84 protein-coding genes and 3 tRNA genes (1 of these 87 running past the window's edge) are annotated in these 85695 nt (G+C 70.1%); 65 read left to right on the forward strand and 22 right to left on the reverse strand.

The features are described 5' to 3' along the window. Positions 1-50, reverse strand: partial view of a hypothetical protein gene (locus ACZ6WN_RS02975; protein ID WP_465862600.1) — the 5' portion only. Its footprint begins 442 nt before the window's first position; the window shows 50 of its 492 coding nt (coding positions 1-50); the start codon lies at positions 48-50; its stop codon lies off the left edge, out of view. 9 nt (positions 51-59) lie between these two features. Next, positions 60-1310 carry an isochorismate synthase gene (locus tag ACZ6WN_RS02980; protein WP_465862601.1) on the reverse strand — a complete coding sequence of 417 codons (1251 nt, stop codon included), beginning with the start codon at positions 1308-1310 and terminating at the stop codon, positions 60-62. Positions 1311-1416: 106 nt separating this feature from the next. Here ACZ6WN_RS02980 and ACZ6WN_RS02985 point away from each other — a divergent pair, with 106 nt between their 5' ends. The 27 genes from ACZ6WN_RS02985 (at position 1417) to ACZ6WN_RS03115 (ending at position 28764) form a co-directional block, all read left to right on the forward strand. After that, on the forward strand, positions 1417-1998 hold the full coding sequence (locus ACZ6WN_RS02985; protein WP_465862602.1) for a hypothetical protein: 582 nt from the start codon (positions 1417-1419) through the stop codon (positions 1996-1998). Between the two features lie 38 nt (positions 1999-2036). Then, positions 2037-2726: a demethylmenaquinone methyltransferase gene (locus ACZ6WN_RS02990; RefSeq protein ID WP_465862603.1), complete on the forward strand. Its 690-nt coding sequence runs from the start codon at positions 2037-2039 to the stop codon at positions 2724-2726. Between the two features lie 19 nt (positions 2727-2745). Further along, the gene (locus ACZ6WN_RS02995) at positions 2746-3417 is read left to right on the forward strand and encodes a hypothetical protein (protein ID WP_465862604.1); all 672 of its coding nucleotides are present in this window, start codon (positions 2746-2748) and stop codon (positions 3415-3417) included. Between the two features lie 189 nt (positions 3418-3606). After that, complete coding sequence (locus ACZ6WN_RS03000) at positions 3607-4608, forward strand: hypothetical protein (protein WP_465862605.1); 1002 nt, start codon at positions 3607-3609, stop codon at positions 4606-4608. 54 nt (positions 4609-4662) lie between these two features. Continuing rightward, positions 4663-5313: an HD domain-containing protein gene (locus ACZ6WN_RS03005; RefSeq protein WP_465862607.1), complete on the forward strand. Its 651-nt coding sequence runs from the start codon at positions 4663-4665 to the stop codon at positions 5311-5313. Positions 5314-5520: 207 nt separating this feature from the next. Next, a complete protein-coding gene (locus ACZ6WN_RS03010) occupies positions 5521-6585 on the forward strand; it encodes a hypothetical protein (protein WP_465862608.1) in 1065 nt (354 codons plus the stop codon). A 171-nt stretch (positions 6586-6756) separates the two neighbouring features. After that, entirely contained in the window at positions 6757-7821 is a 1065-nt protein-coding gene (locus ACZ6WN_RS03015) for a hypothetical protein (protein ID WP_465862609.1), read from the forward strand. 207 nt (positions 7822-8028) lie between these two features. Continuing rightward, positions 8029-8385, forward strand: a complete 357-nt coding sequence (locus ACZ6WN_RS03020; protein ID WP_091043014.1) for an NADH-quinone oxidoreductase subunit A — start codon at positions 8029-8031, stop codon at positions 8383-8385. A gap of 1 nt (position 8386) precedes the next feature. After that, the gene (locus ACZ6WN_RS03025; RefSeq protein WP_160025681.1) at positions 8387-8941 is read left to right on the forward strand and encodes a NuoB/complex I 20 kDa subunit family protein; all 555 of its coding nucleotides are present in this window, start codon (positions 8387-8389) and stop codon (positions 8939-8941) included. Next, entirely contained in the window at positions 8938-9570 is a 633-nt protein-coding gene (locus ACZ6WN_RS03030) for an NADH-quinone oxidoreductase subunit C (protein WP_465862611.1), read from the forward strand. Before ACZ6WN_RS03025 ends, ACZ6WN_RS03030 begins: the two co-directional genes overlap by 4 nt. Further along, a complete protein-coding gene (locus tag ACZ6WN_RS03035; RefSeq protein WP_465862612.1) occupies positions 9567-10880 on the forward strand; it encodes an NADH-quinone oxidoreductase subunit D in 1314 nt (437 codons plus the stop codon). Before ACZ6WN_RS03030 ends, ACZ6WN_RS03035 begins: the two co-directional genes overlap by 4 nt. Further along, complete coding sequence (gene nuoE / locus ACZ6WN_RS03040; protein WP_465862613.1) at positions 10877-11623, forward strand: NADH-quinone oxidoreductase subunit NuoE; 747 nt, start codon at positions 10877-10879, stop codon at positions 11621-11623. The genes ACZ6WN_RS03035 and nuoE overlap by 4 nt, the downstream gene beginning before the upstream one ends. Beyond that, entirely contained in the window at positions 11616-12929 is a 1314-nt protein-coding gene (nuoF, locus tag ACZ6WN_RS03045; protein ID WP_465862615.1) for an NADH-quinone oxidoreductase subunit NuoF, read from the forward strand. The genes nuoE and nuoF overlap by 8 nt, the downstream gene beginning before the upstream one ends. Further along, positions 12908-15112 (forward strand): NADH-quinone oxidoreductase subunit G, encoded by a 2205-nt coding sequence (locus ACZ6WN_RS03050; RefSeq protein WP_465862617.1) that lies wholly within the window; start codon positions 12908-12910, stop codon positions 15110-15112. The genes nuoF and ACZ6WN_RS03050 overlap by 22 nt, the downstream gene beginning before the upstream one ends. Next, positions 15058-16395: an NADH-quinone oxidoreductase subunit NuoH gene (gene nuoH / locus ACZ6WN_RS03055; protein ID WP_465862619.1), complete on the forward strand. Its 1338-nt coding sequence runs from the start codon at positions 15058-15060 to the stop codon at positions 16393-16395. The genes ACZ6WN_RS03050 and nuoH overlap by 55 nt, the downstream gene beginning before the upstream one ends. Next, positions 16392-16931 carry an NADH-quinone oxidoreductase subunit NuoI gene (gene nuoI, locus ACZ6WN_RS03060; protein ID WP_350713447.1) on the forward strand — a complete coding sequence of 180 codons (540 nt, stop codon included), beginning with the start codon at positions 16392-16394 and terminating at the stop codon, positions 16929-16931. The genes nuoH and nuoI overlap by 4 nt, the downstream gene beginning before the upstream one ends. After that, positions 16928-17632: an NADH-quinone oxidoreductase subunit J gene (locus tag ACZ6WN_RS03065; protein ID WP_465862620.1), complete on the forward strand. Its 705-nt coding sequence runs from the start codon at positions 16928-16930 to the stop codon at positions 17630-17632. The genes nuoI and ACZ6WN_RS03065 overlap by 4 nt, the downstream gene beginning before the upstream one ends. After that, positions 17629-17934, forward strand: a complete 306-nt coding sequence (nuoK, locus tag ACZ6WN_RS03070; protein WP_008356449.1) for an NADH-quinone oxidoreductase subunit NuoK — start codon at positions 17629-17631, stop codon at positions 17932-17934. Before ACZ6WN_RS03065 ends, nuoK begins: the two co-directional genes overlap by 4 nt. After that, on the forward strand, positions 17928-19793 hold the full coding sequence (gene nuoL / locus ACZ6WN_RS03075) for an NADH-quinone oxidoreductase subunit L (RefSeq protein WP_465862621.1): 1866 nt from the start codon (positions 17928-17930) through the stop codon (positions 19791-19793). Before nuoK ends, nuoL begins: the two co-directional genes overlap by 7 nt. Before the next feature lies 1 nt (position 19794). Further along, a complete protein-coding gene (locus tag ACZ6WN_RS03080) occupies positions 19795-21216 on the forward strand; it encodes a complex I subunit 4 family protein (protein WP_465862622.1) in 1422 nt (473 codons plus the stop codon). Between the two features lie 4 nt (positions 21217-21220). After that, the gene (gene nuoN, locus ACZ6WN_RS03085; RefSeq protein WP_465863510.1) at positions 21221-22765 is read left to right on the forward strand and encodes an NADH-quinone oxidoreductase subunit NuoN; all 1545 of its coding nucleotides are present in this window, start codon (positions 21221-21223) and stop codon (positions 22763-22765) included. Continuing rightward, entirely contained in the window at positions 22762-23775 is a 1014-nt protein-coding gene (locus ACZ6WN_RS03090; protein ID WP_465862624.1) for a polyprenyl synthetase family protein, read from the forward strand. Before nuoN ends, ACZ6WN_RS03090 begins: the two co-directional genes overlap by 4 nt. A gap of 161 nt (positions 23776-23936) precedes the next feature. Further along, complete coding sequence (gene rarD, locus ACZ6WN_RS03095; protein ID WP_465862625.1) at positions 23937-24854, forward strand: EamA family transporter RarD; 918 nt, start codon at positions 23937-23939, stop codon at positions 24852-24854. 159 nt (positions 24855-25013) lie between these two features. Next, the gene (locus ACZ6WN_RS03100) at positions 25014-26090 is read left to right on the forward strand and encodes a sulfate ABC transporter substrate-binding protein (RefSeq protein WP_465862627.1); all 1077 of its coding nucleotides are present in this window, start codon (positions 25014-25016) and stop codon (positions 26088-26090) included. 7 nt (positions 26091-26097) lie between these two features. After that, positions 26098-26937 carry a sulfate ABC transporter permease subunit CysT gene (cysT, locus tag ACZ6WN_RS03105; protein WP_465862628.1) on the forward strand — a complete coding sequence of 280 codons (840 nt, stop codon included), beginning with the start codon at positions 26098-26100 and terminating at the stop codon, positions 26935-26937. Further along, positions 26930-27772: a sulfate ABC transporter permease gene (locus tag ACZ6WN_RS03110; RefSeq protein ID WP_465862629.1), complete on the forward strand. Its 843-nt coding sequence runs from the start codon at positions 26930-26932 to the stop codon at positions 27770-27772. Before cysT ends, ACZ6WN_RS03110 begins: the two co-directional genes overlap by 8 nt. A 14-nt stretch (positions 27773-27786) precedes the next feature. After that, positions 27787-28764 carry a sulfate/molybdate ABC transporter ATP-binding protein gene (locus ACZ6WN_RS03115; protein WP_465862631.1) on the forward strand — a complete coding sequence of 326 codons (978 nt, stop codon included), beginning with the start codon at positions 27787-27789 and terminating at the stop codon, positions 28762-28764. 106 nt (positions 28765-28870) lie between these two features. On the opposite strand, the gene ACZ6WN_RS03120 is transcribed toward ACZ6WN_RS03115, so the two are convergent. From ACZ6WN_RS03120 to ACZ6WN_RS03130, 3 genes are read right to left on the reverse strand one after another with little or no spacing between them, the layout of a single operon-like run. Next, the gene (locus ACZ6WN_RS03120) at positions 28871-29329 is read right to left on the reverse strand and encodes an RrF2 family transcriptional regulator (RefSeq protein ID WP_045549074.1); all 459 of its coding nucleotides are present in this window, start codon (positions 29327-29329) and stop codon (positions 28871-28873) included. Positions 29330-29368: 39 nt separating this feature from the next. Next, positions 29369-29863, reverse strand: a complete 495-nt coding sequence (locus ACZ6WN_RS03125) for an SRPBCC domain-containing protein (protein WP_465862633.1) — start codon at positions 29861-29863, stop codon at positions 29369-29371. Between the two features lie 4 nt (positions 29864-29867). After that, positions 29868-30359 (reverse strand): YajQ family cyclic di-GMP-binding protein, encoded by a 492-nt coding sequence (locus ACZ6WN_RS03130; protein ID WP_141791486.1) that lies wholly within the window; start codon positions 30357-30359, stop codon positions 29868-29870. Between the two features lie 150 nt (positions 30360-30509). On the opposite strand from ACZ6WN_RS03130, the gene ACZ6WN_RS03135 reads away from it, so the two are divergent. The 6 genes from ACZ6WN_RS03135 to ACZ6WN_RS03160 all read left to right on the forward strand — a co-directional run bounded on the left by ACZ6WN_RS03135 (position 30510) and on the right by ACZ6WN_RS03160 (position 33427). Beyond that, a tRNA-Tyr gene (locus ACZ6WN_RS03135) sits at positions 30510-30591 on the forward strand. 435 nt (positions 30592-31026) lie between these two features. Then, positions 31027-31575, forward strand: coding sequence for a helix-turn-helix transcriptional regulator (locus ACZ6WN_RS03140; protein ID WP_465862634.1), 549 nt, complete (start codon positions 31027-31029; stop codon positions 31573-31575). A gap of 132 nt (positions 31576-31707) precedes the next feature. After that, positions 31708-32037 (forward strand): nucleoside triphosphate pyrophosphohydrolase family protein, encoded by a 330-nt coding sequence (locus ACZ6WN_RS03145; protein ID WP_196875753.1) that lies wholly within the window; start codon positions 31708-31710, stop codon positions 32035-32037. A gap of 45 nt (positions 32038-32082) precedes the next feature. Beyond that, the gene (locus tag ACZ6WN_RS03150; protein ID WP_465862636.1) at positions 32083-32496 is read left to right on the forward strand and encodes a PPOX class F420-dependent oxidoreductase; all 414 of its coding nucleotides are present in this window, start codon (positions 32083-32085) and stop codon (positions 32494-32496) included. Positions 32497-32590: 94 nt separating this feature from the next. Next, positions 32591-32941: a DUF1330 domain-containing protein gene (locus tag ACZ6WN_RS03155; RefSeq protein WP_465862638.1), complete on the forward strand. Its 351-nt coding sequence runs from the start codon at positions 32591-32593 to the stop codon at positions 32939-32941. A 108-nt stretch (positions 32942-33049) separates the two neighbouring features. Further along, the gene (locus tag ACZ6WN_RS03160) at positions 33050-33427 is read left to right on the forward strand and encodes a VOC family protein (protein ID WP_465862639.1); all 378 of its coding nucleotides are present in this window, start codon (positions 33050-33052) and stop codon (positions 33425-33427) included. A 14-nt stretch (positions 33428-33441) separates the two neighbouring features. On the opposite strand, the gene ACZ6WN_RS03165 is transcribed toward ACZ6WN_RS03160, so the two are convergent. Continuing rightward, entirely contained in the window at positions 33442-34209 is a 768-nt protein-coding gene (locus ACZ6WN_RS03165; protein ID WP_357340514.1) for an IclR family transcriptional regulator, read from the reverse strand. A gap of 164 nt (positions 34210-34373) precedes the next feature. On the opposite strand from ACZ6WN_RS03165, the gene aceB reads away from it, so the two are divergent. From aceB to ACZ6WN_RS03200, 7 genes are all read left to right on the forward strand, one after another. Continuing rightward, positions 34374-35963 (forward strand): malate synthase A, encoded by a 1590-nt coding sequence (gene aceB / locus ACZ6WN_RS03170; RefSeq protein WP_465862641.1) that lies wholly within the window; start codon positions 34374-34376, stop codon positions 35961-35963. Continuing rightward, positions 35960-37213: a DUF6986 family protein gene (locus tag ACZ6WN_RS03175; RefSeq protein WP_465862642.1), complete on the forward strand. Its 1254-nt coding sequence runs from the start codon at positions 35960-35962 to the stop codon at positions 37211-37213. The genes aceB and ACZ6WN_RS03175 overlap by 4 nt, the downstream gene beginning before the upstream one ends. Before the next feature lie 64 nt (positions 37214-37277). Continuing rightward, positions 37278-37745: a helix-turn-helix domain-containing protein gene (locus ACZ6WN_RS03180; RefSeq protein ID WP_465862643.1), complete on the forward strand. Its 468-nt coding sequence runs from the start codon at positions 37278-37280 to the stop codon at positions 37743-37745. A gap of 99 nt (positions 37746-37844) precedes the next feature. Beyond that, a complete protein-coding gene (gene uraD / locus ACZ6WN_RS03185; RefSeq protein WP_465862644.1) occupies positions 37845-38354 on the forward strand; it encodes a 2-oxo-4-hydroxy-4-carboxy-5-ureidoimidazoline decarboxylase in 510 nt (169 codons plus the stop codon). Beyond that, positions 38351-38710 carry a hydroxyisourate hydrolase gene (gene uraH, locus ACZ6WN_RS03190; RefSeq protein WP_465862645.1) on the forward strand — a complete coding sequence of 120 codons (360 nt, stop codon included), beginning with the start codon at positions 38351-38353 and terminating at the stop codon, positions 38708-38710. Before uraD (ACZ6WN_RS03185) ends, uraH begins: the two co-directional genes overlap by 4 nt. 1 nt (position 38711) lies before the next feature. Beyond that, the gene (gene pucL / locus ACZ6WN_RS03195; protein WP_465862647.1) at positions 38712-39617 is read left to right on the forward strand and encodes a factor-independent urate hydroxylase; all 906 of its coding nucleotides are present in this window, start codon (positions 38712-38714) and stop codon (positions 39615-39617) included. 9 nt (positions 39618-39626) lie between these two features. Continuing rightward, positions 39627-41039 carry a nucleobase:cation symporter-2 family protein gene (locus ACZ6WN_RS03200; RefSeq protein ID WP_465862649.1) on the forward strand — a complete coding sequence of 471 codons (1413 nt, stop codon included), beginning with the start codon at positions 39627-39629 and terminating at the stop codon, positions 41037-41039. A gap of 870 nt (positions 41040-41909) precedes the next feature. On the opposite strand, the gene ACZ6WN_RS03205 is transcribed toward ACZ6WN_RS03200, so the two are convergent. The 6 genes from ACZ6WN_RS03205 to ACZ6WN_RS03230 form a co-directional block, all read right to left on the reverse strand. Further along, entirely contained in the window at positions 41910-43211 is a 1302-nt protein-coding gene (locus ACZ6WN_RS03205; protein WP_465862650.1) for a guanine deaminase, read from the reverse strand. 8 nt (positions 43212-43219) lie between these two features. After that, positions 43220-44047 carry a xanthine dehydrogenase accessory protein XdhC gene (gene xdhC, locus ACZ6WN_RS03210; protein ID WP_465862651.1) on the reverse strand — a complete coding sequence of 276 codons (828 nt, stop codon included), beginning with the start codon at positions 44045-44047 and terminating at the stop codon, positions 43220-43222. 4 nt (positions 44048-44051) lie between these two features. Next, complete coding sequence (gene xdhB, locus ACZ6WN_RS03215) at positions 44052-46436, reverse strand: xanthine dehydrogenase molybdopterin binding subunit (protein WP_465862652.1); 2385 nt, start codon at positions 46434-46436, stop codon at positions 44052-44054. Then, positions 46433-47902, reverse strand: coding sequence for a xanthine dehydrogenase small subunit (locus ACZ6WN_RS03220; RefSeq protein ID WP_465862653.1), 1470 nt, complete (start codon positions 47900-47902; stop codon positions 46433-46435). The genes xdhB and ACZ6WN_RS03220 overlap by 4 nt, the downstream gene beginning before the upstream one ends. Further along, positions 47899-49854 carry a 2-oxo-4-hydroxy-4-carboxy-5-ureidoimidazoline decarboxylase gene (gene uraD / locus ACZ6WN_RS03225; RefSeq protein ID WP_465862654.1) on the reverse strand — a complete coding sequence of 652 codons (1956 nt, stop codon included), beginning with the start codon at positions 49852-49854 and terminating at the stop codon, positions 47899-47901. The genes ACZ6WN_RS03220 and uraD (ACZ6WN_RS03225) overlap by 4 nt, the downstream gene beginning before the upstream one ends. A 287-nt stretch (positions 49855-50141) precedes the next feature. Beyond that, the gene (locus ACZ6WN_RS03230) at positions 50142-51674 is read right to left on the reverse strand and encodes a PucR family transcriptional regulator (protein WP_465862655.1); all 1533 of its coding nucleotides are present in this window, start codon (positions 51672-51674) and stop codon (positions 50142-50144) included. Between the two features lie 188 nt (positions 51675-51862). On the opposite strand from ACZ6WN_RS03230, the gene ACZ6WN_RS03235 reads away from it, so the two are divergent. The 10 genes from ACZ6WN_RS03235 (at position 51863) to ACZ6WN_RS03280 (ending at position 63778) form a co-directional block, all read left to right on the forward strand. After that, positions 51863-52684: a hydroxypyruvate isomerase family protein gene (locus tag ACZ6WN_RS03235; protein ID WP_465862656.1), complete on the forward strand. Its 822-nt coding sequence runs from the start codon at positions 51863-51865 to the stop codon at positions 52682-52684. A 23-nt stretch (positions 52685-52707) separates the two neighbouring features. Continuing rightward, positions 52708-53601, forward strand: a complete 894-nt coding sequence (locus ACZ6WN_RS03240) for a 2-hydroxy-3-oxopropionate reductase (protein ID WP_465862658.1) — start codon at positions 52708-52710, stop codon at positions 53599-53601. 1 nt (position 53602) lies between these two features. Beyond that, positions 53603-55378, forward strand: coding sequence for a glyoxylate carboligase (gene gcl / locus ACZ6WN_RS03245; protein WP_465862659.1), 1776 nt, complete (start codon positions 53603-53605; stop codon positions 55376-55378). A 3-nt stretch (positions 55379-55381) separates the two neighbouring features. Then, the gene (locus ACZ6WN_RS03250) at positions 55382-56512 is read left to right on the forward strand and encodes a glycerate kinase (RefSeq protein WP_465862661.1); all 1131 of its coding nucleotides are present in this window, start codon (positions 55382-55384) and stop codon (positions 56510-56512) included. Positions 56513-56627: 115 nt separating this feature from the next. Then, positions 56628-57500: a fumarylacetoacetate hydrolase family protein gene (locus ACZ6WN_RS03255; protein ID WP_465862662.1), complete on the forward strand. Its 873-nt coding sequence runs from the start codon at positions 56628-56630 to the stop codon at positions 57498-57500. Beyond that, complete coding sequence (gene allB, locus ACZ6WN_RS03260) at positions 57497-58849, forward strand: allantoinase AllB (protein WP_465862663.1); 1353 nt, start codon at positions 57497-57499, stop codon at positions 58847-58849. Before ACZ6WN_RS03255 ends, allB begins: the two co-directional genes overlap by 4 nt. Beyond that, positions 58846-59679, forward strand: a complete 834-nt coding sequence (locus tag ACZ6WN_RS03265; RefSeq protein WP_465862664.1) for a bifunctional allantoicase/(S)-ureidoglycine aminohydrolase — start codon at positions 58846-58848, stop codon at positions 59677-59679. Before allB ends, ACZ6WN_RS03265 begins: the two co-directional genes overlap by 4 nt. Further along, positions 59679-60413, forward strand: coding sequence for an SDR family oxidoreductase (locus ACZ6WN_RS03270; RefSeq protein ID WP_465862665.1), 735 nt, complete (start codon positions 59679-59681; stop codon positions 60411-60413). Before ACZ6WN_RS03265 ends, ACZ6WN_RS03270 begins: the two co-directional genes overlap by 1 nt. Positions 60414-60530: 117 nt before the next feature. Further along, positions 60531-62534, forward strand: coding sequence for an FAD-dependent oxidoreductase (locus ACZ6WN_RS03275; RefSeq protein ID WP_465862666.1), 2004 nt, complete (start codon positions 60531-60533; stop codon positions 62532-62534). Further along, positions 62531-63778, forward strand: coding sequence for a class I SAM-dependent methyltransferase (locus ACZ6WN_RS03280; protein ID WP_465862667.1), 1248 nt, complete (start codon positions 62531-62533; stop codon positions 63776-63778). Before ACZ6WN_RS03275 ends, ACZ6WN_RS03280 begins: the two co-directional genes overlap by 4 nt. Positions 63779-63804: 26 nt before the next feature. Here ACZ6WN_RS03280 and ACZ6WN_RS03285 read toward each other — a convergent pair whose 3' ends face one another. Together ACZ6WN_RS03285 and ACZ6WN_RS03290 are read right to left on the reverse strand one after the other, a co-directional pair. Then, positions 63805-64593 carry an SDR family oxidoreductase gene (locus tag ACZ6WN_RS03285; protein ID WP_465862668.1) on the reverse strand — a complete coding sequence of 263 codons (789 nt, stop codon included), beginning with the start codon at positions 64591-64593 and terminating at the stop codon, positions 63805-63807. A 33-nt stretch (positions 64594-64626) separates the two neighbouring features. Then, entirely contained in the window at positions 64627-64989 is a 363-nt protein-coding gene (locus ACZ6WN_RS03290; protein WP_465862669.1) for a nuclear transport factor 2 family protein, read from the reverse strand. A 78-nt stretch (positions 64990-65067) separates the two neighbouring features. Here ACZ6WN_RS03290 and ACZ6WN_RS03295 point away from each other — a divergent pair, with 78 nt between their 5' ends. Beyond that, positions 65068-65862, forward strand: a complete 795-nt coding sequence (locus ACZ6WN_RS03295) for a MerR family transcriptional regulator (protein WP_465862670.1) — start codon at positions 65068-65070, stop codon at positions 65860-65862. 5 nt (positions 65863-65867) lie between these two features. Here ACZ6WN_RS03295 and ACZ6WN_RS03300 read toward each other — a convergent pair whose 3' ends face one another. Continuing rightward, complete coding sequence (locus ACZ6WN_RS03300) at positions 65868-66386, reverse strand: hypothetical protein (RefSeq protein WP_465862671.1); 519 nt, start codon at positions 66384-66386, stop codon at positions 65868-65870. A 100-nt stretch (positions 66387-66486) separates the two neighbouring features. After that, positions 66487-67575, reverse strand: a complete 1089-nt coding sequence (locus ACZ6WN_RS03305) for an ankyrin repeat domain-containing protein (RefSeq protein WP_465862673.1) — start codon at positions 67573-67575, stop codon at positions 66487-66489. Positions 67576-67600: 25 nt separating this feature from the next. Between ACZ6WN_RS03305 and ACZ6WN_RS03310 the strand changes: the two genes are divergently transcribed. Continuing rightward, the gene (locus tag ACZ6WN_RS03310) at positions 67601-67774 is read left to right on the forward strand and encodes a hypothetical protein (protein ID WP_465862674.1); all 174 of its coding nucleotides are present in this window, start codon (positions 67601-67603) and stop codon (positions 67772-67774) included. Here ACZ6WN_RS03310 and ACZ6WN_RS03315 read toward each other — a convergent pair. After that, positions 67752-68747, reverse strand: coding sequence for an SMP-30/gluconolactonase/LRE family protein (locus ACZ6WN_RS03315; RefSeq protein ID WP_465862675.1), 996 nt, complete (start codon positions 68745-68747; stop codon positions 67752-67754). The two genes, ACZ6WN_RS03310 and ACZ6WN_RS03315, sit on opposite strands and share 23 nt — an antisense overlap. 176 nt (positions 68748-68923) lie before the next feature. Here ACZ6WN_RS03315 and ACZ6WN_RS03320 point away from each other — a divergent pair, with 176 nt between their 5' ends. Beyond that, positions 68924-70153: a sensor histidine kinase gene (locus tag ACZ6WN_RS03320; RefSeq protein ID WP_465862676.1), complete on the forward strand. Its 1230-nt coding sequence runs from the start codon at positions 68924-68926 to the stop codon at positions 70151-70153. Beyond that, positions 70146-70781, forward strand: a complete 636-nt coding sequence (locus ACZ6WN_RS03325) for a response regulator (RefSeq protein ID WP_465862677.1) — start codon at positions 70146-70148, stop codon at positions 70779-70781. The genes ACZ6WN_RS03320 and ACZ6WN_RS03325 overlap by 8 nt, the downstream gene beginning before the upstream one ends. Positions 70782-70817: 36 nt before the next feature. On the opposite strand, the gene ACZ6WN_RS03330 is transcribed toward ACZ6WN_RS03325, so the two are convergent. Both ACZ6WN_RS03330 and ACZ6WN_RS03335 read right to left on the reverse strand, forming a co-directional pair. Further along, a complete protein-coding gene (locus tag ACZ6WN_RS03330; RefSeq protein ID WP_465862678.1) occupies positions 70818-72065 on the reverse strand; it encodes a serine hydrolase domain-containing protein in 1248 nt (415 codons plus the stop codon). A gap of 95 nt (positions 72066-72160) precedes the next feature. Beyond that, positions 72161-73111: a metallophosphoesterase gene (locus ACZ6WN_RS03335; protein WP_465862679.1), complete on the reverse strand. Its 951-nt coding sequence runs from the start codon at positions 73109-73111 to the stop codon at positions 72161-72163. A gap of 111 nt (positions 73112-73222) precedes the next feature. Here ACZ6WN_RS03335 and ACZ6WN_RS03340 point away from each other — a divergent pair, with 111 nt between their 5' ends. After that, complete coding sequence (locus tag ACZ6WN_RS03340; RefSeq protein ID WP_465862681.1) at positions 73223-74389, forward strand: Fic family protein; 1167 nt, start codon at positions 73223-73225, stop codon at positions 74387-74389. Between the two features lie 126 nt (positions 74390-74515). Here the strand turns inward: ACZ6WN_RS03340 and ACZ6WN_RS03345 are convergent, their stop codons facing one another. Continuing rightward, on the reverse strand, positions 74516-75082 hold the full coding sequence (locus tag ACZ6WN_RS03345; protein ID WP_465862683.1) for a type III effector: 567 nt from the start codon (positions 75080-75082) through the stop codon (positions 74516-74518). Between the two features lie 334 nt (positions 75083-75416). Beyond that, positions 75417-75965: a type III effector gene (locus ACZ6WN_RS03350; protein ID WP_465862684.1), complete on the reverse strand. Its 549-nt coding sequence runs from the start codon at positions 75963-75965 to the stop codon at positions 75417-75419. Positions 75966-76235: 270 nt separating this feature from the next. Between ACZ6WN_RS03350 and ACZ6WN_RS03355 the strand changes: the two genes are divergently transcribed. Both ACZ6WN_RS03355 and ACZ6WN_RS03360 read left to right on the forward strand, forming a co-directional pair. Continuing rightward, positions 76236-77987, forward strand: coding sequence for a hypothetical protein (locus tag ACZ6WN_RS03355; protein WP_465862685.1), 1752 nt, complete (start codon positions 76236-76238; stop codon positions 77985-77987). An 80-nt stretch (positions 77988-78067) separates the two neighbouring features. Continuing rightward, the gene (locus tag ACZ6WN_RS03360; protein ID WP_465862687.1) at positions 78068-78955 is read left to right on the forward strand and encodes a DMT family transporter; all 888 of its coding nucleotides are present in this window, start codon (positions 78068-78070) and stop codon (positions 78953-78955) included. Positions 78956-79229: 274 nt separating this feature from the next. Here ACZ6WN_RS03360 and ACZ6WN_RS03365 read toward each other — a convergent pair whose 3' ends face one another. Continuing rightward, complete coding sequence (locus ACZ6WN_RS03365) at positions 79230-80414, reverse strand: glycosyltransferase (RefSeq protein ID WP_465862688.1); 1185 nt, start codon at positions 80412-80414, stop codon at positions 79230-79232. A 71-nt stretch (positions 80415-80485) separates the two neighbouring features. On the opposite strand from ACZ6WN_RS03365, the gene ACZ6WN_RS03370 reads away from it, so the two are divergent. The 8 genes from ACZ6WN_RS03370 (at position 80486) to rpmG (ending at position 85490) form a co-directional block, all read left to right on the forward strand. Continuing rightward, positions 80486-81517 carry a pirin family protein gene (locus tag ACZ6WN_RS03370; protein ID WP_465862690.1) on the forward strand — a complete coding sequence of 344 codons (1032 nt, stop codon included), beginning with the start codon at positions 80486-80488 and terminating at the stop codon, positions 81515-81517. Positions 81518-81549: 32 nt separating this feature from the next. Continuing rightward, positions 81550-82485 carry an ROK family protein gene (locus tag ACZ6WN_RS03375; RefSeq protein ID WP_465862691.1) on the forward strand — a complete coding sequence of 312 codons (936 nt, stop codon included), beginning with the start codon at positions 81550-81552 and terminating at the stop codon, positions 82483-82485. Beyond that, positions 82482-82871 carry a CidA/LrgA family protein gene (locus ACZ6WN_RS03380; protein WP_465862693.1) on the forward strand — a complete coding sequence of 130 codons (390 nt, stop codon included), beginning with the start codon at positions 82482-82484 and terminating at the stop codon, positions 82869-82871. The genes ACZ6WN_RS03375 and ACZ6WN_RS03380 overlap by 4 nt, the downstream gene beginning before the upstream one ends. Continuing rightward, positions 82868-83545 carry an LrgB family protein gene (locus tag ACZ6WN_RS03385; protein WP_465862694.1) on the forward strand — a complete coding sequence of 226 codons (678 nt, stop codon included), beginning with the start codon at positions 82868-82870 and terminating at the stop codon, positions 83543-83545. The genes ACZ6WN_RS03380 and ACZ6WN_RS03385 overlap by 4 nt, the downstream gene beginning before the upstream one ends. Before the next feature lie 27 nt (positions 83546-83572). Next, on the forward strand, positions 83573-85003 hold the full coding sequence (locus ACZ6WN_RS03390; RefSeq protein WP_465862695.1) for an amidase: 1431 nt from the start codon (positions 83573-83575) through the stop codon (positions 85001-85003). A gap of 73 nt (positions 85004-85076) precedes the next feature. Further along, positions 85077-85149: transfer RNA gene (locus ACZ6WN_RS03395), tRNA-Thr, on the forward strand. A gap of 50 nt (positions 85150-85199) precedes the next feature. Further along, positions 85200-85273: transfer RNA gene (locus tag ACZ6WN_RS03400), tRNA-Met, on the forward strand. Between the two features lie 46 nt (positions 85274-85319). Next, complete coding sequence (rpmG, locus tag ACZ6WN_RS03405) at positions 85320-85490, forward strand: 50S ribosomal protein L33 (RefSeq protein WP_045551858.1); 171 nt, start codon at positions 85320-85322, stop codon at positions 85488-85490. Positions 85491-85695 lie beyond the last annotated feature (205 nt).

The following is an 85695-nucleotide window of genomic DNA, read 5'->3' on the forward strand; positions in this document are numbered from 1 at the left end:
TCCTCTCCCTCGCGCAGGGCGGTGCGGATGAGACCGTCCGAGTTCTCCATGCCCGAAGGTTAAGACAGCGCGTCGCGGATCGGGACGAACTTGGCCTGGGTCTCGGCCAGCTCGGTCTCCGGGTCGGAGCTCGCGACGATGCCGCAGCCGGCGAAGAGGCGGGCGGTGCGGTCGTCGATCATCTCGGCCGAGCGCAGCGCGATGCCCCACTCGCCGTCGCCGGAGGCGTCCATCCAGCCGACCGGGCCGGCGTAGCGGGCGCGCTCCATCGACTCGATCTCGGCGATGAGCGCGACGGCGTCCTCGCGCGGGGTGCCGCCGACGGCGGCGGAGGGGTGCAGGGCCGCGGCCAGGTCGAGCGAGCTCACCCCGTCGCTGGCCACACCGGTGATGTCGGTGGCCAGGTGCATCACGTTGGGGAGCTTGAGCACGAAGGGGGCCTCGGGCACGTTCATCGAGGAGCAATGCGGCTCCAGGGCGTCGGCGACCGACCTGGCGGCGTACTCGTGCTCCTCGAGGTTCTTCGAGGACTCGGCCAGGGAGGCGGCGAGGGCCGAGTCGAGGTTCTCCTCGCCGGTCGGCCAGATCGTGCCCGCGAGCACGCGGGAGGTGACCAGGCCGCGCTCGCGGCGGACGAGCAGCTCGGGGGTCGCGCCGAAGAGGTCGTCGACGTGGAACGTCCAGCAGGTCGGGTACGCAGCGGCCAACCGCCGCAGCACGGCGCGGATGTCGATCGGGGCGCCGGCCGCGGCGAGCAGGTCGCGGGCGAGGACGACCTTGTCGAGGTCGCCGTGCTGGAGCCGGCCGACCGCGTCGGCGACGATCCGCATCCAGTGCTCTCCGTCGACGTATGCATCGGCGAAGACGACGTCGCGCGGCGCCTCCGGCTCCGGCGCCGGCGCCAGCGGAGGAGGCGGTGAGGCGGCGGGGCCGACGGTGGTCACCCAGGCGACGTCGCCACGCTTCCCGACGACCACCGCGGGCACCTTGAGCACGGAGAAGCCCGGCAGGTCCGAGAAGGCGAAGGAGCCGAAGCCGACCAGCCCGGTGCCGGGCACGCCGACCGGGTCGGAGACCGTCGAGACCGCGGCCAGCTCCTCGAACCACTTGGCCGCGTGCGCGAACCGCTCCGGTCCGGACGTACGGATCTCGGCGGCGGTGCCCCAGCCGACCAGGCCCTCGCCGTGGCGGACCCAGGACAGCACGCGCCGGCGGGCGGGCAGCAGCGCGAGCAGGTCGTCGAGCGTCTCCGACCCGGCATCGAGGGCCACGGTGGTGGCTACCAGGGACCGCTGCTCAGACTCACTCACACCCCCAGGGTATCGGCGTGGTGTCGGCGAGGACGAGTCGAAGTGATGTATGTGGCATCCGCCCCAGTTGCCATCTATCACCATGTGGGTTGTAGCGTGCGCTGGCGTGAGTACCAACAAAGAGCAGTCGTTCATCGCAGAGAACGGCATCACCCTCGGCATCATCGCCTTGGCCCTCTTCGTCGTGCTGGGCGTAGGCCTGCCACGGTGGGTTGGCGACTCCGACTCCCACTCGGGGGTGAAGATCACGCTCCCGGAGACGCTGCCGGGCGGCTACAAGCCGGCGGACAAGAAGTCCTCCTACGACCTCGACGTGATCAAGAAGCAGGGTGCGTCCGAGGAGCAGCTGGACCTGTTCATCAAGCAGAACGCGGCCAGCTCGAAGACCGAGGACCGCAACGTGTCCGACGCCCTCGGCTTCTCGATGGCCTCGCGCACCTACATCACCAAGGACATGAAGAAGTCCGTGATGATCCGTGCCTTCGCCGGTGACGGCAGCGCCTACTACGGCGGTGGCGAGGTCTCCAAGGTGCGCGACAACGTCTGCTACTCCAGCTCCGACCAGTCGACCGGTCAGACCCAGGCGACCTGCTCGCACGCGTCCGACGACCTGACCGTCCAGGCGACCGCCGCCTCGAAGGAAGACGCGGCGAAGTACGCCGACGAGATCTTCGAGAAGCTCGCCTGAGTTCGGTTCCGGACACAGACCCGAGACAGAATCAGCCCGTGACCCGAGCAGATCTGGACAAGCAGCCCGGCGAGGTCCGTCGGATGTTCGACGCCGTGGCCAAGCGCTACGACGTCACCAACGACGTTCTCTCGCTCGGCCAGGACCGCCGCTGGCGACGCGAGGTCATCAAGGCCGTCGCCCCGAAGCCCGGCGAGCTCGTGCTCGACCTCGCCGCCGGCACCGGCACCTCGTCCCAGCCGTTCCTGGACGCAGGCGCCGAGGTGGTCCCGACGGACTTCTCCATCGGGATGCTCCAGGTCGGCAAGAAGGCCAAGCCCCACCTGCCGTTCACGGCCGGCGACGGCACCCGGCTGCCCTATCGCGACGCCACCTTCGACGCGGTCACGATCTCGTTCGGGCTGCGCAACATCGTCGACCCGGCGGCCGGCCTGCGTGAGCTGCGCCGGGTCACCCGCCCCGGTGGCCGGATCGTGGTCTGCGAGTTCTCGCACCCGACCTGGAAGCCGTTCCGGACGGTCTACGTGGAATACCTGATGAAGGCGCTGCCGCCGGTCGCCCGGGCGGTATCGTCCTCGCCGGACGCCTACGTCTACCTCGCCGAGTCCATCCGGGCATGGCCCGACCAGGCGGGCCTTGCCGACATGCTCTCCGCGGCGGGTTGGCAGGCTCCGAGCTGGACGAATCTCTCGGGTGGAATCGTCGCACTTCATCACGCAACCGCCTGATCTCTGCGAAAGTTCAACTATGACCTCCACGTTGCCATGGGACGGCATCTTGATGCCTCGCGAGGCCTACGGGCCCGCAGCGGTCAAGGCCAGGGACTCACTCACCGACGCGGCCGCGCAGGGCGACTGGCGCCGGGCGCTCTCGCAGGTGCGCAACGACTACACCGTCGGCGTCAACACCTGGAAGATCGGCGGTGAGTCGATGTTCACGCCGCTCCACCACGCCGCCTACCTCGGTGCGCCGCGCGAGACCGTGCAGGAGCTGCTCTCGCTGGGTGGGGTCAGGTCCCTGCCCACGGCCCACGGTGAGACGCCCTACCAGCTCGCCAGGCGACGCGGTCACGAGCACCTGCTCGACATGCTCGACCCCTACTTCCGCCCCGGCACCCCGCTCGGTGACAACCTCGAGGCCGTCAACCACCACGTGAACACGACGCTCGCCGAGCTGACCGCCGAGTTCCGTGGCGACCACCAGCTGCGTACGTTCGACGTCCGGCTCATCTCCGAGGAGGGCGGCCCCGACGAGGCCTGGTTCACCGCCCCGGGGATGTACGGCGGCATCCGCATCGGGATGTTCTGGGGCCGCGCCCACCTGGAGTACAACTCCCGCCTGGGCGACTCCTACGCCGTCGTCGGCCCGGAGGGATCGGCCTACGTGAGCCGCTCCAAGCGCGCCCTGCCGGCTCGCTGACCGAGTTGCTCGACAAACCCCTCGGGGTTTCCGGATTCCGCTGTACGCCGGCCCGCGCTCGGTCACACTCCGTCTGTGGTGCACTCATGGAACGTGACTTGGAAGGGTCAGCGGCAACTCATCCGGTCGGCTAGACGGCTCTCGCTCTGGACACGAGCAACGCTCATACGTCACGTTCTGATCGCTGTCGTGGCTTGGCTGGTCCTCGTCATCCTGTGGGTCCTGGACGGCGACGCAGGAAGCATCGGCATGCTGGACCGGATCTGGCTGCTTGTGCTCGGGATGCTTGGCCTTCTTGCTTCTGTGATGTGGCTGATCGCCCACAGATCGGCCATCGCCAAACAGATCGTCGCTGCCTACCCGGTTGGCCAGGCTGTCTTCTCGGCGGTTGACGACCGCGGTTTTCGAATCGCGAATGCTCTCGGGGAGACATCGTGGCGCTGGGACCAGATCGGGGGTGCGCGGAGCAACGCCGGTGTGCTCGGCATTCCCGATCGGCTGGCCGTACGCCCTGACCAGTCCCTCCCTGGGCTGATGCCCGAGCTGAGTGTGTGGGTGCCCCGAGCGCTTGTGGCAGACGACGTGCTCCTACGCATCGGGCTTCCGGTCGTCGGCAAGGCGCCGTCACCGACCCCGGTTGGGTTCCCGCGCGGCACCGCGCTCAGGCAGCCACGCACCTGGGTCGTGACGGCTGACTCCCAACGGAGACTGGCACACGACGCCTGGTTGGCGCTGATCCTCGAACCGAAGATGCTGGCAACGCAGGTTCTCCTCGCCGTCGCTGCGCTGGGACAGATGGGGTTCGTGATCGTGATGATCCTGGACGGGTACGACGTGAGGGCGACGGGCCTTCTGCTCCCGGTCCTCGTTGCCTTGAATGTCTGGACGCCCTGGTGGCTGACGCGTCGCCAGGTTCGGGCGCTCTTTCCTGTCGGATTCAGCGCATCGCTGCAGATCGAGGACGTGGGCATGAGGGTGCTGACTGCGTGGGACGAGCAGGTGATCTCTTGGAGGATGCTTCAGGGGTCTCGGGTTCGGGGAAGCGCCTTCACCTACCCGCACCCGGTCCAGTCGATGACTCGCGAGACCCTTCCGGCGGCATTGGTTCCCGATGACGTCCTGGGGCGGCTCGGATGCCGCCCGCTCGGCACACAGTTCGTGGAGGCGGAAGGTGGTTCCGCAGGTCAGTGACACTGCTGTGGGTGACGTGTGTGCTCGGTTCCGGGTGGATGAGAGGGTCAGGGCATGGCTGACACTCACGAGGATCTGATCATCGACCTGAACCCGCTGCCGGAGGCGATCTCGGGACGACTGCGGTCCCAGCTGGAGTTCATCGCCGAGGCCGACAGGCTCAAGACGATCCTGCGTGCCTCCCCGCTGGCCGCGGCCGACCGTCGCGAGAACGACGCCGAGCACTCCTGGCACCTGGCCCTGATGGTGCTGCTGCTGGCCGAGTACGCCGACGAGCCGATCGACGTCGGGCACGCGATCAAGCTCGTGATCATCCACGACATGGTGGAGATCTACGCCGGTGACAGCCCGGTCTTCGACCCGGCCGCCGTCGTCGACCAGGTCGAGCGTGAGCTCGCCGCCGCCGACCGGCTCTTCACGATGCTGCCGCCGGACCAGGCGGGGGAGATCCGCGCCCTGTGGGACGAGTTCGAGGCCGCCCAGACGCCCGAGGCGCGCTTCTGCAAGGCCATGGACCGCCTCGAGCCGATGCTCCTCAACTGGCTCAACCGAGGCGGCACCTGGAGCATGCCCGGCGCCACCGAGTCCCGCGTCCGCGCCCGTGAGGCCGGCGTCGTCGCCGCCTCGACCACCCTCGGTGAGGCCACCGACGCCATCGTCCGCGCGGGGCTCGCCAAGGGCTGGATCCGCCCGGACCCGGGCTGACCCCAGCCCCGCCGAGTCGGCTCGTCATAACGAGCCGACTCGGCGAGATTTCGGGTGAGGACGGGCCGACTCGGCAGGTTTCTGCGCGTTTCTGTGCGTCGGCGCCCGGCGGCCCCATCGAGTCGTCGACAAACGGGGATATTCCCTCCCGGGTATCGGTTACGCTGCGCCCGACTCTGGAGTCCGTGGTGCTGAGGGGAGCCGCTCGTGGACGTGGATGTGGTGCCAGGATCGGTGACGAACTGGATCGTCACGATCGACGACCAGCGTCGGCTCAAGCGGGCGATGGTAGGGATGCGGCTGCGGAGCTGGGCCTACTGGGTCCTCGCGTTGGGTCTGCCCTTGTTGCTGACTGGCGCCCTCTGGTTCGGCATGCATGATCCGGGTCTTGGTCCGGGACTGGTTGGCGAGGCCGTCGAACACGGGATGATGGCCGCTGTCGGAGTCGTCTTCCTAGCGCTTTCGCTGATGACGCCGCTGTGGAAAGTCTCTCGCCGCGTGGAGCGCGAGTTCCCTGTTGGCGCCACTCTCGTCGCATGGGCGACGGAGAGCGGGTTGGGCATGCGTACGCTCAGGCGACTCGCCTTCTATCCCTGGTCGCGGCTGACGCAGATCGAGGTGGGGCCGGTGTTCGTGCGGTGTCGGCAGGATGGCCCGAAGGCGCTGGCACTACCGGCGTATCTTCCGGCCGGGCCTGATGAGGTGGCGCGGTCGGTCGACTTCCCGGCCCAGCTCATCGGGCCGGCGATCAGACGCGAGTTGGCGGCGCGGGCAGGCCGGGGATCGGTGGAGACTCCGATGCTCGGGGAGCCGATCGTCGTCGACCGTGCGCTGCGGCGGCGGCTCGTGCGGGCGTGGCTGCGAGCGCAGTTCGGCATCATGGCGTGGTTGCTTTCGGCTGTGTTTGCGCTCAACATCCTGCTACTACTGGCCGGTGGCTCCTACCGGATGGCGATCGTCTGGCTGGTGATGGTGTTGCTCAACCCCCTCCTCTGGCTGCTGTCCGGGGAGGGCCGGATGTCCGGGATGTACCCCGTCGGTGCCAGCGTCGTCGGCTCGATGGGCCAGTGGCTCGAAATCCAGGGACCGTGGGGAAGCGTTGCCTGGCCTCCAGGATGGTTGAAGCTGCGCCGGATGAACAAGCACATCGTGACGTACGAGATGGTGCAGGTCGGCCCCGATGGAAGGTTGACCGACCTCGACAAGCGGATCGTTGTGATCCCCCGAGCCTTCCTCGACACGCCGGCGGAGACCGTCAGCGCCGAAGCCTGAGCCACCACAACCCCGCAACATCCGCGCACATGTGGAGTTCTGGCACGACCTGGGCGCGGGGCGTACGTAGCTTTCGCTCATATGTGGGGTTCTGTCCCGGGTCTCCGGATCACGCCCCGGGTTTCCCCTACGCTGCGGTGGCCGAGCTGCGGCGATGTCGAGGAGGCCGTGGTGGACATGGATGTGGTGCCGGGTTCGGTGACCGGATGGACCGTCACGGCTGAGGATCAGCGCCAGGTGGGGCGGGCCCTCGTAGGGCTGCGGTTGCGAGATCCGGGCTACTTGTTCGCGGCGCTGGTGCTGCCGCCGATGGTGGCGGGTGCGGTCTGGTTCGCGGGGTCTCTCCCCGACCCGGGCGCCATCGGCGACACCTTCCGGGTTGTGACGGCAGCGATCCTCGGAGGCACGATCCTCGTGCTCCAGCTGGCGGTGCCGCTGTGGACCGTGCGACGCGCGGTGCGGCGTGACTACCCGGTCGGGGCAGTGCTCACGGCGTGGGCGACGGGGAGCGGTCTGGGGATACGCACGACCAGTCGGATGGTCTTCTACCCCTGGTGGCGACTGACCCGGGCCGACGTCGGTCCGGTGCTGGTGAGATGTCGGCAGCCGCATCGGGGGCACCTGGTGCCGTCCTATCTCCCCGCGGGACCGGACGAGATCGCAGGGTCGATCGACCTCCCGGCCGCTCTCATCGGCCCGGTGATCCGACGAGAGCTGGAGACGGCGAGCGGCAGAGGATCCATCGAGCCGCCGTTGTCGGGAGTGCGCATCGAGGTGGACCGGGCCATGCGGCGGCGGCTCGTCTACGCCTGGATGCGGGAACGGATCGGGTTCTCGCCACTCCTGACGTCGGCGATCGGGATTCTCGTCGTCCTGGTTTTCGTCACCTCGGGCTTCTACCGAGGCGCGATCTACTTCGCGGTGCTCGGCGCCTTGGGGCCGTTGTCCCGGCTGGTCGGCGCCGAGCAATGGATGCCGGGGATGTACCCGCTCGGCGCCACCATCCGCGGCTCGGTGGGCGAGTCGCTCGAGATCCAGGGACCGTGGGGAAGCGTCGCCTGGCACCAGGGGTGGCTCAAGCAGCGGCGGATGACCGCGCACACCGTGACGTACGAAGTGATGCAGACGAACGCCGACGGAAGTCCCGCGCAACTGCTCGATGCCGAGAAGCGGATCGTCGTGATTCCTCGAGTCTTCATCGACACGCCGGCGCCGGCCGCCAGCGCCCAAGTCTGAGCCGTCACAACCCCGCCGTGGCGTGGTTGTGCAAGCGTTTGCCGCCGGATGCAGGTGCACATTTCGACCTCGGCGAGAAAGTGCGCGCGCCATTTCGGCAACCCACTTGCAATCCGTCACAGGAGTGGCAGGATGTGAGTTGGCCCACATTGTGATTCTATTCACAAAGTCTCAAGAAGGGGTGGGCCGCTCAGGGTAGGAGGCGAGATGGAGCTCTACGTGCCGGTGCTCGCGTTGGCGGGACTGGCGACGCTCTTCGCGGTCGGTTCGGTGGTGATGAGCTCGGTCGTCGGACCGAGTCGCGCCAACCAGGCCAAGGCGGATCCCTACGAGTGCGGGATCGAGGCCACGCCACAAGCGCTGGGCGGTCGCTTCCCGGTGAAGTACTACATCACCGCGATGCTCTTCATCATCTTCGACATCGAGATCATCTTCCTCTACCCGTGGGCCGTCAGGTTCGACGCGATGGGATGGTTCGGCCTCGCGGAGATGGGCCTGTTCCTGCTGACGGTGTTCGTGGCGTACGCCTATGTGTGGCGCCGCGGCGGATTGGACTGGGACTGACATGGGTCTCGAAGAAAAGCTCCCGAGCGGGGTTCTGCTCACGACCGTCGAGGGCCTGGCGGGCTACTTCCGCAAGGCCAGCCTGTGGCCGGCGACGTTCGGGCTGGCCTGCTGCGCCATCGAGATGATGACGAGCGGCGGGCCGAAGTACGACCTCGCCCGGTATGGCATGGAGGTCTTCCGCGCGAGTCCGCGGCAGGCCGACCTGATGATCGTGGCGGGCCGGGTGAGCCAGAAGATGGCGCCGGTGCTGCGCCAGATCTACGACCAGATGCCCGAGCCGAAGTGGGTGCTCGCGATGGGCGTCTGCGCCAGCAGCGGCGGGATGTTCAACAACTACGCGATCGTCCAGGGCGTCGACCACATCGTGCCCGTCGACATGTATCTCCCCGGCTGCCCGCCGCGTCCCGAGATGCTGATCGACGCGATCCTCAAGCTCCACGACAAGATCCAGGGCGGCTCGCTGGGCGTCAACGCCGAGCGCGAGGAGGTCGCCAACGAGACCGCGGCCCTGCGCCAGCTGCCGCTGATCGACCAGACGGGACTCCTGCGGTGAACGATCGTCACGACCCCAGTGGCATGTTCGGGGTGGCGGACACCGGCGACACCAGCGGCTACGGCGGTCTCACCCGCCAGCACGCGATGCCGAGCCGCACCAGCGACGTCGGGGTCCAGCCGTACGGCGGCTGGTTCAAGGAGATCGCCGACGCCCTCGCCTTCACCGAGGCGGAGGCGGTCATCCACCGCGGCGAGCTGACCTTCCACGTACGCCGCGAGCGGCTGCTCGAGGCCCTGCAGGTGCTCCGCGACGAGCTGCGCTTCGAGCTGTGCTCGGGCGTCTCGGGCGTGAACTACCCCGACGACCAGGGCAAAGAGCTGCACGCGGTCTACCACCTGCTCTCGATGACCTACAACCGCCGGGTGCGGGTCGAGACGAGCGCCCCCGACGAGGACCCGCACGTGCCGAGCGCGGTGGGCATCTACCCGACGCTCGACTGGCACGAGCGCGAGACCTACGACATGTTCGGGATCGTCTTCGACGGACACCCCGGACTGACCCGGATCCTGATGCCCGACGACTGGCCGGGCCACCCGCAGCGCAAGGACTACCCGCTGGGCGGGATCCCGGTGGAATACAAGGGCGCGACGATCCCGCCGCCGGACACCCGGAGGAGCTACTCATGACGACGACAGAAGACGAGGGACGTACGTTCACCGTCACCGGCCAGGACTGGGACGAGCTGACCGACGCCCTCAAGGACGTCAAGGACGAGCGGATCGTCGTCAACATGGGCCCGCAGCACCCCTCGACCCACGGGGTGCTCCGGCTGATCCTCGAGCTCGAGGGCGAGACCGTCACCGAGGCGCGTGCCGGGATCGGCTACCTGCACACGGGCATCGAGAAGAACATGGAGTTCCGCTCCTGGACCCAGGGCACGACCTTCGTCACCCGGATGGACTACCTCTCGCCGATCTTCAACGAGACGGCGTACGTCCTCGGGGTGGAGAAGCTGCTCGGCATCGGCGCCGAGGTGCCGGAGAAGGCCGACGTCATCCGGGTCCTGCTGATGGAGCTCAACCGGATCTCCTCCCACCTGGTGGCGATCGCGACCGGTGGCATGGAGCTCGGCGCGCTGACCGTGATGACGATCGGGTTCCGCGAGCGGGAGCTGTGCCTGGACCTGTTCGAGTTCATCACCGGTCTGCGGATGAACCACGCCTACATCCGGCCCGGCGGTGTCGCCCAGGACGTGCCGGAGGGCACGGTCGCGCGGGTGAGCGAGTTCATCGAGCTGATGAAGAAGCGCCTGACCGAGTACGCCGCGCTCTGCAACGCCAACCCGATCTTCAAGGGCCGCCTGGAGCAGGTCGGCTACCTCGACCTGGAGGGCTGCCTCGCCCTCGGTCTGACCGGCCCCATCCTGCGGAGCACGGGCTATCCGTGGGACCTGCGCAAGACCCAGCCCTACTCCGGCTACCAGGACTACGACTTCGAGGTCATCACCTGGGACACCTGTGACTCCTACGGGCGGTTCCGGGTCCGGCTGGCCGAGATGTGGGAGTCGCTGCGGATCATGGAGCAGGCCCTCAAGAGGCTCAAGGACCTCGACGGTGCCCCCGTGATGGTGGCCGACAAGAAGATCGCCTGGCCCTCGCAGCTCTCCGTCGGCCCCGACGGCCAGGGCAACTCCCTCGACCACATCCGCCACATCATGGGTGAGTCGATGGAGGCCCTGATCCATCACTTCAAGCTGGTCACCGAGGGCTTCCGGGTCCCGGCCGGCCAGGCGTACGCCGCGATCGAGTCGCCGCGCGGAGAGCTCGGCGCCCACGTGGTCAGCGACGGCGGCACCAAGCCCTACCGGGTCCACTTCCGGGACCCGTCGTTCACCAACCTGCAGGCCACGAGCGTGATGTCCGAGGGCGGCATGGTGGCCGACGTGATCGTGGCGATCGCGTCCATCGACCCGGTGATGGGAGGCGTCGACCGATGACGCTCGCTGCTGAGACCTACGACGAGCTGCGCGAGATCGCGGCCCGCTATCCCCAGGCCCGGTCCGGGCTGCTGCCGATGCTCCACCTGGTGCAGTCGGTGCAGGGACGGGTCACGCCCGAGGGCATCCATGCCTGTGCCGAGGTCCTGGGCCTGACCCCGGCCGAGGTGAGCGGGGTCGCGACGTTCTACACGATGTACAAGCGTCACCCTGTCGGGACTCATCACGTCGGGGTCTGCACCAACACGCTGTGTGCGGTCATGGGCGGCGACGAGATCTTTGCCTGCCTGCGCGAGAAGCTCGAGGTCGGCAACGACGAGACGACGGCGGACGGCAGCATCACGCTCGAGCACATCGAGTGCAACGCGGCCTGCGACTACGCGCCGGTGGTGATGGTCAACTGGGAGTTCTTCGACAACCAGACGCCTGAGTCGGCGCTCCAACTGGTGGAGGACCTGCAGGAGGGCCGCGAGGTCGTGGCCTCCCGTGGCGCCCGGATCACCAGCTGGCGCGAGGCCGAGCGGGTCCTGGCCGGCTTCGAGGACGGGCTCGTCGACGAGGGGCCTGCCGCCGGAGCGGCATCACTGGTCGGTCTGGACCTCGCCCGCGAGCGCGGCTGGGCCGCGCCCGGTGACGCGCACGGTTCTGCGGACCTTCCGCAGGAGCTGCCCGAGGCCGTCGAGGTGGCCGACACCCGTCGCGCCGAGTCGGAGACGATCGCCGAGGAGGCGTCCGATGACTGACACGCTCACGCCGGTGCTGACCGCCAACTGGGGCGACGAGCGAGCCTGGACGCTGCCCGCCTACGCCGAGCGGGGCGGCTACGACGCGCTCGACGTCGCGCTCGGGATGGCCCCCGAGGACGTACAGACGATGGTGAAGGACTCCGGGCTCCGCGGCCGCGGTGGCGCCGGGTTCCCGACCGGGGTGAAGTGGGGCTTCCTGCCGCCGGCCGACCCCGAGAACCCCAAGCCGCGCTATCTGGTGGTCAACGCCGACGAGTCCGAGCCGGGCACCTGCAAGGACATCCCGCTCATGATGGCGAGTCCGCACACCCTCGTCGAGGGCGTGATCATCTCCTCCTACGCCATCCGCGCGGAGCGGGCCTTCATCTACGTACGCGGCGAGGTGCTGCACGTGATCCGGCGGCTGCGAGCCGCGGTGCGTGAGGCCTACGAGGCCGGCCATCTCGGCACGAACATCCACGGCTCCGGCTACGACCTCGAGCTGGTCGTGCACGCCGGTGCCGGGGCCTACATCTGTGGTGAGGAGACCGCGCTGCTCGACTCGCTCGAGGGACGCCGCGGTCAGCCCCGCCTGCGCCCGCCGTTCCCGGCCGTCGCCGGTCTCTACGCCAGCCCGACGGTGATCAACAACGCCGAGTCGATCGCCTCGGTGCCCGCGATCGTGAAGAACGGCGCCGACTGGTTCGCCGGCATGGGCACCGAGAAGTCGGCCGGCGTCGGCATCTTCTCGCTCTCCGGCCACGTCAAGAAGCCGGGCCAGTACGAGGCGCCGCTCGGCATCACGCTGCGCAAGCTGATCGAGCTGGCCGGTGGGATCCGGGAGGGTCACGAGCTGAAGTTCTGGACCCCGGGTGGCTCCTCGACCCCGCTGTTCACCCAGGAGCACCTGGACGTGACGCTCGACTTCGAGGGGGTGGCCGCGGCCGGCTCGATGCTCGGCACCCGCGCGCTGCAGATCTTCGACGACTCCGTGTGCGTGGTGCGCGCGGTGCTGCGGTGGACGGAGTTCTACAAGCACGAGTCGTGCGGCAAGTGCACCCCGTGCCGCGAGGGCACCTGGTGGCTGGTGCAGGTGCTGGAGCGGCTGGAGAAGGGTGACGGCAAGCCCGAGGACCTCGACCTGCTCCTCGACCAGTGCGACAACATCCTCGGCCGCTCGTTCTGCGCGCTGGGCGATGGTGCGACGTGCCCGATCACGAGCTCGATCCAGTATTTCCGGGACGAGTACCTGGCTCATCTCGAGCAGGGTGGCTGTCCCTTCGACGCCAGGAAGTCGACCGCATGGGCGGAGGCAGTGCAGTGACCGATGTGACCGTCAAGATCGACGGCCAGGACGTGACCGTGCCCGAGGGCACGCTGGTGATCCGGGCGGCCGAGGAGGCCGGGATCGAGATCCCGCGCTTCTGCGACCACCCGCTGCTCGCGCCCGTCGGTGCTTGCCGGCAGTGCCTGGTCGACATCCCCGACGCCGGCAACGGCCGCGGGTTCCCGAAGCCGCAGGCCTCCTGCACCATCCCCGTCGCCGAGGGCATGGTGGTGGAGACGCAGAACTCCACCGCCTTGAAGGCACAGCAGGGGATCATGGAGTTCCTCCTGGTCAACCACCCGTTGGACTGCCCGGTGTGCGACAAGGGCGGCGAGTGCCCGCTGCAGAACCAGGCGATGTCCCACGGCCAGGGTGAGACCCGGTTCGAGGGGACGAAGCGTACGTTCCCCAAGCCCATCAACCTCTCGCCCAACGTGCTGCTCGACCGTGAGCGCTGCATCGTCTGTCAGCGCTGCACCCGCTTCGCCGCCGAGATCCCGGGCGACCCGGGGATCGCGCTGATCCAGCGTGGCGCCCAGCAGCAGATCGGCATCGCCGAGGACAAGCCGTTCTCGTCCTACTTCTCCGGCAACGTCATCCAGATCTGTCCGGTCGGTGCGCTGACCTCGGACGACTACCGGTTCCGGGCTCGGCCCTTCGACCTGGTCTCGACCCCGAGCATCGCCGAGCACGACGCCTGCGGCGCCGCGATCCGGGTCGACCACCGCCGTGGCAAGGTCATGCGCCGCCTCGCCGGCAACGATCCCGAGGTCAACGAGGAGTGGATCTCCGACAAGGACCGCTTCGGCTTCCGCTACGCCGTCCGCGACCGGCTCACCTCGCCGATGGTCCGTGAGGACGGCGAGCTCCGGCCGGCGTCCTGGCTCGAGGCCGTCGCCGTCGCCGCTGCCGGGCTGGCCGGTGCCGGCTCGGTGGGCGTGCTGCCCGGTGGCCGGCTGACGCTGGAGGACGCCAAGGCGTACGCCACGTTCGCCCGCGACACGCTCCGCACGCCGCACCTCGACTTCCGTGCCCGTCCACTGTCGGAGGAGGAGACCGAGTTCCTGCGCACGCGCGTGGCCGGGACGAGCGTCACCTACGCCGACCTCGACGCCGCCGACCATGTCGTCCTGGCCGGCCTCGAGCCCGAGGACGAGGCCGGGACGCTCTTCCTGCGGCTGCGCAAGGCCAACCGGAACGGCCTGCGGATCACCACCCTCAGCCCGTACGCCTCGGAGGGCTCCCGCAAGCTCGGAGCCGAGGTCATCCTCACCGCTCCCGGTGCCGAGAAGGACGCGTTGTCGCAGGTCAGCGGGGTCACCGAGGCTTCGGTGATCCTGGTGGGCGAGCGGCTGGCGACCAGCCCCGGCGCCTACTCCGCCGCTGCCGAGCTCGCCGACCGCACCGGCGCCAGGCTCGCCTGGGTGCCGCGCCGTGCCGGCGACCGGGGTGCGGTCGAGGCCGACCTGCTGCCCGGTGACGGCGGCCTCGATGCCGAGGCCATCGTCCACGCCGGACTCGACGCCCTCCTGATCGGCGGCGTCGACCCCGACGACACCGCCGACCCGGCGGCCTTCCTGGCCGCCCTCGACCAGGCCGGCTTCGTGGTCAGCCTGGAGCAGCGGATCACCGCCGTGACCGAGCGCGCCGACGTCGTACTCCCGGTCGCGACCGCCTCGGAGAAGGCCGGCACCTTCGTCACCTGGGAAGGCCGCCGTCGCCCCTTCGAGAAGGTCTTCGACAAGCCCGGCGCCTACACCGACGCCGACCTCCTCAAGATCATCGCCGAAGAGTCAGTTCTTGGCACAGAAATCGACCCCTCGACGTCAACAACCGACGCCTCGGCGTCAGAAATCGCCTCCTCGGCGCCGATTTCTGACCTCTCGGCGTATCGGGTTTCGACGTGGAGGTTGATGCTCGACAACGGGACGTTGCAGAGGGGGGACAAGGCGTTGGCGGCGACCGCCCGACCCGCTTTCGTACGGATCCCGGCTGCGCTCCATGCGCAGGTCGGCGACGTTGTGACGATCACCGGTGACCGGGGGAGCTGGACGCTTCCGGCGCTTCCGGCGGAGCTGGCCGACGGCACGATCTGGGTGCCGACCAACTCGTTCGGGCGCGGCGTATGGGCCGATCTGGCCTCGCCGGGGTCGACCGTGAGCGTGGAGGGGGCACAGTGAACGGGCTGGAGCAGTTCGGCCAGGACCCGTGGTGGATCATCGCGATCAAGGTCCTGCTGGTCTTCGTGGTCTGCGTCGTGCTGACGCTGTTCAACATCTGGTGGGAGCGCAAGGTCGTGGCTCGGATGCAGCACCGCATCGGGCCCAACCGGCACGGACCGTTCGGTCTGCTCCAGTCGCTGGCCGACGGCGTGAAGCTGGCGCTCAAGGAGGACCTGACGCCGGAGAAGGCCGACAAGATCGTCTTCATCACCGCGCCGATCCTGGCCTGTGTGCCCGCGTTCGTGACGTTCTCGGTGATCCCGTTCGGTCCGGAGGTCAACTTCTTCGGTGTGCAGACGCCGCTGCAGCTGACCGACATGCCGGTCGCGGTGCTGTTCGTGATGGCGATCGCCAGCATCGGCATCTACGGGATCGTGCTCGGCGGCTGGGCCTCCGGCTCCACCTACTCGCTCCTGGGCGGGCTCAGGAGCAGCGCCCAGATGATCTCCTACGAGGTCTCGATGGGCCTCGCGCTCGTCACCGTCTTCCTGATGGCCGGCAGCCTCTCCACGAGCCAGATCGTCGCGGCGCAGGAGGACTGGTGGTTCGGGGCGCTGCTGCTGCCGTCCTTCCTGATCTACTGCATCTCGATGGTCGGCGAGACCAACCGCGCGCCGTTCGACCTCCCCGAGGCCGAGGGTGAGCTGGTCGGCGGGTTCCACACCGAATACTCCAGCCTGAAGTTCGCGCTCTTCTTCCTCGCCGAATACATCAACATGGCCACCGTCAGCGCGCTCGCCACGACGCTGTTCCTCGGCGGCTGGCGGGCTCCGCTCGGCCTCGGCACCCTCTGGGCCGGCGCCAACGAGGGCTACTGGCCGGTGCTGTGGTTCTTCCTGAAGATGTTCTTCTTCATCTGGGTCTTCATCTGGCTGCGCGGCACCCTGCCGCGGCTGCGCTACGACCAGTTCATGTCGCTCGGCTGGAAGGTCCTGCTGCCGGCGAGCCTCGCCTGGATCGTCGTCGTCGCGGTGATCAAGATGGCCGCGATCGAGGGCGGCTTCAGCCCCAACTGGTTCCTCTTCGGCTTCGGGCTGGTCGCCACGGTCGTGGTCGTGCTCGGTTTCCTCAACCGGCTCCCGGAGAAGGAGGCCCAGGTCACCACGCCGTCCGGTGGCTTCCCGACCCCCACGCTGCCGCAGGGCGGGGCCGTACGAGGTGCCGCTCAGCCGCTCGTCTTCGGCCCGCCGCCGACGACCAACGGCGTCCGCATTCTTCCCTCTCCTGAGGAGGCCAAGTGAGCAACGACGACCGCTCGTTCAAGGAGCGTTTCTGGGACCCGGTCAGCGGGTTCGCGGTGACGTTCGGGACGCAGTTCAAGAAGCCGGTCACCGAGCAGTACCCCCAGCAGAAGGAGCCGACCGAGGAGCGCTTCCACGGACGGCACCAGCTCAACCGGCACGCCGACGGGCTGGAGAAGTGCGTGGGGTGCGAGCTGTGCGCGTGGGCGTGCCCGGCCGATGCCATCTACGTCGAGGGCGCGGAGAACACCGAGGAGGAGCGTTACTCGCCGGGAGAGCGCTACGGCCGCGTCTACCAGATCAACTACCTGCGCTGCATCCTGTGCGGGCTCTGCATCGAGGCCTGCCCGACGCGGGCGTTGACGATGACCAACGAGTACGAGCTCGCCGACACCTCGCGCGAGAGCCTGATCTACGAGAAGCAGGACCTGCTCGCCCCGCTCGAGGACGGGATGGAGGCGCCTCCGCACCCGATGTTCCTCGGCAACGACGACACCTCCTACTACGCACCGGAGCCCAAGGAGTCCGCCAGATGAGCTTCGTGATCCTCGCCTCGGTCACGGTGATCGCGGCGATGGGCCTCCTGTTCGCGCGCAAACCCGTGCACGCCGCGTTGTCCTTGGCGGTCGTCATGGTCGGGCTCGCGATGATCTACGCGACCCTGGAGGCGCCGTTCCTGTTCGCGGTGCAGATCGTGGTCTACACCGGCGCGATCCTGATGCTGTTCCTGTTCGTGATCATGCTGGTCGGCGTCGACACCTCCGACACGCTCAAGGAGACGATCGCGGGGCAGAAGGTGCTCGCCGTCGTCCTCGGGATCGGGCTCGGCGCCACGCTGATCGCGGGCGTCGGCCAGGCGAGCATCGCCACGATGCGCGGGCTGTCCAGCGCCAACGAGGGCGGCAACGTACAGCGCCTCGCGGACCTCCTCTTCTCCCGCTACGTGATCGCCTTCGAGGCGACCAGCGCGCTGCTGATCACCGCCGCGATCGGCGCGATGGTGCTGGCACACCGGGAGCGGATCGACCCCAAGCAGAGCCAGACCGACCTCGCCCAGAAGCGGGTCGCCGACTACGCGAAGAGCGGCAAGCACCTCGGCCCGCTGCCTCCACCAGGCACCTTCGCGCGGCACAACAGCAACGACACCCCGGCGCTGCTGCCGGACGGGTCGCAGAGCACGAAGTCGGTCCCGGCCATCCTCGCCGGCGGCCGAACGGACGAGGGAGAGGACGCATGACCGACAACACCACGGCGTACGTCATCCTGTCCGCCATCCTCTTCACGATCGGCACGATCGGGGTGCTGACCAGGCGAAACGCGATCGTCGTCTTCATGTGCGTCGAGCTGATGCTCAACGCGGCCAACCTGGCCCTGGTGGCGTTCAGCCGGATGCACGGCAACCTCGACGGGCAGGTGACCGCGTTCTTCGTGATGGTCGTCGCGGCCGCCGAGGTGGTCGTCGGGCTGGCGATCATCATGACCATCTTCCGCACCAGAAACACGGCTTCGGTCGACGAGCCAAGGATGCTCAAGTGGTGAACCCTGTCGAGGCCAGCGGCGTCTTCTCGCTGATCTGGCTGGTCATCGCGCTGCCCCTGGCCGGCGCGGCGCTGATCCTGATCGGGCGCCCGCTGGCGCCGGCACTCTTCGACCGGATCGGGCACTGGCTCGCGGTCGGGCTCGCGGGTGCCTCCTTCGTGCTCTCGCTGGTCCTCTTCATCGCCGCTCTCGGCCGCGACGAGGAGAGCAGGCAGGTCGTCCAGCACCTCTACACCTGGTTCGACACCGGTGACCTGAGCGTCGGGTTCGACCTGCTCTACGACCAGCTCTCCAGCCTGTTCCTGCTGCTCATCACCGGCGTCGGCACGCTGATCCACGTCTACTCGGTCGGCTACATGGCCGACGACGAGCGGCGCACCCGGTTCTTCGGCTACCTCAACCTGTTCCTCGCCGCGATGCTGATGCTGGTGCTGGCGGAGAACTACGTCGGCCTCTTCCTCGGCTGGGAGGGCGTCGGCCTGGCGTCCTACCTGCTGATCGGCTTCTGGCAGCACAAGCCGTCCGCGGCGGCCGCCGCCAAGAAGGCGTTCGTGATGAACCGCGTCGGCGACATGGGCCTGAGCCTGGCGATCGCGCTCTGCTTCGTCACCTTCGGGTCGACGTCGTTCTCGGCGATCGACATCGGCGACACCACCACGACCACCCTCAACTGGCTCGGCATCCTGCTCCTCGTCGGCGCCTGCGGAAAGTCGGCCCAGGTGCCGCTGCAGGGCTGGCTGCTGGACGCGATGGAGGGCCCGACCCCCGTCTCGGCGCTGATCCACGCGGCGACGATGGTGACCGCGGGCGTCTACCTCATCGTCCGGAGCAGCGTCATCTTCGACGCCGCCGAGGCCGCCTCGACCGCCGTCGTGGTCGTCGCCCTGGTGACGATCATCTGGGGTGCCGCGGTGAGCTGCGTGAAGGACGACATCAAGAAGGTCCTGGCCGGTTCGACGATGAGCCAGATCGGCTACATGATGCTGGCCGCCGGGCTGGGCGGGCCGGGCTACGCGTTCGCGATCTTCCACCTGCTCACCCACGGCTTCTTCAAGGCCAACATGTTCCTCGGCGCCGGCTCCCTGATGCACGGCATGAAAGACGACGTGAACCTCAAGCACTACGGCGCCCTGAGCCGGGCGCTCCCGGTCACGTTCCTCACCTTCTCGATGGGCTACCTGGCCATCATCGGCTTCCCCGGATTCGCCGGGTTCTGGTCCAAGGACAAGATCCTCGAGGTCGCCTTCGCCGACAGCTGGCTGGTCGGCATCATCGCCCTGCTGGCCGCCGGTGTGACCGCGTTCTACATGACCCGCCTGATGATGCTCGCCTTCTTCGGCCGCAAGCGCTGGCCCGAGGGCGTACATCCGCACGAGTCGCCGCGGATCATGACCGGGCCGCTCGTCGTCCTCGCCGCGCTGTCGGTCCTCGGTGGCGTCTTCGCGCTCGGCGGCTGGATCGAGCACTGGCTCGAGCCGGTGGTCGCGATCGGCCACGCCGAGCACCACGGTCCGCTCCCGGTGTGGGCGACCTCCGTCCTCGCGGTGCTCGTCGTAGCGATCGGGGTCGCGGCGGCCGGGTTCGTCTTCGGGCGTCGCCCGATCACGACCGAGCCGACTCCCTACCTGCACGTCCCGCACGTCGAGGACGTCGTGGTGCCGCCCGGGATGGCGATCACCCGCGGCACCCTCGCGGTCGACAAGTACGCCGTCGACGGCCTGATGAGCGGTGGCCCGATCGCCCTGGCGGCGATCGCCGGTGAGCTCCGCAAGGCGCAGACCGGCTACGTACGTTCCTATGCCCTCTCCGTCCTCGGTGGCACGGTCCTCGTCGCCCTGGCCCTGATCGTGGTGAGCTGACTTGCTGACAATCCTCGTCCTCGTCCCGTTCGCGGGCGCGCTGATCACCGCGGTGATGCCGGCGCGGCCGAAGCTGTGGGCCTTCGGCTTCGCGATCGCCACCCTGATCGCCGGCATCGTCACGATGTTCACCGCGCCCGACACCGATCTCGTCTGGATGGAGCCGCTCGGCGTCCACTGGGCGCTCGAGATGGACGGCTTCGGCAAGCTGATGGTGCTGCTGACCATCGTCCTGGTGCCGCTGGTGATGGTCGCGGCGGTCAAGGACCACGACAAGCGGTGGTACGCCTGGGCGCTGGCCCTGGAGGCCTTCGCGCTGCTCACCTTCCTCGCCGCCGACCTGTTCGTCTTCTACATCGCCTTCGAGGCGACGCTGATCCCGGCGTACTTCATGATCGGCCAGCACGGTGGCCCCCACCGGGCCCGAGCCGCGCTCAAGTTCCTGATGTTCCAGCTCGGCGGCGGACTGGTGCTGCTCGGTGCGCTGATCGGCTTCTTCGTGGTCTCCTCGGAGGCCGGCACGCCGTCCTACCTGATCAGCGACCTCGCCCAGCTCGACATCGGCACCACGGCGCAGCGCTGGATCTTCGTGGCGATGTTCATCGCGTTCGCGGTCAAGGCGCCGCTGTTCCCGGTGCACACCTGGCTGGCCGACACCACCGAGCAGGCCACCACGCCCACCTCGGTGCTCCTGGTGTGCGTGCTCGACAAGATCGGCACCTTCGGCATGATCCGGCTCTGCCTGGGTCTGGTGCCGGAGGCTTCCGCCTGGGCGACGCCCGTCGTGGTGGCGCTGGCGCTGATCTCGATCGTCTACGGTGCGGTGCTGGCGATCGGGCAGGACGACCTGCTGCGCCTGATCGGTCTGACCTCGCTGTCGCACTTCGGTCTGATCACCCTCGGCATCTTCGCGGCGACCCGCGAGGGCCTGGTGGGGTCGATCCTCTACATGGTCAACCACGGTGTCGCGACCGCGGCGATGTTCCTGATCGCCGGGTTCCTGATCGCCCGCAAGGGCACCGCCTCGATCTCGTCGATGCGGGGGCTGGAGAAGGCGACCCCGGTGCTCGCCGGGTCGTTCCTGATCGCCGGTCTGGCGACCGCCGGCCTGCCCGGCCTGAGCCAGTTCGTCTCCGAGATCCTGGTCCTGATCAGCGCCTTCGACTACCACTGGCTGGTCGGGGTGATCGCGGTCACCGCGATCGTGCTCGCGGCCATCTACGTGCTCTGGGCCTACCAGCGCATCTTCACCGGACCCGCTCAGCTCTCCAGACCGGTCCCCGACCTCGACCGGCGGGAGGTCGGCGTCGTCGCACCTCTGCTCGTCGCCCTCCTCTTCTTCGGCTTCGTCCCCGGACCGCTGATCTCGGCGGCCCAGCCGGTCGTAACTCCTCTTGTTGATGTCATCCAGGCAGGTGAGTGACGCGATGTTCGAGTCCCCCGGAATTTCGTACGCCACCCTCTGGCCCGTCCTGCTGGTGCTGGCCGTGGCGTGCGCCGGTGTCGTGGTGGAGGCCTTCGCGCCGCGCGCCGTGCGGTTCAACACCCAGGTGTCGCTGGCGTTGGCGGGTCTGGTCGCCGCGCTCGCCGGGACCGTCGCCGTCGGCGCCGGGTCGAGCCTGGGTGCCTCGACCGGTGAGGGCGCCCTCGTCGTCGACGGCCCGGGCGTCTTCTCCCAGGGGCTCGTGCTGCTGGTCTCGCTCGGCGGTGTCGCGCTCTTCGCCGAGCGCCGCCTCGACAACGGCGTGAGCGCCTTCGCCGGTCAGGCCGCTGCCCTGCCGGGCACCCCGGCCGAGCGCGCCGCCTCCCAGCGGGGGCTGGAGCACACCGAGGTCTACCCGCTGATGATGTTCGCGGTCGGCGGGATGATGCTCTTCTGCATCTCCGGCGACCTGCTGATGCTCTTCGTGGCGCTCGAGGTGCTGTCCCTGCCGCTCTACCTGCTGACCGGGCTGGCGCGCCGTCGCCGCCTGCTCTCCCAGGAAGCCGCGCTGAAGTACTTCCTGCTCGGCGCGTTCTCCTCCGGCATCTTCCTCTACGGTCTCGCGCTGGTCTACGGCTTCGCCGGGTCGATGTCGCTGGCCGACATCGGCGACGTGGCGGCCGAGGAAGGCTCCAGCCCGCTGCTGCTGCTCGGCATCGGCCTGATGGCCGTCGGGCTGCTCTTCAAGACCGGTGCGGTGCCGTTCCACTCCTGGACCCCCGACGTCTACCAGGGCGCCCCGACGCCGGTCACCGCGTGGATGAGCGCGGCCACCAAGATCGCCGCGTTCGCCGCGATGCTCCGGCTCTTCTACGTCGCCTTCGGCGCCGAGGGTGACATCTGGCGCCCGGCGATCGGCGTCATCGCGGTGCTGACGATGCTGCTGGGTGCCTCCTTCGCGGTGGTCCAGACCGATGTGAAGCGGATGCTCGGCTACTCCGCCGTCGCCCACACCGGCTTCCTGCTGACCGGCCTCCTCGGTGTGCAGACCGACGCCTTCGGGTCGACCCAGGCGGTGCTCTTCTACCTGACCGCCTACGGGTTCGCGACCCTCGGCGCGTTCGCGATCGTCTCCCTGGTGCGTGGGCCCAACGGCGAGGTCGGGTCACTGGACCGCTGGGCGGGCCTGGGGCGTACCAACCCGTGGGTGGCGGCGACCTTCGCCGTCTTCCTGCTCTCGATGGCGGGGCTGCCGCTGACCGCCGGGTTCATCGGCAAGTGGGGCGTCTTCGCGGCCGCGCTGGGTGCCGGTCAGTGGCCCGTCGTCGTGGTCGCGATCGGCTCGAGCATCATCGCGGTCTTCTTCTACGTACGCGTGATGATGCTGATGTTCTTCACCGACCCGCGCGAGGACGCGGCGGCGGTCGTGACGCCGTCGTACGCCACCATCGTCGTGATCGCACTGAGCGCTGTCGCCACCGTCTTGTTGGGTGTAATTCCGGGCCCTGTGCTCAGCCTGTTGGTGGATGCGGGAGGATTCATCGGGTGAGCACCAGCGCACCCACCGACCGAGCCCCTGAACTCGCCCTCCCGATCACCGATCCCGAGCTCGAGCAGCGGCTGCGCGCTCGGCTGGCGATCGTGGAGGAGAAGCTGGCGGGCTACGCCCGCAGCAGGTCCCCGTTCGTCACGGAAGCGGCCTCCCATCTGCTGGAGGCCGGCGGCAAGCGGTTCCGGCCGCTGCTGGTGCTGCTGGCCGCGGAGTACGGCCCGGACACGCTCGCCGACGAGGTCATCACCGCCGCCTGCGTCGTCGAGCTGACCCACCAGGCCTCGCTCTACCACGACGACGTCATGGACGAGGCGCTCGTGCGCCGCGGCGAGGACACCGCCAACGCCCGCTTCGACAACCACGTCGCCATCCTGACCGGCGACTTCCTCTTCGCCCGCTCCTCGTCGCTGACCGCCGAGCTCGGTCCCGATGCCGTACGCATCCAGGCGGCCACCTTCGCCAAGCTCGTCGAGGGCCAGATCCTCGAGGGCGTCGCGCCGGCCGAGGGGGTCGACCCGGTCGACCACCACCTCGAGGTGCTGGCCGGGAAGACCGGTGTCCTGATCGCCACCTCGGCGCTCTACGGTGCGCTCTTCGCCGGTGCCGACAAGGAGATCCAGGACGCGCTGGTCGCCTACGGCGACATCGTCGGCGTCGCCTTCCAGCTCTCCGACGACATCCTCGACATCGCCTCGGACGAGTCCGGCAAGACGCCGGGCACCGACCTCCGCGAAGGTGTTCCGACGCTCCCGGTGCTGTTCGCCCGCCGCTCGAACGAGCCGGGCGACGCCCGGCTCCTGGAGCTGCTCGACAGCGACCTCACCGACGACGCGGCTCTGGCCGAGTGCGTCGGCCTGCTTCGCGCCCACCCGGCGCTGGCCGAGGCTCGGGCCTACGTCCAGGCCCGCGCCGAGGAGGCCAAGGCCGCCCTCGCGCCGCTCCCCGAGGGCCCCGTCCGCGAGGCCCTCGAGGCCTTCGCCGACATCGTCGCCGTTCGTTCCGTCTGACCCGATCCCGCCGAGGCGTCAGCCCGGTCGGCCGAGACGTCAGCCCCGTCGGCCGAGTTGGCACGCGGGTGCCAGCTCGGCCGACGCCGGTGACGCCTCGGCAGGTCTCGACCTTCGACCTCGGGTAAAAAATTCATTACCTGGAGCGGTAACGTAAGGCTGTGAGTGAGCAGCGGCGTGGAGTGATGTTCGGCGCCGCGGCGTACGTCATGTGGGGCGCGTTCCCGCTCTACTTCCCGCTCCTGGAGCCCGCCGGGGCCTGGGAGATCCTGGGACACCGGATCCTGTGGTCGCTGGTCGTGGCCGGAGCGCTGGTGCTGATCGTGGGGCGCCGCGAGCAGGTGGCCGCGATCCTGCGCGACCGGCGCAAGCTCGGCCTGCTGACTGCGGCTGCCGCGGTGATCTCGATCAACTGGGTGACGTACATCTGGGGGGTCAACAACGGGCGGATCGTGGAGACGAGCCTGGGCTACTTCACCAACCCGCTGGTCACCATGCTGATGGGCGTGATCATCCTGCGCGAGCGGATGCGGAAGCTGCAGTGGGTGGCGCTCGGGATCGCATTCGTGTCGGTCGTCGTGCTCACCATCGACTACGGCCGGCTGCCGTGGGTCGCGCTGATCCTGGCCTTCTCGTTCGGCACCTACGGGCTGCTCAAGAAGAGCGCGGGGGTCGGGCCGTTCGAGTCGCTCGCCGTCGAGACGGCCGTGACGGCGCCGTTCGCGCTTGCTCTGGTCATCGCTCTCCAGGCCACCGGACACGGCACGCTCGTCGGACACGGTGTCCTCCACGTACTCCTGCTGATCAGCCTCGGCGTCATCACGGTGGTGCCGCTGGCCTGCTTCGGGGCCGCTGCGATCCGGGTGCCGATGGTCACGATCGGGCTGCTGCAGTACCTCGCGCCCATCCTGCAGTTCGCCGTCGGCGTCTTCATCGCCCACGAGGCGATGCCTCCCGGCCGCTGGGCCGGCTTCGCGATCGTCTGGATCGCCCTGATCATCTTCAGCGCCGAGGCCGTTCATCACCGCCGTACGGTGCTGCGGACGCTCGTGACCCCGCCGAGCTCGACGACCGTCTGACCCCGCCGCGCCGACCTGCGTGACGTCTCGGCGAATGGGTGCCGTCCAAGGAGCGGACCGTTCGTGTGTTTTCACATGCACTCGACTAACTCAAGTATTGTCCTCGACATTCGTAACCCGATCGACCTTGACTCGGCAGGGCAAGAAGTGAGGAACCAGATGAAGAAGATCAAGGTTGCAGTGGCGTTGGCCGCTGCGAGCATCCTGACCTTGACCGCGTGCGGTGGCTCCGGCGGCGACAGCGACGCGGAGTCGATCTCCATCGTCGGCTTCGCCGTCCCCGAGACGGCCAACAAGGCGATCGCCAAGGAGTTCAACAAGACGCCCGAGGGCGAGGGTGTCACCTTCGAGACCTCCTACGGCGCCTCGGGCGACCAGAGCCGCGCGGTCGAGGCCGGCCTGAAGGCCGACTACGTCCACCTGTCCGTCGGCACCGACGTACAGCGCCTGGAGAAGGCCGGCCTGGTCGACGCGTCCTGGGACGACGGCGACAACAAGGGCATCGTGTCCAACTCGATCGTCGTGCTCGGTGTCCGTGAGGGCAACCCGAAGAACATCCAGGGCTGGGACGACCTGATCAAGCCGGGCGTCGGCGTGGTCACCGCCAACCCGGCCTCGTCCGGCGCCGCTCGCTGGAACGCGCTGGCCGCCTGGGGCTCCGTCGTGAAGAACGGCGGCACCGAGGAGGAGGGCAAGGCGTACCTCGACAAGCTCTTCAAGAACGTCGTCACGCTGACCAACTCCGGCCGCGACGCCACCACCGCCTTCCTCGGCGGCACCGGTGACGTGCTGCTCGCCTACGAGAACGAGGCGATCCTCGCGGCCCAGCAGGGCGAGGGCTTCGACTACATCATCCCGGACTCCACGGTCCTGATCGAGAACCCCGGCGCCATCCTCAAGGACTCCTCCAAGCCGTCCCAGGACTGGCTCGACTTCGTCCTCGACCCGCAGGGCGGCCAGAAGCAGTTCGCGCTGACCGGCTTCCGCCCCGTCAACATCGCCGAGCCCGGCGTCGTCGACTGGGACGCGATCGGTCTCAAGCCGGAGGACATCAAGGGCGCCAAGGACCCGGCCGACCCGTTCCCGGCGCCGAAGCAGCTGCTCACCCTGGAGAACGACTTCGGCGGCCGCGACTGGTCGGGCGTCAAGGAGAAGCTCTTCGGCACCGGTGAGGACGGCGAGGCCCTCGGCATCGTGACCGACTCCATCGCCAAGTCCGGCAAGGCCTCGCAGTAGTCCGGTCATGACGACAACCATCCCTACGGCCCGGCCGGCTGCGCGTCGCAGCCGGCCGGCCACCACTCTGACAAGGACCAGCGGCATCGGGCTCGGTGTCACGATGCTCTGGTTCAGCCTGCTCGTCCTCATCCCACTGGTGGCGGTGATCATCACCGCCTCCAGCGGCGGCTGGTCCGCCTTCGCGCACCAGCTCACCAACGAGCAGACCGCCTCGGCGATCTTGCTGACGATCCGTGCGGCCATCGTGGTCACCCTGATCAACGTCGTCATCGGCACGGTCATCGCCTGGGTGCTGGTCCGTGACAAGTTCTGGGGCAAGGGCCTGCTCGAGGTGATCATCGACATCCCGTTCGCGCTGCCGACGATCGTCGCCGGCCTCGTGCTGCTCTCCCTCTACGGCGCCGAGTCACCCCTCGGCCTGCACTGGGCGAACACGTCGACCTCGGTCTACCTCGCCCTCGCCTTCGTGACGCTTCCCTTCGTCGTACGCACGGTGCAGCCCGTCCTCGAGGAGCTGGACACCGACGTGGAGGAGGCCGCGGCCTCCCTGGGCGCCTCCCGGTTCACCACCTTCCGGCGGATCATCCTGCCGGCCCTGGCCCCCGCCATCGCGGCGGGCGCGGCGCTCTCCTTCGCACGCGGGATGGGGGAGTACGGCTCGCTCGTCCTGCTCTCGGGCAACCTGCCGTTCAAGTCCGAGGTCGCCTCGGTGCGGATCCTGTCCGCGATCGAGAACGACAACCCGGAGGGTGCGGCGGCGATCGCGGCGATGCTGCTGGGCGTCTCGCTGCTCGTCATCGTCGTCCTCGACGTGATCCAGAGGAGGATGGTCCGCCGTGGCTGAGACGCGTCGTGCTCCACGCACCCCGCTGACGTACGTGCTCCGCGTCATCGTCATCGCCTACCTCGGCCTCCTGGTGGCCTGGCCGGTGGTGCTGGTCGCGTGGAACGCCTTCTACGTGCCCGATGTCGGGTTCACGACCGAGGCGTTCGCCGAGATCTTCAGCGACCCGCAGATGATGCACGCGATCCAGCTGACCTGTGTGGCCGCGGTGATCGCGACACTGATCAACCTGGTCTTCGGCGTCTCGATCTCGCTGCTGCTGGTGCGTACGGAATTCCCCGGCAAGCGCATCCTGAGCGCGCTGATCGACCTGCCGTTGTCGGTCTCACCGATCGTCGTCGGCCTGGCGCTCGTGCTGGTCTACGGTGGCCGCGACGGGTGGTTCGGGCCGGCGCTCGAGTCGGCCGGGTTCCAGGTCATCTTCGCGACGCCCGGCATCATCATGGCGACCGCGTTCGTGTCGCTGCCGCTGGTGATCCGCGAGGTCATCCCGGTGCTCGAGGAGATCGGCACCGAGCAGGAGCAGGCCGCCGCGTCGCTCGGCGCGAGCAGCTGGCAGTCGTTCTGGCGGGTCACGCTGCCGGGCATCAAGTGGGCCGTCATCTACGGCGTCGTGCTCACCCTGGCTCGGTGTCTGGGCGAGTTCGGCGCGGTCAAGATCGTCTCCGGCAACGTGCTCGGCCAGACTCGCACCGCGACCCTCGCCGTCGAGGAGAAGTACCTCAACTTCGACCAGCAGGGCGCGTACGCCATCGCCTTTCTCCTCGCCAGCGTCTCGGTCATCTGCATCCTCATCGTCTTCGTGCTGCGCGCCCGCGGTGCGCGCGTGCGGTGAAAGGACCACATCCCATGAGCATCGAAGTAAGTGGTGTCACCAAGCGTTACGGCGATTTCGTGGCGCTGGAGGACATCAACCTGACCATCCCGACCGGGCAGCTGACCGCCCTGCTGGGTCCCTCCGGCGGCGGCAAGACCACGCTGCTTCGGGTCATCGCCGGGCTGGAGACGCCCGACACCGGCACGATCAGCATCGAGGGCGTCGAGGCGACCTCGCTGCCGGTCCAGAAGCGCAACGTCGGCTTCGTCTTCCAGCACTACGCCGCCTTCAAGCACCTCTCGGTCGCCAAGAACGTCGCCTTCGGGCTGGAGATCCGCAAGCGCCCCAAGGCGGAGGTCGCGAAGAAGGTCGAGGAGCTGCTCGAGCTCGTGCACCTCTCCCAGTTCGCCAACCGGCTGCCCTCGCAGCTCTCCGGCGGCCAGCGGCAGCGGATGGCCCTGGCGCGGGCGCTGGCGATCGAGCCCTCCGTGCTGCTGCTCGACGAGCCCTTCGGGGCCCTGGACGCCAAGGTACGCAAGGAGCTGCGCGACTGGCTGCGACGGCTCCACGACGAGGTGCACGTGACCACCGTCTTCGTGACCCACGACCAGGAGGAGGCCCTCGAGGTCGCCGACGAGATCGTGGTCGTCAACCAGGGCGGCATCGAGCAGATCGGCAGCCCCGAGCAGCTCTACGACCAGCCCGCCAACGACTTCGTGATGTCGTTCCTCGGCGATGTGACCACGCTCGGCGGATCCTTGATCCGGCCCCATGACATCGAGGTCACCCCGTCACCGATCTCCGAGCACTCGCTCGAGGGCACCGTCTCGCGCGTCCTGCGGATCGGGTTCGAGGTGCGCCTCACGGTCCTCACCGACGACGGTGAGGTCGTGACCGCCGAGCTGACGCGTACGCATGCCCGGGCGCTCCAGCTCGAGGAGGGCGTCAACGTCTTCGTCACGCCGTCGCCGGGGGCGTACACGATGCCGGCTCCTTCGCCGGCGGCGTAGGGGGCGGCTGTTCGTCTAGGTATGCAGAGAAACCGTCACTTCCCGTGCGGAACTCCGCGAGGGAAGTGACGGTTCGGCTGCATACCTAGGCCAACCGCCAGCGGCCTCAGTGAGGCAGCCAGGCCTCGTCGCGCGCGGTGCGGGTGGTGACCTCGTCGGGCAGCTCACGGGAGGCGAGGTCGGCGATGGATACCTTCTCGAAGACCTCGCGCAGCGAGTCGCGGGCGGCGATCCACACGTGCTGGAGGACGTCGGCGCGCTCGTTGTAGGTGACGCCCTCGGGACGCAGCCCGTAGACCGAGACCAGCGGGCCGTCGACGGCGCGGATCACGTCGGCGACGGACACGTCCGACGCCTTGCGGGCCAGGCGCCAACCGCCCGACTGGCCGCGCTGTGAGATGACGACGCCGGCCTTGCGGAGGTCGGCGAGGATCGCCTGCAGGAACCCGTGAGGAATCTCCTGGGCGCGGCCGAGCTCCTCGGCGCTGACAGCTTTTCCGTCCTCGCGCGCGGCCATCTCGATGAGGGCGCGGAGGGCGTAGTCGGACTTGGCAGATACTCGCACGACCACATTCTTGCAGATGAATGCAGAATTTCGCTCAATCTAGTGGTCAAGTCCACTTTCATTCACCAGCGTCTCGGCCCTCACCCTGAGTGCCTCGGCGTGACGCCGGAAGCCCTCGGCGACCCGGTCCGGCCCGGCCAGCCCCACCAGCGGACCGGAGAACTCCTCGACCGTCTCGTAGCGCGTCGGCCCGCCGGGCGGCTGCGTCAGACGCTGGTGACGTACGCCCCGCACCAGGCCGAGCCGTGCCGGCCAGCCCTCGTAGACATAGGCCAGGTACGCAGCCCCGACCCCGTCCTCACCGACCACCGGTGGCTCGAGTGCCGAGATCCGCTCCGGCGAGCGCGCGCGGCCACCGTTCGCCCAGGTCACATGCAGGACGATCGGGTTTCCCGCCGCCGCCGGCTGCGCGGTCTCGGCACGGACGACGAACGGGTTCCACGCGGCGTACTTCTCGGTCTCGACCATCACCCGCCACACCACCTCGATCGGAGCATCGATCTCGACGGTGGCCTTCGGGTGCTCGTAGGCCACGAGGTCAGCGGTAGTTGATGAACTGCACCGCGAAGTCGTAGTCCTGCCCCTTGACCAGCGAGATCACGGTCTGCAGGTCGTCGCGCTTCTTGGAGGAGACGCGGAGCTCGTCGCCCTGGATCTGCGCCTTGACGCCCTTGGGGCCCTCGTCGCGGATCAGCTTGGAGATCTTCTTGGCGTCCTCGGAGGAGATGCCCTCCTTGAGGGTGATCGAGATCTTCGACTGCTGCCCGGACTGGCGTGGCTCGCTCGCGTCGAGGATCTTCAACGACTGCTGGCGCTTGATCAGCTTGTCCTGGAAGACCGAGAGCACCGCGCTGGCCCGGTCGTCGGCGGACGCGGAGATCTCGATGGCATGCTCCCCGCTCCACTCGATGGTCGCGTTGGTCCCCTTGAAGTCGAACCGCGTCGCCACCTCACGTGCGGCTTGGCTCAGCGCGTTGTCGACCTCCTGGCGGTCGATCTTGCTCACGATGTCGAACGACGAGTCAGCCATGACTCTCTCCTCTAGCCTCTGACCAGGACGGTGCCCCGGGAACGTACCTGTATCACCCTAGGACCTCGTCCCGTTTTCGTACGCCGCCAGGCCCTGCGCTATTGTCTATTGCTGTCGCGATCCCCTTCACGGGGGTTCGTGTGCAACCCAGGCAGATTGCCCGAGCGGCCAATGGGAGCGGACTGTAAATCCGTCGGCTTTGCCTTCGAAGGTTCGAATCCTTCATCTGCCACGCCTGGGAGAACACCCCGGTGACCAGCGGAAACGTTGGCCACCGGGGTGTTTCGCTTCTCCGGCTGTGTCCAGCCGTGGCTCGCTCGCTGTGGTCGGGCGGCGGAGGACGGCGCGGGCCTTGAGTTCGAGCACGGTTGGCCAGACCCCGCGGCACAAGCGCCTCAGGTGGTGGCGGCGGCGAACGGCCTTCCTGCGAGCGGCTGATGTGGCGCCAGAACCAACGGGACGGGTGGGAGGCGTGGGTCACGTACGCGATCCGCGTGTCAGTGCACCACGACGCAGTCGGGGGACAGTCCGGGCGCGGACTCTGCAGGTCGCCGTTCGCTATCTTTTCTCACTCGGTTCTGAGAGTGTCGGGCTTGTGGGAGAGGCCGGGGTGGTGCGCGTAGCGGTGGTGAGCCCGCAGGATGTCATCAGGCGTGGACTCGCCGCGATGCTCCAGGACTATCCCGATCGCGTGGCCGTGTCCGCAGCTCCATTCGCCAGCAGCCTCGAGGGTGAGGTGGATGTGATCGTGTATGACACCTTCGGCCTGTTCCTTCGAGACGGGGCCGAGCTGGCCGAGCTGTACGAGGCGGATGCGAAGGTGCTGGTCTTCAGCCGAGACCTGCGCCCCGACCTACGGGCCCAGGCCTTCAAGATCGGCGCCAGAGCCTGGATCTCGATGAGCGCACATGCTGCCGAGCTCGTGCACAGCATCGAGCTCACTGCCGCCGGCAAGCCGATCAGCGAGCCCCGACGCGAGCTGCAGGGCGCAGCGGGAGAGCTGACCGCCAGAGAGATCGAGGTCCTCGGACTGATCGCCCAGGGGCTGTCCAACCAGGGCATCGCGGAGAAACTTGCCATGAGCGGGAACACGCTCAAGAGCCACATCCGGCGGGCCTACAAGAAGATCGAGGTCACCACTCGCAGCCAGGCGGTCAGTTGGGCCATCGCACACGGTCTCAACTCCCCGGATAGCCCCACCCCGGGCCCTCGTTGAGCCGCAGATCTGGACGGCACTGCCCGTGCGGTGTGGGCCGAAAGCCACGCCATGCGTCCCGGAGTCCTCGGGAATCAGTTGCCGCCGTCTCGCAACGGGGGCGACTCGTGAGGGGCGCGATAGGTTCTGGTGATGGATATGAACGCCTACCAGCAGGCAGCGCTGCGCACCGCGGCGTCGAAGGGCACCCCCAACGAGGTGTTCCACCTGCTGCTGGGGCTGGTCGGCGAGACGGGTGAGATCGCCGAGAAGGCGAAGAAGATCATCCGGGATCACGACAGCGACTTCGCGCAGTGGGACCTCGATGATCTCGCCAAGGAGCTCGGCGACACACTGTGGTACCTGGCGGTCCTCGCCGACCACTTCGGGCTTCCGCTCGCGGACGTCGCCGAGCTCAACATCAAGAAGCTCGCCGATCGTCAGCAGCGTGACGCCATCGGTGGCAGCGGCGACAACCGCTGACCCACCGTTGGGAACAGCCCGGCCCCGGTTTACCAAGGAGCACCTATGACAGCCGAAGCAACTGCGTCCGCCGCGGACAACGACGAGTTCTGGCGGGAGCGGCGGATCTGCTTCCTGACGACGAGCCGGCCGGACGGGAGTCCGCACCTCGTTCCGGTGGGGGTGACGTTCGATCCGGAGGCCGGGATCGCGCGGGTCATCTGCAGTGCGGGCAGCAAGAAGGTCCGTAACGTACGCGCGGCTGAGCCCGACGCGCGGGTGGCGGTGAGCCAGGTCGACGGGCGGCGCTGGTGCACGCTGGAGGGCACCGCGGTGGTCAAGGACGACGAGGAGTCGGTGGCCGAGGCCGAGCGACGGTACGCCGAGCGCTACCGGCAGCCGCGGCCGAACCCGGAGCGGGTGGTCATCGAGATCACCGTGACCCGAGTGCTGGGCAACGTACGTCCTTCAGGTTGGTGAGCCGGTCGAGGTGAGCGTCGCTCCCTCGTGCCGAAAAGCGGGTATCCCTTCCAGGGTGGTCGTCACCGTTGCCGGCAGGGCCGAGGCTGGACCCATGACCACGAAACCTGCGTACGCCGTCGCATGGATGAACGGCATGAACGTCAACGACGACATCATCGAGTATCTGCGCCGTGTCGACGCCACTCTCGCGCCGTTCCACGGCGAGATCCTCATCCACGGTCCCGATCTCGTCGTGGCCGAGGGCACCGCGAAGGGCATGTTGGTGGCCATCCGCTTTCCGTCGTCGAAGGCGGCACAGGACTGGTACACCTCGCCGGCCTACCAGGAGATCCTTCCGCTCAGGCTGAACAACATCGACCAGGAGCGTTCGTTCGCCGTCCTGGCCGAGGGCGTTGGACCGGGCTACTCCGCGAGCCAGAAGATCGCCGAGTTCACGTCCTAGCCCGACCCGCCGGACAGCCTCGGTGCAGGAATGGTGGTTCGACGAAATGCGGTCGGCAACCTCGCCTCGGCGACCTAGAGTCGTGGAGAAGCGAGACAGGAGAATCCGATGAGCGTCGAGCTGAACCACACGATCGTCCACGCCTCCGACCGGGACGCGACGGCGACCCATCTGACCGAGATCCTCGGGCTTCCGCCGGCCCAGGTCTACGGCCCGTTCCGGATCGTCGAGCTCTCCAACCAGGTCAGCCTGGACGTGGTCGAGGACCAAGGGTTCCGGCCGCAGCACTATGCGTTCAAGGTGACCGAGACCGAGTTCGACGAGATCTTCGGGCGCATCACCGAGCGCGGCATCACCTACTGGGCCGACCCCTTCCATCGTCAGGAGGGCCGGATCAACCACAACGACGGCGGTCGCGGCGTCTACTGGGAGAGCCCCGACGGGCACAACCTCGAGATCATCACGGTGCCGTACGGCGGCGCCTGACCGCCCACGAAGCGTCAGGCCAGGTCGGCGGCGAGCTGCTTGCCGGCCTCGGTCAGCAGCGGGACGGCGCGCTCGATGAGCTCGTCGCTCATCCGCCCGGTGGGGCCGCTGATCGACATCGCCAGGCGCGGGGCGTAGTCGGGGACGGCGACGGCGACGCAGCGTACGCCTGCCTCCTGCTCGCCCTCGTCGATGGCGTAGCGGCGCTCGCGGACCTGCTCGAGCTGGTCGAGGTAGTCCTCGCGCGAGGTGATCGTGGTGGAGGTGTAGGGGACCATGTCGGTGCGCCGGAGGATGTCGCGGACCTGCTCGGGCGCCATGTCGGCGAGGATCGCCTTGCCGACGGCGGTGCAGTGCGGGGAGACCCGGCGGCCGACCTCGGTGAACATCCGCATCGACTGGCGCGACTCGGTGTGGGCGACGTAGACGATCTGGTCGCCGTCGAGCATCGCCAGGTTGGCCGACTCGCCGACCTCGTCGACGAGCCGGGCGAGGTGCGGGCGGGCCCAGGTGCTGAGCATGCGCGAGGAGCTCTCGCCGAGCCGGATCAGCTTCGGGCCGAGGACGTACTGCCGATTGGCCTCCTGGCGCAGATACCCCAGGTCGACGAGGGTGCGCACCAGGCGGTGGATGGTCGGCAGCGGCAGGCCGGAGGCGGCGGCGAGCTGAGAGAGCCCCATGGTTCCACCCGCGTCGGCCATCGTCTCCAGCAGCGCGAAGGCGCGCTCGATCGACTGCACGGCCCCGGTGCGTGCCTTCGGCGCCTTCTCGTTCTCGCTCACCTGAGCTCCCCGATCTCTGGGTACTGACTTCCGGATGACGGAAGTCTAGCGTCGTCTAGAGGAAAGCAGGCTGGTTGCGTCCCTCGTCGGACCCGATTATTATCCGCAATGCGGAAAGAAGAATCCATTCAAAGGAAAACTGTAGCCCCAGGAGGGTGGAGCTCGTGAACATTCAGATCACCGGTGGCGACGTCGAGCGTGGAGACGAGATCCTCACCCCCGAGGCCCTCGACTTCGTCGCGGATCTGCAGCGACGGTTCGGGCCCCGCCGTGACGAGCTGCTGGCCGCCCGCCGGACCCGCCGCGAGGAGGTCGCACGCACCGGCCGGCTCGACTTCCTGCCCGAGACGGCCGACGTACGTGCCGGCGACTGGACCGTGGCGCCCGTGCCCGAGGATCTTCTCGACCGCCGCGTCGAGATCACCGGTCCGACCGACCGGAAGATGACGATCAACGCGCTCAACTCCGGCGCGCGGGTCTGGCTGGCCGACATGGAGGACGCCAGCACGCCGCACTGGAGCAACGTGGTCGGCGGCCAGGTGAACCTGCGCGACGCCATTCGGCGAGACATCTCGGCGACGTCCCCGCAGGGCAAGCTCTACGAGCTCAAGACGAACCAGCGCCTGGCCACGATCGTCATGCGCCCCCGCGGTTGGCACTTCGACGACCAGCACATCCTGGTCGACGGCACGCCGGTCGTCGGCGCGCTGGTCGACTTCGGGCTCTACTTCTTCCACAACGCCCGCGAGCTCGTGGAGCGGGGGAGCGGGCCGTACTTCTATCTCCCCAAGATGGAGAGCCACCTCGAGGCGCGGCTGTGGAACGACGTGTTCACCTTCGCCCAGGAGGCGCTCGGGATCCCGCACGGCACCGTGCGCGCGACCGTCCTCATCGAGACGATCCCGGCCGCGTTCGAGATGGACGAGATCCTCTACGAGCTGCGCGACCACGCCTCCGGGCTCAACGCCGGCCGGTGGGACTACCTGTTCAGCCTGATCAAGTACTTCCGCGACGCCGGGCCCTCCTTCGTGCTCCCCGACCGCGCGACGGTGGGGATGACCTCGCCGTTCATGCGTGCGTACGCCCAGCTGCTGGTCAAGACCTGCCACCGCCGCAACGCCCACGCCATCGGCGGCATGGCCGCGTTCATCCCGAGCCGCCGGGACCAGGAGGTCAACGCGATCGCCTTCGCCAAGGTCCGTGAGGACAAGGAGCGCGAGGCCGGGGACGGCTTCGACGGCTCCTGGGTCGCCCACCCCGACCTGGTCCCGATCTGCCGCGACATCTTCGACGGTGTCCTCGGCGACCGCCCGAACCAGGTCGACAGGCAGCGCGACGATGTCGTGGTGCGTGCCGAGGACCTGCTCGACGTCGCGTCCGCGGGCGGCGCGATCACCCTCGCCGGGCTGCGCGACAACGTCGAGGTCTCGCTGGTCTACCTCGACGCCTGGCTCCGCGGCTCCGGCGCCGTCGCCATCCACAACCTGATGGAGGACGCCGCCACGGTCGAGATCTCCCGCTCGCAGATCTGGCAGTGGGTGCACAACTCCTCGAAGCTCGATGACGGGACCCAGATCACCGCGGAGCTCGTACGCCAGGTCCTCGACGAGGAGATGGCGAAGCTGCTCGCGGCGGCCGAAGGGATCGAGCACCGCCTGGAGCAGGCCCGCACCATCTTCGAGGAGGTCGCGCTCGCCGACGACTACGTCGACTTCCTGACCCTGCCCGCCTATGCGCAGGTGGTGGGTGCATGAGCCATCTCGAGGAGCTGGTCGCCCGGCTCGACCGGGCGCTCGCCGGCGCTGACGCGGCGCTGGCCGCCGGCTATCCGGGGGACCGCGGCGTACGGCAGCCGGTGCACACCGTCTACGTGCCGGGCGACCGCTACTCCGACAAGACCGTGGCGCAGTGGTCGGCCGAGTCCGGCCAGGCGCTGGCCGAGTTCGCTGGCTCGGCGGTCGAGGTCGCCGAGGTCTTCGACCTCCGTCGCGACCTGGCCGACGCGATCTACGACCGGGTGACGGCCAAGCTGGCCGCCGAGCCGATCGAGGACCTGCGGATCGACTTCGAGGACGGCTACGGGAACCGGCCCGATGCGGACGAGGACGCTGCGGTCGTGGCGGCCGCCGGGGCACTGGCGGCCACCGTCCGCGACGGCGCCGCGCCGCCGTTCCACGGCATCCGGATCAAGTCCTTCGAGGCGCCGACGCGACGTCGGGGGCTGCGTACGCTGGATCTTTTCCTGGAGTCGCTGGCCCGCGAGGGCGGCCTGGGGGACGGCTTCGTCATCACCCTGCCCAAGGTGACCTCGGTCGAGCAGGTCACCGCGATGGTCACCGCGCTCTCCGTGCTCGAGCCGGCCCACGGGATCGAGGCCGGGAGCCTCCGGTTCGAGATCCAGGTCGAGACGCCGCAGGCGATCCTCGGCTCCGACGGGACCGCGCTGATCGCGCGGATGATCGCTGCCGGAGACGGTCGGGTCACGGGCCTGCACTACGGGACCTACGACTACTCCGCCTCGCTCGGCGTCGCGGCGGCCTTCCAGAGCATGGAGCACCCGGTCGCCGACCACGCCAAGGACGTGATGCAGGTGGCCGCCGCCGGCACCGGCGTCTTCGTCTCGGACGGCTCGACCAACGTGCTCCCGGTCGGAGACCCCGAGGCCGTACGTGCCGCCTGGCGGCTCCACTCGCGCCTGGTGAGCCGCTCGCTGGCGCGCGGGATCTACCAGGGCTGGGACCTGCACCCGGCCCAGCTGCCCAGCCGCTACCTCGCGACGTACGCGTTCTTCCGGGACGGGCTCGATGTCGCCTCGGCCCGGCTGAAGGCGTACGTCCACGGCGGCGACTCCAGCTATCTCGACGAGCCCGCCACCGCCGCGGCGCTCGCCGCGTTCGTGCTGCGCGGGGTGGAGTGCGGTGCGGTCGCGGCCGACGAGGTCGAACGGCTCGCCGGGATCGACCGGGCCAAGCTGGCCGAGCTGGCGCGCCGGCCGATCGGCTGACGCCGGCTCCGGGATCACGACCAGCATCCCGACCGCATGGCGGCAGGCTGGGTAGCCTGCCGCCATGCGCGTCGAAGCCGAGTTCACCACCGAACCGTTCCGTGGCGAGGGCGAGCCTCCCGAGCATGCGACGGCGGCGCTCGAGGCCGCCCGCGAGGCCGGTCTGGAGTGTGACTTCGGGCCGCTGGGCACCTCGGTGCGCGGTGAGCGGGAGGCGGTCCTGGCGACCCTTTCCGCCGTGGTGGCGGCCGGCCTGGACCACGGCGCCGACCAGATCACCTTCCAGGTGCGGGTCGAGGGGCACAGTGCGCCGCGGCGTACGGCCGGCGGGCTGGAGGGGCTGCTCGCCGAGGTCGCCGGGGAGCTCGGTGGCGACCTGCGGACCCTGGACCGGCAGGGGAAGCAGCGCGCCGTGCGGCTGCTGGAGGAGCGCGGCGCCTTCGACTACCGCAAGAGTGCCGAGATCGTGGCCGGGGCGCTCGGGGTCACCCGGTTCACGGTCTACAACTACCTGAACCGCGAGCGGGAGTAGCCTCAAACTTTTCAACAAACTGTTGACTGTGACGAGAGACACATGCCATCGTTGTTGTTGTACGGAAATTAGTTTCCGCATAGCGAGAGAGAACGGTGCATGGACCTCCAGAGCTTCAACACCTCACCGGCAGATGTGGTGCGGCCCGCGCTACGGGCCTGCTGTGACGCGCCGAGCTGGGTCGCCGCCGTCCTGGCCGGGCGCCCGTACGCCGCCGAGGCCGACATCGTCCGTGCTGCCGACGAGGCTGCCCGACGGTTCACCGCCGCCGACGTCGACCAGGCGCTGGCCGCCCACCCCCGGATCGGGGAGCGCGCCGAGGGCGAGCACGCCGAGGCCGCCTGGTCGCGGCGCGAGCAGGCGGCGGTCGGCACCGACCAGGCCACCGCTCGTGCCCTCGCGGAGGGCAACCGGGCCTACGAGGAGCGCTTCGGCCGGGTCTTCCTGATCTGCGCCACCGGCCTCTCGGCCGACCAGGTCCTGGCCTCGCTCCGCGACCGGCTCGGCCACCAGCCGGCCGAGGAGGCGGCCGTGGTCGCCGACGAGCTGCGCAAGATCGCGCTGCTCCGCCTCGAGCGGGTCCTGGCCGTCGAGGAGGTCTCCCGATGACCGGGCGGCAGAGCACCAGCGCCATCACCACCCACGTACTCGACACCGCGCTCGGCCGCCCGGCCGCCGGTGTCCCGGTCCGGCTCAGCCGGATCGACCCTCACGACACCGACCAGTCCGTCGTCCTCGCCGATGCCATCACCGACGACGACGGCCGGGTGACCGACCTGGGACCCGATCGGGTCCCGACCGGCACCTATCAGCTTCGGTTCGGCACCGCCGCCTACTACGCGGCGACCGGGCAGGAGTGCTTCTACCCGCAGGTCTCCGTCACCTTCGCGGTCACCGACCGGCGGCACCACCACGTGCCACTGCTGCTGAGCCCGTTCGCCTACTCCACCTACCGAGGGAGCTGACATGCCCATCCGACTTGGACCGAACCAGTACGGCAAGGCCGAGAACCGCGTCGTACGCATCTACCGCGACACTCCTCGCCACCAGATCCGGGACCTCAACGTCTCCACATCCCTGCGCGGCCGCTTCGACGACGCCCACACCAGCGGCGACCAGCAGGACGTGTTGCCGACCGACACCCAGAAGAACACCGTCTTCGCGTACGCGAAGAAGATCGGCGTCGCCTCGATCGAGGAGTTCGCGCTGGCTCTCGCCGACCGCTACCTCGAGGCCTGCCCGGCCGCCGAGGGCGCCCGGGTCGAGATCGACGAATACGCGTGGGACCGGATCCAGGTCGATGGTGCGGGTCACGAGCACTCCTTCGTGCGATCGGGCGGCGGCGTACGCACGACCGTGGTGAACGTGGACGGGCGCGGGTCGGACCGGGTGGCGCATGTGGTGTCCGGCATCAAGGACCTGGTCGTGCTCAAGTCGACCGGCTCGGAGTTCCACGGCTTCCTCAAGGACGAATACACCACCTTGCAGGAGACCACCGACCGGATCCTGGCGACCTCGCTCGTCGCGCGGTGGCGCTACTCCGGCACTGAGGTCGACTGGGACAAGGCGTACGACTCCATCCGGGCCCTGCTGCTGCAGCGGTTCGCGGAGATCCACAGCCTTGCGCTGCAGCAGACCCTGAACGGGATGGGCACCTCGGTGCTCGAGCAGCACGGCGACGTCGCCGAGATCAAGTTCTCCGCGCCCAACAAGCACCACTTCCTCTCCGACCTCTCGCCCTTCGGCCTGGAGAACCCCGGCGAGGTCTTCTTCGCCGCGGACCGGCCCTACGGCCTGATCGAAGCCTCGGTCGTACGCGACGAGGCCCCCGACGCCGGCAACGCCTGGCACGCCATCCCCGGATTCTGCTGAGGACCGGCCATGCTCGGTCGTAGGAGACAGACAACCGCATCTGCCCCGACCCGGCCGGAGGACGAGCGGCATCCACCCGGCCAGCTCCTCGCCTACGGCACGCAGCACATCCTGACGATGTACGGCGGCGTGATCGCGCCGCCGCTCATCGTCGGGGGTGCCGCTGGCCTGTCGGGCACCGATCTGGCGCTGCTGGTGACCGCGGGGCTCTTCGTATCGGGCCTCGCCACGCTGCTGCAGACACTCGGGCTCGGGCCCTTCGGCAGCCGGCTGCCGATCGTGCAGGGCATCTCGTTCGCCAGCGTCTCGACGATGGTCACGATCGCCAGCGAGGACGGGCTGCGACCCGTCTTCGGCGCGATCATCGTCGCCGGCCTGATCGGACTCGTGCTGTCCTCGTTCTTCGCCCAGCTGGTCCGGCTCTTCCCGGCGGTCGTCACCGGCACGATCATCACCGTCATCGGGCTCTCGCTGATGCCGGTGGCGTTCCGGTGGGCGATGGGCAACGACGCCTCCGCGCCGGACTACGGCTCAATGACCAACATCGCGTACGCCGGTCTGACGCTGCTCATCATCCTGGTGATCAGCCGGGTGTTCCAGGGCGCGATCTCACGGCTCTCGATCCTCATCGGGCTCGTCGTCGGGACGGTGATCGCGGTGATCGCGGGGCAGGCCGACTTCTCCTCGGTCGGGGATGCCGACCTGGTGGCGGTGCCGCCGCTGCTGCACTTCGGCAGCCCGACCTTCGAGGTCGGCGCAATCGTCTCGATGACGATCGTCGTGCTGGTGATCATGACCGAGACGACCGCCGACATCCTGGCGATCGGCGAGATCGTAGAGACCGACGTCGACGCTCGACGTGTTGCTCGCGGTCTCCGCGCCGACATGGCCGCTACGACGGTTGCGCCCTTGTTCGGCACCTTCCCGTGCAGCGCGTTCGCGCAGAACGTCGGGCTGGTCGCCCTGACCGGCATCCGGAGCCGGTACGTCGTGGCCACCGGGGGCCTCGTCCTGTTGTTGCTCGGGCTGCTGCCGGTCGTCGGCGCGGTCGTCGCCGCGATCCCGTACCCCGTGCTCGGCGGCGCCGGCATCGTCCTCTTCGGCTCCGTCGCGGCCTCCGGGATCCGCACGCTGTCCCGGGTCGACTACGAGGACAACCTCAACATGGTCATCGTCTCCGTCGCGATCGCCGTCGGGATCCTGCCCATCGCGGCACCGACCTTCTGGGACGCCTTCCCGGCATGGCTCGGGGTGGTCATGCACTCCGGCATCAGCGCCACCGCCCTGGTCGCCGTCGTGCTCAACCTGCTGTTCAACGAGATCACCGTCGGCAACCGCTCCGGCGCCTCCGTCTTCGCGGCCTCGCAGGACTCTCGCGAGGGCTTCGGGGACCGGCTCGACGACGACATCGAGCGGTCGTGATCGGCTGAGGGATGCCGTACGGAGGCCGAGCCGGCTCGTCCTCACCCGAAATCCTGCCGAGTCGGCTCGTCATAACGAGCCGACTCGGCAGGATTTCGCGTCAAGATGCGCCGACTCGGCCATGGGAGATGCGGGAGGCGTTCGGGCGTCGGCCGAGGCGTCAGCGCGGTCGGTCGAGAGGTCAGCGCGGTCGGTCGAGTTGGCGCCATGATGACCACTCGGCCGACGCCCGTGACGCTTCGGGCGACGTACGTGACGCCTCGGCAGGGGTCGGTCAACGAGCTGTGGCCTGGAGTGGTCCACGAATGCCAAGACGTCACTCGCGTCGGTCGAGTTGGCATCGCATCGACCACTCGGCCGACCGGGGTGACGCTTCAGGCGACGGGAGCGACGCCTCGGCCGACGGGGGTGACGGCTCGCCTAAGTGGGCCGAGTCGGCTCGTCATAACGAGCCGACTCGGCAGGATTTTGCGTCAAGGTGCGCCAACTCGGCCTGGGGAGATGCGGCGGGCGTTCTGGCGTCGGCCGAGGCGTCAGCGCGGTCGGTCGAGAGGTCAGCCCGGTCGGTCGAGTTGGCACCACGATGACCACTCGGCCGACGCCCGTGACGCTTCGGGCGACGTACGTGACGGCTCGGCAGGGGTCGGTCAACGAGCTGTGGCCCGCCGACGACTGCCGAGACGTCACTCGCGTCGGTCGAGTTGGCATCGCATCGACCACTCGGCCGACCGGGGTGACGCTTCGGGCGACGGGAGCGACGCTTCGGCCGACGGGGGTGACGGCTCGCCTGACTGCGCCGAGTCGGCCCGTCATAACGAGCCGACTCGGCAGGATTTCGCGTCAAGATGAGCCGACTCGGCTGCTTGGGGGTCAGCCGACGAGGTGGGGGTCGGGGGTGTTGACGAGGTCGCCCTCGATCCAGACGCTGCGTACGTCGGCGGGGGTGCCTAGGGCGAACATCTTGGCCAGGGCGTCGGCGGGGTCGGCGGCGTGGGCGAGGCCTACGTCGAGAGGGGTGCTGGGGGCGGGCTTGATCCACTGGGCGTCGAAGCGGCGGCCGAGGGAGAAGTCGCCGACGGCGGAGGCGAGGCCGAGGGCTTCGGCACCGGCGACCGTGGCCAGGTGGAGGAGGTGGGTGGGGGTCAGGGGGTGACCGGCCTCGCCGAGGAGCTGCTGGGCGACGTACGCTCCCAGGCCCTCCTTGAGCAGGGAGAACCCGGTGCCGGCGCCGACGTCGGAGCCCATCGCGACGCGTACGCCGTGGGCACGGTGGCGGGCCAGCGGGAAGAGACCGCTGCCGAGGGCGGCGTTGCTGGAGGGGCAGTGCGCGACGGCGGCGCCGCGGGCGGCCAACAGGGCGAGCTCGGGGTCGGTGGGGTGCACGTTGTGCGCCAGGACGGTGCCGGGTCCGACCAGGCCGTGCCGGTCGTAGGAGGTCACGTAGTCGCAGCCGCAGAGCTCCTCGACGGTCTCGATCTCGCGGGTGTTCTCGTTGACGTGGGAGGTCAGCATGGCCCCCGGTACGGCGCGCAGCACGTCACCGCAGGCCTCGAGCAGCGGCTCGGTGCACGACAGCGAGAACCGCGGGGTCACCGCGTAGCGGGCCCGGCCGACGCCGTGCCACCGGGCCGCGAGCGCCAGCGACTCCTCCCGCGCGCGAGAAGGGTCGGTGAAGAGGTCCTCGCGGATGAGCCGGTCGCTGACCACGAGGCCGCTGGTGATCCGCAGCCCGACCCGGGCGGCCTCGGCGAAGACGGTGTCCACGGCCGGCGCGAAGTGGCTGCCGAAGACCAGCGCCGTGGTGGTGCCGGCACCGACCAGGCCGCGGACGAAGTCGGAGGCCACGCCTGCGGCGTAGGCGGTGTCGGCCAGGCGCGCCTCCTCGGGGAGAGCGGTCTGGTCGAGCCAGTCGAGCAGCGGCATGCCGAGGCCGCCGATGACGCGTACCTGGGGGAAGTGCACGTGGGTGTCGACGAATCCGGGCAGCACGAAGCCTCCGCTGAGGTCGACGACGTCCTCCTGGGGGTGCAGTCGGCGCAGATCGGCGAACGATCCGCGGGCGCGGATCACGCCGTCGCGTACCAGCAGGGCGCCGTCCTGCTCCGTGCGGAGCTCGCCGCCGGAGAACGGGTCGGAGGGAGTGTCGAGGAAGGTTCCTCGGAAGAGCGTCATTCTGGATGTCACCTTGATTGTTGTTCGGTCCGCGCGGGGTCGCCCGCGAAGATCTGGAGCAGCCGGGCCGCGACGCTGACCGCGATCGTGGCCGGTTCCTTGCCGCCGAGATCGGGAAGTCCGATGGGTGTGGTGATGCGCGCGATCGCCTCGGGGGCGTGACCCTCGTCGGCGAGCTTGGCCCGGAACCGGCTCCACTTGGCGCTCGAGCCGATGAGTCCGATCGACCCCAGGTGCCCGGCGCGGAGCGCCGCGTCGCACAGGGCGGCGTCCTCGGCATGGTCGTGCGTCATGACCAGGACGTGGGTGCCCTCGGGCAGCTCGCCGATGACGAGCTCGGGCAGCACCGGCACCTGGTGGACGTGGACGCCGGCGACGGCGTCGTCCAGGCCTTGCAGGTGCGCAGGCGAGAGCTGGGCGGCGCGGGAGTCGACCAGGTGCAGCTCGAGGTCGTGGCGGGCCAGGATGCGGGCCAGCTCGACCCCGACGTGGCCCATCCCGAAGATGGCCACCGAGGGCACCACGGGCAGCGGCTCGAGCAGCAGCTCGACCTCGCCGCCGCAGCACTGCACGCCGTGCTGGTAGGGCGCCTTGTCGGAGAGCGACACCTTCAGGCTCTCAGGCGCCGCGCGATCCTCGGCGAGCATCGCCCGGGCGCGCTCGATCGCGACCGCCTCAAGGTTGCCGCCACCGACGGTGGCCCAGGTGCGGTCGGCCGAGACGACCATCTTCGCCCCGGCCTCGCGCGGCGAGTGACCGCGTACGGACGACAGGGTCACGAGTACGCCGGGAACCCGCTGCTCCCGCAGCCGCTGGACGGCCTTCAGCCACTCCATGTCCTCACCTCTCTCCGGCCATGGCCGGCTCGGCGCCGGCGTCGCTCGTCTCGTGGCCCTGGGACGTACGCGCCTTGTCGAGCGCCCAGAAGACCGCTTCGGGTGTCGCCGGACAGCCGAGCTCGACGCTGGTGCCGGCCGGGCCGAATGCGGCGGCCGCCTCGCGGAGCGCCTCGCGTACGGAGAAGGCGAGCATCAACGGCGGCTCGCCGACGGCCTTGGAGCCGTAGACGGCGCCCTCCTCGTGGGCCTTCTCGAGCAGCTTCACCCGGAAGTCCTCGGGCATCTCGGAGAAGCTCGGCAGCTTGTAGGTGCTCGCCGCCTGCGTGGCCAGCCGGCCGCGGTTCGGCCCGTCGGAGGTGTCCCAGCGCAGGTCCTCCAGGGTCAGCCAGCCGGCGCCCTGCACGAACCCGCCCTCGATCTGGCCGATGTCGATCAGCGGGCTCAGGCTGTTGCCGACGTCGTGGACGATGTCGACGCGCCGCAGCGTGTAGGCGCCGGTGAAGCCGTCGACCTCGACCTCGGCCGCCGCGACCCCGTTGGCGAAGTACTTGAACGGCTCGCCCTGCATGACGTTGGGGTCCCAGTGCAGGCCCTCGGTGCGGTAGAAGCCAGCCGCCCACAGCTGCACCCGCTGGTGGTAGGCGGTGTTGACCAGCTCGTTCCAGCCGATCTCCCCCGACGCCGGGGAGAGGCCGCGGACGACGCCGTCCTCGATTCGTACGTCGTTCGGGCTGATCCCGAGATGGCCACCGGCGACCTGGGCGAGCCGCTCGCGGATCTGCTCGCAGGCGTTCTTGATCGCGGCGCCGTTGAGGTCGGCGCCGGAGCTGGCCGCGGTCGCCGAGGTGTTGGGCACCTTGTCGGTGCGCGTCGGCGCCAGCCGGACCCGGGACAACGGAAGCCCGAGCGCGGTGGCCGCCACCTGGAGCATCTTGGTGTGCAGGCCCTGACCCATCTCGGTGCCGCCGTGGTTGATCAGCACCGAGCCGTCCTTGTAGACGTGGACGAGGGCGCCGGCCTGGTTGAAGGCGGTCAGGTTGAACGAGATACCGAACTTCACCGGCGTCATCGCCAGGCCCCGCTTGGTGTGCGGGTGGCGAGTGTTGAAGTCGGCGATCTCCGCGCGACGGCGAGCCACCTCGCCCGAGGCGGCGACCTGGTCCCAGCAGGCCGCCAGCCGGTCGGCCTGCCGCACCGGCTGGCCGTACGGCGTGGTCTGGTCCTGCTGGTAGAAGTTGCGGCGGCGCAGCTCGATCGGGTCGATGCCGAGCAGCGGTGCGCACCGGCCGAGCAGGTCCTCCATGACGAGCATGCCCTGCGGTCCGCCGAAGCCGCGGAACGCGGTCTGCGAGGTCTTGTTGGTGCGCGCGACGCGGCCGTCGACGCGGATGTTCGGCACCCAGTAGGCGTTGTCGATGTGGCACAGGGCGCGGGCCAGCACCGGCTCGGAGAGGTCGAGGCTCCAGCCGCCGTCGGCGGTGAGGGTCGCCTCGAGCCCGACGATGTGGCCCTCGTCGTCGAAACCGGCACGCCAGGTGCTGTGGAAGCCGTGGCGCTTGCCGGACATGGTGATGTCCTGGGTGCGGTTGAGCCGCAGTCGTACGGGCCGCCCGGTCAACCGAGCGCCCAGCGCGGCGATGGCCGCGTAGCCGTGCGGCTGCATCTCCTTGCCGCCGAACGCGCCGCCCATCCGCAGGCACTGGACGGTGATCTCGTGGCTCGGCACACCGAGCACGTGGGCGACGATCTCCTGGGTCTCGGACGGGTGCTGGGTGCTGCTGTGCACCAGCACCTGGCCACCCTCGTCGACCAGCGCGAGCGAGACGTGGGTCTCGAGGTAGAAGTGCTCCTGACCTGCGAACTCGAACTCACCCTCGAAGACGTGGGGCGCGCTCGCGAGGGCCGTCGACACGTCGCCGCGCTCGAGGTTACGAGGGGTGCCCTGGAAGCTCTCCGCCGCGATCGCCTCGGTCACGGTGACCAGCGACGGCAAGGCCTCGTAGTCGACCTCGACGGCGGCCGCACCCAGCCGGGCGGCCTCCTGGGTCTCGCCGAGCACCCAGCACACCGCGTGGCCGTGGAACATCACCTCGGTCGGGAAGAGCGGCTCGTCATGCTTGACGCCCGCGTCGTTGATCCCGGGTACGTCCTCGGCGGTCAGGACGCGGACGACACCCGGGACCTCGTAGGCGGGCTCGGTGCGGAGCGAGGTGACCAGGGCGTGCGTGTGCGGGGCCTGGACCGGCCAGGCGTGCAGCGTGCGGGCGATCCGGCCGACCAGGTCGTCGGTGTAGAGCGCCTCGCCGGTGACGTGCAGCGCGGCGCTCTCGTGCGGGAGCGGGATCCCGACGATCGGGTTGTCGGGGCGTTCGGACAGGGCGCTCATGCGGGCACCTCCTCGCGGTGGTTGTGGAACAGGCGGAGCAGGGACTGGCCGAGCATCGCCGAGCGGTAGGACGCGCTGGCGCGGTGGTCGTCCATCGGGGTGCCCTCGGTGGCGAGGACGGCCGCGGCGCGGCGTACGGACTCCTCGGTCCAGGCCTGCCCGACCAGGGCGTCCTCGGTGGCGACGGCGCGCAACGGGGTGGCGGCGACGCCGCCCAGACCGATCCGGGCGCGGGCCACGGTGCCGTCGACGATCTCGATGGCGTAGCCGACGGCCACGCTGGAGATGTCGTCGAAGCGGCGCTTGGCGATCTTGTGGAAGCCGACGACCGGAGCCAGCGGCAGCGGCAGCCGTACGCTGCGGATCAGCTCGTCCGCGGCCCGGACCGTCTCGCGGTAGCCGGTGAAGTAGTCGGCCAGCGCGACGACCCGCTCGCCGCGCGGCGAGGCCAGCACGACCTCGGCGTCGAGCGCGAGCAGCGCCGGCGGGGCGTCGCCGATCGGGGAGGCGGTGCCGATGTTGCCGCCGAGCGTCGCGCCGTTGCGGATCAGGCGGGAGGCGAACTGCGGGAAGAGCTCGGCCAGGAGCGGGACCCGGCCGTTGAGCTTGCGCTCGATCTCGGTCAGCGTGAGGGCCGCGCCGATCTCGACGTGGCCGGTCCGGAAGGAGAGCTCGCGCAGCTCGGGCAGCCGGTCGACCGCCACGACGAGCGGCGCCCGGCGGCCGCGGATGTTGACCTCCACGCCCCAGTCGGTCGAGCCGGCGACGACCTGCGCCTCCGGCCGCTCGACCAGCAGATCGAGCGCCTCGGTGAGCGTGGCCGGGCGGATGAACTCGGCACCGTCGACGGCGATCCGGGTCGGTCGGACCTCGGGCGGTGGCTGCTGCTGGCGCGCGGCGAACGCGTCGTCGGCCTCGGGTGCGCCGAGGGCATAGGCGGCGTCGCGGATCGGGCGGTAGCCGGTGCAGCGGCACAGGTTGCCGCTCAGCGCGTGCAGGTCGACGCCGTTCGGGCCGTGCTCGTGGTCGCAGGAGTCGCCTTCCCCGGCAGCCTCCCGGCTCGGACGGTAGTACTCCGCGGCGAGGCTGCAGACGAAGCCCGGCGTGCAGTAGCCGCACTGCGACCCGCCGCGTACGGCGAGCTCCTGCTGCACCGGGTGGAGGTCGCTGCTGGAGCCGAGCCCCTCGCTCGTGACGATCTCCTGGCCGTCGAGCGCGGCGATCGGCACGAGGCAGGCGTTGATCGAGGTCCACTCGGTCGGAGAGGTGGTGCCGGGCCGAGCGACCAGCACCGAGCAGGCGCCGCACTCGCCCTCGGCGCAGCCCTCCTTGGCGCCGGTCAGGCCGCGGCCGCGCAGCCAGTCGAGGGTGGTGGTGTAGGTGGCGACCCCGTCCAGGGGTACCTGGTCTCCGTTGACGGTGACCCCGAGGACACCGGTGACACCGGGGGCGCTGGGCGTGCTCATGGCTGGCTCCGGATCGGGTTGCGGGTGCGGGCGCTGTGGATGGGGTTGGCATCGCGCAGGAAGTCGTCGAAGCGGTGGCCGGCGATCTTGGCGATCTCGATCAGCGCGGCGGCGTGCTCCTGCCGTTCGCAGTTGCCCAGCCGCGACCGACCCTCGGCGAGGATCCGGTCGAGCGAGTCGGAGTCGCGTACGGAGATGACCAGCGGGAAGCCGAACCGCTCGTGATAGGCGTCGGTGAGCGAGGTCAGCGCCTCCTGGTCCGGCTCGGCCAGGTGGGTCAGGCCCTTCGAGGACTGGTCGCGCAGCGACTCCTCGCCGACCATCCCCTCCGAGACCAGCTTCGAACCGAGCTCGGGGTAGGCCTCGATCAGCTCGCGCTGCTCCTCGGCCGAGCCGCTGAACAGGGCGTCCTGGAAGGCGCGGCGCAGCGCGTGGGTGTCGGTGAACGGACGCTGCTCCCAGGCCCGCTCCACCATCCACCGCGGCCCCTGGAAGAGGCCGTCGAACGTCTCCACGAACTCGGTACGTCCCATCTGGTTGACCTGGTCGAGCCGGACGCCCTCGCCGGGCTGACCGGCGACGGCGGGGCCGTAGTCGGGGCCGACGTGGTGGAACAGGATGTTGAGCAGGATCGCGGTGAGGCTGCCGAGGGTGATGCCGCTGCCGAAGATGATCTCGGCCCACCCCGGGACGGCCTGGGCGACCTCGGGCTGCGCGGTGACGTACATCGCCAGACCGACGCTGGTCGCCACGATCACCACGTTGCGGTGGTCGTGGAAGTCGACCTTGCTGAGCGTCTGGAAGCCGACGACCGCGACGGTCGCGAACATCGCCAGGGCGGCGCCGCCGAGGACCGGGTGCGGGATGCCGGCGACGATCGCGCCGACCTTCGGGAGGAGCCCGATGAACACCATGATCAGGCCGGCCGCAGCGACGACCCAGCGGCTCTTGACCCGGGTCAGCCGGACGAGGCCGACGTTCTCGGCGAAGCAGGTGTAGGGGAAGGAGTTGAAGACGCCGCCGATGGTGGTGGCCAGGCCGTCGGCGCGCAGGGCGCGGGCGATGTCGGTGCGGCCGATCCGCTTCTCCACGATCTCACCGGTGGCGAAGACGTCACCGGTGGTCTCGACGGCGGTGATCAGCATGACGACGATCATCGAGATGATCGCGGCGGCGGAGAACTGCGGCCAGCCGAAGTGGAACGGGGTGGTCACCCCGACCCAGTCGGAGCCGGCGACCGCGTCGAAGTGGGCGTCCCCGAGAGCCCACGCGACCAGGGTGCCGACGACCAGGCCGACGAGCACGGCGACCGTGGCCATGAAGCCCTTGAAGACCCGCTGGATGACCACGATCAGGGCCAGGGTGCCCAGGGCGTACGCCAGGTTGCGGCCGCTCGTGGGGTCCGAGGTCGGGCCGGCGCCGCCGGTGGCGTCCGCGGCCGCGACCGGGAGGAGCGCGATGCCGATGATGGTGATCACCGAGCCGGTCACGACCGGTGGGAAGAACCGGATCAGCCGGCTGAAGTAGGGGGCGATGAAGAAGGTCGCCAGACCGGCGACGATCACCGCGCCGTAGATGACAAGCAGCCCGTCGGTGCCGCCACCGGCCGCCATCCCGATCGCGATCATCGGCGAGACGGCGGTGAAGGTGACCCCCTGCAGCAGCGGGAGGCGTACGCCGACCTTCCAGAAGCCGACCGACTGGATGATCGAGGCGATGCCGCAGGTGAACAGGTCGGCGTTGATCAGGTGGATCAGCTCCTGCTGACTCAGCCCGATCGAGTTGGCGAGCAGGATGGGCACGATCACCGCCCCGGCGTAGAACGCGAGCACGTGCTGGAGGCCGTAGACGGCGAGCTTGCCCGCCGGGAGCACCTCGTCGACGGGGTGGGTGGGGCGGCCACCGTCCTTCTTCTGGGGCCGTATCGACCTCAGGGCTGCTCTCGCGTTCATCCTCACACCTTTCTCGGGGGCGCCCTCGTGGGCAGGTGAGCTGTGACTAACACCACAGCCTGGTCTCTTCGGGCGCCGAGCGGCACCCGCCGATCATCCGAAGATGGGGTCTGCGCGGATGCGGCCTTTGTGTGATGCTCCAGAATGACGTGCTGCCGGTTTCGGAGTGGTTTCCGTGGCGTGAAACAAGGCCTCGTGGATCGCGTGTAACACGTTGTTCGTAGGACTATCCGGTCGCTCCAACAGGGCGAGTAGTCCTACGAACGACGTGTTACACCGGCGGCGGTTCAGAGCGATCGGAGCGCGAGGAAGACGTCGACCCGATCCTCCATCGTGGTCAGGTCGCGGCCGGTCAGCTCCTCGACCCGTGAGATCCGGTAGCGCACGCTGTTGACGTGGAGATGGAGGGACTCCGCCGTGCGCGTCCACGACCCGGCGTACGTCAGGAACCGGTCGAGCGTCGGCACCAGATCGCTCCCGGTGCGCTGGTCGTGCTCGAGGACCGGGCCGAGGACGCGCTGGGCGTAGGTGCGGCGGATGTCGTCGGGGACGGTGGCGAGCAGCAGCACGTGGGAGGTGACCTCCTCCGAGCTGGACAGCGCCACCGCGCCGCCGCCGGAACGGGCGACCCGGTGGGCGAACCGGGCCTCCTCGAGCGCACCGGCCAGCGCGTCGATGCCGCTCTCGCCGCTCAGTCCCACCGACAGCGAGCCGCGGACCAGGGCCGGCGCCAGGCGGGTGAGCGAGCGGCGCAGCTGGTCGGTGAGGTCGGGGCGGGCGGGGAGGAACGCGACGGCGCAGCCGTCCCGTGCGCTGGCGACCACGGACGGTCCCAGGCCGAGGGCCACGTCCTCGAGCACCGCGGCCACCGCGTCGGGCGGGCCGCCGGGGCCGAGCTCGGCCACGGCGAGCACGAGCGGACGCTCGGGATCGAGGCCGGACTGGCGCAGCCCGGTCGCGATCTCGGCGGGTGAGGCGCCGGCCTCCAGGTGGGCGAGGGTTGCTGCCGCCAGCGGTCGCCGGACGCGGAATCCTTCGTCACGGCGCGAGCGGTCCAGGGCGGTGATGGCGCCGAACTCGTGGACCATGTCGAGGTCCTCGCGCGGCCAGGTGGTGTGGTCGCCCTCGACCGCCACCGTCCAGCCGGTGAGGCGGTCGGCCAAGCCCGACCCGATGGGGAACAGGGAGTAGCGCCGGTCCCCGGCCTCGGCCACGGCGGGCAGCAGGTCGGCGGTCAGGAAGCGGCGGGTCAGCGCATCGACCGTCTCCGGGTCGAGCTCGCCGGGACCGGGTACGACATGGCGCCCGCTCGCGGTGAGCACCCGGCACGCGTGGCCGATCTCGGAGGCCACCCGGGCGGCCAGCTCGTCGAGGCTGCGGCCGGAGGCGATGGCGGAGAGGAGCTGGCGCTGGCGGGCCAGGCTGGCCGACATCCGGGCGCTCTCGCCGGCGGCACCGGCGGCGGCGACGTACTCGGTGACGTCGGCGAACGCCACATCCCCGGGCACCTCGACCAGGGCGACGTCATGGCGGCGGCAGGCCTCGACGAGGTCGTCGGGCACCGCGCCGAGCAGGGCCGCGCCGGCCAGCAGGCAGGTCGCGCCGCCCTCCGCGATCGAGGACACGAACGTCTCGCTGTCCTCCGGTCCGCGACGCCAGACGAGGCCGGTGAGCACGAGCTCGCCGCCGTTCAGATAGCGGCCCGGCTCGAGCAGGTCGATCGTGATCGTGCGACCGACGGGACGGTCCAGCGACCCCTCGGGCGCGTGCAGGAGTCGCAGGCCCAGGTCGGGCGTCTCCAACAGCTCTGCCAGTTGCACGGTGCCTCCACGGTCCGTCAGCCGCGTATTGGAGGAACGTACAACGCCCGCGCCCGTACGCGGGAGGCCGTTGTCGTTTCTTCACCAGTTTGCGGCTGAGGGGTCTGGTCGGGTTGACGTGACTCCGCTCACATCCTTATATTTCGAATGTCAGAAATCAAATTCCGCATTACGGAAGGAATGGTGAGATGACCCACCAGCTCCGCTACGAGGTGAACTGCTCGATCCTGTTCACCGAGCTCCCGCTGCTCGAGCGCCCCGCGGCGGTGAAGGCCGCCGGCTTCGACGCGGTGGAGTTCTGGTGGCCGTTCGCCGAGGCGGTGCCGTCCGACCAGGACGCGGACGCCTTCGTCGCCGCCGTGCAGGACGCCGGGGTGCACCTGGTCGGCCTCAACTTCTTCGCCGGTGACATGCCTGCGGGCGACCGCGGTCTGGTCTCCTGGCCGGCCCGGTCGGCGGAGTTCCGCGACAACATCGACGCCACCATCGGCATCGGTGAGCGACTCGGCTGCACCGCGTTCAACGCGCTCTACGGCAACCGTGTCGACGGCGTCGCCGCCGAGGAGCAGGACGAGCTCGGCGCCGAGAACCTCGCGCTGGCCGCCCGCGCCGCGGCCCGGATCGGTGGCACCGTGCTGGTCGAGCCGGTCAGCGGCGCCGACCGCTACCCGCTGCTCACCGCCGCCGACGCGGTGGCCGCGATCGACCGCGCCGGCGAGGCGAACATCGGCCTGCTCGCCGACCTCTACCACCTCGCCGTGAACGGTGACGACGTCGACGCGGTGATCGCTGCGTACGCTGCTCGGATCGCGCACGTGCAGATCGCCGACGCCCCGGGCCGCAACGAGCCCGGCACCGGCGAGCTCCCGCTCGAGCGGCAGCTCGCCGCGCTCGAGGCGGCCGACTACGCCGGCTGGGTCGGGCTCGAGTACAAGCCCGCCACGACCTCGGCCGAGAGCTTCGACTGGCTGCCGCGCGAGCGCCGCAGCGCCGCCACCAGCACCCACTGACGACCCCCGCAGGAGAGATCATCATGACCAACATCGCTTTCATCGGCCTCGGCATCATGGGCAACCCGATGGCCGTCCACCTGGCCGAGGCCGGCCACGCCGTGGCTGGCTATGACCACTCGATCGAGCGGGCGAAGCCCCTGGTCGGCGCGGGTGGCCGCGCCGCCGAGTCGACCGCCGACGCCTGCCGCGACGCCGAGATCGTCTGCATCATGGTCCCGGACTCGCCCCACGTCGAGGAGGTCCTCACCGCCGAGGGCGGCGTCTTCGAGTCGGCCCCAGCCGGCGCGCTGATCATCGACTTCTCCAGCATCCGGCCCGACGTGAGCGCGGCGCTCGCCGAGCAGGCCACCGAGCGCGGCTTCCGCATCCTCGACGCCCCGGTCTCCGGCGGCGAGGCCGGCGCGAAGAACGCGGCCCTCTCGATCATGGTCGGGGGCGAGGCCGACGATTTCGCCACCGCCAAGCCGCTCTTCGACGCGGTCGGCAAGACGATCGTCCACGTCGGCCCGAGCGGTGCCGGCCAGACGGTCAAGGCGGCCAACCAGCTCATCGTCGCCGCCAACATCCAGGCGCTTTCGGAGGCGGTCGTCTTCCTGGAGGCGTACGGCGTCGACACGAAGGCAGCCCTGGAGGTGCTCGGCGGCGGGCTCGCCGGTTCGAGCGTGCTCAACCAGAAGAAGGAGAACATGCTGACCCGCTCCTTCCAGCCCGGCTTCCGGATCGACCTGCACCACAAGGACATGGGGATCCTCACCTCCGCCGCCCGCGAGGCCGGCGTCGTGGTCCCGCTCGGCTCGCTGGTCGCCCAGCTGATGGCGAGCGCGCGTGCCAACGGCGACGGCGGCCTCGACCACTCCGCCCTGCTGCGGGGCGTCGAGCGCCTGAGCGGCTCCACCACCAAGGGAGAGAACTGACATGGCACGCATGCGCGCGGTCGACGCCGCCGTCCTGATCCTGGAGAAGGAGGGCGCGACCCAGCTGTTCGGCCTCCCGGGTGCCGCGATCAACCCGTTCTACAGCGCGATGCGCGAGCACGGCGGGCTCCAGCACGTGCTCGCCCGCCACGTCGAGGCGGCCTCCCACATGGCCGAGGGCTACACCCGGGCGAAGGCCGGCAACATCGGCGTCTGCATCGGCACCTCCGGCCCGGCCGGCACCGACATGATCACCGGCCTCTACTCGGCCTCCGCCGACTCGATCCCGATCCTGTGCATCACCGGCCAGGCGCCGGTCGCGAAGCTCCACAAGGAGGACTTCCAGGCGGTCGACATCGCCGCCATCGCCGGCCCGCTCACCAAGATGGCCGTCACCGTCATGGAGCCCGCCCAGGTCCCGGGCACCTTCCAGAAGGCCTTCCGGCTGATGCGCGAAGGGCGTCCCGGCCCGGTCCTGGTCGACCTGCCGCTGGACGTCCAGCTGGCCGAGATCGACTTCGACATCGAGACGTACGAGCCCCTCCCGATCGCCAGGCCGGCGGCCAGCCGTGCCCAGGCGGAGAAGGCGCTGGCGATGATGCTGGCCTCGGAACGCCCGCTGATCGTCGCCGGTGGTGGTGTGGTCAACGCCGACGCCGCCGATCTGCTGGTCGAGCTCGCCGAGGTCACCGGCGTCCCCGTCGTCCCGACGCTGATGGGCTGGGGGACGATCCCGGACGACCACGCGCTCAACGCGGGCATGGTCGGCCTGCAGACCTCGCACCGCTACGGCAACGCGACCATGCTGGCCAGCGACTTCGTCCTGGGCATCGGCAACCGGTGGGCCAACCGCCACACCGGCTCGGTCGAGACCTACACCCGGGGACGTACGTTCGTGCACATCGACATCGAGCCGACCCAGATCGGCCGGGTCTTCGCGCCGGACTACTCCATCGTCTCCGACGCCCGCGCGGCCCTCGACATGCTCATCGAGGTGGCTCGCGAGTGGGCGGGCGCCGGCAGGATCCCGAGCCGTACGTCCTGGGCCGAGGAGTGCGCCGAGCGCAAGCGGACCCTGCACCGCAAGACCCACTTCGACAACGTCCCGATCAAGCCGCAGCGGGTCTACGAGGAGATGAACCGCGCTTTCGGCACCGGCACCCGGTACGTCACCACGATCGGTCTCTCCCAGATCCAGGCCGCGCAGCTGCTGCACGTCTACCAGCCGCGGCACTGGATCAACGCCGGCCAGGCCGGCCCGCTCGGCTGGACCCTCCCGGCCGCGCTGGGGGTCGCGACCGCCGTCCCCGACGGCCAGGTCGTCGCGCTCTCGGGCGACTACGACTTCCAGTTCCTGATCGAGGAGCTGGCGGTCGGCGCCCAGTTCAACATCCCCTACATCCACGTGGTCGTGAACAACTCCTACCTCGGCCTGATCCGCCAGGCCCAGCGCGGGTTCGAGATGGACTACTGCGTCCAGCTCGCCTTCGACAACGTCAACAGCCCCGAGGTCGACGGCTACGGCGTCGACCACCTCAAGGTCGCCGAGGGCCTGGGCTGCAAGGCGATCCGGGTCACCGACCCTGCCGATCTGGGCGCCGCCTTCGAGAAGGCCAAGGCGCTCCAGGCGGAGTATCGGGTGCCGGTGCTCGTCGAGGTCATCCTCGAGCGCGTCACCAACGTCTCGATGGGCGTCGAGATCGACGGTGTCGTCGAGTTCGAGGAGCTGGCCGAGCGTGGTGAGCACGCCCCGACCGCGCTCGTCCCGCTGGACTGAGTCATGGTCCGCGTGCTGGTCGCCTCCGACAAGTTCAAGGGATCGCTCACCGCTGCCGAGGTCGCGGCGGCGGTGAGCGCCGGGATGCGCCAGGGACGTCCCGACGTGGTCGTCGACGCGATCCCGGTCGCCGACGGCGGCGACGGCACCCTGGCGGCGGCCGAGTCCGCCGGCTTTACGCTGGTGCCGGTCGCCGTGGCCGGGCCGACCGGGTCGCCGGTTCGGACCGCGTACGCCCGGCGTGACGACACCGCTGTCGTCGAGCTCGCCGACGCGGCCGGGCTCGCCCGGCTTCCCGGGGCGCCGGACCCGTTGGGTGCCTCCAGTCTCGGGGCCGGCCAGGCGATGGCCGCCGCGATCGATGCCGGCTGTCGCCGCGTGGTGCTCGGCATCGGCGGCAGCGCCAGCACCGACGGGGGAGCGGGTCTGCTCCGCGGGCTCGGCGCCCGGCTGCTCGGCGCCTCGGGCGCCCCGGTCGGCGATGGCGGCGTCGGCCTCGAGGACGTGGTCCGGCTCGACCTCACCGAGCTCCACCGCCGCATCGAGGGGGTCGAGATCACCGTCGCCTGCGACGTCGACAACCCGCTCACCGGACCCCGTGGCGCGGCCGCGGTCTACGGGCCGCAGAAGGGCGCGGACCCCGACCAGGTACGCCGCCTCGACGCCGCCCTCGGCCACTGGGCCGACGTCGTCGCGGAGGCGACCGGTGTCGATCTCCGGGACCACCCCGGCGCCGGTGCTGCCGGCGGTGTCGGCTTCGCCGCCGTCGCCCTCCTGGGCGCCGAGCTCCGCTCGGGGATCGATCTCGTCCTCGAGCTGGTCGACTTCGCCTCCGGGCTGGAGGGGGCGGCCCTCGTCGTCACCGGCGAAGGGGCTCTCGACGAGCAGACCCTGCACGGCAAGGCCCCGGCCGGCGTCGCCGCCGCAGCCGCCCGCGCCGGCGTCCCGGTCGTGGCGGTCTGCGGGGTCAACCACCTCGACCACGACCGGCTGCGAGCGGCCGGCATCGGCGCTGCGTACGCCTTGGTGGACATCGAACCCGACCGGCAGCGCTGCCTGACCGACGCAGCGGCCCTGCTCGAGCAGATCGCGGAGCGGATCGCCGCCGACCATCTCGTCAAGGAGGACGTATGAGCGAGCGCCGGAATGCTCACCGAGGTAACTCGGTGAGCGTGCACCTCCTTCGTGGAGTTCCACGAGGGAACCGCAACCAGACCGAGGTGACTCGGTCAGCATCCGAGGAGGCGGCATGAGACTGCTGAGTGTGGGACCGGCGGGCCAGGAACGGCCGGCGGCCCTCGACGACCAGGACGTGCTGCGTGACCTGTCGGCCGTCGTGCCGGTGGTCGACGGTGACCTGCTCGGCGACCCCGAACGGCTCCGACTGATCCGAGAGGCGGTCGCCTCGGGCGTACTTCCGAGAGTCCCCGACGGCACCCGGATCGGACCACCCGTGGCGAGGCCGGGCAAGATCGTCGGGGTCGGGCTCAACTACGAGGACCACGCCGAGGAGGCCGGGGTCGCGATCCCGGACGAGCCGGTCGTGTTTCTCAAGCCGTCGACGTCGATCGCCGGCCCCTACGACGAGATCGAGCTGCCGCCGGGCTCGACGAAGACCGACTACGAGGTCGAGCTGGGCGTGGTGGTCGGGCGAAGGCTCTCCCGGTGCCCGGATCCGCAGCAGGCGCTCGCCGCGGTGGGCGGCTACCTCACCGCCGACGACGTCAGCGAGCGTGAGCGGATCGCGGCCGGGCCCACCTGGGCGAAGGGGAAGTGCGCCGACACGTTCACCCCGATCGGTCCCTGGCTGGTCACGCCCGACGCCGTGGGCGACCCGCAGGACCTCGTCCTGGAGCTCCGGGTCGACGGCGAGCGGCGGCAGCGCGGGACCACCGCCCGGATGGCCTACGGCGTCGGCGAGCTCCTCGCCTACCTCAGTACGCTGATGACACTCGAACCCGGCGACCTGGTGCTGACCGGGACACCTGGCGGGGTCGCAGCGTTGCGGCCCGAGCCCCGACCCTTCCTGCGGGAGGGGCACGTGGTGGAGGCCGAGGTGACCGGCCTGGGGCGCCAGCGGACGCGGGTGGTGGCAGTCGATGAGGCGGAGGTGAGGGTGTGAGTCGAGATCTCGACGTCGTCATCCGGGCGGCGCGGATGGTGACCCCCGAGGGTGAGCGAGCGGGCAGCGTCGGAGTACGCGACGGGAAGATCGTCGCAGTGGAATCCGCCGGCCTCACAGCGGAACGCGTGGTCGAGCTCGCCGAGGACGAGGTGCTGATGCCCGGCGTCGTCGACGCGCACGTGCACGTCAACGACCCGGGCCGGACGGAGTGGGAGGGCTTCGCCTCGGCGACCCGGGCGGCCGCCGCCGGCGGCGTCACCACGATCGTGGACATGCCGCTCAACAGCATCCCGCCGACCTGCGACCTGCCGGCGCTCGACCTCAAGCGCAAGACGGCGGCGAGCCAGGCCTTCGTCGACGTCGGCTTCTGGGGCGGTGCCATCCCCGGCAACGTCGCCGAGCTGCGGCCCCTGCACGAGGCGGGCGTCTCCGGCTTCAAGTGCTTCCTGCTCCACTCGGGCGTCGACGAGTTCCCTCCGCTCGACGCCGAGCAGCTCGAGCTCGCCATGCGCGAGATCGCGACCTTCGACGGCCTGCTGATCGTGCACGCCGAGGACGCCCACGCGATCGAGCACGCGCCCGCGGCGGGTGGGGGGACGTACGAGAGGTTCCTGCACAGCCGGCCGCGGGGTGCGGAGAACCTCGCGATCGCCCAGGTGATCGAGCTGGCCCGGTGGACCGGCTGCCGCGTCCACATCCTGCACGTCTCCAGCTCCGACGTGCTCGCGATGCTGGCCTCGGCCCGTCGCGACGGGGTCCCGATCACGGCCGAGACCTGTCCCCACTACCTGACCTTCGCCGCGGAGGAGATCCCCGACGGCGCGACGCAGTACAAGTGCTGCCCGCCGATCCGGGAGGCGGCCAACCGCGAGCTGCTCTGGGAGGGCCTGCGCGGCGGCGTCATCGACATGGTCGTCACCGACCACTCGCCCTCGACCCCCGACCTGAAGGCCCTCGACACCGGCGACTTCGGCGTCGCGTGGGGCGGCATCTCCTCGCTCCAGCTCGGCCTCTCGGCGGTCTGGACCGAGGCCCGGGCCCGCGGGTTCGCCCTCACCGACATCGCCCGCTGGATGTCGCAGGCACCCGCCGGCCATGCAGGCCTGACCGGCAAGGGACAGATCGCGGTCGGCCACGACGCCGACTTCGCGGTCCTCGCCCCCGACGACTCCTTCGTCGTCGATGCCGCGAGGCTCCATCACAAGAACGCCGTCACGCCCTACCACGGCCGGTCCCTCACCGGCGTCGTCCGCCAGACCTGGCTGCGTGGCGAGAAGATCGACATCGAGGCCGCGCCCCAGGGCCGGCTGCTCAGCAGAGCCACCACAGAAGGAGCCCGACCATGAGCGCACCCCGCTACTACGCCCCGACCGGCGGCCACCCGTCGCAGCGGGAGCTGACCACCGACCGGGCCGTCTTCACCGAGGCGTACGCCGTGCTCCCCCGTGGCACCATGCGCGACATCGTCACCAGCAAGCTGCCGTTCTGGGAGGGCACCCGGCTGTGGGTGATCGCACGCCCGCTCTCGGGCTTCGCCGAGACGTTCTCGCAGTACATCGTCGAGGTCTCGCCCGGCGGCGGCAGCGACAAGCCCGAGCTCGACCCGGGCGCCGAGGGCGTCCTGTTCGTGGTCGAGGGCGCGCTGACGCTCTCGATCGAGGGGGAGAAGCACGATCTCGCCCCCGGCGGCTACGCCTTCCTCCCGCCCGGCTCCGCCTGGACGCTCCACAACACCAGCGACCAGGTCGCCCGCTTCCACTGGATCCGCAAGGCCTACCAACGGGTCGAGGGGATCGCGGTGCCGGACGCATTCGTCACCAACGAGGTCGACGTGCCCGGTGGCGAGATGCCGGGCACCGACGGCGCCTGGAAGACCCAGCGCTTCGTCGACCCCGATGACGTACGCCACGACATGCACGTCAACATCGTCAGCTTCGAGCCCGGCGGTGCGATCCCGTTCCCGGAGACGCACGTGATGGAGCACGGGCTCTACGTCCTCGAGGGCAAGGCCGTCTACCTGCTCAACAAGGACTGGGTCGAGGTGCAGGAGGGCGACTTCATGTGGCTGCGGGCGTTCTGTCCGCAGGCCTGCTACGCCGGTGGACCCGGCCGGTTCCGCTACCTGCTCTACAAGGACGTCAACCGGCACGCGGTCCTGTCGCGGCAGTTCGGCTGATGCCGGTCGCGGTCGTCACCGGCGCCGGCTCCGGCCTGGGCAGGGTGATCGCCCAGGCTCTGGACGGCGCCGGCTTCCAGGTCGCCCTGCTCGGGCGCACCCGGACCTCGCTCGAGGAGACCGCGTCGGTGATGGCGCGGTCCCTGGTGCTGCCCACGGACGTCGCCTCCGCCACCGAGGTGGAGGCCGCGTTCGCCGCCGTCGTGGGGATGTGGGGGCGGGTGGACCTGCTGGTCAACAACGCCGGCACCTTCGGTCCGAGCGGCGAGGTCGACGAGGTCGCGCCCGAGGAGTTCGCGGCGACGCTCGCGGTCAACGTCACCGGCTCCTTCCTCTGCGCCCGGGAGGCGTTCGCGCGGATGAAGCGACAGGACCCGCCTGGCGGGCGGATCATCAACAACGGCTCCATCTCCGCCCACGTCCCCCGCCCGGGCAGCGCCGCCTACACCACCTCCAAGCACGCGATCACCGGCCTCACCCGAGCCCTCGCGCTCGACGGCCGCGCTCACGACATCGCCGTCGGCCAGATCGACATCGGCAACGCGGCCACCGAGATGACCGCCGGGATCGCGGTCGGCGCCCGTCAGGCCGACGGCACCGTACGCCCCGAGCCGACCTTCGACCCGCAGCACGTCGCCGACGCGGTCGTCGCCATGGCGCAGCTCCCGCTCGGCGTCAGCGTGCCCACGATGACCATCCTCGCGACCGGGATGCCGTACGCCGGTCGCGGCTGACGCTCCTCGGGTCGGCGAAAAACACGACTGCCGGACCCAATCCGATTCGCCTCGGAGACCGAAGACCGGGTGACGGCGCCTCTGCGTCGCTCGCCCCTTCGACCCCTGAGGAGCCCGATGAGCAGCGCGGACCACGACCACCGCCGGATCGCGGTGGTGGGCAGTGGTGTGGCCGGCCTGACCGCGGCCTACGTGGCGTCGCTGCACGGCGTGGTCACGCTCTTCGAGGCCGATGACCGGCTGGGCGGTCATGCCGACACCCACCGTGTCACCGCGCCCGACGGGAGCGAGCTGGCGATCGACACCGGCTTCATCGTGCACAACCGGCGTACGTATCCGACGCTGCTCCGGCTCTTCGCCGAGCTCGACGTGCCGACCCAGGTCTCCGAGATGTCGATGTCGGTGCGCTCGTCGGGCGCCGAGGTGGAGTACGCCGGTGCGCGCGGGCTGCGCGGGGTGCTGCCCGACCGCCGTGCGCTCCGCCCGGCGCACCTGCGGATGCTGACCGAGATCCCACGGTTCCATCGGGCGGCGCGCGCACTCCTCGCCGGCGACGAGCCCGACGATCGCACCCTCGAGGCGTTCCTGGACGAGCACGGGTTCACCGCGCACTTCCGTCGTCACTTCATGGCGCCGCTGGTCGCCGCGGTGTGGTCCTGCGACCCGGCCACGGCGCTGAGCTACCCGGCTCGCTACCTCTTCGAGTTCCTCGGCCACCACGGCATGCTGCAGGTCTTCGGCTCGCCGCGCTGGCGCACGGTCACCGGCGGGTCGGCGACGTACGTCGAGAGGGTCGCCACCGCGATCCGCGCCAGGGGCGGCCGGGTGCTGACCTCGACGAAGGTGGTGAACGTGGTCGAGACCGGCGCCGGTGTCGAGATCACGGACGGCAACGGACGCACCGAGCTCTTCGACGCGGCCGTGCTGGCGACGCATCCCGGACAGTCGCTGGCGATGCTCGGCGAGCCGACGGCGGCCCAGCGGGAGATCCTGGGTGGGTTCCCGTACTCCGCCAACCAGGCTCAGCTGCACACCGACACCAGCCTGCTGCCGGCCAGCGAGCACGTCCGGTCCTCGTGGAACTACCTGGAGCGTCCTGGCCGCGGTCAGGTCACGGTCACCTACGACCTGACCCGGTTGATGCGGCTGCCGGCTCCCGGAGGCGTACGTCACCTGGTCACGCTCGGCGGGGCCGACCTGATCGACCCGGCGAAGGTGATCGCCACCATGGAGTACGAGCACCCGCTCTACACCCCGGAGTCGGTGGCCGCGCAACAGCGCGCCGACGAGCTGGACTCCGACGTGCTGGTCTTCGCCGGAGCCTGGCGTGGCTGGGGGTTCCACGAGGACGGCGCCCGCTCCGGGGCCCGGGCCGCCCAGCGGCTGGGGCTGCCTTGGACGACCCCCTCGGAACCTCCGGAGACCGCGACCGGGGTGTACCGCACCACGGTCAGCCACACCCGACGAGGGCCTCTGCGGAACCGGTTCGTGCACCGTTCCCACTGGCAGGTGGTCGACCTGGACCGGCTGCCCGACCACGGGCTCCTCGGCCGCTTCGAGGCCCGCGACCATCTGGGCGACCCCGAGCTCTCGATCCGGGAGAACCTCGCCGCGTTCCTGAAGCTCCACGACATCGACCTGGGCGAAGTCCGGGTGCTGATGGCGGCTCAGCCGAGGGCCTTCGGGTTCTGCTTCAACCCGATCAGCGTCTACTGGTGCACGGCCGCCTCCGGGGAGCCACTGGCCACCGTCGTCGAGGTGCACAATACCTACGGCGACCGGCACGCTTATCTCGTCCACCCCGACGAACGGCATCGGGCACAGGTCACGAAGGCGATGTACGTCTCGCCGTTCCACGGCGTCGACGGCCGCTACGACCTCGCCGTGCCTCCGCCCGACGGACGGCTCGCGGTCGCCGTCCGGCTGACCACCGAGGACGGGACCGTCTTCGACGCCGCCGTCCGCGGCTATCGGATCGAACCGCGGTTCGGGGCCACGCTCCGGTCCGCTCCCGCTGCGCTCCTCGGCGCGGTCTGGATCCGTATCCATGGCGTAGCACTGTGGCTACGACGCCTGCCGGTCAACAGAAGGCCATTGCACCACCAAGAAGGAGTCCGATGAACACCATCGAAGCCCCCGCCGCCCCGACCCTGGTGGCCGAGCGTTGGCCGATGCTGCAGGAAGCGCCCGACGGCCTGGTGACCCGGGGCACCGCGGCCGCCGCCGGGACCGTGTTCCGGGCCGCCACGAAGCGGCTCGGCATCAGCGTGAGCGAGGACGGCAGCCCGGCCGACATCGTGCTGCACCGGCCCGAGGAGTTCTACGCCAGGCTCAGCCGGCACGGGCTGATCGGTTTCGGCGAGGCGTACCTGACCGGCGCCTGGGACGCCCCCGAGCTGGGGGAGACCCTGACCGTCCTCTGCCGCGACCTCGACGGTCTCCTCCCCGGGTGGGCGCAGCGGCTGCGCGGGGTCTACGAGCGGCGCCGGGGCGCGAAGGACCTGAACACCCCGGAGAACGCGCGCGAGCACATCGGCCACCACTACGACCTGTCCAACGACTTCTTCGCGCTCTTCCTCGACCCGACGATGAGCTACTCGGCGGGCCTCTTCTCCTCGCTGCCCTCGACCGAGGACCTGGCGCTCGCCCAGCACCGCAAGATCGACCGGATCCTCGACGAGGCGGGGGTCGGCGCAGGCACGCGCCTGCTGGAGATCGGCACCGGCTGGGGAGAGCTGGCCCTGCGGGCCGCCGCCCGGGGCGCCCAGGTCACCTCGGTGACCCTCTCCGTCGAGCAGGCCGCGCTGGCCCGGCGCCGGATCGGCGCGGCGGGTCTGGACCATCGGGTCGACGTCGAGCTGCGCGACTACCGAGCCGTGGAGGGGACGTACGACGCGGTCGTCTCGGTCGAGATGATCGAGGCGGTGGGTGAGCGGTTCTGGCCGGCCTACTTCGCGAAGATCGACGAGGTCCTGGCCCCGGGCGGCACCGCGGTGATCCAGGCGATCACCATGCCGCACGACCGGATGCTCGCGACCCGGAACACCGAGACCTGGATCACCAAGTACATCTTCCCCGGCGGCCTGCTCCCGTCGACCGAGGCGATCACCGGCGTCACCGAGGAGCACACCCGGCTCCGGGTGCGGAGCCGGCTCTCGTTCGGCCCCCACTACGCCGAGACCCTGCGGCGGTGGGACCTCGCGCTGCTCGACCGCGCCGAGGACGTCCGGGCGCTCGGGTTCGACGAGACGTTCCTACGGATGTGGCACTTCTACCTGGAGTACTCCCGGGCCGGGTTCGCCGCGGGCTACATCGATGTCCAGCAGCTCACCTTCACCCGGGAGGAGGTGGTTGCTCGCAAGTAGTGCCTGGGTCAGACGGTTTAGACGGGTTAGACGGTCGGGACGGTGCCGCCGTCGATCACGTACTCGGCGCCCACGATCGCCGAGGCGCGGTCCGAGACGAGGAAGCCGACCAGGTCGGCGATCTCCTCGGTGTGCGCGAATCGTCCCAGGGGTACGCCTCCCAGGGAGTCGAAGATGGTCTGCTTGGCTGCTTCACGGGGGAGCCCGTTGCCCTCGGCGATCCGGTCGACGAACTCTTCGTAGGCCTCGGTCTCGATGCCGCCGGGGCTGATCGCGTTGACCCGTACGCCGCGCGGGGCGAGCTCGTTGGCGAGCCCCTTGCTGTACGTGCGCAGCGCGGCCTTCGCGGCTGCGTACGGCAAGGTCGCATCGTGGAGGGGCAGCTCACGCTGGATCGAGGTGAAGTGCAGCACCACGCCCGACCCGGATTCGATCATCGCCGGGAGGAGGGCTCGGTCCAGCCGTACCGCCCCCAGGAGGTTGAGGTTCAGCTCGGTGAGCCACTGGTCGTCGGTGATGACGGCGAATCCACCGGGCGGCGTCGACGAGCCGCCGACGACGTGCACCAGGATGTCGAGCGTGCCGACGTCCTCGGCGATGCGAGCGGCCACGGCGTCGGTGCCTTCCGCCGTCAGGATGTCGGCTTCGATGAACCGGTCGGGGTGCTCGTACCCCTCGGGCATGGTGCGCGCCGTCACGTACACGTCGGCACCCAGCTCTCGCAGCCTCTCGACGACGGCCCTGCCCGAGCCCTTCGAGCCGCCGGTGACCAGTGCCCGGCGACCGTCGAGACGATCGCGATCTGAACTAGACATTTTCTCTCCTTCGAAGCTCGAGGTGATGCGGGGTCAGGCGGGGTGGTTGGCGATGACGAGCTCGGTGATGAGGGCCTCGCGCAGCGCGAACCGGTAGTCGAGCTCGGCGACGCCGCCCGGGAACGTGCCCTCCAGCCGCAGGGTGACCACCCAGTGGGCGTCGTCGACGCGGTGGGCGCCGACCTGCTCGGTCGTGTACTCGAACTCCGCCCCGGCGTCCCGCAGGAACGCGTACGTCTCCTCCCGGCCGCGGAAGGTCTCGTCCTGGTCGACGATCACGGCGTCCTCGGTGAGGAATGACGAGGCGGTGTCGGCGTCGTAGGCGATGTGCGCGGTGAGGAAGTCGCGCACGGTGGTCGGGAGCAGGGTGGACGGGATCTCGGTGTGCTGTGTCATGAGTCCACCGTGCGGCCTCTCGGCGTGGGAGGGTCAAGCGGTGGACTCTCCCCCAGGGGGAGCGTTCACAATGAGGGCATGCTGACCATCGGGGAGTTCTCGCGGCTGACCCACCTGAGCGTGCGGACCCTGCGCCGGTATCACGAGGCGGCCCTGCTGGAACCCGCCGTGGTCGACGATGCCACCGGTTACCGCTACTACGCCGTCGACCAGATCCCGACCGCGCAGGTCATCCACCGGCTCCGCGAGCTCGACGTCCCCCTGAGCGACGTCCAACGGATCCTGCGGACCCCCGACCCCGGCGTCCGGGCGGCCCTGGTCGCGGACCACCTGCAACGTCTCGAGGCCGAGCTCGACCGCACCCGGGCCGCGGTCGTGTCGCTGCGCCGCCTGCTCCGGCCCGACCCCGCGCCGATCGACGTCGAGCTGCGCGCGGAGCCCGCCCGGACGGTCGCGGCGGTGGAGGCCGTCGTCGGGCATCACGACGTCGAGACCTGGTACGCAGGCGCGATGGCCGAGCTGGAGTCCGCCGTCGGGGCCACCGTGACCGGGCCACCGGGCGGCAGCTACGACAACGCCCTCTTCGAGCAGGAGCGCGGTCACGCGCTCGTCTACCTGCCGACCGCGACGCCGCTCCACGCGGGGCGCGTGCACCCCACGACCCTGCCGGCCGCGGAGCTCGCCGTCACCACCCACGTCGGCGAGCACGACGGCATCGAGGTCACCTACGGCGAGCTCGGGACCTGGGTGGTGGAGAACGCGATGTCGGTGGCCGGCCCGGTGCGCGAGGTCTACCTCGTCGGTCCTCGCGACACCAGCGACCCCGCTGCGTGGCGCACCGAGATCGGCTGGCCGGTCTTCCGCGTCACCTGAGGCGGTCAGGCCACGGCCAGCAGGATCAGACCGAGCGCCGCGCCGACGAACACGACGGTGTTGCGGGCCTTCTGGAGGGTCCAGGTCCAGTCCGGGAATCCCGCCTCGGCGACCTGGAGCAGGGCCGGGACGTCGACGCCGGCCAGCTCGGGGTCGTTCTTGCGGCGGAAGGCGGCCTGCACCGATCGCACCGCGGTCAGGTTGCTGTAGACGATGACGCAGTTGCCGAGGAACAGCAACGACAGCACCACCAGGTTCACCGGACGCATCCAGTCGAAGCCGGCGAGGGTGAGGCCCGCCGCGGTCACCAGTAACGCGGCGATGCCGCCAGGTGCCCACCATTCGTGCCCGCTGGCGTCGAACCGCATGCCGTTCTCGCGCAGGGCACTGGTTCGTACGCCTTGGCGGGCGAGCTCGGCCTCGGCGCCGGCCATGGCACGGGCGCCGTAGCGGTGGCGCACGATCGGGATGCTCAGGAAGGCCGCGGCGGCTGCGAGCTCGACGGCGATGACGACTGCGTTCATGGTGGTGCTCCTCTTCTCTGGGATCGATGGGCACCACTGTCCGGGTATGACGCAGCGTCAAGGTCAAGAGCGACCTGTCGAGCACGGCGGCAACGGCTGCTCAGCCGTTCTGCTGTTCGATGATGCGAGCGATCTCGGTGAAGCCTCGGTGGCGGGCGTGCTCGAGCGGGGTCACGCCGTCGCGGTCGGCGATGCTCGGGTCGGCGCCGTGCGCGAGCAGGCTGCGGACGACCCGCTGCCAGCGGTCGGAGCCCTCCCCGAGGATCACGGCCTCGAGGAGCGCGGTCCAGCCGAGGTCGTTGACGTGGTCGACGTCGATCGCGGTCTTCGCGACCCGCTCCACGTAGTCGGCGTGGCCGCGCTCGCTGGCGGGGATGATCGAGACGCCGCCGTAGCGGTTGCGCACGGTCAGGTCGGGGTCGGCGGTGAGCAGCAGCTCGGCCATCGGGACGCTCCCGGTGACACCGGTGACCAGCCAGGGGGTGTCGTGCTGGCCGTCGAGGGCATCCGGGTCGGCCCCCAGGTGCACCAGCAGACGGGCCGCCTCGAGGCGGTCGCCGGTGACCGCGAGCAGCAGCGGCGTACGCCGGTTGCCGTCCCTGGCCTCCAGATCGGCGCCGCCGCGGAGGGCTGCCGCGGCCGAGTCCGCATCACCTGCCGAAGCGGCACGCAGGAGCCGGGCGTCGCCATCGGTGACCTCGGAGGAAGCCGTACGCAGCGTCGACACGATCGCGTCGAACCCCCGCTCCTCGGCGTGCTGGAGCGCGGTCTTCCCGTCCCGGCCCGCCTCGATCGAGATGTCCACGCCGGCCGCGACGAGCACCCGGACGGTGTCGGCCGCGTCCGGGCCGTCGTCGCCCAGGACGACCGCCTCGTGCAGCGCGGTCCAGCCCAGGTTGTTGACGTGGTCCAGGTCGATGCCGGCCTGCACCAGACGCCCCACGACGTCGGCGTGGCCGCGTTCGGCGGCGCGGATCAGCGCGGTGCCGTCGTAGGAGTCCTTGGCGTTGATCTCGGCGCCGTGGCGGAGGGTCAGGTCGAGCAGGTCGACGTAGCCTTCGCTCGCGGCGATGAGGTACGCGCTCTGCTGGGTGTCGTCCTGGTGGTTCACATCCGCGCCGGCCAGGATCAGCTCGCGGGCGCGGGCCACGTCGTTGTCCCAGGCGGCCTTGATCAGCTGCTCGTTCATCCGCTCTCGCTCCTCGGGGTCGGGGGTGCTTTCCGCCCGTGTCGTCGGGGCGGACGCCGAGCTCGACGGAGAGCTCGATGGAGACGGTGCGGCGGTCTCCGACGGCACCGCGGCGCAGCCTGCCAGAAGCACGGTCAGCGCCGCGGCGGACAACGACCACCGCAGGGAGGAGGTGGTCATCGCGGCATCCGGGCGGTGACGATCTCGTACGGCCCCTGCGCGGTCTGCTCGTCGAAGTGGCTGTCGACCAGCAGCATCCGGCCGTCGAGCAGCTTCCCGGTGGTGAGGACGCGGTCCGGATCGGTCGCCCGCGTCGAGATGTTCTCGGCGGAGGTCGCGGAGCGGTTCAGCTCCAGGTGCACGATCTGCTTGTCGAAGTTGCGGATCACGACGAGGTCGCGACCCTGCCGGATGAGGCCATCGGCGTTGCGCAGGTTCGCTCCGTCGGTGTCGATCGCGCTGACCTCACCGGTCGCGACGTCGAAGCGCCACAGCTGACCGGTGTTGCCCTGGGCGACCACGAACGCCGACTGGTCGGTGCTCGTCACGATGCCGCCGAGGTTGAAGCCCTCCTGCCGGGTGATCAGCGAGCTGCCGTCGGCCCACTCGGTGGCCTCCCAGCCGTCGGCGCCCTCGGCGACGCGGATGATCGTCGGGTCGTTGGAGTTGGTGAAGTACGCAGCCCCGTCAGGTCCGATCGCGACGTCGTTCAGGAACGCGTCGTTGTCAGGGACGCGAAGCGCCGCCAGGAGTTCGCCCGAGGGGCCGTAGACCCACAGGTCGGGGCGGTCGTTGCCGGTGCCGTTCGGGCCGCCGGCGATGTAGATGCGGCCCTCGTCGTCCACGGTGATCCCGCGTGCGGTGTAGCGGCCGTCGGTGCCGTCACCGGCCAGCCACTCCTCGGCCTGGGCGCGGTCGGCGGAGCCGCGCTGGATCTCGCCGCCGGTGACCTCGCTGACGTAGAACCTTCCGGACTCGCGGTCCACGCCGATGCCCTCGAACTTCGAGCCGCCCTGGGCGAACGACTCGCCCTCGAGCAGGTAGCTGGCCGGGCGGCCGTGGCCCTCGGCGGCGTTGGCCGCGGTGCCCGTGCCGAGGGCGGTGAAGGACAGGGTCGCCGAGGCGGCGATGCCGGCCAGGCCGGCGAGGGCGGCGATTCGGGACGTACGCATGGTGGTGCTCCTCAGGGTGATCGGTCCGGTTGTTCGGGCTGATGCCTCAACCATCGCCGTCGGGGAGGGGCCCGGACATCGGGTGACCGGCGACGTCTGGATAGCCGTTCGGCGACACCCCGGATAGCCGATCGGATGATGCCGGGACGCTGCGACCGGCCTAGCCTGGAACGACCATGTCGACCGAACCCGCGCCACCTCCAGGCCCCGTCTCGAGCGCCGGTGGGATCCTGGCCGGCCAGGCGTTGCTCGACCGCTGGCTCCACATCTCGCTGGTGGTGCTCGTCGTCGCCTCGGTCGCGCGCTACCTGCAAGGACACGGCTTCGGTGACCAGGCCGAGGTGGTGCTGCCCGGCGCCGCCGTCCTCCTGATCGCGTACGCCGCGGGCCGCCGCCTCGCCGGCACGGCCGCGGTCGTCTGGCTGGCCGCGGTCGTCGCCTGCTGGAGCGTGCTCGCCCTGATCGCCCCGTCGTTCTCGTGGGCGGCGGTGCCGCTGGTCTTCCTGGCGCTGCGGGTGCTGCCGTTCCGCTGGGCCGTGGCCGTCACGGTGTTCCTGGTCGCGGTCGTCGCGGTCGCCTGGAGCCGGATGACCGGCCTGGCCGACCCGACCGTGCTGCTCGGCCCGGTCTGCGTCGCCGTGCTCGCGGTGACCGCCTACCGTGCCCTCGAGCGCGACGCGGTCACCCGGCGCGCGCTCCTCGCAGAGCTCGAGGCGGCCCAGGACGAGGTCGCCGACGCCGAGCGTCGAGCCGGTGTCGTGGCCGAGCGGGCGCGGCTGAGCCGGGAGATCCACGACAGCGTGGCCCAGGGCCTGACCAGCATCAACCTGCTGCTCCAGGCCGCCGACCAGGAGTGGGAGTCGCGCCCGGCCGACGCCCGCGACCATGTCGACCAGGCCGCCGCCATGGCCCGCTCCTCGCTCGACGAGGCGCGGCGGGTCGTCCGCGACCTCGCCCCCACCGAGCTGACCGGTGGCTCGGCGCTGGTCACCGCCGTACGCCAGGTCGCCGAGGACGTCGCCGCCACCACCGGTCTCCGCGTCCCGGTCCACGTCCACGGCGACCCGCACGAGGTCGGCGGGCGGGTGGCGACCGCCGTCGTCCGCACCCTGCGGGGTGCGCTCGCGAACGTCGCCGAGCACGCCGGCGCGACCACAGCGGTCGTCTCGCTCACGTTCCACGAGGGCGGAGTCGCCCTGGACGTACGCGACGACGGGGCCGGGTTCGACCCGGCCGGCCTGAAGGACGAGCCGGACGGGCTGCGCGGACACGGCCTGGCCGGGATGCGAGCCCGTGCCCGCCTACTGGGTGGAGACTTGGTCATCGAGAGTGCCCGGGGCGAGGGCACGGTGGTCGCGGTCTCGTTCGCGGCCGGACAGAGCGGAGCGGAGGAGCGTCGTGGCTGAGCAGCGCATCCGGGTGGTGCTGGTGGACGACCATCCGGTGGTCCGGGCAGGCGTACGCGCCCTGGTGGACGCCCAGGACGACCTGGACGTGGTCGGTGAGGCGGCCGACTCTGCCCAGGCCGTCGCGGTCGTCGGCGAGACGAGGCCCGACGTGGTGCTGATGGACCTCAGCCTCGGTGACGGACCGGGCGGAGCGGAGACCACCCGGCTGGTCCGCGACCTGCCCTCGCCGCCCCAGGTGCTGGTGCTGACGACGTACGACACCGAGGCCGACGTCCTCGAGGCCGTCGACGCCGGCGCGGCGGGCTACCTGCTGAAGGACGCGCCGCCCGACGAGCTCTTCCGCGCCATCCGTGGCACCGCCCGCGGCGAGACCGTGCTGGCGCCATCGGTGGCCACCCGGCTGCTGCAGCGGGCCGCCTCGCCGACGCCGAAGGTGAGCCCGCGCGAGGTCGAGATCCTCCGCCTCCTGGCCAAGGGCCTGGGCAACAAGGAGATGGCCCGCGAGCTCTTGGTCAGCGAGGCGACGGTCAAGTCCCACCTCTCCCACATCTACACCAAGCTCGGCGTCGACACCCGCGCCGGCGCCGTCGCCACGGCCATCGAGCGCCGCATCCTGCGACCCTGACCCCGGCCCTGACCCGGCGCCGGCGTCCGGCACGTCTCAGCAGGTCGCGAGCAGCATCGGCTCGAGCAGGAGACCCAGGTCGTAGATCGGGTCGGCGCTGTCCCAGTTGCGGCCGGTCCAGCCGAGCGTGATCTGGCGGGTGCCGTCCGGCGAGCCCCAGCTGATCGACTGCGCACCCATGTGGGCGCCGTCGTGGCCGTAGAGGAACTCACCCTCGTGGCACGGGTCCGCGACCCGGTAGATCCCGAACCCGTACGACGGGTCGGCGCTGCCCGCGATCGGCGGCAGCATCTTCTCGACCGATGCCGGGCTCAGCAGGCGTCCGGTGAGGAGCGACTCGTTGAGGTCGGCGAGATCCTCGGTCGTGCTGGTCGCGGCACCGGCGGCGTGGAAGATGCTCGGGTGCAGGCCGGTCATCGGCCGCCAGACACCCTCGTAGTGGCCGGCGTCCTCGAGGAACGGGCCGCGGTTGCGGGCATCGGTCGGGTAGGCGCTCTGCCGCATGCCGGCCGGTTCGAGGACCCGGTCGCGGACGAGATCCTCGATCCGCTGCCCAGTCTCCTTCTCGAGCATGACCCCGAGCGCGACGTAGCCGTAGTTGGAGTAGGAGAAGTCGGTGCCGGGCTCGAAGAGCCAGCCGGCGTCGCGCATGAAGGCGAGGTGCTCGGCCTCGGAGTAGTACTGGCCGAGCGCGTCGATCAGCTGGTCCCACGAGGTCGGATCCTCGACGCGGTCGAAGAGGATCTCCTCGGGCCCGCGCGGGGCGCCGGAGGTGTGGCTGAGCAGGTGCTGGATCGTGACGCCCTCGGGGAAGGTGCCCGGCAGGAGGTCGTTGGCAGGCGTGTCCAGGGTCCAGCCGCCACGCTCGACCTCCTGCATCACCAGGGTCGCGATCAGCGTCTTGGTGTTGCTGGCGATATGGAACCGGTCGCCGGGCCGGACCGGCTTCTTCTTCCCGACCTCGCGTACGCCACCCGCCCCCGACCACTCCAGCCCGGGCGTCTCGACCCGGGCGGTCACGCCCACGGCGCCGTCGGCGACGAGCGCGTCGACCGCACGGTCGAGGTCGGCGGCGGTGGGAGTCGCCGACCGCGCCCGCAACCCCTTCCGCTCGGCGGCGGCCCGTTCGGCGATCGCGGTCGCTTCCCGGGTCAGTGCGGTCGGGTCCGGCGCGACGCGCGCCGGCTCGGGCTCCGGATCGGCGTACGCCGCCGGCACGGCGGTCAGGGGAAGGAGCACCGCGGCGATCGCTGCGGTGCCCGTGCGGACGATGGTCCGAGACATGGGTGCTCCTGTCGTCGTCGACGTTTCGCAGCCATCGTTCCGGGCCCGGGCGTAGGCCCGCATCAGCCTGGAGTCGGAGATCGAGGCGCCGCTGGTCAGTCTCGAAGCTGACGCCGCAGGGCGCGAGCGGCCTTGCCCTTGCGGGAGAAGAGGTCGCGACGCTCGGCCGGGCTCATCGGAGCGAGCTTCTCGAGGACCGCGGCGGGGAAGCCGGCGACCTCGGGAGCCTCGCCGATCGGCACGGTGGTGTGGACGACCGGAGCGCCGGGGATGCCACCGGCGCCCTCGTCGTAGAGGTGGACCAGCGAGATCGCCTGGTGGCCGTCGACGGAGGCGGAGTAGCGGTCGAGGGTCGCGGGAGCGGCGGTGTAGCAGCTCGCGGAGGCGACCGAGACGGGGATGCCGGCGAAGGTGGTGCTGGTCGAGTAGTGCAGGTGACCTGCGAGAACGGCGCGTACATCGGTGCCCTCCAGCACCGGGGCGAGCCGGTCCTGGCCGTCGAGCTCGATGATCACGCTGGCCTCGTTGAGCGGGAGCGGGACCGGCGGGTGATGCATCGCGAGCAGGGTGCCGTGCGGCGCCGGCTCGGCGAGCACCTCGGCCAGCCACTCCAGCTGGGGCTCGGTGATGTCGCCGTGGTGCCAGCCAGGCACGGTGGTGTCCAGGGCGATGATCCGCAGCCCGTCGATGTCGTAGACCCGGTCCTGCGGCTCGTCCGACGACGACCCGAAGAGCACCTCGGAGTAGACCTCGCGCTCGTCGTGGTTGCCCATCACCCAGATGATCTCGGCCCCGAGGTCCGCGGCGACCGGCTCGACCTGCTTCCGCAGACGTACGTAGGCGTCGCGCTCACCCAGGTCGGCGAGGTCGCCGGTGAAGACGATCGCCTGCGGTGGGGTGGTCATCCCGCGCAGCCGGTCCAGCGCCCGCTCGAAGCCAGGCTCGGGGTCCACCTTGCCGAAGATCCGCCGGTCCCCGGCATAGAGGTGGGGGTCGGAGAGGTGGGCGATCGTATGACGCGGAGAGGGATACTGGCCGAACTGCACGATGTCCAGCGTAGAACGCACTTGGAGGTTGGCGGAGAACTCCCAAGTCCCGCTTGGAAGTTCCCATCAACTTCCAACTCAAACCCCTTCCGAGTGGTAAGTTGACCGGCCATGGATCCGGAGAGGTACGACGCTCCGCAGTTCGGCAGGGCGACCCGCGAGCCGGGGAACAAGTGGGCCTACTGGTACTACCGGCCCGCCGACATCCCGCGCGACCTGCCCCTGCAGCCGCTCACCGTGAAGGCGCTCTCGGACGCCGACGCCGCGCTGGGGCGGCTCCAGGGGGTGAGCGCGCTGATCCAGGATCCCGAGCTGCTGATCGGCCCCTACCTGACCCAGGAGGCGGTCGCCTCCTCCCGGATCGAGGGCACCCAGACCTCCCTGGAGGAGGTGCTCCAGGACGAGGTCAGCGGTCAGGCGACGAGGAGCGAGGACGTCGCCGAGGTCAAGGCCTACCTCGCCGCGACCCGTCAGGGCTTCGAGCTGATCAGGAGCTGGCCCCTCAGTCAGCGACTCGTCCTCGAGCTCCACAAGACCCTCCTCACCGGCGTCCGTGGCCAGGAGCGCCATCCCGGTGAGTTCCGGCGCACCCCGGTCTGGGTGGGATCGCCGACCGACAACCCCACGACCGCCGCGTACGTCCCACCCCTCCCGTCCGACCTGCCGGAGCTGATCGCCGACTGGGAGGCGTACGTCAACGTCCCCGACCTCAGCCCGACGCTGGTGCGGTGCGCGCTGATGCACTACCAGTTCGAGACGATCCACCCGTTCCTCGACGGCAACGGACGGATCGGGAGGCTGCTGATCAACCTGATGCTGATGGAGGAGGGGCGGATGACCACGCCGCTGCTCTACCTCTCGGGCTACATCGAGGCCCACCGCCAGACCTACTACCAGCGGCTGCAGAGCGTGCGGGAGCGCGGTGAGATGCAGGAGTGGCTGCAGTTCTTCCTCACCGCGGTGCGACGCTCCGCCGAGGACGCCACGACCAGGTCCGAGCGCCTGGTCACGCTCCGGGAGAGCTATCTCGACGAGGCCGCCACCTCGCGGGCCAACCTGTCGGGGCTGGTCACGCTGCTATTCGCCAACCCCTACCTGACCGTCAGGCGTGTCCAGGACGCGACCGGCCTGACCAACCAGGGCGCGCGCAACCTGATCCAGGACGCCGAGCGGCGCGGGTGGATCGAGGCGGCCGGACGGTCGGGCCGCGGCGGCCGCCACTACTGGATCGCCCGAGCGGTGATGGATGTGATCGAGGAGCCGCTGGCGTACGACTGAACCTGACTGAACCTGGCGGAAAGCGTGCAGGTGGCCCCGGCTGTGCACGTGTGCACAGCCGGGGCCACCTGTGTGACGTTGCCGAGCGGTCGGTAGGGGGTGATCACTCGGCCACGGTCAGCTGCCTCAGAAGGAGCCGAGAGGAGACATCGGGTTCGGGACCGCGCCGACGGGGAGGCCGTCGAGAGCCGGGTTCTCCATCGGGAGCAGGAACGAGACCTGGTCCAGCTCGCTGTCGGACAGCTCGGACGGCACCGCGCCGCCGAGGATCTTGTCCATCACGATGCCGGGCGCGCCGACGTAGGCGCCGGAGACGGCCAGGGCGGCACCGTTGCCGACCTGGTGCGCGCCACCGTCCCAGTTCACCCAGGCCTTCTTCTGCGCCGGGCTCAGCTCGTCGCCGGTGGCACCCATCAGGATGAGGCCCGGAGCGCCGACCCAGGCGCCGCTGACCATGCGAGCGGCGCCGCCGGTGGCCTGGCCGGCGCCACAGATGAAGCTGGCCCAGGCCTTCTGGCTCGAGGGCGAGAGGTCGGAGGCGCCGGAGGAGTTCTCCGCGATGCACTCGGCCTCGGTGCGGTTGTGGTGGGTGCCCTCGTCCGCCGTGGCGGTGCCGGTGGTCAGTGCGATGGCGACACCCGAGAAGGCGGCGACGGCCGCGGTGCGGCGGAGCAGCCCTGTCATCTTGTTCATTTCGTACCTTTCATCGATCAACTCGAATTGAAACATCACGCACGGATGCGACCCCCGGACCGATAACAGATGCATCGATACGTTCGCATCCGGGAAGTGATGCTAAGAGGAGCAACGGCCATTGGGCCAAGTCGACACGGCTGTTTTCATGTCAACTAGTGCCGAATGAAATGTAATGACGTAATTTTCGAGAATCTGCAACGTTCTTGTCTGACAGTGCGTAAATGCGCAGATGGCCCGGTCGTGCGCGAACGCACGGCCGGGGCCATCTGGGGACGGCGCCGATCAGATCGTGGTGGGAGCTACGGTCGGTCGGCGGTCGTCATGTCGACGCTCAGAGGGACCCGAGAGGAGCCATCGGGTTCGGGATCTGGTCGGTGGAGACACCGTCGAGCGCCGGGCTGTCCTGCGGGATGAGGAACGAGACCTGCTCGAGCTCGCTCGGCGACAGGTCGCTCGGGGTCGCCCCGCCCGCGATCTGGTCGAGGATGATGCCGGGGGCACCGACGTAGGCGCCGGCGACCATCATGGCGGCACCCTCACCGATCTTGTGGCCACCCTCGTCCCAGTTCTCCCAGGCAGCCAGCTGCTCCGGGGTCAGGGGCGAGCCGGTCGCGCCGGCGAGGATCAGGCCCGGGGCGCCGACCCAGGCACCGCTGACCATCTGGGCAGCGCCGCCGGTGACGTAGGAACCGCCGAGGATGAAGTCCTCCCAGGCCTTCTGCGACGAGGGGGAGAGGTCCGACGCCGCGGTGCTGACGGCGGTCGTGGTGTCGGCGTCGACGGGAGCAGCCGTGGCAGCTCCGGTGGTCAGTGCGAAGGCGACACCCGAGAAGGCGGCGACGGCCGCGGCGCGGCGGAACAGCCCTGTCTTCTTGCTCATTTCATACCTTTCGTCGTCAATTCGAATTGAACGCAACGCGGTCCATGGGTCGAAAACACTCGCTTACGACACGTCCACGTGCGCTCCACGACGCTAGGGACACTCAGTGACCGGATGTCCGTGCGACACGGCATCGCGATTACCAAGTCGAGGTAAACGTTCCATACCGCCTGGTAATACGGTGCCGGGTTGGGTTAATCGCTTCTCGGCGCGGGTAGGCCACGCTAGATTGCCGCGTCCTTTCTCGGGACCCCCACCTAGAAGGCTTCGATGAGCTCGGCAACGTACGCACCTGTGATCGCTGATTCCCGGCGGCCGAGGAAGGGCGGCAGGGTCGTCCTGTCGGTGCTCCTCGGTCTGCTCGGCGCACCGCTCCTTCTCCTCGGAGCGGGCCTGGCCATCGCGGCCGGGCCCGACGACGTCGTGATGGGCAAGGAGACCCCGATCGAGCAGGGCGCGGCGTACTCGACGCCGGAGGCGTTCGCCTTCGACCGGCTCCCGGTCACGGTGCGGGTGGAGGCGATGGGGGAGGCGTACGTCGGTGTGGGCAACCCGGTCGACGTCCTCGACGTCGTCAAGGGCACCGACGCCGTCGAGATCGCCACGACCCCGCTGACCAGGGTCAGCGGTGCCGCCGGGTCGGGGGAGACCGTGCCGGATGCCTCCCGGGCGCCGTGGTGGCACGAGAAGGTCTCGGGCTCCGGGACCCAGGAGCTGGACGTGACGCTCACCGGGGAGCCGGTCTCGTTCCTGGCCGCGAGCCGGGACGGGGCGCCGATCAAGCTCGCCTTCGGCTACCGGATCGACGGGATCTTCGTGGTCGCCCTGGGTGTCGCGGGCCTCGGTGCCCTGCTGATGGCCGGCGCCGTCGTCCTGCTCCTGACCGGGAAGCGTGCGCGCCCGGGCGCGTGGCAGCCGCCCCAGCCGCCGGCTTCGTACGCGCCGCCGCACCCCGCCCACCCCGCCCACCCCGCTCACCCTGCTCACCCGACCCAGCCGGCCCGCCCGGTCATGACGGGGCCGGCGCCGGTTCGCCCGGCCGCGCCGCGCCCGCCCGCCGGCGGGCTCTACCGCCGGCTGGGGATGGCGGCCGGGATCGGCGTCGTGGCGTTCTCGCTCACCGGGTGCTCGATGCCCACCTCCGTCGAGCTCGACGCGGCCAGCAAGGTCTCGCTGCGAAGGGACGACGTCGCGGACCTCATCCAGGACTGGAGCAAGCGCAACAACAAGGCGATCAAGGCCAACCAGCCCGGGAGGTGGAAGGCCGAGGCGTGGGCCAAGGCCGACAGCGGCCCGGTCCTGGCCAAGGACCGGCTCACCTCCGCGGTGAACGAGGGCTTCGACGTCCGGGACCGTCCGCCCACCTGGACGGCGGTGCCCGGACGGGTCTGGTCGGTGCAGCTCAGCGAGTACCCGATGTGGGCCGTCGTGGAGATCAGCGTCAAGGGCGCGAAGAAGAAGTCGAAGCTGACCCGCCTGGCCGTCTATGAGCAGCACGACGCCCTGTCCCCCTGGAAGGTACGCAGCAGCCTCGGGGTCAAGAAGAAGGTCGTCCCGCCCGAGGTCGAGGGCGCGGCCCCGGTCTCGGCAGCGGCGACGAAGCAGGTCGCGGAGATCGCCGCCGAGATCGACGGCTACCTCGAGAAGCCCGGCAAGATCGACGGCCTCGACGGCTTCAAGAAGCTCGCCGAGCCGGGTGACGAGCTCTCCGCGTACGCCTCGGACATGGGTGTCGACATGGTCAGGGTGACCGCCGAGCCCTTCGACGATGCGAGCACCCACGCGGTGCAGACGCCCGCGGGCGTCCTCGCGATGCTGGACTTCACGACCGACACGATCGTCGGTGGCCAGGGCACCGAGTGGGAGTGGAACCCGCCCTTCGACGAGTTCCGCAGCCGGGCCGGCAAGAACCTGTCCATCCGGACCGCGGTGACGGTCGCGGTGCTGGTGCCGAAGGACGGCGACCCGTCGGTCCTCGGGGTCGAGTACGGCGAGATCCTGGGCGCCAAGGTGAAGAACTGACCCTCAGGGTTCATCCGCTGATCGCACGATGCTCGCGTGAGCGGCGGGTGGGCGTTCCTGCCGAGGCCTAGCGTCGAGGCATGGATCATGCTGCGGCCGTGAGCCTGGCCATCGGTGCATGCGTCCTGTTCTCGCTCTCCGCCGCGGTCCAGCAGCGCGCCAGCGCGCTCGCGCCCGGACGCAGCGGCGGGCTCTCCGGGGTCGAGCAGCTGATGCCGGCGCTGGTGCGCAACCCGCTGTGGGTCACCGGCGCGGTCATCAACGCGACCGGCTTCGGGGTGCAGGCGGTGGCGCTCCATCTGGGGTCGGTCTCGGTGGTGCAGTCGGTGATGCCCACGCAGCTGCTCTTCGCACTCATCTTCGCCTCGCTCGCCGCCCGGCACTGGCCGACGGCCGCCGACTGGGTCAGCGGGGCGGCGATCTGTGGCGGCGTGATCCTGCTGGTCACCGACGACCATCGCGGCGGCACCTATGCCGACGTGGGCCGGGTCGCGCTCTTCGCCGGGTGCGTGGCGGTCGTGATCTGCGTACTCCTGCTGGTGGCGCACCGGTTCCCGCCACCGGTCGCGGCGGCGACCACGGCGGTCGCGGCCGGGTGTTCCTTCGCGACGACGTCGGTGCTGCTGAAGATCACCGCGGACCGGGCGGCCGACGACGGCATCGGCGGGCTGCTCACGCTGCCGGCGTTCTACGGGCTGCTGTGCACCTGCGGTCTCGGGATCGTCCTCACCCAGGCGGCACTCGCCGCCGGGCCGCTGCCCTGGGCGATGGCGGCGATGACGATCACCAACCCCACGGTCTCCTACGTCGCCGCGGTGGTCGCCTTCGGTGCGTCCGCCCCCACGCCCTGGGTCGCGGTGAGCGCCGGGGCGCTGCTGGTCACGGGGATCGCCGGGCTCGCCCGGTCACGCTCGGCGGGAAGGTGGACGCCGGAGCAGCCGGAGCCGACCGGGATCCGAGTGTCCTAGGACCGGTCCTGCATCGACCGCGGCCAGGAACGCCGCCGGGTCGACCGGGGCTTGAGGTGCTCGGGAAGCGCGCTGATGTAGGGCGCGGCATGCCGGCACTCGCTGCAGGTGACGTTCCTGTAGTCGTACGTGGTCGGCGGATCTTCCCCGTACGCGCGGCACGCCGGGCCGAACGAGTCGGCGAAGTGCGTGGGTTGCTGCAGTGTTACCTGGTCGGCTTCAGCGGTGACTTTCGTTGAATCGCTCATGGTGAAATCCCTAACGAGACAACGGCTCATGCGTAACGCCGAGCTCTCCGGGCCGCTTGCCGCTGCCGAGAACGAGCGAGGAGATAGGTCGGCGCGGTCTCCCGCGCGAGGCTCTGGTGGAGCTCCAGCATGTGCTCGATCGTGCGCGACCAGGGGAACTGCTCGGCCCGCTCGCGGGCCGCGTGCCGGGTGGCCACCACCGGTCGCTCGGCGACCTCGATGACCGCGTCGGCCAGCGCCGCCGGATGGGCGGATGCCCAGGCTCCGCACCTGGCATCGATGAGCTCGCGGGCGCCGCCGCGGTCGGCGGTCACCACCGGCGTACCGCTGGCGAGAGCCTCCAGGACGGCCAGCCCGAAGGTCTCGCGGGGGCAGACGGAGAGAGCCACGTCGGCCTCGGCCAGCGCCCGGGCGATCCGGTGGCGGTCGGAGACGTGCCCGTGGAAGACGACCGGCGCTCCGGCGGAGAGGGCCTCGATCTCGGCACGGTGCGGCCCGTCGCCGTAGACGTCCATGCGTACGTCGAACCCGCGGCGGTGCAACTCGACGGCCGTGGCGACGGCGAGATCGGGGGACTTCTCCCGTGAGAGGCGGCCGACGTGGACGAGCCGCAGGGTGTCGTCGCGGTGGCCGGGGGCGGGCGAGAAGCTGTCCAGGTCGACGCCCAGCGGCACCTGCGCGATCGGGCAGCCGACCGCCGCGGCCAGCGGCTCGAACTCGCGCCGGGCGTAGTCGGAGGTGACCAGCACCTGGTCGAAGGAGCGCACCAGCATCCGGTTGAGCAGCGCGGTGGAGACCTTCGAGGTGGTGTCCATCCCGGTGTAGGTGGGCATGTACTCGTCGAGCCGCTCGTGGGAGAAGAGCACCGTCCCGATGCCCTGGCGCCGGGCCCAGCGGGAGACGGGCAGCATCGTGAACTTGTCGCTGACCTCGAGGCTCGTCGGGTTGAAGCGGGTCAGCACGTCGGTCACCCGCCACGGCTCGATGATCAGCCGGTAGCCGCCGCCCACGCGCGGCGCTCTCAGCTGCACCACCTCGCCGAGGTCGGTCGAGGTGACCGAGTCGTACGGGCCGGGGACGACGAGGAGCCGGTCGTGACCCGCCTCCAGGTAGCCACGGGCGAGGGCCTCCAGAGCCGTCTTCATCCCGCCGGAGGTGGGGCCGACGAAGTTCGCGAGCTGAGCGATGAGCACGGCCACATCGTGTGGCATCGAGGTAGCCCCTCGGCGACCTCGATGTGACGTCGGTATGGCGAGGCAACGTACGAGATATGGTTGAAGATATGACCAACCTGGACGCGCATCCCACCCCTGTCGAGTGCGTCGGTGGAGACGGGGACGAAGGCGTCGAGATCCAGATCATCACGCCGCGAGACGTGCCGCTGGGCGGTCCGCGGGCGATGAACGTACGCCGCACCCTTCCCGCGCGCGCCCGCTCGCTGATCGGCGCCTGGTGCTTCCTGGACCACTACGGTCCCGACGACGTCGTGGTCTCCGGCGGCATGGAGGTGCCGCCCCACCCGCACACCGGGCTGGCGACGGTCTCCTGGCTGTTCACCGGGGAGATCGAGCACCGCGACTCGGTCGGCACCGTGGCGATGGTGCGCCCGGGCGAGGTCAACCTGATGACCGCCGGCCGCGGGATCTCCCACTCGGAGAACTCCACCCCCGAGACCACCGTCCTGCACGGCGCGCAGCTGTGGGTCGCGCTGCCCGACGAGTTCCGCGACGTCGAGCCGGCGTTCCAGAACCACGCTCCCACGCCGATCGAGCGCGACGGGGCGACCGTGCGGGTCTTCATGGGGTCGCTCCTCGGCGCCACCTCGCCGGTGCGGACCCACTCCGAGATCCTCGGTGCCGAGATCCTGCTCGAGCCCGGCACCCGGCTCGAGATCCCCGTCGACGAGCGGTTCGAGCACGGCGTACTCGTGGACACCGGTGAGGTGTCGCTGACCGGCCTGGGCGCGTCCGGACCGGCCTCGGCCGAGGTGGAGAAGGACTCGCTCGCCTACGCCCCTCCGGGCGCCACCACGCTGGTCCTGCAGGCCGGTGAGGCGTGGACCCGGCTGCTCCTGCTCGGCGGTCCGCCGTTCGGCGAGTCGATCATCATGTGGTGGAACTTCGTCGGCCGCACCCACGACGAGGTCGTCGGCTACCGCCAGGAGTGGCAGGACCAGGTCACCCGCGGTGGCGGCGAGGTGGTCGAAGACTCCCAGGACCTGGCTTCCGGTCGGTTCGGCGTGGTCGAGGGCAACCATCAGCGGCCGATCCCGGCGCCCCCGCTGCCCAACGCGCGCCTCCGCTCGCGGTCTTAGGTCGGGCCCGCGCCCGTGCTTAGACTGCAGTCGTGAGTGACGAATCCTCAGACCCAGGGGTCGTGCTGGCGGTGGCGGTGGGCCGCAGCCGCAGCCAGGCGGCGGTCTTCGACCTCGCCGGACGCGAGCTGGCCGGCGACACCCGCGACCACGAGGTCGGCATCTCCGCCGAGGTGCTGATGCCCGAGATCGTCGAGCGGATGACCAAGATGGTGACCTCGATCGACCTGCCGGTGCTGGCGATCGGGATGAGTCTTCCGGGCGTGGTCAACCCCGACCTCGGGATGAGCATCGACACCCCGGCGATGGGCGGCTGGGACGGTGTCCAGCTGGCCCCCTACTTCACCGCGCTGACCGACGCCCCGCTGATCCTCGCCCACGACGCCCACGCGCTGGCGCGCTCGGAGCTCTTCAACTCCGACCATCCCGTACGCAACGCCCTGGTCGTCAAGGCCTCGACCGGTCTCGGGATGGGCATCATCGTCGACGGCAAGGTCGTCACCGGCGCCCTCGGGGCGGCCGGCGAGATCGGCCACACCCGCATCGACGCGGCCGGGGACCGGCCCTGCCGGTGCGGCTCGACCGGCTGCCTGGAGACGGTCGCGTCCGGCTGGGCGCTCGCCCAGCGGCTGACCGACTCCGGCGTCCCCGCCGGTCACGTACGCGACCTGGTGGCCGCCGCCCTCGCCGGTGACGCGGTCGCGCGCGGGCTGCTGCGCGAGGGCGGGCGACAGCTCGGCGAGGTCGTGGCCACCGCCGTCAACCTGCTCAACCCGGAGGTCGTCGTCATCGGTGGCGACATGGCCGGTGCCTTCGACCTCTACACCGCCGGGGTGCGCGAGAGCGTCTACGCCCGCTCCAACCCGATCGCCACCCGCGACCTCACCTTCATGGCCCAGCTCCACGGTGACTCCTCGGGCCTGGTGGGCTGCGCCGCGATGGCGATCGAGTCCATCGTCGCGCAGTGATCGTCGGCCTGCTCTGGCTGCTCGGGTGCCAGCTGGCCGGAACCGCGATCGTCGAGCTGACCGGGATCCCGCTGCCCGGCCCCGTCGTGGGGATGCTGCTGCTCTTCGTCGTCCTGGTCCTGCGGCGCCGCGACGGCGAGGACGACCCGGTCATCCAGGTCGGCGACTACTTCCTCTCCCACCTGCAGCTCTTCTTCATCCCGGCCGGGGTCGGCGTGATCGCCTATCTCGCGGTCATCCGTGAGGCGGCGGTGCCGATCGTCGTCGCGCTCCTCGGCTCGTGGTTCCTCGGGCTGGCGACGGTCGGCTGGGTGCTCACCCTGTTCCTGCGCCGCGTGCCCGAGGCCGCCGGCAGCGAAGGTGCGCCGGGGGAGGAGATCGAGTGAGCGTCATCCTGTGGCTGTTCGTGACGGTGGCTGCGTACGAGCTCGGGCGATGGCTGCGCAGCCGCACCCGTTCCCCGCTGGCGCAGCCGGTGGCGGTGGCGATCGTGATCGTCGGCTCGCTGCTGGCCGTCAGCGGCACGACCTATGACGACTACGCCGACGCCACCACGCTGATCAGCTTCCTGCTCGGTCCGGCGACCGTGGCGCTGGCGATCCCGCTCTACCACCAGCTCGCCCGGCTGAAGGGGATGGTGGTGCCCGTCCTGGTCGCGCTGACCGCCGGCGCGGTCGTGTCGATCGCCAGCGGCATCCTGCTGGTGCGCTGGTTCGGCGGCAGCGACGTGCTGGAGCGGACGATGGCCACCAAGGCCGTCACCGCTCCGGTGACGATCGCGCTGGCCGAGCGGCTGGGCGGCTACCCGGAGCTGTCGGCGTGCTTCGCGATCGTGATCGGCACCTTCGCGGCGATGGTCGGACCGCGGGTCCTGACCCTTCTCCGCATCCGCGACCCGCGAGCCCGCGGCATCGCCGTCGGTGCGGTCTCCCACGGCATCGGCACCGCCCGGATGCTGGAGGAGAGCCGCGTCGAGGGGGCCTTCTCCGGGCTCGCGATGGGGCTGACCGCGGTTGTGACATGTCTCCTGGTCCCGCTGGTGGCGTACTTCCTCCGCTGAGCCCACGACCCGCCTAACGTTGATGTCATGGCCCGTGTGCACGCCTTCACCGACGACGTACTCGGCACTCTCGACGCGGTCGGGGTCGCCGAGGCCCTGCGGCGCGGCGACCTCAGCACCGCGGAGGTGGTCGAGGCGGCCATCGCCCGGATCGAGGCGGTCGACCCGGCCCTCGGCGCGATGGCCTACCGCACCTTCGACCGGGCGCGGATCCAGGCTCGTGAGCCTCGGGCAGGGTTCTTCGCGGGTGTCCCCATCCTGATCAAGGACAACACCGACGTCGCCGGCGTGCCCACCAGGAACGGCACGGATTCGTACGTCATGCCGCCGGCGTCGCGCAACGGCGAGATGACCAAGCTGCTCTTCAAGCTCGGCCTGCTCTCGCTCGGCAAGACCCAGCTCTCCGAGTTCGGCTTCTCGGGCACCGCCGAGCACGCGCGGCTCGGGGCGGTGCGCAACCCGTGGGACACCACCCGCGTGGCCGGTGCCTCGTCGGCCGGCTCCGGTGCGCTGGTGGCGGCAGGGGCCGTGCCGCTCGCCCACGGCAACGACGGCGGTGGCTCGATCCGGATCCCGGCCGGTGCCTGCGGGCTGGTCGGGCTCAAGCCGACCCGCGACCGGATGCCGCAGGACCCGCTCTACGGGCTGCTGCCGCTCAAGATCGTCACCGACGGCGTGCTGACCCGCTCCGTACGCGACACCGCCGCCTTCTTCCGGGAGGCGGAGCGGGCCCACCACACCTCGTTGCCGCCGATCGGGGACGTCACCGGACCCGGGTCGAAGCGGCTCCGCTTCGCCGTCTTCACCGGCGCGCTCGGGCGCGAGGCCAGCCCGGAGGTCGCCGAGCTGACGCTGAAGACGGCTGCCGTGCTGGAGGAGCTCGGCCACGCCGTCGAGACCGTGCCGCCGCCGGTGCCCGCCACCTTCGCCGACGACTTCGTCCTCTACTGGGGGACCCTCGCCGTCGCCCTGGTCAACGCCGGCCCGCTCCGCGGCAAGACCTGGGACCGGAGCCGGCTCGACAACCTCACGGTCGGTCTCGCGCAGCACACGATCAAGAACGCCAAGTACGTCCCGGCCGCCATCGTCCGGCTGCGCAAGGCACAGGCGATCGCGGAGGGGTTCCACGCGGCGTACGACGTCGTCCTGACGCCCACCGTCGCGCACGAGACCCCGGAGATCGGCCGGCTGGCGCCGAGCCAGACCTACGAGCTCGTCATGAAGAGGCTGATGGACTGGGTCGCGTTCACGCCGTGGCAGAACGTCACCGGTGGTCCGGCGGTGTCGTTGCCGGTGCAGCAGACCGTCGCGGGCCTCCCCCAGGGGATGATGTTCGGGGCGGCGCCGGGACGCGAGCGAATGCTGCTCGAGCTGTCCTACGAGCTCGAGGAAGCGATGGGTTTCGCGCGCATCTGGGAGGCCGATCGTGGCGCCGAGGACCCCGCTGACCTGGGATGATGCAGTCGGTGGCGGGAAGGGCCGTGCCGATTTGTTGAGCATCGCGCCGTGCCGTAATGTTCTCTTTCGCAACGCCCCTTTAGCTCAGTCGGCAGAGCGTCTCCATGGTAAGGAGAAGGTCTACGGTTCGATTCCGTAAAGGGGCTCTGGAGTTCGGGACCCGCAGTAGGAATACTGCGGGCCTGATTCCTGTTGAGGCGGGGTAGCTCAGGCGGTTAGAGCGCACGACTCATAATCGTGAGGTCGCGGGTTCGATCCCCGCCCCCGCTACCGCCAAAGACCGCATCACCTCGATCAGCACCGTAAGGAAACTCCTGTGGCCAGCAAGAGCAGCGACGTTCGCCCGAAGATCACCCTCGCTTGCACCGAGTGCAAGGAGCGGAACTACATCTCGAAGAAGAACCGTCGGAACGACCCCGACCGGATCGAGCTCAAGAAGTACTGCCCGCGTGACCGCAAGCACACCGTGCACCGTGAGACCCGCTGATTCAGCTTCTAGGTAGAGCGCGACGCTGATCTGCGCTCCGAACGCCCCGCCCCCGCCACTGAATTCCAGATGGCCGGGAGGCGGGGCGTTCGTACTTTTGCCGAGGCGTCACCCCCGTGGGGGGCGGGGGGGGCCGCCCCCCCCCCCCCCCCGCCCGCCCCCCCCCCCCCCCCCCGCCCCGGGGGGCGAGGGTCCGCCCCCCGCG

This window comes from Nocardioides sp. NPDC054178 (genome assembly GCF_055585005.1).

Excerpts from the sequence above, each read along its gene's own strand:
- ACZ6WN_RS03320 (WP_465862676.1), top strand. The coding sequence starts at position 68,924 with ATGTCGACCGAACCCGCGCCACCTCCAGGCCCCGTCTCGAGCGCCGGT.
- uraD (WP_465862654.1), bottom strand. The coding sequence starts at position 49,854 with ATGAACGCGAGAGCAGCCCTGAGGTCGATACGGCCCCAGAAGAAGGAC.
- ACZ6WN_RS03270 (WP_465862665.1), top strand. The coding sequence starts at position 59,679 with ATGCCGGTCGCGGTCGTCACCGGCGCCGGCTCCGGCCTGGGCAGGGTG.
- xdhB (WP_465862652.1), bottom strand. The coding sequence starts at position 46,436 with ATGAGCGCCCTGTCCGAACGCCCCGACAACCCGATCGTCGGGATCCCG.
- ACZ6WN_RS03255 (WP_465862662.1), top strand. The coding sequence starts at position 56,628 with ATGAGACTGCTGAGTGTGGGACCGGCGGGCCAGGAACGGCCGGCGGCC.
- ACZ6WN_RS03355 (WP_465862685.1), top strand. The coding sequence starts at position 76,236 with ATGAGCTCGGCAACGTACGCACCTGTGATCGCTGATTCCCGGCGGCCG.
- ACZ6WN_RS02995 (WP_465862604.1), top strand. The coding sequence starts at position 2,746 with ATGACCTCCACGTTGCCATGGGACGGCATCTTGATGCCTCGCGAGGCC.
- ACZ6WN_RS03035 (WP_465862612.1), top strand. The coding sequence starts at position 9,567 with ATGACGACGACAGAAGACGAGGGACGTACGTTCACCGTCACCGGCCAG.
- ACZ6WN_RS03140 (WP_465862634.1), top strand. The coding sequence starts at position 31,027 with ATGCTCCAGGACTATCCCGATCGCGTGGCCGTGTCCGCAGCTCCATTC.
- ACZ6WN_RS03160 (WP_465862639.1), top strand. The coding sequence starts at position 33,050 with ATGAGCGTCGAGCTGAACCACACGATCGTCCACGCCTCCGACCGGGAC.
- ACZ6WN_RS03025 (WP_160025681.1), top strand. The coding sequence starts at position 8,387 with ATGGGTCTCGAAGAAAAGCTCCCGAGCGGGGTTCTGCTCACGACCGTC.
- nuoE (WP_465862613.1), top strand. The coding sequence starts at position 10,877 with ATGACGCTCGCTGCTGAGACCTACGACGAGCTGCGCGAGATCGCGGCC.
- ACZ6WN_RS03240 (WP_465862658.1), top strand. The coding sequence starts at position 52,708 with ATGACCAACATCGCTTTCATCGGCCTCGGCATCATGGGCAACCCGATG.
- ACZ6WN_RS03280 (WP_465862667.1), top strand. The coding sequence starts at position 62,531 with ATGAACACCATCGAAGCCCCCGCCGCCCCGACCCTGGTGGCCGAGCGT.
- ACZ6WN_RS03350 (WP_465862684.1), bottom strand. The coding sequence starts at position 75,965 with ATGAGCAAGAAGACAGGGCTGTTCCGCCGCGCCGCGGCCGTCGCCGCC.
- ACZ6WN_RS03360 (WP_465862687.1), top strand. The coding sequence starts at position 78,068 with ATGGATCATGCTGCGGCCGTGAGCCTGGCCATCGGTGCATGCGTCCTG.
- ACZ6WN_RS03235 (WP_465862656.1), top strand. The coding sequence starts at position 51,863 with ATGACCCACCAGCTCCGCTACGAGGTGAACTGCTCGATCCTGTTCACC.
- ACZ6WN_RS03130 (WP_141791486.1), bottom strand. The coding sequence starts at position 30,359 with ATGGCTGACTCGTCGTTCGACATCGTGAGCAAGATCGACCGCCAGGAG.
- ACZ6WN_RS03295 (WP_465862670.1), top strand. The coding sequence starts at position 65,068 with ATGCTGACCATCGGGGAGTTCTCGCGGCTGACCCACCTGAGCGTGCGG.
- ACZ6WN_RS03005 (WP_465862607.1), top strand. The coding sequence starts at position 4,663 with ATGGCTGACACTCACGAGGATCTGATCATCGACCTGAACCCGCTGCCG.
- ACZ6WN_RS03050 (WP_465862617.1), top strand. The coding sequence starts at position 12,908 with ATGGGCGGAGGCAGTGCAGTGACCGATGTGACCGTCAAGATCGACGGC.
- ACZ6WN_RS03250 (WP_465862661.1), top strand. The coding sequence starts at position 55,382 with ATGGTCCGCGTGCTGGTCGCCTCCGACAAGTTCAAGGGATCGCTCACC.
- ACZ6WN_RS03285 (WP_465862668.1), bottom strand. The coding sequence starts at position 64,593 with ATGTCTAGTTCAGATCGCGATCGTCTCGACGGTCGCCGGGCACTGGTC.
- gcl (WP_465862659.1), top strand. The coding sequence starts at position 53,603 with ATGGCACGCATGCGCGCGGTCGACGCCGCCGTCCTGATCCTGGAGAAG.
- ACZ6WN_RS03390 (WP_465862695.1), top strand. The coding sequence starts at position 83,573 with ATGGCCCGTGTGCACGCCTTCACCGACGACGTACTCGGCACTCTCGAC.
- ACZ6WN_RS03020 (WP_091043014.1), top strand. The coding sequence starts at position 8,029 with ATGGAGCTCTACGTGCCGGTGCTCGCGTTGGCGGGACTGGCGACGCTC.
- nuoN (WP_465863510.1), top strand. The coding sequence starts at position 21,221 with ATGTTCGAGTCCCCCGGAATTTCGTACGCCACCCTCTGGCCCGTCCTG.
- ACZ6WN_RS03115 (WP_465862631.1), top strand. The coding sequence starts at position 27,787 with ATGAGCATCGAAGTAAGTGGTGTCACCAAGCGTTACGGCGATTTCGTG.
- ACZ6WN_RS03220 (WP_465862653.1), bottom strand. The coding sequence starts at position 47,902 with ATGAGCACGCCCAGCGCCCCCGGTGTCACCGGTGTCCTCGGGGTCACC.
- ACZ6WN_RS03340 (WP_465862681.1), top strand. The coding sequence starts at position 73,223 with ATGGATCCGGAGAGGTACGACGCTCCGCAGTTCGGCAGGGCGACCCGC.
- cysT (WP_465862628.1), top strand. The coding sequence starts at position 26,098 with ATGACGACAACCATCCCTACGGCCCGGCCGGCTGCGCGTCGCAGCCGG.
- ACZ6WN_RS03265 (WP_465862664.1), top strand. The coding sequence starts at position 58,846 with ATGAGCGCACCCCGCTACTACGCCCCGACCGGCGGCCACCCGTCGCAG.
- ACZ6WN_RS03365 (WP_465862688.1), bottom strand. The coding sequence starts at position 80,414 with ATGCCACACGATGTGGCCGTGCTCATCGCTCAGCTCGCGAACTTCGTC.
- ACZ6WN_RS03300 (WP_465862671.1), bottom strand. The coding sequence starts at position 66,386 with ATGAACGCAGTCGTCATCGCCGTCGAGCTCGCAGCCGCCGCGGCCTTC.
- ACZ6WN_RS03180 (WP_465862643.1), top strand. The coding sequence starts at position 37,278 with ATGCGCGTCGAAGCCGAGTTCACCACCGAACCGTTCCGTGGCGAGGGC.
- ACZ6WN_RS03175 (WP_465862642.1), top strand. The coding sequence starts at position 35,960 with ATGAGCCATCTCGAGGAGCTGGTCGCCCGGCTCGACCGGGCGCTCGCC.
- ACZ6WN_RS03155 (WP_465862638.1), top strand. The coding sequence starts at position 32,591 with ATGACCACGAAACCTGCGTACGCCGTCGCATGGATGAACGGCATGAAC.
- nuoH (WP_465862619.1), top strand. The coding sequence starts at position 15,058 with ATGGGCCGATCTGGCCTCGCCGGGGTCGACCGTGAGCGTGGAGGGGGC.
- ACZ6WN_RS03100 (WP_465862627.1), top strand. The coding sequence starts at position 25,014 with ATGAAGAAGATCAAGGTTGCAGTGGCGTTGGCCGCTGCGAGCATCCTG.
- ACZ6WN_RS03290 (WP_465862669.1), bottom strand. The coding sequence starts at position 64,989 with ATGACACAGCACACCGAGATCCCGTCCACCCTGCTCCCGACCACCGTG.
- uraD (WP_465862644.1), top strand. The coding sequence starts at position 37,845 with ATGGACCTCCAGAGCTTCAACACCTCACCGGCAGATGTGGTGCGGCCC.
- ACZ6WN_RS03150 (WP_465862636.1), top strand. The coding sequence starts at position 32,083 with ATGACAGCCGAAGCAACTGCGTCCGCCGCGGACAACGACGAGTTCTGG.
- nuoF (WP_465862615.1), top strand. The coding sequence starts at position 11,616 with ATGACTGACACGCTCACGCCGGTGCTGACCGCCAACTGGGGCGACGAG.
- ACZ6WN_RS03345 (WP_465862683.1), bottom strand. The coding sequence starts at position 75,082 with ATGAACAAGATGACAGGGCTGCTCCGCCGCACCGCGGCCGTCGCCGCC.
- ACZ6WN_RS03370 (WP_465862690.1), top strand. The coding sequence starts at position 80,486 with ATGACCAACCTGGACGCGCATCCCACCCCTGTCGAGTGCGTCGGTGGA.
- ACZ6WN_RS03065 (WP_465862620.1), top strand. The coding sequence starts at position 16,928 with ATGAGCTTCGTGATCCTCGCCTCGGTCACGGTGATCGCGGCGATGGGC.
- ACZ6WN_RS03315 (WP_465862675.1), bottom strand. The coding sequence starts at position 68,747 with ATGCGTACGTCCCGAATCGCCGCCCTCGCCGGCCTGGCCGGCATCGCC.
- ACZ6WN_RS03305 (WP_465862673.1), bottom strand. The coding sequence starts at position 67,575 with ATGAACGAGCAGCTGATCAAGGCCGCCTGGGACAACGACGTGGCCCGC.
- nuoK (WP_008356449.1), top strand. The coding sequence starts at position 17,629 with ATGACCGACAACACCACGGCGTACGTCATCCTGTCCGCCATCCTCTTC.
- ACZ6WN_RS03330 (WP_465862678.1), bottom strand. The coding sequence starts at position 72,065 with ATGTCTCGGACCATCGTCCGCACGGGCACCGCAGCGATCGCCGCGGTG.
- ACZ6WN_RS03145 (WP_196875753.1), top strand. The coding sequence starts at position 31,708 with ATGGATATGAACGCCTACCAGCAGGCAGCGCTGCGCACCGCGGCGTCG.
- pucL (WP_465862647.1), top strand. The coding sequence starts at position 38,712 with ATGCCCATCCGACTTGGACCGAACCAGTACGGCAAGGCCGAGAACCGC.
- ACZ6WN_RS03205 (WP_465862650.1), bottom strand. The coding sequence starts at position 43,211 with ATGACGCTCTTCCGAGGAACCTTCCTCGACACTCCCTCCGACCCGTTC.
- ACZ6WN_RS03275 (WP_465862666.1), top strand. The coding sequence starts at position 60,531 with ATGAGCAGCGCGGACCACGACCACCGCCGGATCGCGGTGGTGGGCAGT.
- uraH (WP_465862645.1), top strand. The coding sequence starts at position 38,351 with ATGACCGGGCGGCAGAGCACCAGCGCCATCACCACCCACGTACTCGAC.
- xdhC (WP_465862651.1), bottom strand. The coding sequence starts at position 44,047 with ATGGAGTGGCTGAAGGCCGTCCAGCGGCTGCGGGAGCAGCGGGTTCCC.
- ACZ6WN_RS03200 (WP_465862649.1), top strand. The coding sequence starts at position 39,627 with ATGCTCGGTCGTAGGAGACAGACAACCGCATCTGCCCCGACCCGGCCG.